The sequence below is a fragment of the Mesorhizobium ciceri WSM4083 genome (genome assembly GCF_000519305.1).
GTDB classification, from domain to species: Bacteria; Pseudomonadota; Alphaproteobacteria; order Rhizobiales; family Rhizobiaceae; genus Mesorhizobium; species Mesorhizobium ciceri_B.
The window spans coordinates 507711-622111 of record NZ_JAFG01000004.1 but is presented as its reverse complement, the minus strand read 5'-3'; the positions used below and the strand labels follow the sequence as shown (position 1 = coordinate 622111).

The following is a 114401-nucleotide window of genomic DNA, read 5'->3' as shown; positions in this document are numbered from 1 at the left end:
CGCGGTTGCCGCCGCCGCCGGCCTCACGGCCGAGCAGGTCGAGAAGGTCTATAAGGATATCGTCAGCAAACGCCGCGCCGCACGCTACCTTCACGCACGGCCGCAACTGCCCGCTGCGATGGACAGGGACTGACCATGTGCGGCATCGCCGGAATTGTGGCGCTGAACGCGGCTGCGGAGCCTCCGTCACGAGCCGCGCTTCTACGAATGGCAGCCGCGCTCTCCCATCGAGGCCCGGACGAGAGCGGCCTTTACCGCGACAGGCGAGCCGGGCTGGCGCATACCCGCCTGTCGATCATCGATCTCTCGACTGGACAGCAGCCCCTCGCCGACACAGGCGATACCACCTGGATCGTGTTCAACGGCGAGATATTCAACTACGTCGAGCTGCGTGAACAACTCATGGCCCTGGGACATCGTTTCCGCACCCGCAGCGACACGGAGGTCGTCGTGCATGCCTACCGCGCCTGGGGCGTGGGCGCGTTCGAGCGGCTGAACGGGCAGTGGGCACTCGCCATCTGGGATTCGCTGACAGGCCGCATCGTCCTGTCGCGCGATCGGTTCGGCATCTGCCCGCTGCATTTGTGCGAACACGCTGGCCGCCTTCACTTCGCCAGCGAAGTGAAGGCCATTTTCGCAGCCGACCCCGCGATACCGCGGGCCTTCGATCCCGCGGGGATAGACCAGACTTTCACGCTCTGGACCGTCGTACCGCCGCAAGGCGTATTTCAGGGAGTACAGGAACTTACCCCCGGCCATGTCCGCATCTACGACAATGGCAGCGTTCGTGAGCACGCTTTCTGGAAACCTTGCTATCCCGAGAGCGAGGACCTGACCCATGGCACCTTCAGGGGCTCGCTGGAGGATGCGGTGGACGAAGTGCGCGGCGCCTTGCAAGCGGCGACGGCGCTTAGGATGGTGAAGGCGGATGTGCCGGTCGGCTGCTACCTTTCCGGCGGGCTCGACAGCTCACTTGTCGCCATGCTCGGGAGGCGCTTCGCCGGCGCGCCGTACCAGACTTTCTCGTTGCGTTTTGCTGACGCCGAATATGATGAAACCCGTTACCAGCGACTGGTTGCTGGTGCGAGCGGCGGCGAGCACCACGAGGTGATGGTTTCGCGCGGTGACATCGCCGACATCTTCCCGGATGTGATCCGTCACGCCGAGCGTCCGATTCTCAGGACGGCGCCGGCGCCGTTGTTCCTTCTCTCGAGGCTGGTGCGCGAACATGGCATCAAGGTCGTGCTGACCGGCGAGGGGGCCGACGAGATGTTCGCCGGCTACGACCTGTTCCGGGAAGGCAAGGTCCGCCGCTTCTGGGGGCGGCAACCCGCCTCCGCCCGACGCGCCCGACTGCTGGAACGCCTCTACCCTTATCTGAGCCGCTCGCCGGTCAAGCAGCAGGCGATGGCGCGCCAGTTCTTTGGACACGGTATCCATGCATATGGCGCGCCCGGCTTCGCGCATGATACCCGCTGGCGCACCACCAGCGCCATCAAACGGCTGTTCTCGGCCGACATGCACGCCGAAGCGGCGCGCCACGATGTGGTAGCGGACCTGCTCGCCCGCCTGCCCGAAGAGTTCCAACGATGGGGTCCTCTCGCGCAGGACCAGTACCTTGAGATCAGGACGCTGATGTCGGGCTACCTGCTTTCCTCGCAAGGTGACAGGATGCTGATGGCTCACTCCGTCGAAGGGCGCTTCCCGTTCCTGGACGATAAGCTCGTGGCCTTGGCGAATTCGCTTCCGGCCGACTACAAGCTGCGCATTCTGGATGAGAAACACGTGCTGAAGCGTGTGGCGAGATCGATCGTGCCCGCGGAAGTCGTGGCCCGCAAGAAGCAACCCTACCGGGCGCCCAACGCACTTTGCTTCATGGGCGATAGCGCACCCGCCTATGTCCGCGAAGCACTCTCGGAGACTGCCCTGCGCGCGGCGAATGTCTTTGATCCGAACTCGGTCGCGCGCCTGCTGGACAAATGCGCTGCCAAGACCGGCGATGGGGATCTGTCCAACTCGGACAACATGGCGTTGGTCGGTGTGCTGTCGACGCAGCTCCTCCATCAGCAGTTTGTCGCAAGCCGCCCATCGAGCGCGCGTGCGGTCGACCTCAGGATAGATGTCGATCGCCTGCACAGGGAAGAGGTGCTGGTATGATGCATGGCGCCGTCCCTCTGCTGCACGACTACCTCAGCCATTCGGCCGGCCGGCTCGGCGACAAGGTGGCGCTGGTGTGCGGCGGGCACCGGCTTGCCTATGATGAGCTTGAGACACGTTCCAACGCGGTCGCCCATCATCTCGTCACGTCCGGGGTCGCCCCCGGTGACCGCGTCATGATCTTCGCCGACAACACAGTCGAGACCGTGGTCAGCTTCTGGGCGGTTCTCAAGGCGAGCGCCGTTGTGTGCGTCGTCAATCCGCTCACCAAGAGCGATAAGCTGGGGTATTTGCTCAACGATTGCCTTCCGGCGGCATTGATTACCGACAGACATTTGCAGCCGATCTTTACTGAGCCGGCGCGTAACTGTCCGTCGCTGCGGCGGCTCATCGTCTCCGGTCCGGTGGACGACGCCGAGCTTCGGGGATTGCCGCATGCCGTGCGCTGGGATGAGGTTGCTGCCGGCCACGGCAAAGCGCCGGTCCGCCGCCGCATCGACATCGATCTCGCAGCCATCATCTACACGTCGGGCTCGACCGGCGAACCCAAAGGCGTGATGCTGACACACAGGAACATGATGGCAGCCTGCACGTCTATCGCCTCGTACCTCGAGCTTGGCGAAGACGACGTGATCCTCAATGTCTTGCCCTTGGCCTTCGACTACGGCCTCTATCAGATGATAATGGCATTCCGTACCGGGGCGCGGTTGGTCCTCGAGCGCTCGTTTGCCTTCCCTGCACAGATACTTGCGATCATCGAAAGGGAGAGAGTTACAGGCTTTCCCGGCGTGCCAACCATCTTTGCCGCGCTGTCGGATCTCAAGACGCTGAAGGCAGATGATTTTGCAAGCATAAGGTATGTCACGAACACGGCCGCGGCACTGCCGCTCAAGCACATTCGCCTGCTCCAGGAACTGTTTGCCGACGCCCGCATCTATTCGATGTACGGCCTGACCGAATGCAAACGCTGCACCTATCTTCCGCCGGACGATCTTGCCCGAAAACCCTTGAGCGTGGGGATAGCCATCCCGAACACCGAAATGTGGATTGTCGATGAGGATGACCGAAGGGTCGGTCCCAATGTCGTCGGCCAGCTGGTCATTCGCGGGGCAACGGTCATGAAGGGTTACTGGGGTAAGCCGGAGGCTACCGCGAGGAAGCTCAAGCCTGGCCCTTTGCCCGGCGAGCAGGTTCTGTACACCGGCGACTACTGCCGAATGGACGAGGAAGGCTACCTCTATTTTGTCGGCCGCAGCGATGAGATCATAAAATCTCGGGGAGAAAAGGTGGCGCCCAGGGAAGTCGAAAACGTGCTGATGGAAATCCCGGGAGTACGGGAGGCCGCGGTTGTCGGAGTTCCCGACGACCTGCTGGGGCAAGCAGTGAAAGCGTTTGTCGTCATGGAGCAAGGAACGATCATGGGCGAAAAGCAGCTGCGGATGGAGTGTCAGAAGCGGCTGGAAAACTTCATGATTCCGAAGTCCATCCAGATTGTGTCCAGTCTACCGATGACGGACACGGGCAAGCTCAAGAAAATAGCGCTGTCATAAAGCGATACCTGGAAATCATTTGGATCGGAGGCCAATTCAATGCTGAGCACGAACAACAGAATTGACACCTACAGCGATCAGATACGCGCCTTTCTGGCGTCAAATTTCTACGTGGCCGACCCGCGCGCCCTGGAGGTTGAAACGTCGTTGCTCGACCAAGGCATCATAGACTCGACTGGAGTGCTTGAAGTTATCGGCTTCGTCGAGGAGACATTCGGCATCACTGTCGAGGACAGTGAACTTCTGCCTGAGAATTTCGATTCCATCCAGGGAATTGCACGTTACGTGCTCAGCAAGGAAAACTGATCGCCGGGCTACGGTTCAAGGGCGTCGTCCCAACCGAGCACAAACCCATGGCGCGGCTCACGCTGGCGCTCTAGCCCGTGCACAAACCACTCTTGCTTCACCGGCTTTGTTCGCAACCGTGCGAATGTTCTCGTAGGCTTTGGAACGCTCGACCAAACTCATGACCTGCCGGTCCTGGCCAAGCCCGACCTCGAAAAGCAGCATGCCACCTTGCCGCAGATAGCGCCGCGCCTCCTTGATCACCCGCATGTGAATGCTCAGGCCGTAAGGCCCGGCAGCGAACGCCTCACGTGGTTCAAGTTCCATCAGATGCGCGCGGTCGTTTTCGAGCCGCTTCTCCGAAATATAAGGCGGGTTGCAGACGACCAGATCGATCGTACCTTCGAGCTCCAGACCCGAGAAGGAATTGAACAGGTCGCCCTGCAGCACCGAAATGCGTCCGGCCAGGCCAAGATGGGCGACGTTCCGGCAGGTGGTCTCGACACAGCTGTCAGTGAGATCGCTCGCCCAGACGCGCGCGGTGGGGACCTTGTATCCAATGGCGCAGGCGAGATTGCCCGCCCCGCAGCACATGTCCACGACACGCGGTACCGGCCGATTAAGTGCACGCAGCACATTGAGGGCGGTGCTGCCGAGCAATTCCGTCTCCGGGCGAGGGACGAGCACGCCGGGCGCGACAACCAACTTGAGCCCCATGAAGCCGATGCGGCCGGTGATGTAGGCGCTGGCGACATCTATTTCACCAATCACGACAACCCCGCTTTCTGGATTTTCCATGTTGATTTCTCGAGCGCCCGGTCTTCATACCGTGAGGCGAGCCATCAACCACGTCGTTCCCGGCTCGGTTCACGTCCGCGCAACTACTGGATCGCCGCACTCTGCAGGTCGCTGCTGAACCTCACCTCGATGGTGTCTCCAGGTGCGACCTCAGTGTCCTGGTCGACCGGTCGACCTCTCGACGCGTCGCCGGCTCCACCGGTTATTGTGATCCGCGCCTGGAAGGTTTCGCCGGCGACCGGCAGTGGAAGAGCGGACGCCCCTGATGGCTGAAGCTTCTGGCTGGCTGCGTGGAGCCTTGCAGTGGTCTCGGCGAGGCGAAGGTCGGTGTCCCTCAACTCGTTCAGAAGGCCGATCCTTCGTTGATTTTCATTGCGTTCCTGCTGCCTGACGAAGTCTTCCTGCTGGCGCCGCGTTCTCATGAGTTCGACCGAGGTCTCGAGCGCCCGGCTCGACGACATCAGCACGGCACGTCTGACGTCGGCGAGCCTGCTGTTGGTCAGGTTGCCCGATTCGAACGATTTGGTGACCCGCGCCAGATCGTCCTCATCCTGTTTCACCGCTGCCGCTTCCGTCTGCTCGCGCTTGAGCAGAACCTCGACCTCAGCCTCGGCATCCTTGGCAGTCTTGTCGAGATAGCTTTGCTCCTGTTGAAAATTGTTCAGCGAAATTTTGAGACCCTCCGCTTCCGCCTGCGCCACCGCCGATATCAATGCATTCGACAGGGGCGAGCCTTGCGGCGGCTGCATGTCAAATTCTGCTTGGTTCTGAAGTTCGGCGCGGATGCGGGCGCCATGAAAGTAGTCCCTGATGTAATCCCCCCAGATCGACTCGTAGTCGCGTCGCAGATCAACGGGATCAGGTCCGCTTTGGCTTGCCCGCGACCGCAGAAGGCTGAAACCGCCGGCGACCGCAATCGCCTGCCGGACTGTCATGAGTGGCCGGTAAGCCTGCTGCCCTGGCGTCAGCACATCGCCAGTCACGTAGATCGGCCGGTACTCCGCGATCACGGCTGTGACGTCGCTCGGCTTGATGACGATCATTTGCTCCCGTCCATCAGGCAGACGCTGGTGGACGATCTTGGTTGGCAGCACCGCCTCCATGCGCGTCTGCAATTCGGCCGGCGTCAACCCGCCAACCGGGATCATCCCGAACTCGGGCAGCGCGATCGAGCCATCCATCTGGACGATCGCGCGTTGCGTTCGTTCCGCGATGGAGGCAATTCCTATCTCCACCGTGTCGCCGGGGGAAAGCCTGTAGGCCACCGGCGCTTCGGCCGCGGTTGCGTTGCTCAAGGCCAGGCATCCGGCAAGCGCTGCAAAGGAAATTCGGCTAACGAAGGCCATTGGTGGCAATCTCCTTTTGATTCAGATCCGGCTGCTGCGACCAATCGAGATGGGCGACGAATTCGTAGACCGGTCCGCCCGGCACCCCCCAATTGCTGGACCAGATCACTTGCGACCCATCAGGGGACGGGGAGGCGTGTGTCTCGCTCCAATAATCGAACGGAGCATTTCGCGTCTGCACGATCCGTCGGACCTCTCGACTGCCGTCGACACGCAGCGCGATCACTTCGCGCGTGTATGGAGCCCAGTCAGGTTGGCTACGAACCTCCTCGGGATTGCCCCCGTAACTCATAAATGCCCATTCGGGCCGGTCCAAAGCACGCAGCGACGCATGCTCGGCCTCGCCGAACTTCATGAGCGACGTGACCTTTCCATCGGACAGCCGACGTTTGATCACCTGATATTTGTCCGGGCTGGATTTGCTGATTCCGACGTAAATTTCGCTGCCGTCCGCGTCGAGAGTCATATCGCCATGGCCGGGCCGATGATGGTCCTTCCACGTCTGGCGCAAGGTGCCGTCGATTGCGAAAATGGCTCGCTGCTCGGTGCCGTCGGCCAGGTTTTGGAAACACAGGATGTTTTCTCCAAGCGGAGAAATGGTGCAGGAACTGGTCGTTCCGGCAACCTGGGCGAGATTGATGTCCGGGTATTTCAGACGCCGGTCGAGGTCATATGCGAAGGCGACGGCAGCACCATCATCGCGGGTCGCGCGTACGGCAATGCGGCTGCCGTCACGACTTGGATTTCCCTTGGACGGGCCGAATTTGAGATCCCGATATTTCGCAGCGGCAAAAACTATGTCCTCACGATTGCTGCGGGGCGCCCAGGTCGAGATATTCTGATCATCGACACAAACCATCAGGTCCGCGTTTCGAGGGTGCCATTCGCACTCACCCGGCTTGTTGCGATGGAACAAAGGAACGTAGTTTTTCCCATCGAGGAAGCACATGCCGTTGCAGCCGTTCATGAGGACGAGGAGACTCTGATCGGCATTCCACGCTTGCGCGCTCGAGTACCGATGACTGCAATATATTTTGCCGCAGACAATTCCTCCGCCAAGAGCTCCGGGCTTGGTGATCCGAGTGAAGCTGATCCCTGTCGCCGGATCGGTTGCAGGTTTCAGGTAAGCGGGCAGATCCATTGCCGGCTCCGTGCCTGCCGCACCGCTCGGCCGGTTTCCGGCTGTGTGCAGCGCCAGCAGAGCGGCCATCAGCAGCACGGCCGGTATGAGCCGCGGAAAGGTCATGTCATATAGCTCATTTCACGACGGACGCGGCCCTCGCTGAGGCGCGAGCGCCACCACTCGATGGTTCTTTCCAGACCGTCACGCAGGCTTGTATGCGCCCGCCATCCGACTTTACTTTCAAGGTTCGAGGAATCGGCGAGCAACGCGCGAACCTCGGAGTTCTGCGGCCGCATCCGGCTTTCGTCGCGACGGACCGGTTTCCTGGTGCCACTCAACTCGAGCACCAACTCCAAAACGTCCGAGACACTGACGGCGCGCTGGCTGCCGGCATTGTAGGCATGGCCAAATTCAAGCTCGGCGGCCCCTGCCGCCACAAATGCCGTCGCAGTGTCTTCCACAAAGGTAAGGTCGCGAATAGGGCTGGTGTCGCCGACCATGATCGCCGGACAGTTCTCGTCCAGAGCCTGCCTTATGATGGTCGGCACGATGGCCCGTTCGCTCTGGCGTGGCCCGTATGTATTGAACGGTCGCAGGATGACCACCGGCACATCGAAGGACCTGGCATAGGACGCCGCCATCATGTCCGCCCCGATCTTGGATGCGGAGTAGGGGGACTGTCCCTGCAACGGGTGGGATTCGTGGATAGGCATGGTCAGTGCGGTGCCATAAACCTCGCTTGTGGACGTATGCACAATGCGCTCGGTTTCCCAGTGGCGTGCCGCTTCGAGGACATTCACGGTGCCCAGCACATTGGTTTCCACATAGGATTGGGCAGCCGCATAGGAATAGGGAATCGCAATCAGCGCAGCCAGATGAAACACGACCGCCTGGCCGCGCACGATCCGGTTGATGAACGCGCTGTCACGAACGTCCCCACGAATGCATTGCAACTGGCTTCGAACGTGGTTGGGCAAATCATCCAACCAGCCATGGCTGTCGAACGAGTTGTAGAGGGCCAGTGCCGTGACATCGGCACCTTCGTGCACCAGCGCTTCCGTGAGGTGGGACCCGATAAATCCATCCGCACCCGTGACTAGGACCTTCCTGCCGCGATAGCTCACGACCGCGCACTCCTTCGATCGTGTGAGCCGTCAAACTGGCGAACGAACAACAATCCATTCATGCCAAATTCTCCTCACTTGCCAACTCTACCCACTTGCCGCGGGTGGCAGGGACACGCCGAAAACCGCCCTGAAGCCTCGCATCATCCAGACGAGATCCGATGCAATCGTGCGCCGCGGATAGTAGGAGAGGTCGATCGTTGCCTTGGCCGGGAACAGGACCTCTCGATAAAACAGGAGCGGATCAAGGGAGGGCGGGTAAAAACAGGCTTCGTGACGGAAGAGAACCTGGGTCGGGCCGAGCAGGCCAGGCTTCCACTGTAGGACAGCTTCATTGCCGCCGCGGAAACAATCGGCAAAGGCAAGGCTTTCCGGCCGCGGGCCGACAATTGCCATGTCTCCCTTAAAAACGTTCCACAGTTGGGGCAACTCATCAAGTTTCGTTGCCGCGAGAAAACGGCCTACCCGCGTCATGCGGCTGTCATCGTTCATGGTCAGCGCAAGGCCGAAAGGATCGGCTGTTGTCTTGAATTTGCGGAACTTGTACATGCGAAATGGTTTTGCGCCGGCACCCAGGCGCGTCTGTGCGAAAAGCACGGGCCAACCGCCCTCGACAAAGAGTGCAACGGCAATCAGGAGCATCAGTGGAGCGAGTACCATTCCCGCTACTGCGGCGAGGATGATGTCCATCGCGCGTCTGGCAATTCCGTGGCTGGTGCCAGCTACGGCGGGCCGATGCATCGTCACGTCGAGTGCGTTCATGCCGCGGCTCCCGCGCGCCCGCTGCCTTCAATCGCCGTGGCCAACGCAACAACCACCGATTCGATCGCACTTGCCGTAATTTGCGGGTGTAGTGGAATCGTCAACTCCCGCTGCGCGAAGTCCTCGGTCTTCGGCAGATGGATTTCAGTGAACATTTGGCGATAGAGCGTCATCTGGTGCACGGGCGTATAGTGGATTGTGGTCTGTATTCCCTTCGTTCGCAGATGGTCGATCACCGTTTGCCGGTCGACGTCATGTGGCAGGAGGACAGGCATGATGTGGTAGGCCGAGGTTCGCGGTTTGCAGAACGGGACTGTCACGGCCGAGCAATAGTCTGCGATCAGACGTCGATAGAGGACGACCAATATGCGCCGGATTTCATTCCACTCCTGCAGGTTCTGAAGCTGGACCAAGCCCATGGCGGCGCGCAATTCGTCCATGCGATAATTGAAACCGAGCATCGTCACGTCGTATTGCGGCGTGCGGCTGTTCAGCCGCTGATGTGTGCCACTGGTCATCCCATGTCCACGAGCCTGGCGGATCGCTTCACGGAGCTGTGCATCCCGGGCGATAACGGCCCCACCTTCCGCGGTGGTCATGTTCTTGTTGCCATAGAAGCTGAAGGCCGCGGCCGCACCGTAAGTCCCCACCTCCTTAAGGCCGGGAGCATGCGCGGCATCCTCGACGATATGCAGTCCTCGCACACGGGCAAATCTCTGCCATTCTTCCCGGTCGGCAAGATAGCCGGCAAAGTGGACGAGAATGACAGCCTTGGTACGTCCGGTGCACTTGGCTTCCGCGTCGCTTAGGGACATCAGTGGCACTTCGGCCGACTCTATGTCGACGAATACCGGTGTTGCTCCTACGTAGAGCACTGCATTCGCGGTCGCCACGAAGGTCAGCGAGGGAACCAGCACTTCGTCTCCTGGGCCGATCCCAAGTGCGTGGAGAATGAGATGCAGGGCGGCGGTGCAAGAACTGACGGCAACGCAATCGGCCGCATCATGCACGGCTGCGAAGGCTTCTTCAAAGGCTCGTACCTGGTCCCCCATCGTCAGCCACCCACTGTCGACAACTTTGGCCAGGGCTGCCTTTTCCGGAAAGCCAAGAATAGGAGCGCTGACCAAGAGCATTACGACCTCCTCATGTTGGCGCGGCCGAGCGTTCAACCTCAAGCGGCCGCTGCCGAGACCTCGATCGATGCGGACTGCTCTTCCCAGGCAATGGTTTGTGCGTTTTGAAAATCCTCGACGCGTCCGATATCCAGCCAAAGCCCGTCATGTTTGTAGACGTGCACATTCGTGCCGTTTTGCATCATTTGCAGCATGAGGTCGTCAAATCCGAAGGCGATGCCGTCAGGTATAAAGCGGAACACGTCTGGATTCATGCAATATATACCCATGCTGACCAGATGAGATAGCGTCGGTTTTTCACGAAATACCTGGACAGTATTGCCGATCTCGTCGATGACGCCGAAGTCCATCTTTATGATGCGGGAGGCGGTGGCTATGGTGACCGGATCCGTGTGAGTGCGGTGTGAGGCCACAAACCGGCTGAGACTGAGATCGGTAAGTACGTCCCCATTGAGAACAATGAACGGCTCGTCCAGTTCCTCCCTGATCAGGGAGAGCGGGCCTATAGTGCCGAGAGGTTCCAGCTCCTGGGTATAGCGTATCCTTAGATTCCACTGTGACCCGTCTCCGCATACGGTGCGGATCAAGTGCCCCAGATAGCCGGTCGTGACATAGACTTCCTGAATGCCGTTTCGTCGCAGCCACTTCAAAAGCAATTCAAGAACCGGTCGAGCCCCGATCGGCATGAGAGGCTTGGGCAAGATGGATGTGAAGGGCCGAAGGCGTGTTCCCATTCCTCCGCACTGAATGACCGCTTTCATCTCGTCCTCCTGTTGATACGACTGTCGCGGTGTGATGGGTCCAGCCCACCCGTCCGGAAGATACGCCAGTGTTGGTTTCGCCTCTCCAGAGTGCAGCGATGGTAAGTGGCGCCCGAGAAGGCGTCGTCGTGCATTTGAATGGCACTTTCCCGGCCTTTTTGATTTCAATATTGCAGTTGGCAGGCCATGGGCGCGGCAGGGCGATCAATCAGAGCTCGGAGCTGTTGCCGCTTGTTTGGCGACTGCTGTGGACATGTCCGGCGCCGGTAACGACTTCGAAGGGGCATCGCCACCGTTTGTACGAAAAAAACACTTAAATATCTGGCCCTGAAATGTGTGCGGTTGTAAGCTATATTAGCGGGTTGAAATGTGCAGGTGGGCGGCGGCGGGCGTCGACATACGGGGGATCAGCGGGCGGCTGATCTGTGTTGGGTCACCGTACAGTCCATCCAAAGGGAGGTTTCGGCAGCTAGGGACACATGCGGGCTGCCAAAAGGTGGGTGGTTCATGTATCGTATTATCATCGCCGATGATCACGGCTTGTATCGTCGTGGGCTGCGACTGGCATTGATGGCCGGCATTCCAGACTTGGAAATATTCGAAGCGGCGTGTTTTGATACCGTCATAAGCCTGCTTGAAGATCAGGCGCCCGTTGATCTCGCCATCATCGATCTGCACATGCCGGGACTGTCGGGTCAGGATGATCTTCGCGACGTCTTACCGGCTCATCCCGACACACGGTTTGCTATTGTCTCAGGGACGGATTCACGCGCCGAGATTCTGACTGCCCTTTCGATTGGGCTTCATGGCTATATCGTAAAATCCCAAACGGACGAGGAGGTGGTCCTGGCGGTGAAGGAAATCCTGGCCGGGCGTATTTACGTTCCGGCACTTCTTTCACAAAGGTCCAAGGAGTCGGTACGCCTTCCATCCGAGGCTCCCACGCAAATGCCCCACAGGACCATCAGCGTCAACAATCTGGGCAGGCTTACGTCCAGACAGAAGGAGGTCCTCAGGTTGATGGCCGAGGGTTACTCGAACAAAGAGATTGCCCGCTCTCTTGAAATTGCAGAAGCGACGACGAAGATTCATGCTGCCGCCGTCCTGCGCGAACTTGGAGCACGAAATCGGACGGAAGCCGCGGTTTTGCTGAAGACATGGGCCGTCAGAGACATCAACTAGCGCCGATTGCTTTTGGCGGCAGCCGGACCGAATATTTCAGTCCGTGATCCAGCATCTCAAGCTTGGAAGAGTGGCCCACAATAGGCTCACCGCCGGCTCCAATAATCAACGACCCAAAGCCACGCCGAGCCGAGGTGGAGACCCGGCGCTCTCCCGATTCCGACCATTCGAACACGATGTCGGCGCCGGGCTCCTGGGCTGCGAATTGCCATACGACCTCGATCCGGCCTGCCGGAGTGCCGAGAGCCCCATGCTTCACGGAATTGGTCGTAAGCTCGTGAACGATCATTGCGAAGCTCTCAGCCGAACCCTCTGCCATTTTTACTTCGGGTCCACTGATCGAAATGTTGTGCGTCCCCATATAGGGCTGCAATTCCTGAGCGATGAGGTCATGCAGGGAAGCCGACAGGCTGCCATCGCGTGAAAGAAGCAGATGGGTTGCCTGGAGTGCGCCGATTTTTTCGATCAGTGTCTGCTTATAGCGGGCGACATCGTTGTCGGGGGCACCAACCATATTCACTAGCGCCGTGATCACCGGAAACAGATTGTTGAGCCTATGGCGCTGTTCTAGCATGGCCCGTTCTCGCTTCTTCGCCGCAGCTCGCAGCAGAATGGTTATGCGCCGATCGGTGAGATCCGCGGCGACTCCTATTCGCTGTGCACGACCGTCGCGCAATTCGTCCCGTCCCCGAAGAGCAATCCAGCGGATAAGCCCGCCAGCTCGCCTGATGCGGATCTCCGCATCATAGTTGGCGCCTGATGCAAGCTCTCCCGGGGCCGTCAGATTAGGCAAGTCGGCCGGGTGAACGACCGCCGCCAATTCCTGCAATGGACGGCTCGGCGCGGGTGCCAGCCCCATCATTTCCCAGAACGCGGCCGAGCCGTTCACGGATCCGCTCTCGAAGTCTATGCGCCATGTTCCCAACCGACTGGACGATAGCGCCAGGTCCAACCATTCCTTCTGAGCCCGGAGTGCCTCGCGGGCGGTTCGCTCCCCCGATATATCGTCCACCATTACAAAGACGCTTTGAGGGAGAGCATCGGCCGGCACGGCCAAGGACAGCGCCACTCTTGCCCACAAAACCGTGCCGTCCTTTCTCAGGAGACGGATCTCCGAGCCGAACGAAGTCGTGTCTTTGAGGCGCGTCAACGCTTCCGCCAAAATGTGGTTGTCGTCAGGGTGGACGAGTGCGCTGAGCGGCAGACTTGAAAGCTCCTCTTCCACATACCCTGTCATCTCACAAAGACGTTTGTTGGACCGTTGTAGCTCTCCATTCTCGCTCATGTTGGCAAAGCCAATGGCGGCACGTTCGAATGCCCAGCGATAACTGTTTTCGGTTGCCTCCAAGGCCACGAGCCTGGCCTCTGCAACCTGCAAAAGGGTGCGGTAGTCCTGCCTCTGCCGGTGGAAAGTCATGGCGATCATCCCCCCCGCAACCAGTAGCAGAATGGCCCGAACCCAAACGTCGACGTCGGTTGGATTGTGCAGGACATCCCGCGTCAATAAGCCGGCAGCCGCCATCACAAACGTTGCCGCGAGGGCAATCGGGCGATCTTCGAGATATGAGATGGCAATAATGGTGGGAACAAACTCAAAAAAGCCGATGTCGTATGCCATAGACGTCGGCAGCGCTGTCTCCACTGCAAGTGTCGCGATCAGGAGCGACATCGAGGCAAGGTGGGTTAGCAACTTGCCTGAGCCGTTCGGATGCAAACTGAGCGAATGCAAACGCATGTGCCAGATTAGAACCTTCTGACTAGTCCGTCGAGATTAGACCGAAAAGCGTACAGACTAGTCCGACCGCAGGATTGTTCCCCGGGATTGTAGCGCGCATTTTGTCCGATGTCGGGGGCGGATCGGACCGCAATTCTCCAAGCGACCTGACTGACATGTTTAAGGCACCTCCTTTTGACTGGGAGGCGTTGCCGTTTTGCGGGAGGTAGAAAATGGCACTGGTTGGTAGGCAAGATGATGGAATTCTTGGTCGTCAATATAGAAGTTTCGGGGGAAAGCCCGTCTCCGTCTTGAGCACGCAAGGTGGCCATCGTTCCACCTGGCATCAAGCATCACAAAGGTTCGATGGCGTGGCTGTCGAGCCACGGCAGAGCAGCCTTGCATCTGTTGTGAGAATGCTTGATCGCATCGGTTGCGGCTATCTGATCCTCAACAGCGACAGGAAGGTCATGGAGTGGAATTCAGCCGCTCAAAACACCTTGGAGCGCGAGGGCGAGGCAGCTGATACGGCCGGCAAGGTGTCTGTTGCTCTGAGGCGGCTGATCGCAAACGTGCCGGGGAATTTTCTTCCTGGCACGCTTTCATGGGTGGTGATCCGCGGCATGGGCGACAGGCCCTTGATTTTGAACGAGAAGGGCATAGCAACGCCTGACGCGACGAGTATCGTGGCGCTGCTGGATCGTGAAAACAGGTCTGGACCAAATCCCCAGACGCTGCAAAGAATGTTTGGTCTGACGAGTGCCGAAACGCAACTCGCGCTGCGCTTGGCGCAGGGCGATGCTCCTTTGGAAATAGCCCGCAAGCGGCGCTTGAGCCGGACCACGATAAGGTCACAGCTGGCGTCGCTCTTCGCCAAAACCGAAACACGGCGCCAGGCGGAACTGGTAGCTCTTCTCGGGCGCATATGCGTTTTGCCGTGAGATAAACGCCCATACCATGCGCGCGCACAAGAGGCTTGTGCGCGCGCAATCTGTTGCCGGCGTGCTTGTCCGCCCAGCCCCACCCTACCGCCGTCGTGTGCGCACCCGCCCCAATCTTGGGCGGATCGCAAACACGTGGTTAAGCACGTGCCAGCCCGCCACCTTCATGACGGAAGGCCGGAAAATCTGAACCCCGTCCAGGAACGTGGTCAACCAGGACTGCTGGTGGAACCGCATGGGAATGCGAGCAACCCGCAACGCCCGCAGCAATGTCTCGGGAGGGGGGAGATGGTTGCGATCCTTGATGAGATTCCAGTTAAGCTGCTTGACGGCGAGGGTCACTTCGTCGACCTCGCGGAAACTCTTTGACGTGGTAATGCTTGGATGGTTCGTTGCATCGTAAAAGGTAAGCGGATCGCTTATCGCCACCATGTCGCCATGGCTGGCTAGATCGACGAAGAACAGTTGATCCACTCCGGCCGGAATCTCGTTGTGCGTGCGCATCAAACAGCCGGCACGAATGACGTCGCTGTTGATCAACAATGTGGATGGAATGATCCCCAGGCAGCGTGTCGCGCGCACCAGATAGAGGTCCATCAGGCACTGCTGGCTGGAATAAAGGGAGATCGGTTCCTGCTCCTTGGGGACTTGGCGAAATCGCACTCGCTTGTCCTCGATTATGTTTGCGGCTGACGTCATGAAAGCGACCGAGGGGTACTGTTTGGCAACTTCGGCGAATGTCCTGAGTGCACCTGGCGCAAGCCAGTCATCGTCATGCAGCAACTTGATCCATCGTCCGGAGCAAGCCAGCATAGCGTTGTTGGTGTTCTCCACCTGACCGCGACCTCGACTGTTTTCGATGATGCGGATGCGAGGTTCACTCCGTGCGTAGTCGGTCACGATAGCCCAGGTCTCGCCCTCCGGCCCCTCGTCGTCACTCACGACCAACTCCCAATCGGAGTAATCCTGGCCCAAGACACTGTCGATCGCCCTGCGGATCGTATCCGGTCGACGAAAGGTTGGTATCCCGACCGAGATAAAAGGGCGTGACCATGAGACATCGGCCCGGTCATGCTGAGTGACCGCAACTGCGGTTTGAAGGTTGTCAACCGACGACGAATTCATGGTGTTTTTTCCTCGAGACATTCATGTTGGATGCACGTCGCAGCGCCTGCTGGTTGAGGGTCGTGGGTCAGCAGATACAGCGATGCTGCCATTTTCAGAGCGAAACCCGACGCGCCGCCGGCGGCCATGAAATAGATGACGGTGACTGGCTGCCAGCCCGCCTGGGCGCCGGCGAGCAGCGGGCCAAACACGAGAACCGCTCGTACGAGGTCGATGACCAGTCTTGTTCCTTGCCGCCGTAGCAGAGCGGGAACGTCGCTAAGCGGAGTCGATAACGCTTGTGCCGCGCCCATCAGCGCCAGTGCGGTCATGATTTCCGCGGTGGGCATCCAAGGCTCGCCCAGGAGCGGAACGACCACATAGGGCGCGGCGAGTCCGAGCAGCAATATCGGCACCGCGGTAAAGCCGGCGGCCAGCAGGAGGAGGCCGCGCGCCACACCAAGCAGGTGTCCACGATTGCTGTTCCGGTTTGCTTCGGCGACAAAAACATTGCTGAGCGGTGTGGCGATCAACGTCACAGGACCGGTGACCAGCCGCGCGGCTACCCCCAAATATCCGGCGAATGCGGTGCCGAACAGCCCGCCGACAAGAACTGCTGGAAGATTGTTGATTGCTATGCTCGCGAGCGTTGCGGGAATGTCGAACAGAGGAAATTTGTATTCCCGCCGAGCCTTTTCCAGCACCGCACGCCAGGGTGCGCAGGCGATGCCGCGCAAATCCTCCCAACTCATCACCCGATAGCCGATCAGGCCGATGAAGACGAACTGGCTCAGAATATGGGCATGGATCATGGCTTCGCCGCCGAGGTTGGCGATGCCGAAAACCAATTGCAGTGCAGCCATGCTCGCCGGCAGGATCAGCCGCCCAAGAGCAAAATCGCGCAAAAGCCCGGCGCGCAAACTCCAGCAGTTCATGGCTTCGACCAGACCTGCGCCTCCCATTCCGATCGGAATGAGCCAGGCGAGTGAGCCGAGGCGAGTGGGAGCAAGGTTCGACAGCATCTGTCCGGCCGAAAAGGCCAGGACGGTGGTCACAAACACGGCCAGGAGAATAAGCTTGACCGTCACATAGGCCTGCGTGCTCCCCTTGACCCCATAGAGCGACGCCTCGAAGCGCAATGCCGCGACCCCGGCGAGTATGTTCACGATCGACAGGTAAATCGTAAAGATGCCGAAATCCGCCGGCGAATAGAGCCGCGCCAAAACCGGAATCGCAGCAAGAAGGGTGAGCTGGCCGACAATCGCCATTGCCGACACTCCACCTGCTGCACGAATGATCGAGCCGATCGGGCTCGGCCGAACAACTAGGACGGCTGTGCCGGCCGCAGGAACCGTCTTGGGTCTCAGAAGGTCGCTTGGTGCCATCGGTTCGCGCTTCCGAGGGAGGCAAATATCGGGGATTGCCGCAGCCTACGATGCACACCGGACCTTGCCATCATTCACCTGAATGACGCGCTCTGCGGACAGGCTGCACCGTGAATCGTCCCGGCCGCTCCCTGGGTGAACCGCCGCCAGATCGTCCGTCGCCCGAGGACGAACCTGCGATCGTCATGCTATTTGCTCGCGCAAGAGGTCGGCGCTGTCCTCGAGCCGATATCCGGCATGTTTTTTCAAGTTCACGCGCGTGAGGACGCTGCCGACAGGTATCGCAAGAGAACCGTTGCCCTGAAGGAGTTCCAGCACCCCGCGAGCGAGGGTGCGTGGCGTTTTCCTCCACCGGATGGCGAAAAGAACCACGTCCGCCCATCCTGGCAGAAATTTGGCTTCCGGCCGCCCCAGCGCCGACGGCAGGTTTATGATCACGATGCGATAGGTCGCGTGCAGATCCGCCATCACTTTGCCTCCGTCCTCGCACGATAGCAGCGCCAGCAGGTCGTCCGACGGAGCGGCGGTCATTACGTCGATCCCGATTTCATGCAGCCTGGCAACGGCACCTTGCAGGTCGCAGCGATTGCAAACATAGTCAGCGAAGGAATGGCGGTTCTTGCGCTCGCTGAACTGGTGCAGGAACTCGAGCGTGAGCTGAACGCCCTTGCGTTCAAGATCGACCAACAGGACTCGACCGCCCAGTCGCGTGCCGGCGAGCGCCAGGCTCCACGCGAGCTCGGTCCCGCCATCCTGCGGTACGCTGGAGGTGACAAGCGCCGTGTAGGACGAACGAGCCCTTAGCGCATTTGGTGCCGCCGCAATCAGCAACGACGTCACCGCGCGGCTATATGCGGACCTGCGCTCCCCCAGCACGAGGTTTCGCAGTTGTTTGGCATGAACTCCGCCCGCTTCGGGAATCTGCCCCATACATGGAACCTTGAGCACCGCTTCCGCCTCGGCCTCGCCGCGGAAAGTCCGGTCAAAATGATTGCGCATGGTGACGTACATCGCCCCCAGAATAGCGAATAGGATCATCCCAGGGGGAACAAGGAAGATGGCTGGCAATGTCTGCGGGATAGTCGGCGGCCAAGCCGCGGACAAGATGGAAATCCCAGCCGAGGGAACTCCGATACGCCGCGTCAAATCCTGTTGTCGACCAAGGAGTTCGTTATATCGCTGGGTCAGCAGGCTGACCTGCGGCTCGAGAGCCCGCAAACCGGAAAGCCGGCTGGCGGTGTCGGCCATGACCGCATCCAGGATGTTCTTTCGGCTCTCAAGAGCAGCGATCTGGGCACGGAAAATGTTTGCATCGGCAGCAATCTTGTCGACGCCTTGTTCGATCTTGCTTTGCGTCGTGGTTCTGAGTTCCTGGTCTGCCGGCGCGAGAGCCTGTCGAGCCGCAAGGTCGGCAAGTTCAGGCGCGCCAATAGCTTCGGCCAGGGCGATGAGAGAGGCCCCTTGCTCTCGAAGCCCCTGAACGTATCGAAGCCGAGATTCCACGGCGGCGAGATCCGCCTTTGACATCGACAATTGCTGGCTGAGGTCGGCCCGTTCCCTGGCTGCATTGTCCGCCGAGCCTTGGTCGATGGCTCCGTGGCTCAGCCGATATTTCTCAAGGCGGTCAGCCGCTGCCTGCAGATCATTTTGCAGCCCGGGCAAACTGGCGGTGATTGCATCGAGCTCTTGCTGGTCGGATGCCTGCCTTTTCTTCGCTAGGGTGTCGACATAAACCTGAGCGAAGGTGTTGGCCACGAGCGCCGCCCGCGCGGGGCTGTCATCGGCGAAAGCGACGGAGACTACTCTCGATCGCAGCTCCTGCCCGACCCGCATTCCTCGCCGCAAAGCTCTCAACTCGGAGGCATCCTCGGCTTGTGGACCGCTGGCTGCCTGGTCCGCCCCTGGCCATAGCCGGTCCAGTAGAGCGCCGGCAAGTGAGCGTGTCCTTGGGGGAGGGGTGGCAGACGGTTCAAGCCGGGAATTCCTGCTAGAGGAATTGTCCTGTCCGGTTTCCGCCGCACCTGTCTTGCGCAGTGCCGCCATGACGCGGCGCAGGTGATCTTGCGACGATAGCATCGTGATGTGGTCATCTATGCTTGAATCGACGAGATCCTGCGAAGATGGGGCGCCGACGGGCAGTGAACCGCGCGAGGGGGCGTCGACGATAAGCTGGGTTGTTGACTCGTAGAGAACGGGTCGAAGGCTTCCCAACAACCCCGCCAACAGGCCGCCCAACACAGCGAAGGCAACAATAGACCATTTTCTCCTTGCCAAAATCACGAAGAGTTGGCGCGACGCGGTGGGCGGCTCGACATATTCACGCAATGACCGCACGTGCACTCTGCCTTCGGGAACCGGTGCTGGCGGTTGATTGACCCGTGGCAGCTGGATCGGGCTGATTGCGGAACCTACCATCTTACACTCCTGCCATGTCGAGTTCATGAGTTGGGCCGGTTTGCTGTGCTTGCCGATTGGCGTTGCTCCGCCAGGCCTGGAACATCAAAGCGGACCACAATTCGCGCGAGCGGTTCTGGCCATCAATGTGATCGCGCCAGCAGGCGTCGATCTTCGCAGTATCCAACACGTCACTGCTTTCGGTTCGCATGTCGGCGAGAAGATCGGTGGCCCAGTTGCGCAGCGGACCCCTCAGCCATGCAGCGATAGGGACATCGAAGCCCTGTTTCGGACGCTCGATCAGGTGCTGCGGGAGATAGCGGCGTAGCAATTGACGAAGGATCCATTTGCCGGCGCCATCACGAACTTTCATGTTGGATGGCAGCCGCCAGGAGAATTCGACGACGCGGTGGTCAAGCAGAGGACACCGGCCCTCAAGGCTGTTGGCCATGGTGGCACGGTCCAGCTTCACCAAGATATCGCCAGGCAAATAGCCCGCCATGTCATCGCACAGAAGACGGGAGAGCAGGTCGTCAAGCTGCGGACCGCCGTAGCCGCAGATTGGTTCGGTCGGCCGCTGATGTCCCAGGTTTTCAGCCTGTGGCCGCGCCAGCCGCTGAAACAATTCGTCTTCGTTCGTTGCCGTGAGCAGCCGGGCGAGACGTTCCATTCGGTCGCTCCGGATAAAATGCCTCGCGCTCGCAGAGAGCGGCAGTTTGCCGATGACATCGTCACGTCCGGCGCGTGCGAAAAAACCTGCTCCTGCCGCCAAGGTTCTGCGCAGTTGTCGGGGCAGGCGCAGGTGTCGTTTCAGCCGCTCCGCCATGAAGTGGCGGCCGTATCCTGCGAAGCACTCGTCACCACCGTCGCCTGACAGCGCTACGGTGACGTGCTGACGAGCGAGCCTGGCAACGAGCAAGGTCGGTATTTGTGATTCATCGGCGAAAGGTTCATCCCAGACCTGCGGCAATTCGGGAATGACGTCACGTGCGGCGCTTGGCGAGAGGTGAAGTTCGGAGTGGTCGGTACCCAGATGACGGGCAACGGCCGCTGCGTATGGAGCTTCATCAAAGCCGCCCTCTGCGAACGAGATCGTGAAGCTGCGAACCGGCTTGCAGGATTGGGCCTGCATCAAGGCGATCACGGCTGAGCTGTCGATCCCGCCAGACAGGAAGCCGCCCAGAGGCACGTCGGCGATCATACGTTCCCGCACAGCCAGTCGAAGCCGCTTGTCCAGTTCGTCAATCAGGTCTTCGTCCGTGCCGATGACGGGGTTCCGTCGCCCGTCGGCAGCGACGTCAGCCAGCGACCACCAGCGGTGAACGCGTTGGGAAAGACGGTCCGCGCTGCGGTCTACGGCATAATTCGCCGCGGTGACGGAAAGGACGGAACCAGGCGGCAGTTTGAACACGCTTCGCCAGATACAGCGATGGTCCGGCACCCATCCCGTCGAAAGCATTGTCGCCGCGGCATCAAGATCAAGGTCGGGAGAAAAGCCCGGAAAGGAGTTGATCGCCTTCAGCTCAGAGGCGAAAACCAATGCGTCTCGGGTCGAAGCAACATAGAGGGGCTTTTTGCCCATCCTGTCGCGGGCCAGATGCAGGCTTCTTGTCTTCAGATCCCACAATGCGAAGACGAACATCCCGGCAAATCGATTGAGGGCGGCCTCAAGCCCCCAATGCTCGATTGCGCAGAGCATCACTTCGGTGTCGCTGGCGCCTTGAAAGGTTTGGCCCGCACACTCGAGTTCGCTGCGCAAATCGCGAAAATTGTATATCTCACCGTTGAAGGTGATCACGTACCGGCCGCTGGCGGAATGCATCGGCTGGTGCCCGGCGGCTGACAGATCGACAATTGCCAATCGCCTGTGGCCCAGTGCGATCCCAGCTTCGCGGTCGGTCCAGAGCCCTTCGCCGTCCGGCCCCCGGTGACGCAGCGATGCAGTCATCCGCCCGATCGCTCCGAGCGGCTTTATGTCTGCGGCATCGGAAGCCAATAGAATTCCCGCAATCCCACACATCAGGCCACCCTCGTTTCAGCAAGCTGCCGCCGAATTGCGCTCGGATTTCCGGCGACGAGGCAGAAAGCCAGAGAAAACCACACGATCGGGTGGCGGATGATCAGATGAGGCATGCTGAAGATTATCGTCGACCCCCCGAGCACCAGCAGGGCGTCGAATCCCGCTCGCCAGGCGAAGGACATGGCGGCTCCCACGATCCAGACCAACGCCATCACGGCAAGCAATCCGCCCTGCAGGTAAAGGTCGAGAACGGTGTTATGGGCCTCGAAAGGTCGCTGCAGAAATTGACGGTCGGCGACGGGAGGCCGCTCGAGGTGGGGCCCAGGGCCCAGTCCCAGGGACCCGGATTTCAATCCTTTTTCCACAGCCTCCTGCCAGAGATAAAGCCGGAGTTCGAACGTTTCGACGGTCCGTTCCCCGCCTTCGTCTTTGGTAAGGCTCTTGGCAAAATTGGCGACGCTGGTCTCTTCGGTGAGCGCGTACGGCGTCATTGCAAGCGCTAGAGGCAAGGAACCCGCCAACAGCAGAATTGCCGCCATGCGGGGCATGCTGGCGCGGCCACTCGTTGCAATCCATGCACGAAGCCGCAATCCGATAAAGATGAGGCAGCTCAGGATGCTGGTGTAGAGATAGGTGTCGCTCTTCGTCAACCGGCCGACATAAAAGGTCAGGAGCAGGCATGAGAATGCAAGCAAACGAGCCCATGGGTTGCGGGTGGTCGTAGCAAGATGCAAAGCCAGTGGGCCAAAAAGCGCGCAATAGAGCGCAAGTTGGTTCGGGTTCTCGGACCAGCCACGGAACCGGTCCCAGAACCAGGGATCGACGCCGGACTGGTGGGCTACCCCAAATGCCAGTCCCAGCTGAATTACGAAGCTCCCATTGGCGATGGCGATCACCCACCACGCACTGCGGCGAAGGTGACGATCGGCGTCGGGCTCCGCGGCCGCCAGGCATGTGAAACTTGCCAGCAACACATAGGCCATAACGTCATGTACCAGCCCGGTCAGGTAAAGGACGGTGGTCAGGTAGCCGACGATCGTGCCGATTCCCAAAGCCAGCGACAGGAGCAGCCAAAAGCTCGCCAGTTGGACAAAAGCGGGTGTGGCCTGGAGACGGCCGCCAGCGAGTATTCGTCCAATCGCCAGCACGATCCAGATCGCGATGAACAATTCGCCATAGCCGAGCGGCAATCCCGGAACGCTTAATTGCGTCGCATAGGACATGGCAACTCCCAGGGCGAGCAAGGCGTCCCGGATCATTGATGTGCCCCGCCTCGGTGATTCGCGAGGCCGCCTCCAACCCCAACGGCAGGGAACGGTCGCATGTGCCCCGCGCGGAGTGTGTTTTCGTAAAGGTCGCAGTACTGGTCGACCACCAGTGGCAGGGCAAATCGCCTCCGGACAAGTTCAACAGAACGGGCGCCCATCGCCTTGGCCGCCGCGCGGTCGGACAGCAAGTCTATTGTTCGCGAGGCGAGGGCATCGGCATCATGCGGCGCAACCAGGTAGCCGTTCCATCCGTCTTCGACGACGTCGCTGCAGCCTGGCATCCTTGAGGCCACGATGGGCAGTCCCGCCAGGCCTGCCTCGAGCAACACACGCGGAACCCCTTCGCGATACTGAGTGGGAAACGCGAATACATCGGCCATGCCAAGGAGATCGGCGACATCGCGTCGTGGACCCAAGGCCAGCACATGAGGTGCATGCCGATCGAGCTCCGACTTGTCGATTGCGAATGAGCCCTCGGATTCTCGTGGGCCGACGAGCACAAACCGCGCCGCGGGCCTTGCGGACAGGATGCGAGGGATCGCATTGAGAAGGGTCGCCACGCCTTTCTGGCGCGTCAAACGGCCGACGAAGATCACCACTTCGGCGGACTGAAGGCCGAGGTCCTTTCGCATCTTCGTTGCCGAGGACCCGAGATGGCGCACCGTTGCGAACGCATCGACATCGATCCCGGAGCTGCGTATCAGTCGCGAATTTCCGCGACCGATCAGCCGAAAGCGCTCGAAGAACAGTTGGTCGTCGCGATTTTGGAATACGGTCGCTGCCGTCCAGGAAGACGCAAGCCATTGCAGTGCGCAATAGACCGGACGCAAGGCCAAGGCTCGAGGCTCCAGCGATGAGAACGTCCACCCCAGTCCGTTGATGGTGCGGATAACCGGAACAGTTCCCCGTACCGAAAGGGGCGTCAACAGATTTGGCTTGGTGTCGAAGCTCTGGATGATGTCGGGCTGAAGCTCCTGCATCAAGCGGCGCATCGTTCCGAGGGCGCGCCATTCCCCGCCTCCGCTTGCAAAGCGGTCGAAGGAGAACCTGTGATGCGAAATGTCATGCCGAAGAAACGGTACGGGAGAACCGCTCGAGACCGCCGTCACGCGAAAGCCTTTCTCTCGCAGCGCGATGAGAAAGGGAACTCTCAAGGCGTGATCCTCGCCTCCCACGCAGACCAGGTGCGGGTTCATCTGCCTCTCCCAAGCGCACATCGCCGATTGGCTCTCGATGCTGCCGATGCTGCCATGGCCCGGTTTCATCACCTCTGAGCGCATGCCGCCCGAGTGCACGCTAGGGGGACCCTAGGTGCCTGTCCTCGTCCGTTTGAATGACACAAGGGATGTTTGGAAGGGTAGCGACCAGCGAGGCGAGATTCCCTCGCGATTGCCGGAGCGTCCATGTGACTCGTGTCTTGCGGGATGAGCGCGGTGCTTGCCTGAGCCGGTACGGGTGGCTGGTCTGCATCACCTTGGTTGTCCAAGGTTTTCGAGCGTCCAATTGCGGCGGCGCGGTGCCTGAGCTCCGCGGTTCGCTGTTGGCAATAAATCTTTGACGCGTGGTTGCGCTGGGCCGTCAAGTCGGCCCTCGGCCTGCGCGGCCGGTCTTCAGGACGGAACCGGCACGTCAGCTGTTGGTCCACACATCCGGTACATCTGTCGGCGAGGCCCAGGGGCCTCGCCGACTTCTTAAAGCATTCGCTGGGCTGGTTCAGGTGACCAGGAAAGACGATGCGGTAATCGACAGATGCGGAGAGAGGCTCGCGAAATGCATCTGGTTTGCGCCTCCGACGCCGTCGCTGTCGAAAGAAAGAGCTCCCGTCGAACTGTTGTAGATAATGTGATCGGAACTGTCATGCGCGGCTTTGCCGGCAAAGAAAGCGTCCGACGCGAGGCCCCCCTGATCGAGACCGGCAAAGATGGAATGATCGAGGTGGATCTTGTCCTGGGCTTTGTTGAAATCAGTGATCTTGTCCACGTTTCCAGCACCAAGGGCGGTACTGAACACGAAGGCATCTCTGCCCCCACGTCCGCTCAACGTATCGGCTCCGCCGCCACCGTCGATCTTGTTGGCGCCGGCGTTGCCTTTGACGGTTTGAGCGAACTCATTGCCCGTCAGGTCGATCGCGGCCTTGCTGGACGCCTTGCTGGTCGCGAGTTGTTCGATGTACGAGCCAGCCGATAGGGCGAAACTCACAGAGGCGAGGACTTTATCGATGCCGCTGCCCTTCTGCTCCACCACCTTGTCGTGAGCATTGTCGACGGAGTAGGTGTCATTGCCACCATATCCGGTCATCTTGTCGGCGCCACCGCCACCATTGATCTTGTTGGCGCCGCCATTCCCGTAGATGGCTTGGCCGAATTCATTGCCGGTCAGGTTGATGGCCGTCCTGCCCCCAGAGCTGGCAGTGGAGAGCTGCTCGATATGTGAGCCCGCCGTAAGAGCGTAACTGACCGAGGCCATGACCTTGTCAGTGCCGCCGCCTGGCGCTTCCATCACCTTGTCACGAGCGTTGTTGACAAAATATTTGTCATCGCCCGTCGTGGCGTGAAAACGATCTGCGCCGCGCGTGCCATGGAAGACATGATCGCTGTCCGACGGGGCCGGCGCGGCCGGAACTGGAGCGGCGGCGTCTGTCGGAGGCGTGGCCGGAGCAGGGGCGGCGACGTCGGTTGGAGGCGGGGTCGTGGTATCGATCGGATCGGTTACTGGGGGGGCGGCCGAGCCACCGGTGCTTTGGAGATTGTGCTGTTGGAACAAAGCCTGCAACTCCGGCGAATTCTCCAGAGCTGTGTCTCCGTTCTGCGAACCCCAGGCATAGGCATAATCGAAAGCAGGCGACGGAACCAGTGCTGCCCAATGATCTATCATCGTTTGCATCTGTTCCGTCGTCGGCATCTGATGCTTCCCGCCCGTGTCGGTCGTCCAGTTGCCACCGCCAAAAGTCTGGTAGACCGGAATGATCTTGTCGATCGGGATGCCGGACTTCACTGCCGCGCCCACGGCCCTGTCGATCATGTTGTAGTCGACCGTGCTCACGTCATCGCGCACCGGGTACGGGTCCAACCCGTAATAGTCGATGCCTGTATTGGCCGGATTATAGGTATTGGAAAAATCCGGATTTGTAGGAGACCCCATATTCATCATGGTGACGAAGGTCTTGGCGCCCGGAAAATGGGAATGGATCCAATCCGATTCCGCTTTCAGGTTTTCGGCAGTTGCATATGTGCCCCACCTGCCGGTGGGATCTGGCTCGTCCATCAGGAAAAATCCGAACACCTTGGGATTGTTCAGAAATGGTGTAACTTTTTCAATGAAGGAGGAGGTCACGCCGTCGTGCGCGCCGAGATAGACGAGGCCTTTCATGCCGTCCGGCAAAGCATTGACCTGCGAGAGATATTGAACATCGACCAGGTTGAACCCGGCGGTTGCGACTTCGGTGGCTGATCCACCGGACGCATAATGGAGTGTCATCCAATGATCCTTTGGTTGATTCGATTTATGCCCCGCGTCTGCTTAGGTGATTGCTACATTAGGATGAAATCAAATACGAAACACAGCGAGATAGAATGTTTGATTGATCTAAGTTGTTGCTCAGTAGCAGGTATTTTGCTCAGCCGACTGTGGCTCCTTTGAAAGTGTTTGGGAGCAAGGACATACGCCTCTTTTGCCTGCTCCGTTCTGACCAGTTCCTTTAACGAAAATCGTCAATTTTCGGGAAGTTATCCCCAGACAGGGAGACGTCGGCGGTCGCGTTTCGCTGGTTCACGCCACGAATCCGCTGCATTTTCCTCAAAGTCGACGTATGTAAGCAAAGCGTAAATAAGGGGGGCGACGGATAGCGGCTGCTATGCGAACTAAGAAAGGTTTGAGCCATCACAACTTACGGAAGTAACGGCGCGGCAGTGTCGCGCGAACGGCCGCTGGTCATGAAAACATCGGGGGCCGGTTCTCCCGAGCTACGTTCCGCCATTCTCGCCTGCATGCCTGGGCTGCTTGGCGTGGCGCTGTTCTCGGCAGTGATAAACATTCTCGCTCTGACCGGTTCGGTCTATATGTTGCAGATCTACGATCGCGTCCTGCCGTCGCAGAGCGTTCCCACCCTGGTGGGGTTCACGATCGGAATGCTGGGTCTGTATGCGGTCTATGGGCTTCTGGATTTCGTGCGGCTTCGCGTGTTGGTCCGCATCGGCAGCCGTCTCTACAGGAATTTGCAGCAAAAGGTGTTCTCCATCTCCCTGTCCCTGCCGCTCAAGGCAGGGCGTGATGCGGACCGTCTGCAGCCTTTGCACGATCTTGACCGACTGCGCGGCTTTCTTTCCGGAACGGGACCCACGGTCATCTTCGACGCCCCGTGGATCCCCTTTTATCTGCTGATCATTTATTTGCTCCATCCTTCGCTCGGCCTGCTGGCGACGGTCGGCGCGATCGCTGTGGTCCTCTTAACAGCGATCGCGGAAGTGTTTAGCCGAGGCCCCGCCGCGCGTGCCTCGGAGGAACTGCTGTCGCAGCGGGCGCTGGCCGATTCCGGCCGCCGCAACGCCGAAGTCGTTCACGCAATGGGGCTGTCTGGTCGACTGGCTCGACGCTGGAGCGACGTCAGCCGAGCCTATCTCGCCCAGCAGGAACGTCTCTCTGACGTCGTTGGTGGCGCCAGTTCGCTGTCGAAGGCCCTGCGGATGGCGTTGCAATCCTGTGTTCTCGGTCTCGGCGCTTACCTGGTGATCGGCGGCGAGGCTTCACCTGGGGTGATCATCGCATCTTCCATTTTGCTTGGCCGCGCCTTGGCTCCGGTCGATGCTGCGATCGCAAACTGGAGAGGCTTTCTGTCGGCCCGGCGCAGCTATTCCGAGTTGGCAGCGGTCATGACGGCATTCGGCCGCCAGGACGAGCCAATGGAGTTGCCTCGGCCGCAGGCGCGGTTTGCGGTCGAGCAATTGACCATTGCGCCGCCCGGCCTGCCAAAGCCAACCGTGGTCAATGTGAGCTTCCATCTGTCGAGGGGCGCTGGGATGGCCGTAATCGGCCCAAGCGGTTCCGGCAAGACAACTTTGGTGCGTTCATTGGTCGGGGTGTGGAAGCCGCTCCATGGCTCGGTGAGATTGGACGGCGCCTCTCTCGATCAATGGAACTCGGAACAGCTCGGCGCCCATATCGGCTACATGCCGCAGGACGTGGAGTTGTTTGACGGCACGGTAGCGGACAACATTTCTAGGTTCCGAGGCAAGACGGATCCGAAAGGCGTCCTTGCGGCGGCAAGGGCAGCCGGCGTCGAGAAAATGATAATGCAGCTCCCTCAGGGATTTCAGACCCGCATCGGCGAGGGCGGAGCGGCCCTGTCGGCAGGGCAGAGGCAACTCGTGGGTCTCGCCCGAGCACTTTATGGCGAGCCGTTTCTTGTCGTGCTCGACGAACCGAACTCGAACCTCGACGTGGACGGTGACGCTGCCCTGGCCGGCGCCATACGGGCAGTGCGTCAGCGCGGGGGCATCGTCATTGTCGTTGCGCATCGTCCCTCAGCTCTCGCTAATATCGATCAGGTACTGGTTATGTCGAATGGAACGGTTCATGCCTTTGGCTCGCGCGAAGAGGTCTTGGCGAACGTGCTCCGACCTTCACCGCCTGTTTCACCTCGGCCATCTTCTTTGGCGCCGATACCGGGGGTTGCCGGGCATGCATGAGGCTCTGCTCGAAACATTCGTCACCTTCTCGTCGTACGCTCGGACCCTTCGTGGCAGCAAACGGCCTGCCGTGAGCGCGCCGGATCTGTCGGACGGTATACGGGCCAACCTGATATTCGGCTTGGCGATTACCGGTCTGCTGGTTCTTGGCGGCGGTCTATGGCTGGGGTTGACCAAGATCGCCGGCGCTGTGGTTGCACCAGCCACCGTGGTGGTGGAAACCAACGTCAAGAAGGTCCAGCATCAAACCGGAGGCACAGTGGGCGGGATTTTCGCGCAGGACGGAGATCATGTGCGAGCCGGCGACGTGTTGGTCAGGCTGGATGACACGCTGACTCGCGCGAACCTGCAAATCATCAGTGAGGATCTCGATCGCGCGACCGTCCGGCTCGCCCGGTTGGAGGCCGAGCGCACGGGCCTGGCGGAAATGCAGCTGCCGGCCGGCCTGAAGGCGCGAATGAACCAACCGGAGCTGGCTGCGCTCGTCAATGGCGAGCGCGCTCTCTTTGAAACGCGCGCTTCGGCTTTGGCTGGACAGAAGGCACAGTTGAGAAGCCAATCCCAGCAACTTGAACGTCAGATCGACGGTCTTAAAGCGCAACAGAGCGCGGTGGATGAATCGGTGGCTCTGCTAAGCAAGGATTTCGCCGACGTTGATTCCCTCTACGCCAAAAAACTCGTCTCCAAGGAGAGGGTGAGCAACATCAAGCTGGATGCCACCCGGGCCAGGGGAGAATCGGGGCGCCTCGCTGCAGCAGTAGCTGAAGCCCAGGCGCGCATCAGCGAAACGGGGTTGCAGATGCTGCAACTGGATGACCAGAGGCGCACTGACGTGACGACTGAGCTCCGCGAGACGGAAGCCAAGCAGACCGAACTCAACGAACGCAGGATTGTGGCGCAGGATGAACTGACCAAGACAACGATCCGTGCACCGCAGTCCGGAACGATACAGGAATCGGCTGTCCATACCGTCGGCGGCGTTATCGCGCCTGGCGAGATGCTCATGACCATCGTACCTGATGCCGACGATCTTGTGGTGGACGCGCTGATCCCTCCGTCGCGGGTCGACGACGTCCGGCCTGGGCAGCCGGTATCGATCCGTTTTCCGGCGTTCGACGTGGGAACCACTCCGGTCTGCCAAGGGTCAGTGAAACACATCTCGGCAGATCTGATTAAAGACCCGCAACGTCAGCTTTCCTATTTCTCGGCGCGTATCAAGGTTGAAAGCAAATCGAACTGCCTGACTGAAGCGAAGGTGCTGAGGCCAGGTATGCCCGCCGAGGTTCATATCCGCACCGACGAACGCAATGTCTGGTCTTATCTGATGAAACCCTTTGCGGATCAGATGTCCAAAGCGTTTACGCAGTGATGGCGAGGTGGCGGAGGGCGTGACCAATAGGATATCGGGATTTCTGGCGGCCCGACGGCTTTTGGGGGCGGGCGGCCGTCGAGCCTAACCGGCGACGCGGGGATGAAGCGCCTCCGGCTGGAGGAAACATGCGCGTTGTGTGACGCTACCGCATCATTCGAATAGCGAGGCCGGATTACCGCCCCCAGACGACGGCATTCTCGTGCCGTTTGATGATGTGCTTCAGGTTTTCGAAGGCGGTCGTGACGTGGCCCGCGAAGCGCTCTGCCGCCGGCGAGCGTGGTCCGCTGGTCGCGGCCGAACTCCTTGACGGCGAGGTACAGCCGGATGAGGTCCCCCCGGAGGCGCATTCGCTTGTTTATCTCGACCGTCGCTGGCATCGCCTGCACAAGGAACTGGACGGGGTGGCTGAGCTTCTTGAGTCGTCGCGTTTTCTTTGAACGGCGCCGAAGCGGCGCGGGTTGTCCGGTCGTTGCGCAGTTGGGCACTGGCCGGAACTTCGTCCCGCATCGGATGCGGTACGAGTGGATAGCAATTTTGTCGCAGATGACATCAGACATTTCCACAAAATATCTCACATGTTGACGTTAACTTAACATGCTACTATGGTCTGTTTGCCGCGTCGGATGCGTCGCTTTTGTATCACCGTTGCTCGTTGATTGTCGTCATGTCTGTCATCTCTATCCCACCCTGCAGGATTGCCTTGCAGCGCCCTTCACCAGTTGCTGAAAGCGGCGGCGCCCATGCCCAGTTTGCTCGGAATCGATAACGGTCTCACGGTCACCAAGGCGGTGATCTTCGATGCCGATGGCACGCAGTTGTCGGTGGCGCGTCGGCGGGTTCCGCAATCGATGCCCCATGCGCGCTGGGTGGAGCGCGACATGGCTGGCCTCTGGCAAGCGACCGCCGATGCAATCAAGGAGGCGATCGCGCTGTGTGGCCGCCCGGCGGACGACATCAGGGCGGTGGCGGCAACCGCGCATGGCGACGGTCTCTATTTGCTCGACAAGGATCGTCGGCCGCTAGGCCCCGGTATCCTGTCGCTTGACAGCCGCGCCGGCGAGATTGTCGAACGATGGTCGGCGGATCGAGTCTTCGAAGACGCCTTGGCGCGCACGGGCCAGGCGCCGCACGTGTCGGCGCCGTCGGCGCTGCTGGCCTGGATCAGGAAGAACGAACCCGACCGCTATGGGCGCATTGGGCACATACTGGCCTGCAAGGACTGGCTGCGCTTTTGTCTGACCGGCACGATCGGCACCGACCGTACCGAGGCCAGCACCTCATTCACGGATTTCCGCACGCAAGCCTTCGCGCCGGAAGCGATGCGCATCTTCGGACTGGACGATCTGTTCGACGCGCTGCCGCCGATGGCGCATTCGGCTGAAATCGTCGGGCATGTCACTGCCGAGGCAGCCGAAATGACCAGCCTGGCCAAGGGAACTCCAGTCGCGTGCGGACTGCATGACGTGACCGCCTCCGCACTGGGCATGGGCGGCCATGAGGAGGGCGTGCTCGCCATCGTCGCTGGAACCTATTCCATCAACGAAGTCGTCTCTTCAAAACCGCGCGTCGACCCGCGCTGGTTCTGCCGCAACGCCATCGACGCGGGCCGCTGGAACAACATGGCGATCTCGCCCGCCTCGACCGCGAACTACGACTGGTTTCTCGACACGTTCTGCCGCTCGGAACAGGAGAGGGCATCGGTTGATGGCGGCTCAATCCATGACGTTTTGGCGGCAGAGATCGATGAGGCGCTGAAAAACCGGTCGACCATCCTGTTTCATCCCTATCTGTTCGGCTCCCCCTTTGGCGATGTCGCCAGCGGCAGCTTTGTCGGCCTTCATGGCTGGCACAATCGCGGCGATATGCTCAAGGCGGTCCTGGAGGGCATTGCTTTCAATCATCGTACCCATGTCGAAGCCTTGCGCGACGGCTTTGCTATCAGCGAGATCCGCCTGACCGGCGGCGGCTCGCGCAATCCGGCCTTCGTCCAGATGTTTGCCGATGTGCTGAACGCCCCGGTCATCGTCACCTCGACCGACGAGGCCGCGGCCTTTGGCGCTGCCCTTTGCGCGGGTGCCGCGGTTGGCATCTTCGCGACGCGGCAACAGGGCGCAAGGCAGGTCGGCATGACGGCGCGCCAATACGAGCCTGAGCCGGCCTCGAGTGCTGTGTTCAACGAGCGCTTTTCCCTCTATGGGCGCATAGCCGGTGCGCTCGAACCGCATTGGCCTGACATCGAGAAGCTGGCGCGGCCAGACACCGGGGGAAGCGCATGATTAAGGCCGACGAACGACGCGAAGAGATCGCCGACTATGTGATCAAGCTCGGCCAGGTGCGCATCGACGATCTGGTCGAGCATTTCGGCGTGTCGCGCATGACCATCCACCGGCACATCGACCGGCTGGCGCAGCAGGGCGTGTTGCGCAAGCTGCACGGTGCGGTGACGGTTCAGCCTTCCGGCCTCTACGAAAGCGCCTTCCGCTACCGGGTGACGGTCAATCGGGCAGAGAAGGATGCGCTGGCGCGGGCAGCACTCGATTATGTCGAAGCCGGCCAGGTGGTGATGCTGGACGATTCCTCGACGGCAAACGCCGTCGCCACACTGCTGCTCGACGTCAAGCCGCTGACCGTCATCACCAACTCCGTAGCGACGGCATCACTGCTGATCAATGTCGACGAACTCGACTTCATCTGTCTCGGCGGCCAGTACCACAACACCTACAACGCCTATATCGGCATCGTCTGCGAGAACGCGGTGGCACAGCTGCGCGCCAATGTGCTGATCTGTTCGGCTTCGGCCATCACCGGAACCACCGCCTTCATCCAGGATCCCAATGTCGTGCGGGTCAAGCAGGCGATGATGGCCGCATCGGTCAAGCGCATCCTCCTCGTCGATCATGCCAAGTTCGACCGGATCGCACTGCACGTCTTCGACGATCTGACCAGCTTCGATGTCGTGCTGGCGACCGAAGGCCTGGGCGATGCGCGGGCGCAGGCCCTCGAACGGGCCGGCGTGAAGCTGCGCATCGTCAAGACGAAAGTGCCATGAGCTCGAGCGAAGCAACACGTACGGAAAACCCCGCCGGGCGTTTGGCCGCCATGGCCGGGACCGGCGAGGTCGACGTCGTCATCCTTGGCGCCGGCATCAACGGAGCAGGGCTGTTTCGCGACCTGTGCGCGCAGGGCGTCAGCTGCCTGATCGTCGACAAGGCGGATTTCGGCTCCGGCACCAGCGCCGCGCCATCGCGGCTCATTCATGGCGGCCTGAAATATTTGGAAACCGGCGAGTTTGGGCTGGTCGCGCAGTCGACGCTCGAACGCAATCTGCTTTTGAAGAACGCGCCGCACTATGTCAGCCCGCTGCCGACGGTCATCCCGATCTTCTCCTGGAGCAAGGGCATGCTGGCGGCGCTGCGGACGCTGTTCGGCTCGACCAGTGCGCCGCGCAGCCGTGGCGCCATCCTGATCAAGATCGGCCTGATGATCTATGATTTCTATGGCTCGCGAAACCAGGTCATGCCGCGCCACCGCATGGTCGGGCGGCGGCGGGCGCTCAGTGAGATGCCTGCACTCAATCCCTCGATCGTCGCTACCGGCACCTACTATGACGCCAAGATAAGCCACCCCGAAAGGCTGGTACTCGAACTGATCCTCGATGGGCTGCAGGCAAACGCGGCCTCGGCCAGCGCGAACTACACGGAGCTGGCGAAGTCCGCCGATGGCGTGCTGACCTTCCAGCCGGAAAACGGCGCGGCCTTTTCGGTGCGGCCGAAGCTGGTGGTCAATGCCGCCGGTCCCTGGATCGATGACGTCAACGATTTGCTAGGCGCGCCGTCGAAGATGATCGGCGGCACCAAGGGCTCGCACATCCTGCTGAAGCATGACGAGCTGGTCAAAAGCCTTGCCGGGCGCATGCTCTATTTCGAGGCCGATGACGGCCGCATCTGCCTTGTCTACGACTATCTCGGCCTGGCGCTGGTCGGCTCCACCGACATCAAGGCTGACAATCCCGACGCGGTGCGCTGCGAGCCTGACGAAGTCGAGTACCTGCTCGACAGCGTACGCACGCTGCTGCCGGGAATGGCGTTCGAGCGCGACCAGATCGTCTACGCCTATAGCGGCATCAGGCCGCTGCCGGCCTCGGATGCGTCGCTGCCCGGGCTGATCAGCCGTGACCACTCGGCGCCGGTCGCCGAGCCGGATCGGAACAGACCTTTCGCGGTCATCTCGCTGGTCGGCGGCAAGTGGACGACCTTTCGCGGCTTCGCCGAGGAAGTCGCCGACACCGTGCTCGGCCGTCTGCAGCGCAGCCGCAAGGTATCAACCCAAGCCATGCCGATCGGCGGCGGCAGGGATTTTCCGGCCGATGCCACAGCACGAGCAAATTGGCTGGCTCTGGCTCACTCGGAGACGGGCGCTGGAGAACGCCGTCTCGATGAGCTGCTGTCGCGATACGGCACCAGAGCCACGCAGATCGCCACACATGGGCCGGATGATGAGGGCCGGCTGCCGGATTCAGAAAGCTACAGCCGATCGGAAATTGACTACATCGTCCGCAACGAGTTCGTCGAACATCTGGCTGATATCGTCATGCGCCGCAGCACCCTGGCGATATCAGGGTCACTGACGGGCCGGGATCTGCAGGAGATTGCGACGATTGCCGGACGGGCGCTGGGCTGGAGCGCCGGGCGCCTCGCAGAGGAAGTCGAGGCGGCCGCCCTGGAGCTCGAGGGCCGGAACCTGATGCGGTTGGGCTGATCACTCCGTCGCCGATATTCCCAAGGCAATCCGATCGGTTTGCCCATGGATGCGCCGCATCCGAAAATCGTCCAACTCACAGGCTGATTGGGATTTTCTCATGGGCGAATATTATTCATTTAAAACAAATAGTTGACTGCCAAATGGATGGCGACGAGCTGCGCAGTTCTGCTGGTGTCGGCAGGATATAACACAGATTGACGTTAAATTAACATCGCAGTATGATCGGGTGACATGCGGACCTCCTAATAGGTCGATGTTGCCCGCCGAAATGCCGGCAGACCGGCGTTCGGGAAGGTCGAGACCTGTGAATTCCCCGTATGTGCATGCGCCAAATCCGGCGAGGGATTGACAGCGATGCAGGGATGTGAAAATTTTTGCACACAAAGATAATAATATCATCTCAGGGAGGAGATGGCTTGGAATCCGGCGGAGCCGCTAACCGCGATCATGAGTCCAGCCTCGCCACCCGCGCGGCCTGGCTTCACTATGCCGGGGGTCTGACGCAGGCCCAGGTGGCCAAGCGGCTCGGCCTGACCAGCCTCAAGGCGCACCGGCTCATCACGCGGGCCACCCAGGATGGCCTTGTCAGGGTGATCATCGACGGCGACGTCGGCGAATGCATCGACCTCGAGCAGCGGCTGATCGATGCTTACGGGCTCGATTACTGCGAGGTCGTTCCTGATCTCGATCAGGACGAGCTACCGCTGAAGGCCCTTGGCATCGCCGGCGCTCAGTTTCTGAAGCGCGAGATCGATCGCGGCGAGGACATGCTGATCGGCGTCGGCCATGGCCGCACCCTTGCCGCAAGCGTCGAGTATCTGACGCGCACCGCCGCTGCCCATATCCGTTTCGTCTCGCTGCTTGGCGGTGTGACGCGCAAATTCGCGGCCAACCCGCACGACGTCATGCATCGGCTGGCCGAACGGACCGGCGCGCAGGCCTATGTGATGCCGGTGCCTTTCGTCGCCAACACCGCCGAGGACCGTGAGGTGCTGCTTGGCCAGCGCGGCATCAGCGATGTCTTCGACCTCGCAAGCCGGTCCGACCTGATGTTCGTCGGCATAGGGACCGCCGAGCGGGAAGCTTCGCTGGTCGCTACCGGCATGATCGAACATTCCGAAATCGATGAGGTCAAACGCGATGGTGGCGTCGGCGAGCTGCTTGCCCACTTCTTCGACGATAAGGGACGCCCGGTGGAAACGGCGCTGTCGGAAAGAATTCTGGCGCTTCCGCGGGACCAGTTGAAAGGCCGCAGGATCGTCGCCGTCGCCGGCGGCAAGATCAAAGTGCGTGCCATCAAGGCGGTGCTCGAAAGCCGTTATCTGAGCGGCCTGATCACCGACGAGTCCACCGCTCGTGCCCTTGTCGAACAGAACAAACCCAATGGTGCGAAGCGCCATGTGAACGGAGGATCGTCAAATGCGTGACAAGCGCGGATCAGCCTTGCTGGCGGTTGCGTCATGAGCGCGAAGGCCGCCAGCGCATCGGCCAGACCGGCCTCGCCCGGCCTGCGTCGGGCACTTGCCGGCGCCGCGGTTGTCGTCCTGCTCGGCGCCATGGCGCTCGACACCAAGGTGGTCAGGATCGGCTCCGCCGGCGATGTCCGCAGCGCCGTCTTTTCCGCCGCCGACTACGGCAAGTCGGAATTTCCCAAGGTGCAGGCCGATGTCGATGCGCGTGCCGCAGACGCGGCAACGGTGGCCACGGCGATCGCCAAGGACAGGGCAACCGCGGAAAAGGAATATGGCGTGCCGGCGGGCGTCGGACCGGTCATCTCGGTCAAGTTCACCGGTGTCGTCGGCGAAGGAAAATCCGGCATCTACAAGGTCGCCGTCGAAGGCGTGCCGGACACGCTGATGATCCGCGTGCAAACGGGACCGGCGATCAACGGCACCGAGCTTCGCGACGCCACCGGCAAGATCACATTCGGCCAGTTCACCAACCAGATCGAGTACCAGGACGCCGGTTCGGCGTTGAACAACGAGATGAAGAAGGAAGTTCTTGCAAAGCTCGACACCAGCGCCTTGACCGGCAAGACCATATCGGTGGTCGGCGCGTTCAAGCTGGTCAACCCGAAGAGCTGGCTCGTCACCCCCGTGAGGCTCGACGTCAAATGAAACCGGCTGCCGACACCGGACCCGCGACTGGCGACGCCGTGCTTTCGGCGCGCAATATCGTCATGTCGTATGGCGGCGTCCATGCGCTCAAGGGCGTCAATTTCGACATCCATCGCGGCAAGGTCACGACGCTGTTCGGCGAGAACGGCGCCGGCAAGTCGACGCTGATGAAGATCCTGTCCGGCGTCGTCACGCCGACGTCCGGCGACATCGTGCTCGACGGCAATCTCGTCAGCTTTTCCTCATCCTCGGACGCGCGCGATCGCGGCATCTCGATCATCCACCAGGAACTCAGCCTGGCGCCGAATTTGAGCGTTCGCGACAACATCTTCATGGGCCGCGAACTGCGCACCAGGACCGGCCTCGACTTCGCCGAGGAGCAGCGCCAGGCCCGCGCGCTGATGGCCGATCTCGAAGAGGACATCGATCCGATGACCCTGGTCGAGGATTTGCGCCTGGGCCAACAGCAGATCGTCGAGATCGCGCGCGCGCTGTCGGTCGATTCTCGCATCCTCATCATGGACGAGCCGACCTCCGCGCTCAGTGCAACCGAGGTGGAAGTTCTGTTCAAGGTGATCCGCGATCTGACCAGCCGCGGCGTCTCCATCGTCTACATTTCACATCACCTCGAAGAGGCGCTGCAGATCACCGACTATGCCGTTGTCCTGCGCGACGGCGCGATAACGGCGACGGCCGAAGCCAGGGACATCGACCTCGAGTGGATCGTGCGCAACATGGTTGGCGAGAATTTCGATCTCGGCTCGCCGCCGACCGGTCATGAGTTCGGCGAGGTCGCCCTGTCGATCGAGGATGTGAGTGTCGTTGACACTTCGGGCTCAGGCTATTCCGTCGTCGATCACCTGTCGCTGGACGTCAGGGCCGGCGAGATCGTCTGCATCTATGGGCTGATGGGCGCTGGGCGCACGGAATTGCTGGAGGCCGTCGCCGGACGGGTGCCGATGGCGGGCGGCCGCGCGCTGCTGGAAGGCGAGGATGTGTCGGGATTGAGCATTGCCCAGCGCATCTCCAGAGGGCTTGTGCTGGTCCCCGAGGACCGCCAGCGCGACGGGCTGGTGCAAACGATGACCGTCGGCCGCAATCTCTCGCTTGCCAGCATCGAAGAGTTCGCCAGGGGGCTGTTTCTGTCCCGTTCCAGGGAGCGTGAATTGGTCGAAGACTCGATCCGCAAGGTGACCGTCAAGACCGCTGGCGGCAACGCCATGATCGGATCGCTGTCTGGCGGTAATCAGCAGAAGGTCGTCATCGGCAAGATGCTGACGACCAACCCCAAGGTCATCCTTCTCGACGAGCCGAGCCGCGGCATCGATGTCGGCGCCAAGGCCGAAGTCTTCCGCTTGCTGAGCGAACGCGCCGCGCAAGGGCTTGCGGTCGTCTTCTCGACCTCGGAGGTCAACGAATGCCTCAGCATTGCCCACCGCATCGTCGTCATGCGGCGTGGCAGGATTTCAGCTGAATTCGGCGCCAACGCCACCAAAGAGCAGATCATGGCCGCCTCCGGCGAAGCCGTGGTCGCCTGATCACCAGAATTTCGGAGCCCAGACCAATGACCGACGTCAGCCAGGCCAGAAAACAGTCCAGCCCAAGCGCGGGCGGCGAAGGCTTCGATCTCGCCAAGCTGCTGCTCGAGGGCCGGGCCTTCTTTGCCCTGATCGTCATCATCGTCGTGTTTTCGATCCTGTCGCCCTACTATCTCTCGGTGGCGAATTTCCTGACCATGGCCTCGCATGTCGCCATCTTCGGAATCCTCGCGATCGGCATGCTGCTCGTCATCCTCAATGGTGGCATCGATCTGTCGGTGGGATCGACGTTGGGCTTGGCCGGCGTCGTTGCCGGCTTCCTGATGCAAGGGGTGACGCTGACCTGGCTGGGCGTCGTCCTCTACCCGCCGGTCTGGGTGGTCGCGGTGCTGGCCTGCATGCTGGGCGCCGTCGTCGGGCTGATCAACGGCGTGCTCATCGCGCGCTTCAAGGTTCCGGCGTTCGTGGCCACGCTCGGCGTCATGTACATGGCACGCGGCCTGGCGCTGCTTATGACCAGCGGTCTGACCTACAACAATCTCGGCGGCAAACCGGAGCTTGGAAACACCGGCTTCGATGCGCTTGGCTTCAACCGCCTGTTCGGCGTGCCGACCGGTGTCGTGGTTCTCGTGGTCATCGCGCTGATCGGCAGCATCGTCCTGAATCGCACCGCTTTCGGGCGCTGGCTCTATGCCTCGGGCGGCAATGAACGCGCGGCCGAACTGTCCGGCGTTCCAGTCAAGACGGTGCAGATTTCCGTCTATGTGCTGTCAGGCATCTGTGCCGCCATCGCCGGCCTGATTCTGTCCTCGCAGTTGACGTCGGCTGGGCCGACCGCCGGCACCACCTACGAACTGACGGCCATCGCGGCCGTCGTCATCGGCGGCGCGGCACTGACCGGTGGGCGCGGCAACATTCGCGGAACCCTGCTCGGGGCCTTCGTCATCGGCTTCCTGTCCGACGGTCTGGTGATCATCGGCATCTCATCCTACTGGCAGACAGTGTTCACGGGCGCGGTCATCGTGCTCGCGGTGCTGCTCAACGCCGTTCAGTATCGCCGCCGCAGCAAGCTCCCAAGCGCGACAGGTGGCCAACCGACTTCTCAGAAACGGGGGAAGGCCGAACCGGCCAATCCTGCCCAAGGGAAGACTGCCAGGTGAACTGGCAGCAACACCGCGTAATCATTGGAGGAATGTACATGAAAACCATGCTGAAAAGTCTGCTCGCCGCCGCGATGGTCGTCGGGTTCACGGCCGCTGCATCAGCCGCGGGCCTAATCTCGATCATCGTCAACGATCCGGCCAACCCCTACTGGCTGACCGAGGGCAACGTTGCCAAGGCCGAGGCCGAGAAGCTTGGCTACACGGCCAATGTCGGCGCCCACAAGGGCGACACCAATACCGAAAGCAATTTGATCGACACCGCCATCACCAACAAGTCGGTGGCGATCATCCTTGACCCGGCCAACGCCGACGGTTCGGTCGGCGCGGTGAAGAAGGCGATTGCCGCCAACATCCCGGTGTTCCTCGTCAATGCCGAGATCAACCAGGAAGGCCTCGCCAAGGGGCAACTCGTCTCCAACAACGCGCAAGGCGCTGCTCTCGGTGCCCAGCAGTGGGTGCAGGCGGTCGGTGAAAAGGGCAAATATGTCGAACTGCTCGGCGCCCCGTCGGACAACAACGCCGCCACGCGCTCGAATGGTTACGCGACCGTGCTGAGCCAGTACCCGGATCTCGAAAAGGCTGCTTCGCAGGTCGCCAACTGGGATCGTACCCAGGGCCACGACAAGATGCAGAGCATGCTGCAGGCCAATCCCGACATCATTGCCGTGATCAGCGGCAATGACGAAATGGCTCTCGGCGCGGTTGCGGCGCTCAAGGAAGCGGGCAAGCTCGCCGGCATCAAGGTCGGCGGCTTCGACGGCTCCCCGGATGCGGTTGCGGCGATCAAGTCCGGCGAACTGCAGTACACCGTGCTTCAGCCGGTCGCCATCTTCTCGGCCAAGGCCGTGCAGCAGGCGGACTCGTTCATCAAGACGGGTGCCACCGGTGCGGCGACCGAGAAGCAGCTGTTCGATTGCCTTCTCATCACCAAGGACAATGTCGACAAGTACACGGCACCCTTCGTGCTGTCTGAGTAATACCTGTACAGGGGGTGTCCTTGCGGACACTCCCTGCCTCTTCTACGAAACGACTGCCCTCGTGAACTGCCTTCGCAACCAACCGGAATTTGCGGCATGAAAGACCTGCTGATCGGCATCGACGCGGGAACGTCGGTGATCAAATCGATCGCTTTCGACCTGTCCGGGCGGCAGCTCGCCATGACGTCGGTGCCCAACAGCTTCGTCACGCTGGAAGGCGGCGGCGCCGAGCAGGACCTCGACCAGACCTGGCGCGACATGACGCAGACCGTTCGCGATCTCGCGGCCAAGGTTCCCGACCTCGCGCGACGAACCGCGGCGGTGGCCACCACCGGGCAGGGCGACGGAACCTGGCTGATCGATGGCGACGGCTTGCCTGTCTCGCGCGCCTGGCTGTGGCTCGATGCCCGCGCCGGACATCTGGTGGACGAGATGCGCGCCGACCCCCGGGATCGCAGGCGGTTCGAGCTGACCGGCACGGGGCTGAATTCCTGCCAGCAAGGCGCCCAGCTTGCCTTCATGAAAAAGAACCATCCCGACATGCTGGAGCGCGCGGCGACGGCACTGCATTGCAAGGATTGGCTCTACTTCAAGATGACGGACGAACGCGCCACGGATCCCTCCGAGGGTACCTTCACCTTCGGCGATTTTCGGTCGCGCACCTATTCCGACGAAGCCCTCGACATCCTGGATCTGACGACGCATCGCCGCCTGTTGCCTCCCATGCTCGAAGGTACCACCGACCATCATCCGCTGTCGCGATCAGCGGCGGCAGAGACCGGCCTGCTCGAGGGCACGCCGGTGGTGCTGGGTTACGTCGACATGGTCATGACAGCGCTCGGAGCCGGCCTCTATGATCCCTCGGGCAATGTCGGCTGCACCGTCATCGGCTCGACCGGCATACACACACGCTTCGCAGCCACTCCCTACGATGTCGTGCTGAACGACGATGGCTCCGGCTACACGATCGCCATGCCTATTCCGGGCGCCTTTGCACAATTGCAATCCAACATGGCGGCGACGCTCAACATAGACTGGGTGCTTGGCCTTGCGCGCGACGTGCTCGCCACGGCTGGCAGCAAGCCTTCTCATGACGAGTTGCTGAAGGCCCTCGACGCTTGGGTGGAAGCATCGGAGCCTGGTTCGTTGATCTACCAACCCTACATATCGCTGGCCGGTGAAAGAGGACCGTTCGTCGACCCCGATGCACGCGCTGGCTTCATCGGCCTTTCGGTCAAGCATGGCTTTGGCGATCTGGCGCGCGGCGTCCTCGAAGGGTTGGCCTTCGCGGCGCGTGATTGCTACCAGGCGATGGGCGCGGTGCCGAGCGAGATTCGCCTGTCGGGCGGCGCCGCGCGCAGCCCGTCGCTGCGCCGCATCATCGCGGCGGCGACCCGGGCGCAGGTGCGCACGAGCAGTCGCCAGGAAGCCGGCGCGGCGGGTGCCGCGATGATGGCCGCCGTCGGCCTCGGCGTCTATGGCTCGATGGAAGACTGCGCGGCCGAGTGGGTGACACCGCTTCTCGGCGACTGCGATGCCTATGACGAGGCGCTTTCGCAAACCTACGATGCGCTCTTCCCTTCCTTCGTTGCAGCGCGTCAGGCGCTTCGGCCGGTGTGGAAGGGCATGGCGCACCGCACAGGAGCAAGATCTTGAGCAATACAACAGATGTCGTCGATCTCTTCGTGATCGGCGGCGGCGTCAATGGGGCCGGCATAGCGCGTGACGCGGCAGGTCGCGGACTGTCCGTCATCCTGTGCGAAAAGGACGACCTCGCGCAAGGCACCAGTTCGCGCTCCGGCAAGCTGGTGCACGGCGGCCTGCGCTACCTCGAATATTATGAATTCCGGCTGGTTCGCGAAGCGCTGATCGAACGCGAGGTGCTGCTCGAGGCGGCGCCGCATATCATCTGGCCGATGCGCTTCGTTCTTCCGCACAGCCCGCAAGACAGGCCGGCATGGCTGGTCCGGCTCGGACTGTTTCTCTACGATCACCTTGGTGGCCGCAAACGCTTGCCGGGGACAAGAACACTGAACCTCAGGACTGCGCCGGAAGGGGCGCCGATCAAGGACGAATTCAGGCGCGGTTTCGAATATTCCGACTGCTGGGTCGACGATGCGCGCCTGGTGCTGCTCAACGCCCTGGACGCCAGGCAGCGCGGTGCCAGAGTGCTCACGCGCACCGCCTGTGTCGCGGCCCGCCGCGAAAGCGGACTGTGGTCGATCGACATGCAGGATGGTCGCACGGGTGCGGTGACGAAGGTCCGGGCGCGGGCGCTGGTCAACGCGGCAGGCCCCTGGGTCAACGACATTGTCAGCCGCGTCGCCGGGCAGAATTCGACGCGCAATGTTCGGCTTGTAAAGGGTAGCCATATCGTCGTGCCCAAATTCTGGGAGGGGCGGCAGGCCTATCTCATCCAGAACAACGACAAGCGGGTGATCTTCGTCAACCCGTACGAGAACGATCTGGCGCTGATTGGCACGACCGACATTCCCTATGAAGGCAGGCCCGAGGAAGTGGTCGCCGAGGCCAGCGAAGTCGACTACCTGATCAAGGTGGTCAATCGCTATTTCAAGCGGCAGCTGACGCCACAGGACGTGGTCTACAGCTTCTCGGGCGTGCGTCCGCTCTATGACGACAATGCCGACAATCCAAGCGCGGTTACGCGCGACTATATTTTCGAACTCGATGCCTCCAATGGCAACGCGCCGCTGCTTTCGGTGTTCGGCGGCAAGATCACCACCTTCCGCAAGCTGTCGGAACACGCGCTGGAAAAGATCCAGCCGTTCTTTCCGGCGATGAAGAAAGCCTGGACCGCCAAAATTCCCTTGCCGGGAGGCGACCTGCCCAATGCGGACTTCGAGCAGTTCCTGAGCGATCTGCATTCCGAGTTTTCATGGCTCAGCCCGTCGCTGGTGAAGCACTACGCTCGAAGCTACGGCACCCGTGCCAGGCAATTGCTCGCCGGCGCACAGCGCGAGGCGGATCTCGGCCGCCGCTTCGGTGCCGACCTGTATGAGCGGGAGGCAAGGTTCCTGGCCGAGACCGAATGGGCCGGCACATCAGCCGATATTCTGGAACGCCGCACCAAACATGGCCTGCATCTCAATGCGGCCGAGCGGAAAGCATTCGAAGACTGGTTCGATAACATCATGGCGACGGCAGACTGATGGCCTTCACGCTTTCCCTCAACACCAATCCGCTGGTCAATCGCTTCGCCGATCCGGACGATTTGATCGACGCGATTGCCTATGGCATCGGTATCCGCGACGTGCAGCTGACGCATGAATTCGTCAATCCGGGCTGGCCGGCGGCGACGATTGCCAAATTTCTGCGCCGGTTCAACAGCGCCTTGGCGCGGACCGGTGTCAGGATCACCTCCGGCATGACCGGACCCTATGGCCGGCTCAACCATTTCGGCCATCCGGATGCCGATGTCCGGTGCTACTATGTCGACTGGTTCAAGACGTTTGCCGACATTTCCGCCGAACTTGGCGCGTCAGGCATGGGCACGCAGTTCGCCATCTTCACCCACAAGGACTTTGACGATCCGCAACGGCGGGCGGCACTGCTCGATATCGCGCTCGAATGCTGGCGCGAAGTGGCCGAACACGCCAGGGCGGCGGGCCTGACATACCTGTTCTGGGAGCCGATGTCGGTGGGCCGCGAGTTTGGCCACACAATCGAAAGCTGCGCCACGCTGCAGGGCGCCATCGATGCGGCGAAGCTGCCCATCCCGATGAAGATGATGGTGGATATCGACCATGGCGACGTCACCTCGCCCAACCCTGCTGATACCGATCCCTACGCTTGGGCGAAAGCGTTTCCATTGCAATCGCCCATCATTCACATCAAGCAGTCCTCCATGAACAAGGGCGGCCACTGGCCGTTCACATCAGCCTACAACAAGGACGGCCGCATAGTGCCGCAGAAGTTGCTGGACGCGGTTCGGCAAGGCGGCGGAACCGACAACGAAATTTGCCTTGAACTTTCCTTCAGGGAGAGGGAACCAGTCGACCATCAGGTTATCGAGATGATCCGCGAGTCGGTGGATTTCTGGGCGCCTTACGTCGACAGTGGCCGCGACAGTCTCAAGCCTCGGACCTGAGCGAATACGTCGCCCGAAAGCCGGCGCCGATGTCGGTCGCAAAAGTATCGAAGGAGAAAAAGAATGGCCCCATATTGGGTCGGTACGAGCTGGAAGATGAACAAGACGCTGTCGGAGGCGCTGCAGTTCGCCGATGCGCTGGCGGCCTTTGTGCCCGATTTCCATCCGGCGATACAGCCCTTCGTCATTCCGCCGTTCACCGCCGCGCGCCAGGTCAAGGCGGCGCTTGCCGACACCCGCGTAAAAGTCGGCGCCCAGAACATGCATTGGGCCGATGCCGGCGCCTGGACGGGCGAGATCTCGCCGGTGATGTTGAAAGACTGTGGGCTGGATGTGATCGAACTCGGCCACAGCGAGCGCCGCGAACACTTCGGCGAAACGGATGCGACCGTCGGGCTGAAGACGGCGGCCGCTGTCAGGCACGGTTTCGTGCCGCTGATCTGCGTCGGCGAGACGCTGGCTGAGCGTGAATCAGGCCGCGCCGAGGCGGTGTTGACGGCACAGGTTCTCGGCGCGCTGCAAGAGCTGAGCGGCGATCAGGTGAAGGCGGAAATCCTCTTTGCCTACGAGCCCGTCTGGGCAATCGGCGAGAAGGGCATTCCCGCAAGCGCCGACTATGCCAACAGGCAGCAGCAGCTGATCAAGAAGGTTGCCGCCGACCGGCTGCCGATTGCTCCGCCTGTGCTTTACGGTGGCAGCGTCAATCCCGGCAACGCGGCCGAACTGATCGGCCAGCCGCATATCGATGGCCTGTTCATCGGCCGCTCGGCGTGGCAAGCGGAAGGCTATATCGACATTCTGAAAAAGGCGTCGGCCGGCATCGCGCGCTGACTGCCAAAAGACCTAGCAAAGGAGTTCATCATCATGAAGATCGCACTCGGAGCCGACAGTGCCGGCAAGCCGCTGCTCGACGTCATCGCCAAGCATCTCGCCACCAAACCCGAACTGCAGGTCGTCGACCTCAGCCAGGCCGGATTCTACGCCGACATCGCAGCCGCGGTAGGCCACGAAATCCTGGACGGTAACTACGACCGGGCCATCCTGTTTTGCGGCACCGGCATCGGCGTCAGCATCTCCGCCAACAAGGTCCCGGGCATTCGCGCCGCGTTGACCCACGATACCTATTCCGCGGAGCGCGCCGCCAAGTCCAACAACGCCCAGATCATCACCATGGGCGCCCGCGTCATCGGTCCCGAACTGGCGAAATCGATCGCCGACGCATGGCTGGCCTCCGAGTTCGATCCGAACGGTCCCTCTGCCGCAAACGTGCAGGCCGTCGACAAGCTCGACGCCAAGCGCTGAAAGACGCCGGGAACCCGTTACTGAGTTAACTGGTCAAGGCGACCCGCATCGCCTCGATCACGGTCACGGCGGAGGCGGCGCCCGGGTCCATGTGGCCAAGCGAGCGTTCGCCCAGGCGCGATGCCCGGCCCTTGGTGGCGACCATCGACTTAGTCGCCTCTGCGCCGGCGTTTGCCGCTTGTGCAGCAGCTTCGAGACTGCCCGCCAGATCCTTGCCGGAGGTCAGCGCTTCGCCCGCTGCCTGCGCGGCCGGCGCCCATGCATCGATCATCGTCTTTTCGCCAGGCTCGGCCTTGCCGCGATCCTGAATGCCCTTGGCCATGGCCTGGAACAGGGCGACCACGTCCGAATCGTCGAGCGTCGTCTTGCCCTTGATGGCTGCCGCGCCGCGCATGAACGCGGTCGCATAGAGCGGACCGGAGGAGGCGCCAACCGCATTCAGGAACGATTTTGCGGCGGTGTTCAGCAAGCTGGCCGGGTCGGTGGCCCCGGTGTCCAGTGCGGCGACTGCATCGCGTGCAGCGGAAAATCCAAGCTCCATCGCGATGCCGTGGTCGGCGTCGCCGATAACCCCGTCAAGCGCGCACAGTCGGTCCCTGTCGGCGGACATGGCGGTTGCGATCGCCGCGAACATCGCGACAAGGTGGGCGGTGTCGATTGCCGTCATATCTTAGTCCTTGCCACAGAAGTGGGTTTAGCCGGCGCGAAACATGGCGCAGTCGCAGGGATGGTCCAGCATCGTCTGCAACTCGCCGTCGAGTTGGTGCAGCGTGATCGATGCACCAGCCATTTCGAGCGAGGTGCAATAATTGCCGACCCAGGTCGCATGAATGGACACACCGATGTCGTCGAGCCGCTGTTTTACCCGCCGGTTCATGATGTAAAGCTCCATCAGTGGCGTCGAGCCCAGCGAGTTGACGAGCACCGCGATCTTGTCGCCGCGCGTCGGCGTCATCTCGCTGAGGATCCTATCCAGCATCTCGTCGGTGATCTCGTCGGCTGTCTTCAGCTTTTCGCGCGCGATGCCGGGTTCGCCATGGATACCCATGCCGATCTCCATCTCGTCCGGCCCGATCTCGAAATTCGGCCGGCGGGTCTGCGGCAGCGAACAGGGCGACAGCGCCACGCCCATGGTGAAAGTGTGGTCGTTGGCCTTCCCGGCGATGCGCTCGCATTCGTCGAAAGACAGCATCCGGTCGCAGGCCGCACCGGCCGCCTTGAAGATGAAGAAATTGCCGGCGACGCCGCGCCTCTTGTGCCGCTGGTCGCGCGGTGCCGAGGCGACGTCGTCGGTGCTCAGCACCGTGCGCACCTCGATGTCGTCCATGGCGGCCATCTCGGCCGCCATGTCGAAATTCATCACGTCGCCGGCATAGTTGCCGTACATGAACAGCACACCGGCGCCGCCGCTGACTGCCTTGGCGCATTCGAGGATCGGATCCGGCGGCGGCGAGGCAAAGACATTGCCGATGGCCGCCGCATCGGCCAATCCCTTGCCGACGAAGCCGAGAAAGCTCGGCTCATGGCCCGAGCCGCCGCCAATGACGAGGCCCACCTTGCCCTGGCGCGGTCCATCGCGGGCGATGATGGAGCGTGGGCTACCCTCCACGCTTTTGAGATGGCGGGGATGCGCTGCCAGGATGCCTTCCAGCATCTCGTCGACGGCACGGTTCCCGTCGTTGATGATCTTCTTGGTCTGCACCCGGCATCCTCCCGATTTCGGCATTTTCGCAGATAATACCGGGTGTTACCGGGATTTCCACCCGGCAAGATGTATTTCGTATGTCGAAGTGCTTCGCGCAGCGGCACATGAATCCAGCTGCTGGCCCTTTCAGTCGCTTAGGCCGTCGCGGATGGCTGAGAAATAGCGATCGGTTCCGACCTGGCCGCCCTTGAGCGCGACCTCCAGTCCGTCGATCGCCTTAACGCGCGAATGGGCAACGCAAAGCGGCGAGCCCGGCGAAGCGGGCAACGGCATGCGAATTGTCAGGGCATCGACGCCCATCTCGCCGAGTGCATGGCTCGACGTGTCGCCACCGGCAATGACCACGCGCCGCAGGCTCTGTTCGATCGTCAGCGCTCGAAGGATTTCTCCAAGGCCGCGGCCAAGCCTGTGACGGGCGCCTTCCTGCCGGTCGATTTCGGCGCCCCGGTCGGCGGCGGGGCCAAGCGCTGTGTAGAGGATGACGCTGCGCCCGGCTTGCAGACTGGCACGGCCGCTTGCCGTTGCGCGCGTGATCGCCTGCTGCGAAGCCTCCGAAACCAGTTCGACCGGATCGACCTCGATGCCGTCGAAACCGTCGGTCAGGGCATGCCGGATCTGCCGTTCCGTGGTCGGCGAGCAACTGCCCGACACGACGGCTATCCGCTCGGCTGCGCCCGGTGGCGTGAAGCCATGTCCGGCGCTGACGATGCCATTCGACGCCCATTCGGCCAGCAACGCATACTCGACTCCGGATGAGCCGACGACAAAGGAACCGCCTGGCTTGCGAACGCGCCAGATCTCCTTGCCGGCCAGAGCCTGCGTTTCCAGATTGTCGACATCGACAAGCACGATGGGGGTGCCGTTTCCGGTCAGCCGATCGAACGCCACCGACCGCGACGCGGACTGCAGCGTCGCAAGGTCGACCAGCCCCGAGCTCAGCGCCGTCTGCCGCGACAGATGGATCAGCAGATCGGACTCATCCATCGGCGTCGTCGGGTGGCGGCTCATCACAGGGTGACGATCGATGCGGAAATATTGGTCGCGATAGGCGGCGAACAGGTGGCCGAAGGCGGTGTAGCGCTTGAGCTGCGGCGCGCCGACCAGCAGCGGCACGCTATCCTGCGCGAACACCGAGCGGCCGACCTCGATGGCTCGGCCGATGCTGCCGATCGTCGGGCTGGAATCGAAGGTCGAGCAGACCTTGTAGTGGCAGATCTCGGCGTTGAGCGTCTTCAGCCAGGCGAAGGCATCGCGCAGATGCGTGTCCATCCACTGCGGCGTCTCACTGCGGCTGGTGCCGGCAAGTCCGATCGCCCGGCAATGGTCAAACCGGGACAGCAGGGCCGCGTCGGGTTGGCGCATGAACAGCACGGTCGGCACACCGCCGAGCTCAAGCGCCTCCATGACGTCGGTCGAGCCGGTCAGGTCGTCGCCATAATAGCTGAGAAGCAGGTCCTGCATGGCTTCAGGCTGCCTTGCCGTCGCCGAATTTTTCGATCGACCGCGCCAGTTCGGGATGGTTCAGGGCGAAGTCCGCCAGCGGAATGCCGTCGACCGCCGCTTGCCAGGCTTGCTGCACGGCACGCACGCCGGCGCCCGGTCCGTCCGGATGGCTGACGATGCCGCCGCCGCAGAGATAGAGAAGATCGACGGTCCGGCCGGTCCGCGCATATGTCTCGGGCGCCTGACCGCCCCACTGGCCGGAGCCGGCGACCGGCAAGGCGCAGTCCTCAGGCGAAAAGATCGGCGACGTCACCGCCTTGAAGGATTCGACGAAAGAGTCATCCGGTTCCCAGTATTTCGAGGCGATGCCGTTGATCTGGAACTGATCGACGCCGAGCAGCCGCCAGAACTGCTGCCAGACCTTGAAGTCCATGCCAAGGCCCGGGTGACGGGTGAGGATGTCCCAGCCGTTGCGGTGAGCATGCAGCACCAGACTGGAGCGCTTCCTCAGGAACGCCATGCCACCGAAGCCGATCGAATTGATGTTGATAACAGCGCAATTGCCGCCAGCCTCCACCACCAGATCGTGGTTGCGCATCAACTCGTCCGGATCGGCGTGCGAGATGCCGAAGGCATACATCACCTTCTTGCCGGTCTTCTGCTCGTGATCGAGGATGAGCGGCATGATCGCCTTCACCCGCTCGGCCAGCGGCGAATAGGCCGGGCTCATCAGCTTCTCATCGTCCTTGATGAAATCGACGCCGGCGGCGATCAATTCCGCCACCATTGCCGCCGTCTCATGTGGCCTCAAGCCCAGCGCCGGCTTGACGATCGTGCCGATGATCGGGCGGTCCGTCACACCAGTCAGCCGGCGGCTGCCGGCGATCCCGAACTGCGGGCCGGGATGCGCGCCGCGAAAATCCTCCGGCAGCTTCATGTCGACGACTCGAATGCCGGTGAGGCCCTTGATCGAATAGGTGCCGCCGATGGCGATCGTCATCAGCGCCGAAAGGTCGGTGCCGATGGCATCGAACGGAAAGGCGATGTCGACATCGGCGCGCCTGAACGGCCCCTTGCCGTCATCGGGAAGCGACGGCCGCTCGGCATCGGGCAGAGGCCGGATCGCCAGCACACGCGCCGCCACCCGGGCCTTCAGCTCCTCGGTCTCGCCGGGCAGCGCGACGAAGGTGCCGGTGGACTGATCGCTGGCGATCTTGGCCGCCAGCGCTTCGATGCTTCCAGGCGTTTCGATGCGGTAGGTGAGGGTGATCATGGTCCGCTGTCTCAGGCCGAGGCGTTCGAAAAAGGTTCACTGGTGTTTCAAATCTGGTATAATGAGTACATAAGTATTGCAAGTCATATCCGGCAGCGGGATCGACAGACGGCAATTCCGGGAATTGTAGCGGCAGTGTTAGATAGGGCCGGGTCAAGGGAGTGATTCGCGACGATGAACCGTTCGGAACCGATTGTCCGGCGCAAGCTTTCCGATGAGGTCTTCTTGCGGCTGAAACGCCTGATCACCAGCGGCGAGCTGATGCCGGGCGACGATATGCCGTCGGAGCGCGAACTGATGGAGCGCTTCGAGGTCGGCAGGCCGGCGATTCGCGAGGCGATGCAGGCGCTGAGCAATATGGGCCTGGTGGCGATCTCGCATGGCGAACGCGCCAAGGTGCTGCAACTCACCGCCAAGTCGATCATCAAGCAGGTCGATGGTGCCGCCAAGATCATCCTGTCGTCGTCGAAGGACACGCTTGAGCACCTGAAGACCGCGCGCATCTTCTTCGAGCGTGGCATGGTCAGGGAAGCCGCCGAAAAGGCCACCGCCGAGGATGTGCAGCGGCTGCGGGCGACCGTCGCCGAACAGCGCGGCTTTCGCGGCGATTCCGAAGCCTTCATATCCGCCGACATGAAATTCCACACCCAGATCGCCGCGATCTCCGGTAACCCGATCTATGTTGCCGTCAGCGAGGCGATGCTCGGCTGGCTGAAGGAATACCACACCGAAATGCTGATCTGGACCGGCAAGGAAAAGTTCACGCTGACCGAGCACGAAGAGATCATCGGCCGCATCGAGAACAAGGATGCCGACGGCGCCGAGAGGGCGATGATCAAGCATCTCGAACGCTCGCGCGCGCTCTATGTGATGAATTCCGAAAAGTAACGTCAGTCGATCCGAACGATCGCGTAAGGCGTCATCACGAGATGATCTCGGCCAAAAGCTGAAATGTCGACCGGCACGTCGTCCGCCGTCAGGTTCGCCAGCCACACGACAGTGTCGCCCGAGGCCGAGCGTCCAGCCAGCGCCAGCACCTTGGTCTCATCGCTCGTCCTTGCCGCCACATGCGCAAGGCCGGCCAGTTCGCAAAGCCCCTTGATGGCCTTGAAGAGCGGTCGGGGCGATCCTTCCGCGAGGGGTTCTCCGGATGACGCCAGCACGCCGAACGGTCCGGTGAAGCTGGAGAGCGTCAGCATCTCCAATCCGTCAAGCGCGACGCGCGCGGCATAGCCGATCGTCCATGCTGCCGCGAACAGACCGGCATGGCGAGGATCGCTGTCGGCCATGGCGATGCGCTGTCCCCCGGCATTGGGTTTGGTCGCTCCGCCATAGGGGTTCTGGCGCATGGCAATCGTCGATGGTCCGATCCGGTAGGGCCTTGCCCCGAAGATCGCCCGTGCCGATTGGGTGATGAAAGGCAGCGCCTCCAGCGATTGCATGATGCTGAGATCGTCGGCGGCGTGAACGATCGGGCAGGTGCAATGGGTGACGAAATCGAGCTGGTCTGCCGGAACGCGCTTGCGGTTGAGTTCGGTGAAATAGCTGAACATGCCGCCGCCGAGGCGGATGTCCGGAAAGGCGCGCCGCGCGGCCGCGTAAACGTCCTCCAGCGGCGGGCATTCCGGCCACGCGCTGCCCGGCGGCGTCGACTGCCGGTCGACCGAAGGCGAGACGGCAATGGCCGAGAGTTTCAGTCCGGCCCGGCGCACCAGGTCGGCGACACCTGACAGCTCGGCGTCAAGATCGCCAGCGCCGGCGACGACGCATTCCAGGGTCGTTTCGGCTGCGCAGGCAGTTGCGAGCCGGGCGAAAGCGCGCAACGCGTCGAGCCCATGGCCGCGCGTCGGATCGTAGTGAAAGAGCAGCTGTTGTGGGCCGAGCGTCGCCAGCGTGGAGAGGTTCGCCAGCGCCGTCTCGACATCCTCGGGATAGATGACCACGCCGATATCGGGCAGCCTCGGTCCGGTCTCGCCGAGTTCGACGCGGACCGCTTCGCTGGCCACGGCGGCAGCCGGCGCTTCGCCTTCATCAGTGATGCGCAGGCTGATCGTCTGGCGCAGGGGTTGGCCGGCAGGCAGCACATACGGCCATGGCAGCGCCAGTGGCCGCACATAGGTCTTGTAGGAGGCGTCCGACCAGTTGCGCTGGTCCTCCATTTCGAAAGTATCGCCTTCCATCCGGCATTCGGCGGTGACACCAGGCCGAACCTGATGGGTGATGGCGCGGATATCCTTGAAAGGCTGCCAGGGGTCGATCAATTCGGGAAGTTTAGTCGCGACGATGCTGCCGTCCGTATGCTCTACCGTGACCGGGCTGCCGGCGAGGTCGGCGATAGGATGCAGGATGCAGAAGCCGCAGCGGTTGGTTTCGAAATCGCTTTCGGGAAGGGCGCTGACCTCGAAGACCAGACGGCCATCGGCGGAGCCTTTGATGGTGGCGCGGAAGCCGAGCCGGGTTCCATCGGGGCCCAGGCAGCTTGCCGAATAGCTGACCGAAAAAGCGTCGGCAGCCTGGTCGATGATCAGGTCCGTCAAATTTGGCTCATAGGTCCCCCAGTCGCGGTCACGCACGATATAGGCGATGGCGCGCAGCACTTCGGTGCCGCCATGGCGGATGGTGCGCAGATTGCCGTTGACGAAGTCGGCGCTGAGCGCGCCCGCGCGCAGCCTGACCGGCTCGGCTTCGACCGTACGCGTCCCGTAGAGCAGGAAGGCGTCGTTGGTCATTTCAGCAAGGCCTCGAGTTGCACCGGTTGCCGGCTCGCGGCACCGGCGTAAGCCGCCTCGACCAGCGCGAACGTCTTGAGATTGTCCGCTCCCGAGGTCGCCGGTTCGATCCCCTTTGCCAGGCAGTCTACCCAGTGCTGCTGGATGGCGACAACGCTTTCCTGGATGTTGTGCCAGGGACGCGACGCCCATGGCAGCAGCGGCGGCGAGACGTCGGTGACGGCCGTGCCGCTCTTGCCGGTGACGGTCAGCCGGTATCCCTGCGCCAGCCGGATCGTGCCGTCGCTGCCGTCGATCTCGATCAGCGTCTCGGGAAACGGCTCCGTGGCGAGCTTCGTCGCGTAACTGCAGTCGACCACCGAGGTAGCACCGCTGTTGTGATCCATCAGCATCGTGGCGACGTCCTCGCCCGATATGCCGGGGTTGATGCGCACCGTCCGCGTCGTGATCGTGGACACATCGCCGAGCAGGAAGCGGGCGATGTCGAGGATGTGGATGCCGAGATCCTCGATGATGAAGCGCTTTCCCGTCGCCAGATAGGGCTGGCCGGAAAACACGTCATAGGCGGAGCGGAAGGAGATGCGACCGAAGAAGGGCATGCCGATCTCGCCGCTGTCGAGCACGGCGCGCACCGCCTGGATCGGCGACTGCCAGCGAAAATTCTCATGTACCATCAGCGGCACGCCGGCTTCCGCGCATGCCCTGACCATCGCCTTGGCGTCGGCGAGCGTCGGCGCGAACGGCTTTTGGCAGATCACCGGCACGCGGTGTTGTGCCGCCATTTCGACCAGCGGACGATGGCTGGGCGCGGTGGTGGCGATATCGACGAAGTCGAGGTTTTCGCCGGCAAAAAGTTCCGCCGCATCGGTATAGCGCTTCGCAATGCCGAATTGGTCGCCGACGATCTTGAGCCGTTCCGGGTCACGGTCGCAGATGGCGACGATCGAGGCGTCTGCTATGTCGCGCCAGGCATGCATCTGGTTGACGGCAAAGAAGCCGCAGCCGATCAGCGCTCCCCGCAGTTCCGCCATGCTCAGCCTGCCTTTGCCATCTGCATCAGCGTCACCCGACTTTGCAGCCGGCGCTGCGCCTGGTCGACGACGACGGCGACGATGATGACGAGGCCCTTGATCACCATTTGCCAGAACGAACTCACACCCATCATCACCAACCCGTCCGAAAGAATGCCGATGACGAAGGCGCCGACGATGGTGCCGCCGATCGTGCCGCGCCCGCCCGACATCGAGGTGCCGCCGAGCACCGCCGCCGCAATGGCGTTGAGCTCGAAACTTTCGCCTGTCGCCGGATGCGAGGCCATCAGCTCGGACGAGATGATCAGGCCGACGATCGCCGCGCAGAAACCGGAGAACATATAGACGAACATCTTCACCATGTTGACACGGACGCCTGAAATCCGCGACGCCCGTTCATTGCCGCCGACAGCGAAGATGTGGCGGCCAAGCGGCGTGTATTTGGCGAGATAGGCGGCTCCCAGCGCAACGACGATCAGGATCCAGATCGCCACCGGCAGGCCGAGCAGCCGGCCGGCACCGAGGAAGCCGAAACCGGTGGTGCCCAGTTCCGGCTTGCCGACGAGGTTGGGGAAAGTGCGGCCATCCGACGACAGCAGCGCCAGGCCACGCGCGACATAGAGCACGCCGAGCGTAGCGATGAACGGCGCGACGTTCAGCCGGGTGATCAGCAAGCCGTTGACGGCGCCGATCAATATGCCGACGGCAAGCGTGATCAGCGCGATCTCGAAGACGTTGAAATAGATGGTGTAGCCGATCTGCAGGTCGATGCCGTTGAGCACGAGATAACCGGCCACCATACCGCACAGGCCGACGATCGAGCCGACCGAAAGGTCGATGCCGCCGGTGATGATGACGAAGGTCATGCCCATCGCCAGGAACGCGTTCAGCGCCACGTGCTTCGACATCAGGATCAGATTGGCGGTCGACAGGAAATTCGGCGCCGCGATCGAGAAGAAGATCAGCACGGCGATCAGCGCGATGAACGTCCGAAGCTTCATCACGGTCAGCAGCACCGAGCCGCTGGAAGTGGAGGGAGCGGCCGCTTTGGCTGGGATGTCAGTCATGGGCGGTGCTCTCCGTGCGTGGGGCCGGTCCGTGGCCAAGCGCGGATGCAGCCACGAGTGCCGCCTCCGTCGCTTCGGCGCGATCGAACATGCCGGTCAGTTTTCCGTTGCTCATCACCGCGATGCGGTCGGACAGCGCCATCACCTCGTCGAGGTCTGAGGTCGCAAAAAGAATCCCCAATCCGTCGCGGGACAGTTTGCGCATGGTGCGGAAGACGTCGGCCTTGGCGCCGACATCGATGCCTCGGCTGGGTTCGTCCATCAGCAGCACCTTGGGTTCGGTGAGCAGCGCCTTGCCGATCACCACCTTCTGTTTGTTGCCGCCCGACAGCGAAGACACTTCCTGCGCCGGGTCGGCGACCTTGATCGCCAGTTCCCGCACTATCTGCGTCACCGCCTGCCTTTCGGCGGCGCCACGGATGTGGAAAAGGCGGGCAAAGCGTGACAGGCTGGCCAGCGTCAAATTGCTGGCGACCGAGAGGATCGACACCAGCCCTTCGCGCTGGCGATCCTCGGGGATCAATGCCAGGCCACGCCGGATGCGCCGCGTCGTATCGCGCTCCTTGACCTTTATGCCGCCAATGAAGATCTCGCCCGTCGAATGGCCGTGACGGCCCATGATGCAGTCGAACAGTTCGCTGCGCCCGGCGCCCATCAGGCCGTAAATGCCGAGGATTTCGCCGGCACGCAGCGACAGCGAGACATGGTCGACGGCAAGTCCGCCGGTGGCGCGCGGCAGGCAGATCTCCTCGGCACGAAAAATCTCCTCGCCTGGAAGATGGCCGTCCGCCTTGGCGAAGTCCTTGGCGTCGGAGCCTATCATCTGGCGAACGATCCACTGCGTGTCGACGTTCTTCATCTCTTCCTGGCCGGTGATGCGGCCGTCACGCAGCACGGTGATGTAGTCGCCGATGCGGATCAGCTCTTCGAGCCGGTGCGAGATATAAACGATCGCCACGCCGCGTGCCTTGAGGTCGGCGATCACCTTGAACAGGATCTCGACTTCCGCAGCGCTCAGCGCTGAGGTCGGCTCGTCCATGATCAGGATGCGCGCGTCGAGCGAGACCGCCTTGGCGATCTCGACCAGCTGCTGCTGACCGATGCGCAGATCCTCGACCAGCATATCGGGTCGGATGCCGGCTTGCAGGCGTTCCAGAAATTCCGCAGCGCGGTTTTCCTGTTGCTCGCGGTCGATCTTGCCGAAGCGGTTGGTGATCTCCCGGGTGGCGAAAATATTCTCGGCGACGCTCATGTTGCCGAACAGGTTCAGCTCCTGGAACACCATGCCGATGCCACGGTTCACCGCATCGCCGGATGACGAGAAGGAAACCTCTTCACCTTCCAGCAGGATGCGGCCGGCGGTCGGCCGTTCGACACCGGCGATGATCTTCATCAGCGTCGACTTGCCGGCGCCGTTTTCACCGACCAGCACGTTGACCGCGCCCTTGCGCACCTCGAAATTGGCGCGCTTGACCGCAACGGTGCCGGAATAGACTTTGGAGACGTCCTCGAGCTTCAGGATGATTTCGCGCTCAGCTGTCGCGCTCATGGCTTCGGCCCGAACTCTGCCTCCGCCGGCGTCACCAGCGGCAGGTCCTGGCCACTGCCCAGCGTGTAGGCGCCCAGCACCTTGGCGCTGCGGCCTTCCAGCGCTTCGCGCGGCAGCTTGGACAGCACCGTCTTGTCGGTGTAGCTGTTGAACGCCTTGCCGAACTGGGCGAAGTCGATCTGGTTGGTGAAGTCGTTGAACTGGATGAAGTCCAGGCTGTCGCGCAGCGCGGTGCCGCGCACCGCCGGTCCGATCTGCACCCGTGCATCGGCCTTGCCGTCGCCGTCGACATCGACGTCGACGGTTGCTGCCCGCGACTGCGTGTTGGCCGCGACGATCTTGCCTTCCAGGCGAACCGCGAAAGTCCAAGGCGAATTCGCCTGCTTGTTGGGATTGCCGTATTTGGCGCCGGCAGCCGACGGATCGGTTGTCGCCAAGGTGTGAACCTGCGCAAACGGTCCGGCTTTCTGCTGGAGATAGGGCACGACCTTTGGCGCCCATATCTCTTCGACCATCTTGTCTGGATTGAAGGCGGGAGCGTTGTCTCCGGCTTCCGATTTCGTAGGCAGGATCTTGCAGGCGGTCAGGCTGATGCCGACCATCACGGTAAGGATCGGCCAGTTCGGCTTGGTGTTCAGCATGGCGGCCTGTCGTTCAGCATCGTGGGCGACCCACGGAAAATGGCGGCGAGGGGCGAAAACCGATGTTCGCCCCTCGCTATTGAAATCACGCTGGCTCAGTTCGTCAGCGCGAAGGTCTCCAGCTTGGCGGCATTGTCGCCATTGATCAGAACGCAGTCCATCAACTGCTTTTCCTTGGCCGGCGACTTCTTGTTCTTGATGAAGTCGTTGGCCTGCTCGACCGCCATCTGCGCCTGCGCGAAGGCCGGTTGCAGCACGGTTGCCTTGATACCGCCGGCGGTGATGGAGTCGCGCACGTCGTTCGATCCGTCGAAGCCGACGACGATGACGTCCTTGCGGTTCGCCGCGGCAAGTGCCGCATAGGCGCCCATCGCCATCGTGTCGTTGCCGGAGATCACGCCCTTGATGTCGGGGTTGGCCTGCAGGATCGATTCCATCTTGGAATAGGCTTCCGTCTGGCTCCAGTTGGCCGACTGCTGGGCGACCATCTTCAGGTCCGGATAGTCGTCGATGACGTCATGATAACCCTTGGAGCGAATGCCGGCATTGGTGTCGGATTCCTTGCCGACCAGCTCGACGAAATTGCCCTTCTCGCCCATCAGCTTGACGAATTCCTGCGCGCCGAGCTGGGCGCCCTGGTAGTTGTTGGAGACGATCTGCGCCACGGCGACGCCGGTGGCGTTGATCTCGCGGTCGATCAGGAAGGACGGAATGCCTGCGTCCTTGGCCTTCTGCACGGCGGCGACGGTGGCGTCCGCGCCGGCATTGTCGAGGATGATCGCCTTGGCGCCGCGGCCGATCGCGGTGTCGATCAGCTCGGACTGCTTGTTGGCGTCGTCGTCATGGACCAGCACCAGCGCCTCGTAGCCGAGTTCCTTGGCCTTGGCTTCCGCGCCGACGGCTTCCGCCTTGAAGAACGGATTGTCGTGTGAGGGCGTGATGATGGCGATGAGATCCGCCGCGTAGGCGGGCACTGCCGTGCCAAGCGCCAGCATACCGGCGAAAGCCGCAAGCGTCATTCTCCGTGTGAGTTTCATGAAGTCCTCCCGTTTGAAAAATTGCCTTAGTCAACCAAGGCCTCTGTCGGCATGCGAATTCGTCAGGCGGCGCGGGCGGCGGATCGCTTTCGGGCTAAAGAGCCGTTTGCCGGCTTTCCCTCCACGGATCGTTGCTCCCCAGCCATCCCCCATTCGCCCAGGCTTCGAACTCCCTGCGAAACCCTGTCGATCCGAGCCATGAACAGCTAAGCCAACTGGTATGATGAGTCAACCACGAATTCAGGTGATATGTACCTGATGAGCGGTGAAAACTGAGCGTCGGCATTGGTACGCCGACGCATCAAGGCGCTGCGGCGAGCGCCTGTCCTCTCTCAGGTGATGCGCTGAATGCTGGCGGCGATCTCTTCCGGTTCGAACACGCGCTTCCAGTCGTCACGCATCAGCACCGGCTTGCCGAACTCGATCGCCTTGTTGCAGGCGTCCGAGAAAACGCCCTTGGTCTCGCCGAAAATGACGGCGCCGAGCACGTTCATATGGCCGAGCAGAAAGTCGAGTGCCGCCTGCTGGTCGACGCCGCGCGCAACGACCTCATCGACGGCTTCTTTCATGACCACCAGCAACGAGGCGCACACCGTCTCCGAAAGGCCAGGCTCGAGCAGCGCCATCTGTTCGACGCTGACGCGGTGCGAACGCATGACCGGCGCCCAGATGATTTTCGCAATCGCCTCGCCCTTGGCGTAATCCTCTTCCGGCCCCTGCATCAGGGCGCTGACCATATGTTGCTTGGCCTTGACGCCGCCGAAATAGTCCTTCTTGGCGGCCATGTCGGTCTCGTCATTGAAGATCGGCGGATGGCAGGGGTGGGTAACGAAATAGGTGAGGTCCGGCCGCTTCGGCAGATGGCCGGCGAAAGGTGCCGCCGCGTCGAGCACCACCACCATCGTGCCTGGCGCCAGCTTGCTCTCGATGCTGGTCGCCACCTTGCCGATATGCGTGTCGGGAACGGCCAGGATCACCACATCGGCGCCCTTGAGCGCCTCGTCGGCGCTGACCGTATCGAAACCCAGTCCGGTCTTCAGCCGTTCGCGACCGGCATCGCTGACCTCGACATGGCGTATCGTATAGGGCGATCCGCGGAAATTGGTCGACAGGCGGTAGCCCATTTTTCCGCCGGCACCGAACAGCGCAATCGTTGTCATCTGGTCACTACTCCTGATCTCAGCCGACGGTATTGCCCGTGGTCAACTTATCAACTGGTATAATCACGCTACCAGATTTTGGCAATCCATTAATGACCATGCGATACGTTCGCCGCGTCATCGGGTGCCGCCGGCAAGCTCCTGCACGAGAACCATCGGTGGCGCGCTCGGGATACGATCTCTATATCACCACAAGAAGCCCGCACTGGCCCTAAGTGCGCATGAGCGCTGCTCTGCCATCCCCAGAAATAGGAGGCATGTGATAGGGGGCGGAGGTCGGGCCGGGCGCTACTTCAAAAGGTCGACCAGCATGTCGAAAGCCGCATCGATATCGCCGCGAACCGCCGCCTGAACTGCCTGCTCGTCCCGGTCGCGCAGGGCCGCAAACATCTGTTGATGGTATGTGTTCGCGGTCGAGTAGGATCCATGCAGCATATTGAAATAGGGGCTGATCTGCAGCCATAGATCCTTGATGATCTTGAGCAGGGTTTCGGATCCCGCTGCTCGGTAGATTGCGAAGTGGAAGGTGTAATTCGCCCTGAGGTAGGCCTTTACGTCGTCTGCGCCATTCGCCCGTTCCAGCGAGTCCAGATCGCGCGCGAAAATCGCAAGATCCGCATCGCTGCGGTTCTGTGAGGCCCAGCCGGCGGCGATGGCCTCTATCTCAAAACGTACATTGCGCAAATCCGTGAGCCGCTCGCGGCTGAGCGCCGGAATACCGATGGAGCGTCCGGATACCACGGTCAGCGCGTTGGCTGCCGTCAGGCGCCGCAGCGCTTCCCTGACCGGCATCGGGCTGACGCCAAAGGCGTCGGCGAGGCTCTGAACCGTGACCATCTCGCCCGGTACGATGCTGCCGTCGAGGATCAGTTCGGTGACCTGATTGTAGACCCGGTCCTGCAGAGTTTCCTTGGACAGGGGAATGATCTCGACACCAGGCTTCCTGAACGCCGATCCTGCCATCTCCGGTCAACCTCCCGCCCAAGGGCGACACTATTGCTTGTGTCGGAATGCAAGGTTCGTGGTGCCACGTCAAGCGGCCGACATAGCCGGTTTTGATATAAACGATTTCATCATTGATATTTGATCAAATCATGTTACGGTCGCTGGCATCGAATGGCAAGGGTTACGTTTTGTGTCCTTGGGAGGCATTCGGTCGTTCTGTTTGGGAGGAGTTTCACATGGGTATCGGATTGAAAGTCCGGCGGCTCGCGCTGCTGGCTGGGATGGCTGCATGCGCCTTCGGCCTGTCCGCCGCGCAGGCCGCCGAGAAGCACAAGATCTTTCTCAGCATGAGCTACATCGGCAACGATTGGCAGGCGGAGGCGGCCAACATGGTCAAGGCCATGGCCGCCCACAAGAGCCTAGCCGACAAGGTAGACCTGCAGGTCCAGGTCGCTGGCCCCAACGCGCAACGCCAGATTCAGCAGATCAACGCAATGGTGCAAAGTGGCGCCGAGGCCATCGTCGTGTATCCGATCTCGCCGACCGCGCTCAACCAGGTCGTCAAGAATGCCTGCGACAAGGGCGTGAAGGTCTTTGCCTACGACGCCGAGATCACCGAGCCTTGTGCCTACAACGTCCACATCGACCAGCTGGAAGCCGGCAGGGTGACCGCCGAATGGCTGGTCAAGAAGCTCAACGGCAAGGGCAACATCATCGCCATCACGGGTGTCCCGGGAACATCCGTCGACGATCAGCGGACAAAAGCCGCCAAGGAAGTCTTCGCCAAATATCCTGATATCAAGATCGTCGGCGAGGCTGTCGGCATGTGGAGCCAGGCGGTCGCCCGCACCGAGCTCTCGAAAATCCTGGCCACCCGCAATTGGGACGACATCAACGGGCTGTGGATGCAGGTCGGCTGCTTCACCGCCAACTCGATGCAGCTCGAGGCCGGCAAGAAGACCAGCGAACTCCTGCCTTGCGCCGGCGAAGGTTCTAATGGCGGCCGCATCCAGATGCTGCCGGAGGGCACCGAAGTCGAAGGTGCGGCCGCGCCCTACGCGCCGGCCGGCGCACAACGCATTTCCTACGCCTCGCCGCCTTATTCGGGTGCGCTGGCGCTGAAGCTTGCCGTCGAGGCGATCGAAGGCAAGGACGTGCCTAAGACCACCATCCTGCCGCTGCCGGTCGTCACCAACGAGACGATCAAGCTGTGCGACGAAGGCACATGGGCGGAGATGAAGGCCGGCTGCAACGCCTTCAAGCCGTCGCTGGTCTCCAACCCGGGCTGGTTTGCCTCGATCTTCTCGGACCAGACACCCGAGGTCGGCCTCGCGGCTGCCCTCGTCGGACAACCGGAAGAATAAGCCTCCCAAGGCGATCTTGACGATGCGCGGACATTTTCTGTCCGTGCATCGTCAGCCCATGCCAAGCCTGGCGATCGAGGACAATGACAGAACATTCCGAGCTCCCCGCCATCGAGATCGACGGCATCAGCAAGGCGTTCGGACCGACCGTCGCGCTGGACGGCGTGTCGTTTGCGATTGCGCCCGGCAGCGTCCATGCCCTGCTCGGTGAAAACGGAGCGGGCAAGTCGACACTGGTGAAGCTGCTGTCCGGACTGGTCCGGCCGAGCCAAGGCCATGTCCGTGTCTTCGGCAAGGAGATCGCTTACGGCGCGCCGCGCGCAGCACATGCGCTGGGCATGCAGACAGCATTCCAGGAGATGACCCTGGTGCGCGACCTCTCCGTCCTCGACAACATGATGCTGCCTTACGCCCCGGTCGGCATCTCCGGCCTGATCCGCCGCGGTGCCGCCCGCAAGGCCGTCCGCCGCCATATCGAGGATCTCGGTTTTTCCGTCGATCTCGATGCCGAGGTGAGTGAGCTCGAGCTTTCGGTGCGCCAGAAGATCGAGATCGCGCGTGCCGTCTACCGCAAGCCGCGCATCCTTTTGCTCGACGAGCCGACCTCGACGCTCGCCGGCCGCGACGTCGACTGGCTGGGCGAGATCATCGCCAGGCTGAAGGCGGCGGGCACCACCATCGTCTTCATCACCCATCGCATGCGCGAGGTCCGCGCCTTTTGCGACACGCTGACGATCCTGAGAAACGGCCGCCACATTGTCACCGCGCCGGTTGCCGACGTCTCGGATGGCGACGTCATCGAAAAGATCATCGGCCGCAGCATCGAGCAGACCTTCCCGCCCAAGCCGGACAGCGCCCAGGCCTTCGGGCCGCCGGTTCTGGGCGTGCGCGACCTAAAGGTCGGGCGCAAGCTCGACGGCGCCGGCTTCGATCTGCGCAAGGGCGAAATCCTCGGCGTCGCCGGGTTGCAGGGCATGGGCCAGCAGGACCTGTTCCTCGCCTGCTTTGGCATGGCCGAGATCGAGCGCGGCCACATCCTCGTCGACGGCCGCAAGGTCTGGCTCGGTTCGCCGGCCGATGCCTTGCGCCCCAACATGGCCATCGGCCTGGTGCCGGAAGACCGCAAATCCGAAGGCCTGTTCCTGAAGCTGTCGGGCAGCCAGAACGCCACCCTGCCGGTGATATCGCGCTTCACACGGCTAGGCCTTGTCGACGCGCAGGCCGAGACCCGCTCTGTCGAGGCGGCATTCGCCACTGTCGAGGTCGACCGTAGGGCGCTGTGGACGCGGGCCGGTGCGTTTTCCGGCGGCAACCAGCAGAAGATCGCCATCGCCAAATGGCTGGTGGCGCAGAGCCGCATCCTGCTGTTGTTCGATCCCACCCGAGGCATCGACGTCGGCACCAAGCACGAGCTTTATGTGATGATGCGAAACTACGTGGCTTCGGGCGGTTCGATCCTGCTGCACTCGACCGAGATTCCCGAACTCGTTCACCAATGCGACCGGGTCCTGGTTCTCTACGACGGGCGCATCGCCGCCGAACTCGAAGGCGACGCCGTCACCGAACCGGCCATCATGCGCCCGGCGCTCGGGCATGCCGGGGAAGCCGCCGCATGAGCAGCGCAGCAGCCTCATCCCCCGCTACCGGCGGCTTCGGACTGCGCCGTGCGCTGATGCGCAATCGCGGCGCGCTAATCGCCGCGGCCGTCCTGGCGATCCTGCTCTTCGTTGTCGACTGGATCAGCGCCGGGCCGCTGACCTATTTCGATGTGTCGTTCCTGTCGAGCGGCGGCGCCACCTCGGCGCTCGCCGCGATCGGCCAGACCATCGTCATCCTGTCGGGCGGCTTCGACCTGTCCGCCGGCGCGGTGATATCGCTGGTCAATGCCGTGCTGGCATCGAGCATGGACCCAATGGCGCCAGGCGCCAGCATCATCTTGTGGACCGCCGTCGGCATCGGCGTCGGTATGGCGGTGGGCGCCTTCAACGGCTTCTTCATCGCCGTGCTGCGCATGCAGCCCATCGTGGTGACGCTGTCCACCATGTTCATCCTGCAAGGCGTGACGCTGCTGGTGATGGACAAGCCCGGCGGCTTCGTGTCGCCCGATCTCGGGACCTTCTATCTTGGCGACGCGATCACCGGCCGGCTGCCAATGCCGCTGGTGGTGATCGGCGTCGTCCTGCTCGCCTGGTTCTGGCTGAAGGGAACCCGCTTTGGCACAGCACTCTACGCGGTCGGCAGCGATCCGGAGTCGGCCGCTTCCGTCGGCATCAATGTCGTGCTGGTGCGCTTTGCCGTCTATGTCATCGCCGGCGGCTGCTATGGCCTTGCCGGCGTCTTCATCAGCGCCCAGACCGGCAGCGGTGATCCGCTGGTCGGCAATCCGCTGCTCTTGTCGATGTTCGCGGCGGTCGTCGTCGGCGGCACGCGCCTCGGCGGCGGGCAGGGCGGCCCGGTGGGTTCGGTCTTCGGCGCCTACATCCTGATGATCGTGGTGAACATCCTGCTGGTGCTCAATGTCTCGGCCTATTATGCGACCATCGCCGAAGGCACCATTCTGGTGCTGGCAGCACTTGCCGGCTCCATCTCACATGCATCGGTGCTTGCCGTGCAGCTGCGCGCCGCGCGTGCCCGGCTCGCCGCCTGGCGCGCCGGCATACTGCCCTCGCAACTCGAGCGCGTGGACCGGCGTCTCAAGACCGCCGAACCAGCCCATGTCCAGCGCAGTCCGGCATCGCCGCGCCCTGCCTTCCACCTGCGCAACGCGGAAACGCTGCGTTATGCGCTGCCGGCCTATGTCTGCCTGCTGCTCATCGTGCTCGTCACCCAGATCTGGCTCGGCCGCGCCATCCTCAATCCGGGGTACTGGAATTCGCTGCTGGTGCTATCGTCCTTCCTAGCCGTCCTGGCGCTCGGGCAGGGAACCGTCATCCTGACTGGAGGCCTCGACCTCTCCGTGCCGTGGACGATCGGCATCTCCGGCATCATCTTGGCAGGCATGGTCAACGGCTCCGACGCCGCCCTTGTCTACGCCTTGCCGGTCGTCTTGGTGATGGCCTGCGCCATCGGCTTCGCCAATGGTTTCGGCATCGTCTATCTCGGCATCTCGCCGATCGTCATGACGCTCGCCACCAACGGCATCCTGCAAGGCTGTGCGCTGCTCTATTCGCAGGGAACGCCGGCCGGGTTTTCCTCGCCGATGCTGCGCTGGGTCATGACGGCCAAGCTTGCCGGCCTGCTGACCCCAATCGTGCTGCTGATGGTGGTCTTTGTCGTCGCAGCGGTACTCCTGCTTGGCCGCACCCCGTTCGGAAGGCGCGTCTACGGCATCGGCAATGGGCTGCGCGCGGCGCGCTTGTCGGGCATCGGCGTCGAGCCCACGCTGATCCTGGTCTACATGCTTTCGGCCGTCTGCGCGGCTGTTGTCGGCATCATGCTGACCGGCTTTTCGGGTCAGGCAAGCCTTGGCATGGGCGACGACTATCTGTTGCCGTCGATCGCCGTGGTGGTGGTCGGCGGCGCGCTGATCACCGGCGGACGCGGTCACTATCTAGGCATGCTCGGCGGCGTGTTGTTGCTGACCGCACTGCAGATGCTGCTCGCCGGCACCACGCTTCCCTATGCCACGAGGGCAATTCTTTACGGACTGGTCGTTCTGGGCGCCGTCATGGCGTTGCGCGAACGGCGGCTGCAATGAAAAGGACAGGACCATGAGCACAAGGGCGCCGGCATCGGCGGACGAATTTCTGACCGGGCTGAAAGGCCAGCGCGTGCTGGTCACGGCGGGCGCCGGCGGCATCGGGTTTGCCATAGCCGACACGCTGTCACGCCTCGGCGCTCGCATCGTCGTCTGCGATGTTTCCGACGAGGCGTTGGCCGCTGCTCCCGGCAAGATCGACCTTGTCGCTGCGGTCAAGGCCGATGTCTCGCGCGACGAAGACGTCGACCGCCTGTTCGAGGCGGTCGAGAAAAAACTCGGCGGGCTCGATGCGTTGATCAACAATGCCGGCATTGCCGGGCCGACCGGCGGTGTCGACGAGATCGACCCTTCCGATTGGCGGCGCTGCATCGACATCTGCCTGACCGGCCAGTTTCTGTGCGCCCGTCGCGCCGTGCCGCTGATCAAGGCGGCGGGCGGTGGTTCGATCGTCTCGATGTCGTCTGCCGCCGGCCGCCATGGCTACGCCTTCCGCACACCCTATTCGGCGGCCAAGTTCGGTGTCATCGGTTTCACGCAAAGCCTGGCCAAGGAGCTCGGGCCGCACGCCATCAGGGTCAACGCCATCCTGCCCGGCATCATCGAGGGACCCCGCATCGAAGGTGTCATCTCGGCGCGCGCCAAGCAGGTCGGCATCAGCCACGAAGAGATGACGGATCGTTATCTCCAAAACATCTCGCTGCGCCGCATGACCAGCCCCTATGATGTGGCGTCGATGGTCGCCTTCCTGCTCTCCGATGCGGGGATCAACATTTCCGGCCAGTCGCTCGGCGTCGACGGCAACGTCGAAACACTTTGAGGAATAAGCCATGGCCAATGTCGCGATCGTCGGAAGCGGGTTTATCGGGCGGGCCTGGGCAATCAGCTTCGCCCGCGCCGGCCATGACGTGCGGATGTGGGACCAGTCGCCCGCCGCGACCGGCGGCGCCCGCGACTACATTGCCGGCGTGCTCGGCGATCTGGCCCAGAACGACCTGCTGCGGGGACAGGCGGTCGACACCGTGCTCGGCCGGATCACCATTGTCGCCGAGCTGGCAGAGGCGCTGGCTGGTGCGGTCCATATCCAGGAGAACACGCCTGAAAACCTCGAGGTGAAGCGGGAGGTGTTCTCGCTGATCGACAGCCTTGCCGATCCGCAAACAGTCATCGCCAGTTCCACCTCGGCGCTGTTGCCGTCGAAATTCACCGACCATCTGCAAGGGCGGCAGCGCTGCCTGGTCGTGCATCCGATCAACCCGCCCTATCTCATTCCGGCGGCCGAAATCGTGCCGGCGCCATGGACGTCCGCCGAGACGGTCGAGACAACCCGTGCCTTCCTCATCGACGCCGGTCATGCGCCCCTGGTGATGAAGCGCGAACTCGACGGCTTCATCATGAACCGCCTGCAAGGCGCATTGCTTGAGGAGGCTTTCCGGCTTGTCGCCGACGGCTACGCCAGTGTCGAGGATGTCGATATAGGTATCCGTGACGGACTGGCGCTGCGCTGGTCGTTCATGGGCCCGTTCGAGACCATCGATCTCAATGCACCCGGTGGCGTGCGCGACTATGTCGAGCGCTATCAGGGCATCTATTCCAACATCTTTCCCCAGACGCAGCGACGCGTCGACTGGGCGGGCGACGTGATGAAAACCATCGAAGCTGACCGCCGCGAACGCCTGCCGCGCGAAAACCTCGGCGAGCGGCAGGTGTGGCGCGACCGCCGGCTCATGGCACTGGCGGCGCACAAGAAAAAATCGGACCAGGAGTACGGACAATGATCGAAACGAGCCGCAAGCCAGGTGCTGCGCAGACCAGGGGCAAAGTCATCATCACCTGCGCGGTGACGGGCGCCATCCACACGCCGACCATGTCGTCCTATCTGCCGATCACGCCTGACCAGATCGCTTCGGAGGCGATCGCGGCGGCCGAAGCCGGTGCCGCGATCCTGCATCTGCATGCCCGCGACCCGGAAACCGGCAAGCCCGACCAGACGCCGGAGGCCTTCGCTCGCTTCCTGCCGCGCGTCAAGCAAGGCACCAACGCCGCCATCAACATCACCACCGGCGGCAGCCCCTACATGAAGGTCGAGGAGCGCGTGCGCCCGGCCGCCCAGTTCAAGCCGGAAGTCGCCTCGCTCAACATGGGCTCGATCAATTTTGGGCTCTATCACCTGGCCGACAAATACGAGACCTTCAAGTTCGATTGGGAAAAGCCGCATCTGGAAGCGACGCGCGATCTCGTCTTCCGCAATTCGTTCAAGGACATCGAGTACATTCTGGCGACCTGCTACGACAACGGCACGCGCTTCGAGTTCGAGTGCTACGACATCGCCCATCTCTACAACCTCTCGCACTTCGCCGACCGCGGGCTGGTGAAGCCGCCTTTCTTCGTGCAGTCGGTGTTCGGACTGCTCGGCGGCATCGGCACCCATCCCGAAGACGTCGCCCATATGAAGCGCACTGCCGACCGGCTGTTCGGCGACCAGTTCCGCTGGTCGGTGCTGGGCGCCGGCGCCAGCCAGCTGCGCATAGCCGCGCAATCGGCGGCGCTTGGCGGCAACATCCGCGTTGGGCTGGAGGACAGTCTGTGGGCGGGCAAGGGCAAGCTTGCCAAATCGAACGCCGAGCAGGTCTTGCTGGCCCGCAAGATCATCGAAGGGCTCGGCATGGAGGTGGCGACGCCCGACGAGGCACGCGAAATCCTGTCATTGAAAGGCGGCGACAAGGTCGCCTTCTGAGGCGCCTAGCAATCGCCGCGAGACGCAAAACGGAGGAGGACGGCATGAAGATCGAAGTCGTGGTGGACGTGAAGACCACACTGGGCGAAGGACCACTGTGGGACGTCGAACAGGAGCGCCTCTACTGGATCGACAGCTTCGACGGGCGCGTGTTTCGGGCGACCGCCGACGGACGCGAGATCCGGTCATGGGATGTGCCGATGAAGATCGGCTCGATGGCGCTGCGCAAGGACGGTAGCGGCGCCGTGGTGTCGCTGCAGCGCGGTTTCCATCTGCTCGATTTCGCCTCCGGCGATGTGACGCTGATCCACGATCCCGAGCCGGACAAGCCGATGAATCGGCTCAACGACGGCAAGGTCGACCGGCGCGGCCGCTTCTTCGCCGGCTCCATGGATACGATGGAAGAGGGGCCGTCCGGCGGGCTCTACAGGCTCGATCCGGATTTCTCCGTCACCCGGATCGATTCCGGCATCATCTGTTCCAACGGTCCATGCTGGAGCCCCGACGACCGCACCTTCTATTTCGCCGACACCTGGACCGGCGAGATCTGGGCCTATGATTACGACATCGCCACGGGGGCCGCCACAAACCGCCGTACCTTCGTGCGCGTCGACATCAGCCGGGGCGGTGCGGCGGACGGCTCGACCGTCGATGCCGAGGGCTATCTGTGGAATGCGCTGGTCTATGACGGCCGAGTGGTCCGCTACGCGCCCGATGGCAGCATCGATCGCATCATCGACATGCCGGTCAAGAAGATCACCAGCGTCATGTTCGGCGGACCGAAGCTCGACACCCTCTACGTCACCTCGATGGCCAAGCCGCCGCTGCCCCGTTTTCCCGGCGACGGCGTTTTGCGCGGCAGCCTGTTCGCCATCACGGGCCTTGGCATCAAAGGCGTTGCGGAACCGCGCTTCGGCGGCTGACGCCAGGCAAGCGAAGCGCCCGTAGCATACGCGGATCAGGCCTTGGCGCGCAGGAATCCCTCATCAAAAATGTGGCCCGGCGAGCGTCATTGCCCTGAAGCGGCGGGGTAACGCAGAGCAGCACGTCCGCGGCGCTGCTCTTCACCCAATGGCACAATGAGCGGTCAACGGATCATTGGCCAAAGAGGTCCGGGCGGGCCACGTTGAGCCGTTGAACCGTGCGAAGCACTTCGCGCAAATGCGCCGCCATACGCGCGCCTGCCTGCTTTGCCTCGCCGGTCTCCACGGCCTCGAAGATCGCCACATGCTGAGCGAGCAGCGTTTCGAGGTGGCCGGGCTCTGGCAGGCTCAGATAGCGCACACGGTCCATCTGCAGCTTGACCACCTGGATCACCCGCCAGCTCTTGGGCAGGCCGGCCTCTTCGCAAAGGCTGCGATGGAAGCCCTCGTCGAGCTCGAGAAAAAGCTCGCGGTCGCCCTCGGCCACCGCCTTGGCCTGCTGGGCAAGGTTCACCCTGCCTGCCGCGATGAACGCGCTCGAACCGTGGCCGGCCAGCTTCTGCACGACGGAGACTTCGAGTGCCTCGCGAATGAACTGCGCTTCCTCGACGTCACTTAGGCGGATCGGCGCGACGAAGCTGCCGCGTTGCGGCAGGATGTCGATCAGCCCTTCGTCGGCAAGCCGGATCAGCGCCTCGCGCACCGGTGTACGGCTGACACCGAGCTGCTGGGCGAGGTCCTGTTCGCTGAGCGCCTCCGACGGCAACATCGCCAGCGTCGTGATGGCGCGGCGCAGGCGCTCGTAGATCTGCGGCGAGATCGGCATGCGATTGTTGACCGGCTCCAGCACCCGCGAGGGTTCGCGCTGACCGGCGTTCTTCAGCCTGGCAGCATTGCCTGAAAACCTGGTCGCCCCCGAAAGCTTGGTTCCCATGACGAATCCGTTGCTGTGAATGGCACTGCACTACCCCGGTCATGACACTGCGCACGCCCCAACTCAAGCGGCAAGCAAGATCGAAGCTATATTGACATACTACCATGGTAGTGTGTATGACGCCAAAAGGCTAGGGGAGAGGAGCCGGTATGAAGATCACGGACATCAAGGCGACCACCATCACCGTTCCGCTGGAAGCAGCCTTGCGGCACAGCAACGGTACGCATTGGGGACGCTTTGTCCGCACGGTGGTCGAGGTCGAGACCGATGAGGGCATTGTTGGGCTCGGCGAGATGGGCGGCGGTGGTGCCGGAGCGGAACTCGCCTTCGCCGGCCTGAAATCTTACCTGGTCGGCCATGACCCTTTCGACCTCAACCGCATGCGCTACGCCATCTGCAATCCGACGGCGTCGCTCTACAACAACCGCACGCAGCTCCACGCAGCGCTGGAATTCGCCTGTCTCGACATCATCGGCAAGAAGCTCGGCGTGCCGGTCTACCAACTGCTTGGCGGGCGCGTGCGGGACCGGATCGGCTTCGCCTCCTATCTGTTCTTCCGTTATGCCGACCGCCGCAGCGGCAAGGGCGAGGTCCGCACCATCGATCAATTGCTCGAGCATGCCCGCGCGCTCAAGGCCGAACATGGTTTTCACGCCCACAAGCTCAAGGCCGGCGTGTTTCACCCCGACTATGAGCTGGAGTGTTTCAGGGCGCTCGCCGCCGAATTTCCTGCCGACACGCTGCGCTATGATCCGAACGCCGCCCTGTCGGTCGAAGAGGCGCTGCGTTTCGGCCAGGCCATCTCCGATCTCAGGAACGACTATTTCGAGGATCCGACCTGGGGCCTGGCCGGCATGCGCCGCTTGCGCGAGAAGCTCTCCATCCCGCTGGCCACCAACACCATCGTCATCGATTTCGAACAGCTCGCCACCAATGTGCGCGACCCTGCGGTTGACGTGATCCTGCTCGACACCACTTTCTGGGGCGGCATCCGCGCCTGCGTGCGCGCGGCGCAGATCTGCGACACGTTCGGCCTCGGCATTGCCGTGCATTCCTCTGGCGAACTCGGCATCCAGCTCGCCACCATGCTGCATCTTGGCGCTGTGCTGCCCAACCTCGTCTTCACCGCCGACGCGCATTACCACCACCTTGCCGACGACATCATCGTCGGCGGCAAGATGCGCTACGAGAATGGTGCGATCGCGGTGCCGGAGGCACCGGGCCTCGGTGTCGAGCTCGATCGCGACAAACTCGCAACCTATGCCGAGCTCTATCGCTCGCTGGGCGGCTACGCCTACGACCGCGATCCTGGCCGTCCGGGCTGGTATCCGCTGCTGCCCAACACCAGTTTCGCCGACCATTTGAACGATGCCGTGCCTGATCTTGGGCTGGGCTGACATTTTTCGTTCGAAAGGATCGGCGGGAGGACGCTATGACTTTCAACCGGAGGAGAACAACAATGAGCAGGACCACAGCCTTATTCGTTGCAGCCATGCTCGGCTGCACCAGCTTTGCAACGCTGGACGCTCGCGCCGATGACGGCGTCGCCAAGGGCGACACTTCGGCCAAGAAGATCGCCTTCAGCAATTCCTACGCCGGCAATTCCTTCCGCCAGGTGATGATAAAGAGCTTCGAGGAAATGGGCGCCAAGGCCGTGGCCGACAAGCAGGTCGCCGCAACAGCCGTCGTCAGCTCGAACAATTCGGTGACCGAACAGGCCAGCCAGATCGAGAACCTGATCCTGCAGGGCTACGACGCGATCATCGTCCTTGCCGGCTCCGACACCGCACTCAACGGCGCCATCAAGGATGCCTGCAATGCCGGTATCACGGTCGTTGCCTTCGCCAGCGGCGTCACCGAGCCTTGCGCCTATGTCGTCGACTACAACCTTGATTCCTATGCCAAGGCAGAACTGGATTTCATCTCCAGCAAGCTCGGCGACAAACCGGCCAACATCCTCGAGATCCGCGGTATGGCTGGCGACGGTTTCGACAAGCGCCTGCATGAGGGCGTCGAGAAAGCGATGAAGGCGCACGCCAGCTACAAGGCCGTCGGCGAGGTCTATGGCCAGTGGACGGCGACCGTGGCACAAAAGGAAGTGTCGGGCATCCTGCCGTCGCTGCCTCAGGTCGATGCGGTGCTGACGCAGGGCGGCGACGGCTATGGCGCGGCGCAGGCATTCAAGGCCGCCAACCGGCCGCTGCCGATCATCATCATGGGCAACCGCCAGGACGAATTGGCGCTGTGGAAGCAGGAGCATGACGCCAGCGGCTACGAAACCTTCTCGCTGGGTGCCACGCCCAGCGTCTCGCAGGTCGCGTTCTGGGTCGCGCAGCAGATCCTGGCCGGCAAGCAGGTGCCGAAATTCGTCGAGGTGCCGCTCTTGCAGATCAATCAGCCTGACCTTGACGCCTGGCTGAAGACGGTTCCCGCAGGCGGCGTCGTCAATGCCGAATATCCGCAGGAGCTGGTGGCCAAGATCATCGACGCCAACGCTAAGAAAGAGCCTCTGCCGGGCGTTCCCGCGCCGAAATGAGCAGCATGGCCGAATGATGAACGATCCCACGTCGCCCAAAAAGGACGTAGCAGAGACGGTCAATGCCGACGGCCTCCTCATCGAGGTGCGCGATGTCCGCAAGCACTATGATGCCGTGCATGCCCTGGGCGGCGTGGATTTTCATCTCAAGCCCGGCGAGGTCGTCGGCCTCGTCGGTCACAATGGCGCCGGCAAGTCGACGCTGATGAACGTGTTGGCCGGCACGGTCGAGCGCAGCGGTGGCAGCTTTCGCCTCGGCGGGCGTGAGATCGGTGTCTGGAGTGCGGCCAGCGCCCAGCAGGCCGGGCTGCGCTGCATCTTCCAGGAACTGTCGCTCTGCGCCAATTTGACGTCGGCGGAAAACACCCGCATCGTGCACAGGTCCTTGCGCGGGTTGGGCTGGCGGCGGCGCGCGCGTCAGGTGATCGGTCCGGTGCTGGACGAGATCTTCCCTGGCCACGGCATAGATCTCGACAGGAAGGTCGCCGACCTGCCGATCGGCGAGCGACAGATGGTCGAGATCGCCCGCGCCTTCACGCAAACCAGCATCAAATTACGCGCCGTCATCCTCGATGAGCCGACCTCGGCGCTCGGCCACGAGGCGACGGAACAATTGCTTGCTCATATCCGCCGCGCGGCAGGACGCGGTATCGCCTGCATCCTGATCACCCATCGACTGAACGAGATCCTCGCCGTCTGCGACCGCACCGTCGTCATGGTCGACGGCAAGGTCGTCGCCGAGCGGACGACCCCCGGCCTGACACGCGCCGCGCTTGTCGAGCTGATGGGCAGCATCGAGCGGCCCCGCGACCGCTCCGCCGGCAAGGCCGCGTCGGTGCAGGCTCCAGTGATCCGGCATGCGGGTCGCGACACCGCTGATCTGACCATCGACGTCGGCAAGGGCGAGATCATCGGTTTCGCCGGGCTCGACGGCCACGGCCAGCGCGAGCGGCTGCGTGCGATGTTTTATGCCGCGCGCCGGCAGCGCGAGGCCTTGCCGGGTGCCTATGTCGCCGGCGACCGCGGCTCGGAGGGCGTGTTCTCGCTATGGTCCATCGCAGACAATCTGACCATCCGCAGCCTGAATGCGCTGACGCGGGGCGGCATGATTTCAAGCGCTGCCGCCCGCAAGCTGGCCGAGACCTGGTCGGACCGGCTCAAGGTCAAGGCGCCTTCGATCGACACGCCGATCCTGTCGCTGTCCGGCGGCAACCAGCAGAAGGTGCTGTTCGCCCGCGCACTGGCGTCGGATGCGCAGGTAATCTTCCTCGACGACCCGATGCGCGGCGTCGATGTCGGCACCAAGCAGGAGGTCTACCGGCTGATCCGCGCCGAGGCCGAGAACGGACGCTCCTTCGTCTGGTACACGACCGAGCTCGAAGAGCTGACCAATTGCGAGCGCATCTATGTCTTCCGCGAGGGACGCGCCGCGACCAGACTGGAAGGCGACGCCATCGAGACCGGCCGTATTCTGCAGGCGTCGTTCGGAGGCGAGCATGTCTGACGCAGCTGCCCGTGCTCCCGCCCGTTCCTCTTCCAAGGCGCGCCCGGCCTTGCTCAATGCCTTGCAGGTCGGCCTGCCGGCGATCGCGCTGCTGGTCATGCTGGCCATCATCTTCAGCATCCGCCCAGCGGCGATGAGCTATTTCGGCTTCCACCTTCTGTTCAAGCTCTCGGTGCCGCTGGTGTTCGCCGCGCTGGCACAGATGATGGTGATCATGCTGGGCGACATCGACCTGTCCAATGGCGCCTTTGTCGGGCTGATCACCTGCGTCACCGCGCTCTATTTGCAGGATGCACCTGCGCTCGCGCTGCTGTGCTATCTGGTCCTGATCGCCGTCTATGCCGGCTTTGGCCTGCTTATCCATTCGCGGCAACTGCCGTCGATCATCGTGACGCTGGGCATGTCCTTCATCTGGCTCGGCATCGCCGTGATCCTGCTGCCGGCGCCGGGTGGCTCGGCGCCGGCATGGCTGGCTTCCTTCATGAGTTGGCAGCCGCCTTTGATGCCGCTGTCGATCTGGCTGGCGGCACTGGCGGCGCTCGCCGGCCATCTCGTCATCTCGCGCTCCTCCTATGGCGTGGTGTTGCGCGGCGCCGGCGGCAATCCGCGCGCCGTCGAGCGCGCCGGCTGGTCCGTTATCGGCATCCGCGTCGCCGTCTACGCCGCCGCCGGCCTGCTTGCCTGTCTGGCCGGGCTGACGCTGACCGGCCTCACCACATCGGGCGACGCCAATGTCGCGCCGGCCTATACGCTGCTCGGCGTCGGCGCGGTGATCCTCGGCGGTGGCGCTTTCACCGGTGGCGTCGTCTCGCCGGTCGGCACGGTGGTCGGTGCGCTGACGCTGTCGCTCGCGGGCTCGCTTCTGTCCTTCCTGCAGGTGCCGCCGACATGGCAGATCGGTGCCCAGGGCGTCATCCTGTTTCTCGTGCTGGCCGGGCGCGTGCTTTTGTCGGAGCGGGCGCGATGACCCGGAGATTGAGCCTCGCGCCGTGGACCTACGGCTTCATCGTGGCGCTCGCAATGTGGCTGGCGACGACAGCCTACTCGGGCATCGGCAGTGCCGGCGCCACGCTGTCGGGCGCGCTCGCCTTCGGTGCCTTCAGCGTTGTGGTAGGAACCGGGCAGATGTTCGTGGTCGCCTCCGGGCCGGGCAATATCGACCTGTCCGTGCCATCCGTGCTGACGCTGGCCGCCTATGTGTCGATGACGGTCATGCAAGGGTCCGACGGCATGCTGTTGCCTGGCCTGCTTGCAGCACTTGCCGTCGGCGCCGTTGCCGGGGCCGCTAACTTCCTTGCCATCGTCGCGCTCAGGCTGCCGCCGATCATCGCCACGCTCGCCTGGAGCTTCGTGTTCCAGTCGCTTGCCTTCAATCTCGGCGGCCAGGCGACACTGAAGCCGCCGGCCGGCCTTTCCCGGTTCACCTCGATGAGCCTTGGCGGCGTGCAATTCATGCCGATCGCGGTGATGGTGCTGACGCTGGTCGCCATGATCGCTCTCAAACGCACGGTCTGGGGCCGGCAAGTGCTGGCCACCGGCCAGAGCGAACCGGCGGCGCGGCTCGCCGGCATCAACGTCGCACGGGTGCGGTTGATTGCTTATATGCTGTGCGGCACGGCGGCAGCGCTCGCCGGCTTCCTGCTTGCCGGCTTCAGCGGCGGGGCAGCACTCAACATGGGTGACGCCTATCTGATGGAATCGATCGCCGTGGTGGTGCTTGGCGGCACCAGCGTCGCTGGTGGACAGGCCAACGCCATCGGCATATGGGGGGCTGCATTGTTCTTCAACCTGATGTCCACCATGCTCAACACCTTTGGCATCCAGGCAGGCGTGCGCTTCCTTTTGACCGGCGTGCTGATCATCTTGATCGTCGCTCTCGTGCCGAGGCCGCGCGTCAGATGACATCCGCCACCGACACCCTCGCCGGGCTGTTCGAAACGAAGGCGGTTTCCTTCGTCGATCTGACACATCCGATGAAGCCCGGCATGCCGGTGTGGCCGACGCACCCGCATTACTGCCAGGAAATGGTGGAATCCTATGACCGCGGCGACGTCGCCTGCAATCATGCGTTGGCTATGAGCGAGCACACCGGCACGCATTTCGACGCGCCGGTCCATTTCATCCGCGGCGGTGCTGCCATCTCCGGCATTCCGGTCGAGCGTTTCTTCGGCCGCATGGTGACGATCGACGCGCGTGGCTGTCGTCCCCGGCAGGCGGTCGAGCCGGATTCTATCTTCGCTTTCGAGGCCGAACATGGCTGCGTACGGCAGGGCGACGCCGTGTTCTTCCATTTCGGCTGGGACCGGTTCTGGGACGATCCGGCCGCGTTTCTCGCCGACTGGCCCGGCCTGTCGCGGCAAGCAAGCGAATTGCTGGTCGAGCGCGGTGCGCGCATCGTCGGCTCGGACTGCCTGTCGATCGATTGTTTCGGCAGCGAGGATTTCCCGGCGCACAATACGCTGCTTTCAGCGGGCATCCTGATCGGCGAGAATTTCGCCCGGCTTGGCGACTTGCCGCCGCTGTGCTTCCTGATCAGCTTGCCGCTGGCGATCGAAGGCGGCAGCGGATCGCCGCTGCGCGCCATCGCGCTGGTCGAGAGCTAAGTCCGGCTCATGAGAAGTCCAACTGGACCTTCAGCGTTCGCTGCGGTTCCTTCTCGATAAGGTCGAAGGCGGCGCGTGCATCCGCCGCCGCGAAGACCTGCGTGATCATGCCTTGCGGGTCGAGCCGCTTGTCGGCCAGCCATTCGACGACGCGCGGCAACAGCCGGCGGTTCAGGCGCGAGCCGACGATGGTCAGTTCCTTGCGCACCACTTCCTGCTGGCTGAGATTGGATGGGGCATCGGAAAAACCGAGCAGGCCGATGCGGCCCGCCGGGCTGGCCAGCCGGCAAGCCTCGTCAAGAAGTGCGGGAATACCGGCGCCGTCGATGACCAGAGTCGGGCCAAGACCATCATTTTCGCCGCGCACCGCGGCCGGCACGGGATCGCGGGCGGAGTGGATCACCCTGTCGGCACCGAAGCGAAGCGCTCGCTCGAGGCGGGCTTCGTCGATATCGGCCACGATGCAGCGCGCGCCCTTGAGCTTGGCGACCTGCAGGACAGTGACGCCGACCGTGCCGGCGCCATAGATCAGCACCGTATCGTCGGGTCCGCAACCGGTACGATCAAGCACATTGGCGGCGATGGAAAACGGCTCGGCCAGGGCCGCCAGCCCAAACGGCATATTCGCTGGAACCGGTATGGCACTTGCTGCCGGCACCGCCACGAAGGCGCGAAAGCCGCCGTCGCGGTGAACGCCCATCACTTCGAGGTTGGCGCAGACATTGGAGCGGCCGACCCGGCAGGGATAGCAGTGGCCGCACGACACCACGGGATCGACCACCACGCGGTCTCCCACCGCGATGCCGGTCACATTGCGTCCGAGCGCTGTTACCGTGCCTGCGAATTCATGGCCGATGATGCGCGGATAGACGGCGAACGGATTGGAGCCATGCAGGATGTGAATGTCGGAGCCGCAGATACCCGCACGGCTGACATGAACGACGACTTCACCGGCGCCGGGCTCGGGCATGGCGCCTTGCCGGACTTCCAGCGACCGCGGCGCGCGAACGAGAACTTCAAGCATGGCCTCACCACTTGTATACTAGTCGACCAGTGACTCAACTTCGTTGCGCCGTCAAGCCGCAAGCGCGTGGCGGTAGTTTCCCAGGGAGATCGAGCCAGGTGGAATGCGAGGTGACGGCCTGCCACGACGCTCAATTCGCCGGCGGCGCTCATGGTCAAGATTTGTTGACCTCCACACAACCAGAAATGACTACCGCTTGCCTATTTGTCGGACCATAAGGCAGGCCGTGTGATCAGGCCTCGGCTGGCTTGCCGCACGGAAGGCGATCTCGCCTTTGAACGCGGATGCGCCAACTGGGGTAGAGCAGCCGCCTGCATGACGGAATTGGCCACAGCATTGGAACAGCCTCAATTTGCCACCGAGCGCGACCCGAGGCTGAGACTGATTATCCCAATCATCGTCGCCATCGCCTTTCTGATGGAGCAGCTCGATTCCACCATCATCACCACCGCGATCCCCGCCATCGCGCGCAGCCTCGACACGACGCCCGTCAGGCTGAACCTGGCGATCACCACCTACATCCTGACGCTGGCCGTATTCATTCCCGTCAGCGGCTGGTTCGCCGACAGGTTCGGCGCACGAAAAGTGTTCGCGCTGGCGCTTTTCACCTTCACCCTCGGCTCGGCGCTATGCGGCATGGCCAACAGTTTCGGCATGCTGCTGGCGATGCGCGCCCTGCAGGGGCTGGGCGGCGCCATGATGACGCCGGTCGGGCGGCTGATCCTGCTGCGCAGCTTCCCGCGCAGCGGGCTGATCACCGCCATGACCTACATGACCTTGCCCGCCATCATGGGGCCTGTGATCGGGCCGCTGCTCGGCGGCCTGTTGACCACTTACGCGTCATGGCGCTGGATATTCTATGTCAACGTGCCATTCGGTTGTCTCGGCATTCTGGCGGCGCTGCGCTTCGTCGACGATTTCCGCGAGGAAGCGGTGCAACGCTTCGACTTCGCCGGGTTTCTGATGGTCGGATGCGGAGTTGCGCTGCTGCAGTTCGGGCTGGAAAGCATCGGGAGGCCGATCATCCCCGTTTCGGCGACAGCGTTGGTGTTGGCCGCCGCGATCCTGCTGCTGCTCGCCTTCGGGCGCTATGCGCGCCGCGTCGTTGCACCGGCGGTCGATCTGACGCTGTTTCGATTTCGCTCGTTCTGGGTCGGTACGCTGGCAGGCGGCCTGTGCCGCGTTGGCCTCAACGGCGTGCCTTTCCTGTTGCCGCTGATGCTGCAGGTCGGCTTTGGCATGAGCCCGGTCACCTCGGGCTCACTGACATTCGTCGGCAGCTTCGGCGCCTTGCTCATTCGGCCGCTGCTGTCGCCGCTGTTGCGGCGCTTCGGCTTCAATATCGTGCTGATCGGCAGCGCGGTGGTCGGTTCCGCCGCTGTCGGGGGCTTTGCCTTGATCGAGGCCGATACGCCGCATTGGATGATCGGCCTTTACGTCTTTGTCTTCGGGGTCATCCGGTCGGCGCAGTTCATGACCTCCAACACGCTGTCCTATGCCGACCTGCCGGCCGACAAGCTCAGCCGCGCCACCAGTCTCGGCGGCGTCCTGCAGCAACTCAGCGTATCGCTCGGCGTCTCGATCGCCGCCATGGTGCTGGGCCTTGTCGCAGGAGAAACCCACATCGTGACAGCGGAACGCTTCCACCAGGTGTTCCTGCTGACCGCGGTCATCCCGCTGCTGTCCATTCCTGGTTTCCTGTACCTGCGTGCCGAGGACGGCGTGCAGGTCAGTGGCCACGTTCGACCGGGCAATTCGCGCAAATGATGCCGAATGCGGAGTATACAGGCATACATATATCCACATGGGGAGTCTTCAGTTAGGCTGGCACCATGTGAGCGGGAGCATCGATTGCGAGGATTTGCGGAAAGCGTGATGCAGGGGCCGCGAACCGTGGCCGAACAGGTCGCCAATGTCCTGCGCGAAGCGATTGCCAGTGGGACCATCAAGGCGGGCACTTCGCTGCGCCAGGATGAATTGGCCGAGCAGTTTGGCTTCAGCCGCATGCCAATTCGTGACGCCCTTCGCCAATTGGAAGCCGAAGGTATTGTCTCCATTCATCCCACAAAAGGCGCGCAGGTCGCTCGGATGGACGGCGCCGAGATCGGTGAAATTTATGCGCTGCGCGAATTGCTTGAATGCGAGGCGTTGCGGCTTTCGCTTCCTAACCTCGCTGCCGCGAAGCTCGACGAGGCGGAACAGGTGCTCGATCAGATCGACGCGGAGCGCAATGTCGGCCGATGGGGCGCGCTGAACCGTGCCTTTCATCTGGCTCTCTACGACGCCTGCGGCAACCATCGATTGCTCGGCCTGATCGAGGCGCACCACAATGCCGCCGATCGCTACGTCCGCATCCTGCTGTCGAACCTGGACTATCGCAGCCGCTCGCAGACGGAGCACCGCGACCTTCTGGCCGCCTGCAGGGAGCGCGAGGGGGACGAGGCCACAAGCATTCTGAGGCAGCATCTTCGCGAGGGAAGCGAGACGCTGGTCGGCGCGATCAGGGAAGATGGCCTGTCGCGAAAATCCTGACGGCGTGGGTTGAGCTCCGGTTGCCTCTGCGCACGATCACTGCCACATATTGCAACATCGACACCCGATCCGAGGATCATCATGTCCCCCGACAGCAGCCTGCCGGCGCGCGCCCTTGCTCCACGTCGCCACGAAGAGATCCTGCGGCGGCTGGGCGCCCAGGGGTCTGTCAGCGTCGCCGAGCTGGCCGGGTTCTTCGATGTCTCGCGCGAAACCATCCGCCGCGACCTGAAGCTGCTGTCGGATAAGGGGCAGCTCGGCATCGTGCATGGCGGCGCCGCCCGCTTCGAGCCGAGCGAACCGGCAATGAGCTTGCGCAGCCACGAAAATGCCGGAGGCAAGGCCGCGATCGGCAGGACGGCCGCCGGTCTCGTGACGGACGGCATGGTGGTGTTCCTCGATTCCGGCACCACCACGCTGGCCGTCGCACAGGCCATGACCGACCTGCGCGATCTCACCATCTGCACGGCGAGCCTGAAGATCGCGCTTCTGCTGTGCCACGTCTCAGGCATGCGCGTGCATATGCTGGGTGGCGAAGTCGATCCCGGCGAAGAAGCAGCCTCCGGCATCGACATGCTGGAAGCCATGTCGCGCTTTCGCGTCGACGTCGCCTTCCTCGGCGGGGGCGCGCTGTCGCCGGACGGCGAGGTTACCGATTTCACCCGCGCCGGCGCCGAACAGCGCAGCCGCATGATCGCGCTTGCCGCCAAAACCTACTTCGTTCTCGACAGCAGCAAGTTCGCAAAGCTGACGCCGCTCAGGATCCCGAATTTTCAGCGTGCCGCCGGCGTGATCGTCGACGCGAAGCCGCAGGCTGACATCGCTGAGGCGCTTGCGCGCAAGGGACCTGAGCTGATGATTGCATCTTGATGTGATGTTTTGTGGTATTTTGTGTTGATATTTGGAAATCGACAGCTATGATCCGGCTCGTGTCAAAACGGCAGGATCTCCCATGGCAAACCAATTCCCCACCCAGGCGCGCGTTGTCATTGTCGGCGGCGGTATCATCGGCTGCTCGGTCGCATATCACCTGACGAAGCTCGGCTGGACCGATGTTGTGCTGCTCGAACAGGGGCAACTCAGCGGTGGCACCACCTGGCACGCCGCAGGGCTTGTCGGCCAGTTGCGCAGTCACTCCAACATGACCAGCCTGATCAAATACTCCACGCAGCTCTATGGCGAGTTGGAAGCCCAGACCGGGCTTGCCACCGGCTGGAAGAATTGTGGCTCGCTGTCGGTGGCGCGGACCGTCGACCGCATGACGGTGCTGAAGCGCACGGCCGCATCGGCACGCGCCCAGGGCGTCGACATCGACGTGATTTCGCCGAAGGAGGCAGCCGATCTATGGCCGGTCATGGCGACCGACGATCTGGTCGGCGCCGTCTGGCTGCCGGGCGACGGCAAGGCCAATCCGACCGATCTCACGCAATCGCTTGCCAAGGGTGCGCGCAATCGCGGCGCGAAAATTATCGAGCGGGTCAAGGTCACTGGTATCAGCCAGAGGAATGGTGTCGCCTGCGGTGTCGAGACGGACCGCGGCAACATTGCCGCCGAGATCGTCGTCAATTGCGCCGGCCAGTGGGCGCGCAAGGTCGGGCTGATGTGCGGCGTCTCGGTGCCGCTGCATTCGGCCGAGCACATGTACATCGTTACCGGCAGGATCGAGGGCGTACATCCGGACCTGCCCGTGATGCGCGACCCCGACGGTTTCATCTATTTCAAGGAAGAGGTCGGCGGCCTGGTCATGGGCGGCTTCGAGCCGCATGCCAAGCCGTGGGGCATGAACGGCATTCCCGAAAATTTCGAGTTTGCGCTGTTGCCGGATGATTGGGATCAGTTCGAGATCCTCATGGAGAACGCGCTAGTCCGCGTACCGCAATTGGCTGAGGCCGAGGTCAAGAAATTCTACAACGGTCCCGAGAGCTTCACGCCGGACAACAATTTTCTCCTTGGCGAGGCGCCCGAATTGAAGAACTTCTATGTCGGCGCCGGCTTCAATTCGATGGGCATCGCCAGCGCCGGCGGCGCGGGCAGGGCGTTGGCCGAATGGATCGTCAACAGCGCGCCGACAATGGATTTGTGGCCGGTCGACATCAGGCGCTTCGCCTCCTTCAACAACAATCCGCGCTGGCTGCATGACCGTGTCAAGGAAACGCTCGGCCTGCATTACGCCATGCCGTGGCCGAACCGCGAACTGGACACCGCACGGCCCTTCCGCCGCTCGCCGCTCTACGACCGGCTCGCCGCCAAGGGCGCCTGCTTCGGCTCCAAAATGGGCTGGGAGCGGGCCAACTGGTTCGCCGCACCGGGAGAGAGGGCCGAGAACGACTATGCCTTCGGCCGCCAGAACTGGCACGAGGCGGTCAAACGCGAGATGAAGGCGACACGCGAAGCCGTCGCCGTCTTCGACCAGACCTCTTTCGCCAAGTTCCTCGTGCAGGGCCGCGATGCCTGCGCCGCGCTCAACTGGATCTGCGCAGGAAATATCGATGTACCGGACGGTACGTCTGTTTATACGGGCGTGCTCAATGCACGTGGCGGCTATGAAAGCGATCTCACCGTGATGCGGCTTGGCGCGGAGAAATTCCTCATCGTCACCGGGTCCGCGCAAGCCATCCACGATGCCGACTGGATCGTCAAAAACATTCCCCCCGACGCGCATACTATCTTGACCGACGTCACCTCGTCCTACGCGGTACTGGCGTTGATGGGGCCGCGCTCGCGCGATCTGCTGGGCAAACTCTCCTCGGCCGATCTCTCCAACGCCGGCTTTCCCTTCGCCACTATCCGCGAGATCGATATCAGCTATGCCACCGCCTATGCCAACCGCATGACCTATGTCGGCGAACTGGGCTGGGAACTGATCGTGCCGACCGAATTCGCCGTCGGCGTCTATGAGGCGTTGCATGAGGCAGGCCGTGAATTCGGTCTGCTGGACGCCGGCTACTACGCGCTCGATGCCTTGCGCATCGAAAAGGGTTTTCGCGCCTGGGGCAGGGAGTTGACGCCTGATATAAACCCCTGGCAGGCCGGGCTTGGCTTCGCTGTCGCGATGGACAAGCCAGGGGGCTTTATCGGCCGCGACGCGCTGGTTGAGACGAAGCCATCGACAGCACCGGCAAGGCGCGTCGTGCTGTTCACGCTCGATGATGCCGAGCCGATGCTGTGGGGCGGCGAGTTGGTACTGCGTGACGGCAAACCGGTCGGCGAAGTCCGCTCGGCCGCCTACGGCCACACGCTTGGCCGCTCGGTCGCACTCGGGCTGATCGAGAACGAGGCGGGTGTCGACGCTGCGTTTCTCACCGGTGGTCGTTTCGAGATCGACCTTGCCGGCGTTCGCCATGCCGCGACAGCACATCTGCGCAGTCCCTACGACCCGAAGTCGGAGCGGGTGAAGGCTGATGTGGTGGAGGTTCGCGCTGCCGCTTAATCCGCCGACATGGACCTTGCCATATCCAGGAAAGCCCGCACCAGTTTGCCGCCGCTGCGTTCACGCAGGCAGATCAGCGCTTCGTCCATCAGCGTCTCGGGACCGTCGATGGTGATCGGCACCAGCCGCGAATCCTGGCCGAATTCGGCCGCCGAGACAAAGCCGATGCCGGCGCCCGAGGCGACGATCTCGCGGACGGCTTCGCGGCCCTCGGCTTCGATCGCCGGCCTCAGTTCGATTTTCGAGGCGGCTGCGAGATCTTCGAGTTTCTGACGCGTCTTCGAGCCGCGCTCGCGCATGACCAGCGATTCCTGCGCGAGCTGCTTGAGGGTGAGCGACTTTTTCGCGGCCAGCGGGTGGTCGACGGACGCGAACGCGATGATCGGCGTCGAGTTGAGTTCCAGCACCTCGAAATCGCGCCCGGTCGGCACTTCGCCCAGCACGCCGATGTCGGCATCGTAGCTGTAGAGGCTGCTGATCACCGTCTCGGTGTTGCCGGCGCGCACCGAAACCTGCACGCCGGGGTAGCGAGCCCGGAAGCTGCCGAGGATGTGAAGCAGGTGATGCGCGGCATCGGCGACGATGCGTAGCGTGCCGGACCGCAGGGCGCGCGACTCCGTCAGGAGTTCGAGCGCCTGCTGCTCGGTATCGAACATGCGGTGGGTTATTTCGAGCAATTTCTGGCCCGAATGGGTCAGCGTGACCTGCTTCTTGTTCCGGTTGAACAGCAGCACGTCATACTCTTCCTCGAGCTTGCGCACCTGGTCCGAGATCGCCGGCTGGGTCAGGAAGAGCGCCTCGGCGGCGCGTGAAAAGCCACCGCAGATGGCCACCTGGTGAAAGGCTCGCAACTGGACGTAGCGCATCTTCCGTGCCTCCGACATTTCTGAAATCGCCGACATCCTATCATAAGGACTGCTTAGGAAAAGATCGGAAGGAACGATTTGACTTATGTTTTGCCGACCCTCAGCCTGAGCATGGGTCGACATCCCTGCCGGCCGTTGGCACCGGAGGCGTCGCCATGCAATTTTCCATCATCCTGCTGCACCTGGCGGGTGCCGTCATGCTGCTGCTCTGGGCCGTGCGCATGGTGCGCACGGGCGTCGAGCGCGCCTGCGGCCCTGCCTTGCGCGATGCGCTGAGACAGGCGCGGGGTGCGCGGATCAGCTCGGCGGGCGTCGGCACCGTGCTTGCCGTGCTGCTGCAAAGCTCGACCGCAGTCGCCGTCCTGGCGGCCGGGTTTGCCGCCAGCGGCATGGTTTCGGTGTCGGCCGGGCTGGCGATCCTGCTGGGCGCCGATCTCGGTTCCGCCCTGGTCGTGCAGGTGCTGTCGTTCGATCTCAGCTGGCTGGTGCCGGCACTGGTCCTGGTCGGCGGTGCGATGGCCCTGAAGTTCGAGGTGGCTGGCATCAGGCAGGGCGGACGCATCCTGATGGGCGTCGCCTTCGTGCTGTTGTCGCTGCATATGATCGGCGAGGCGACCGCACCCATGCGGCAGAGCACCTTGCTGCCACTGGTGATCTCCTATCTGCGCGCGGATTATTTCACCGCCTTTGCCGCAGCTGCGCTGTTCACATGGCTGATCCACTCCAGCGTCGCGGCGATCCTGCTGTTCGTGACGCTTGCCGCGCAAGGCGTCTTGCCGGCCGAGGTCGGTCTGTTCTTCATTCTTGGCGCCAATTGCGGCGGCGCGCTGATCGCGGTGTGGCTGACGCGCGGCGATGCCGTCGAGGCGCGCCGTATCCCGCTCGGCAATCTGATCTTTCGCGGCACGGCGGCGCTGGCGGCTTTGTTCGCGCTTCAGGCCGTGACCTTCCCGGCGCATCTGTTCGGCGCAACCGAAGGCCGCCAACTGGTCAACCTGCATCTCGCCTTCAATCTGGTACTCGTCATCTGCTGCTTGCCGTTCACCGGCACGATGGAAAAGCTCGCCACCTTGCTGGTCCCCGACAGGCCGGCTGCAAAGGCAGGGGAGGGTGGGGACCTGATGTCACGCCGCACCAGCGCGCTCGACCGCACCGTCATGCGCACACCCGGTCTTGCGCTAGCCAGTGCGACCCGCGAGCTGCTGCGCATGGGCGAAGTCGTCGAGGTGATGCTGCGCCCAGTGATGGATTTCTTCGACGCCGGCACCGGCGACCAGATACGCCAGGCCCAAAAACTCGATGAGGAGGTCAACCGCGCCCATACCGAAATCAAGCTCTACATTGCCGAAGTCAATCGCGGCAGCATGAGCGCGGCCGAAGCGCAGCGCGGCATCGAGCTCACCGACTTCGCCATCAATCTCGAACGCGCCGGCGACATCGTCGCCAAGAACCTGCTCGTGCTCACCCAGGAGCTGCGTGACAAGAACCTGCGCTTCTCACGCGACGGCTGGAGCGAACTGGCCGGGCTTCACAACCGTGTCATGGCCAACATGCAGCTTGCACTCAATGTGCTGGTGTCGAGCGATCTCGATTCGGCGCGGCAACTCGTCGTCGAGAAGGAGCGGATGCGCAGACTGGAACGCACGAGCCACGACCGTCACCTCAAGCGCCTGCAATCGGGAATGCCGCAGAGCATCGACACCAGCGACATCCATCTGGAGGCCGTGCGGGCGCTGAAGGAGATCAACTCGCTGATGGCCTCGGTCGCTTATCCCTTGCTGACGCAGAGCGGTGATCTGCTCGAAAGCCGGCTGGCGAGAGGGGCTGCGGAAGTGGGGGCTCCTGCACTGGCCTGAAGACGGATTCCCGCCCGGCAGATCATCATTAAAATCTATACATCGATACAAAATAACGATTTTACAAATAGATCATTCAAGCCAAGAATAAGGCCACATCGAACGCAGATCGAGCGGAGGACAACATGCTCGCCGAGACGAAATTTGCCGCGGAGCCGCTGGCCAGCCCGGCGCTGGGCGAGCCGTATCTTCTGACCCCGGGACCGCTCACCACGGCCTATTCGGTCAAGCAGGCGATGTTGCGCGACTGGGGATCGTGGGACGGCGACTTTCGCGCCATGACATCGGATATGCGTCGCCGCCTGCTGGCGCTGACCGGGGACAGGAACGATGAGTTCGACTGCGTGCCGATGCAAGGCAGCGGTTCTTTCTGCGTCGAAGCGATGCTGGGGTCGTTCGTGCCCAGGGATGGCAAGGTTCTTGTGCTGGCCAACGGCGCCTACGGCCTGCGCGCCGCGCAGACCATGCAGTATCTCGGCCGCGCCTACACGCTGATCGACAAGGGCGACTATCTGCCCCCGCGCGGCGACGAGGTGGCGGCGGCCCTCGCGGCCGACCCTGATATCACCCATGTCATCGCCATCCATTGCGAGACCAGCTCCGGCATCCTCAACCCGGTCGCCGAGATTGCGCAAGCCGTCCATGCCAAGGGTCGCAAGCTGCTGGTCGATTCCATGAGCGCGTTCGGCGCCGTAGCGCTCGACGTCAACGAAATCCGCTATGAGGCGATGGTCTCATCCGCCAACAAGTGCATCGAGGGCGTTCCGGGCTTCGGCTTCATCATCGCCCGCAAGAGCGAGCTGGAGGCTGCCAAAGGCAGGAGCCATTCGCTGTCGCTCGACGTCCACGCCCAGTGGGCGCACCTGAACAAGACCGGCCAGTGGCGCTACACGCCGCCGACGCATGTCGTTGCTGCCTTCCTCGAAGCACTGCGCCAGCACGAGGCCGAAGGCGGCGTCGCCGGCCGTGGCGCTCGCTATACGAGGAACCGCGACGTCATGGTGGCCGGCATGCGCGACCTCGGTTTCGAGACACTGCTCAGGGATCGCTGGCTGTCGCCGATCATCGTCACCTTCTTCAACCCGGCCCATGCCAGTTTCGCCTTCGACCGCTTTTACGATCTGATGAAGGACAAGGGTTTCATCATCTATCCGGGCAAGCTGACCGCAGTGGATAGCTTCCGCGTCGGCTGCATCGGCCAGATGGACGAGCATGTCATGCGCCGCGTCGTCGAGGCGGCGGCTTTTTCACTGCATGAAATGGGCGTCGACACCGCCGCTCCACCCGCCGCGGCACTCGCCGAACGCGCCAAACTCGCCGCCTGAAGCGGCCGATTTCGAGGATATCAGATGAACCAGATGTCTCCCATCAACGTCGCGGTCAACGGCCGCACCTACGCCTGGCCGCGTGTGCCGGCCATCGCCATCTGCCTTGACGGCTGCGAGCCGGCTTACTTCGATGAGGCGATCAAGGCCGGGTTGATGCCGGCGCTAGTCAAGATCAAGGAAAAGGGCACGGTGCGCTTTGCCCATTCGGTCATTCCGAGCTTCACCAACCCCAACAATCTGTCGATCGCCACCGGCCGCCCGCCAGCGGTGCACGGCATTTGTGGCAACTATCTCTACGAGCGCGAGACCGGCAAGGAAGTGATGATGAACGATCCGCGCTTCCTGCGCGCGCCGACCGTCTTCCAGGCTTTCTATGACGCCGGCGCCAAGGTTGCGGTGGTGACCGCCAAGGACAAATTGCGGGCGCTGCTCGGCAAGGGCCTCGCCTTCGACGAAGGCCGTGCGCTCTGCTTCTCGGCGGAAAAGTCCGACACCACGACTGTGGCCGAGCACGGCATCGGCAATGCCTCGAAGCATTTTGGGCTGCCGGTGCCGGAGGTCTATTCGGCCGAGCTGTCGGAATTCGTCTTCGCCGCCGGCGTCCAGCTGCTGAAGGAATTCCGCCCCGACATCATGTACCTGACGACCACCGACTATGTGCAGCACAAATATGCGCCCGGCGACCGCCAAGCCAACGCCTTCTACGAGATGTTCGACAAATACCTGACCGAGCTCGATGCGCTGGGCGCGGCGATCGTCGTCACCGCCGACCATGGCATGAAGCCCAAGCACAGGGCGGACGGTTCGCCTGATGTTGTCTATGTCCAGGATATTCTCGACGAGTGGCTGGGCAAGGACGCCGCCCGCGTCATCCTGCCGATCACCGACCCCTATGTCGTGCATCACGGCGCGCTCGGCTCGTTTGCCACGGCCTATCTGCCTGATGGCGCAGATCAGGCCGGCATCATGGCCCGGCTGGCGAAGATCGACGGCATCATGCTGGTCGTCGACAGCCCGACGGCGTGCGAGCGCTTTGAGCTGCCGGCCGACCGCATCGGCGACATCGTGCTGATCTCGACCGAGAACAAGACGATCGGCACCTCAGAACATCGCCATGACCTGGCGGCTCTGAACGAACCGCTGCGCTCGCATGGTGGGCTGACCGAGCAGGAAGTGCCGTTCATCGTCAACCGGGTGCTGCCGGAATTGCCCAACGAGCCGACGCTGCGCAATTTCGACGCCTTCTACTACGCCACAATGGCGGCAGCGCTGGCTTGATGTGCGAGGTGGGGCTCGTGGGCGTAGTTATTGATGATTGCGCCGGTCGACCCCCACTCCGCCGAGCTTCGCTCGGCACCTCTCCCCCGATCGACGGGGGAGAGGAAAGGCGCTGAGCTCGCCAGCCTTGGCTCCCTTCCTCTCCCTCCGGAGGGGGGAGAGGTGGCGCCGCGAAGCGGCGACGGAGTGGGGGAAGCCATTGCCAAGACGCGATGGCCGCGCCAACAAAATATCGATGTAGCTCTCTGAGCACCGGGAACACTGACATGACCAAGCTCGACCCCGCCATCAAAGTTCGCCACGAGCCGATGCGCATTGCCGGCAGACGAGTCGATGCCGACGGCGTCGTCGAGGTGCGCTATCCCTGGAACGACACCGTCATCGGCACCGTGCCGGCCGGGCGCGCCGAGCACGCGCGAAAAGCCTTCGAGATCGCCGCCGGCTACAAATCGAAGCTGACCCGCTACGAGCGCCAGCAGATCCTGTTTCGCACGGCGCAAGCGCTGGCGTCGCGCCGGGAAGAAATATCCGACCTCATCACGCTCGAGCTCGGCATCTCCAAGACGGACTCGCTCTATGAGGTCGGCCGTGCCTATGACGTGTTCACGCTGTCGGCGCAGATGTGCATCCAGGATGACGGCCAGATCTTCTCCTGCGACCTCACCCCGCACGGCAAGGCGCGCAAGATCTTCACCACGCGTGAACCGCTGAAGGCGATCTCGGCGATCACGCCGTTCAACCATCCGCTCAACATGGTCTCGCACAAGGTGGCGCCGGCAATCGCCACCAACAATTGCGTGGTGGTCAAGCCGACCGAACTGACGCCGATGACCGCACTGCTGTTGGCCGATATCCTCTATGAGGCCGGCCTGCCACCGGAGATGCTGTCGGTGGTGACCGGCTGGCCGGCCGATATCGGCAACGAGATGATCACCAACGACAACATCGACCTGATCACCTTCACCGGCGGCGTGCCGGTCGGCAAGATGATCTCCCGCACCGCCGGCTACAAGCGCCAGGTGCTGGAACTCGGCGGCAACGACCCGCTGATCGTCCTCAACGATCTCTCCGACGAGGATCTGGCCAGGGCAGCCGATCTGGCCGTGGCCGGAGCGACGAAGAACTCCGGCCAGCGCTGCACGGCGGTCAAGCGCATCCTCGTCCAGGAAAGCGTCGCCGACCGCTTCGTGCCGCTGGTGCTGGAGCGGGCGAAAAAGATCCGCTTCGGCGATCCGATGGACCGCTCGACCGACCTTGGCACCGTCGTGCACGAGAAGGCTGCGGCGCTGTTCGAAGCGCGCGTCCACATGGCCGCCGAGCAGGGCGCCGAAATCCTCTACAATCCGGGTCGTCAGGGCGCGTTGCTGCCGCCCATCGTCGTCGATCGCGTGCCGCACATATCCGAACTGGTGATGGAGGAGACGTTCGGCCCGATCATCCCGATCGTTCGCGCGCCGGACGACGATGATGCGCTGATCGCACTGTCCAACTCGACCGCGTTCGGCCTGTCGTCGGGCGTCTGCACCAACTCTTTTCCGCGCATGCAGAAATACATCGCCGGCCTTCAGGTCGGCACCGTCAACATCTGGGAGGTGCCGGGCTATCGCATCGAGATGTCGCCCTTCGGCGGCATCAAGGATTCGGGCAACGGCTACAAGGAAGGCGTCATCGAGGCGATGAAGAGCTACACCAATGTGAAGACATTTTCGCTGCCTTGGTCCTGACCGGACGGCATTGACGGATAGAACAATCGAGGGAGCGTTCGCCGCTCCCTCATTCGCGTTTCGGAGACCATGATGGCCGCGATCAAAGAGCTTGTGCACACCGAAGGCGATTCCAACACCACAGCGGCTCGCGGCCGATGGGATGCCGGGCAGGACGATCCGCGGATCCGCGGCCTGCTCGATCGCGACGCGGCCGCCTTCATGCACCAGAGCCTGTCCAGCCCCTGCCTTTCGACCATCGCGAAGGCGCAAGGCATCTGGATCGAGGATACCGCGGGCCGCCGCTTCATGGATTTCCACGGCAACAGCGTCCATCACCTCGGCTATGGCCATCCGAGGCTTGTGGCCGCCATCAAGAAGCAACTCGACGAGCTCTGCTTCGCGCCGCGCCGCTTTGCCTGCGAGCCCGCCGTCGAGCTGGCGGAGAAGCTGGCGGCATTGGCGCCCGGCGATCTCGGCAAGGTGCTGTTCACCACCGGCGGCTCGGACGCCATTGAAGTGGCGTTGAAGATCGCCCGCGCCGCGACCGGCCGCTTCAAGACGGTGTCGTTCTGGGATGCGTTCCATGGCGCCGGCTTCGGCGCAGCCAGCGTTGGCGGCGAGGCGACCTTCCGCTCGCACATATCAGGCCCGATGATGACCGGCACCGAACATGTCGCGCCGTGGGATGGCTATCGCTGCCCCTATGGCCACGATTCCCTGGAAGCATCGGGCCTTGCCTGCGCCAACATGATTGCCTACGTCCTTGGCCGCGAGCAGGACGTGGCGGCGGTCGTCGCAGAACCGATGCGGGCGACGCCCAACCCGCCGCCGCCCGGTTTCTGGAAGCGGGTGCGCGAAGCCTGCGACCGGCACGGCACGCTGCTGATCTTCGATGAGATCCCGACCGGCCTCGGCAAGACCGGAAAATTCTTCGCGCACGAGCATGATGATGTGACGCCCGACATCGTCGTTCTAGGCAAGTCACTCGGCGGCGGTATCCTGCCGATCGCCGCCGTCATCGCGCGCCGTGATCTCGACGTCACCGGCGGCTTCGCGATCGGTCACTACACCCATGAAAAGAACCCGGTGACGACACGCGCCGCGCTGACGACGATCGACATCATCCTGGAGGAAGGGCTGGTCGAGCGCGCGGCCGAGCTTGGCCGGCACATGCTCGGACGCATGCATGACCTGATGGCGCGCTCGCCCCATGTCGGCGGCGTCAGGGGCAGGGGACTGATGGTCGGCGTCGAGCTCGTCGAAGATCGCGATACGCGCCAGCCGGCACGCGATCTCGCGGAGCGCGTCTTCTATGCCTGCCTTGAACAGGGGCTGAGCTTCAAGATCAGCCAGGGCAACGTGTTGACGCTGTCGCCGCCGCTGGTCATTTCGAAAACCGACCTCGACCGCGCGCTCGACATCGTCGAGAGCGCCGTGCTGGCGGCCTGATCATGAAGGCCGTGCGCACCGACCGCGAGCTCGAATGCCCCGGCATTGACGCCGGCTTGCGGGCGAGGGGTGTCGAACTGGTGACCCTGCCGGACGGCATCCCCGAAGCTGATCTCGTGCAGGCCGTTGCCGACGCCGATCTTTTGCTGATGTGCTACACGCCGATCACCGCACGGGTGATCGAGGCGGCTCCCAGATTGAAGGGCATCGTCAAATATGGCGTCGGCGTCGATGCCATCGACATCCCCGCCGCGATACGGCGCGGCATTCCCGTCGTCAACGTGCCGGACTATGCCGAGGAGACCGTCGCCGAAGGCGCCTTCGCGCTGATGATCGCGCTGGCCAAGCGGCTGCCCTCTATCACGGCGGCGGTGTCACGTGATGGCTGGATCTGGCCCGAGCAACGCTGGCTGGGGCGCGACATGTCCGGCGCCACTCTTGGGCTCGTCGGCTTGGGCAAGATCGGCCGCAGCATGGCGCGCATGGCCGGACAGGGATTTCACGCGCGCGTTCTCGGCTTCGATCCCGGTGTCGATGTCGCAACCATGCGCACCGCCGGCATCGAGAAGATCAATGATCTCCACGCCATGCTGCGCGCCTGCGATTTCGTTTCCCTCCACTGCGTGCTGAACGACAGGACGCGCGGCCTGATTGGTGAAGCCGAGCTCGCTTGCCTGAAGCCTTCGGCCATCATCGTCAACGTCTCGCGCGGCGCGCTGATCGACGAGGCCGCTCTTGTCGAGGCGATCATCTCGGGGCGCATCGGCGGTGCCGGGCTCGACGTCTATTCGGTGGAACCGCTGGCCAGGTCAGGCCATCCGATGAGCGCACTGTTCGGCCGCGACAACGTCATCCTGTTTCCGCATCTCACTTTCTTCACGCAGGAGGCCATGCGTCGGCTCGAAGACGACACGCTCGCGCGCTGCTTCGAAATTCTCGACGGCCGGCCGGTTACCGTTCGTTCGTTCGATCCGCGGCTGCGGGCGCAGACATCTGGCGTTTCATTCGGCTGACCACCACCATCTCTGCCGCCAATCGCCGGCCTTCGGCGAGCCCGAGTTGCCGCCACGACAGCGTTGCGACAATTCCATGACAACTATCAGAAGAACTTTGCCTCTCATAAAATAAATAGATTTTACTTATCGATCGCCAATCCCCAGAGTTGCCACAACGACGAGATCGAACGGCGCCGCATGAGCCTCCGGCCCACAGGCGAGATCGTCACAGTGCATCGCAGAATGTGCCATCAATCACAGGGGAACTGATCATGAAATCGCAAAAGGCAACCATAGCTATGACCTTCGCCGCGTCGCTGTTGGCGTCGTCGGCTCTTGTCGGACCGGCACTCGCCGACGGTGTCGTCACCATCTATTCCGCCGACGGTCTGCATGACGGCAATGGCAGCTGGTTCGAGACCGAGTTCGCCGCCTTCACCAAGGCCACCGGCATCACCGTGCAGTATATCGAGGCAGGTTCCGGCGGCGTCGTCGAGCGTGTCGCCAAGGAAAAGTCGAACCCGCAGGCCGACGTGCTGGTGACCTTGCCGCCCTTCGTGCAGCGCGCCGCGGCTGACGGCCTGCTGCAGGACTATAAGCCGGAAGCCGCCGACCAGATCGATGGCGGCACCGACAAGTATCGGCCGCTGGTCAACAACTACATGAACTTCATCTACAACAGTGCCGTCCTGCCGGAAGCGCCAAAGGCCTACAACGACCTGCTCGCCCCGAAGTTCAAGGGCAAGATCCAGTATTCTACCCCCGGCCAGGCCGGTGACGGCACCGCCGTCATGCTGCAGATCATCCACGCCTTCGGCGGCGAGGATGCCGGCTTCGAGTTCATGAAGAAGCTGCAGGACAACAATGTCGGCCCCTCCGCTTCGACCGGCAAGCTGACCGCGCTGGTCAACAAGGGTGAGTTGCATGTCGCCAATGGCGATCTGCAGATGAACATGTCGCAGATGGCCGACAATCCCAACATCAAGGTTTTCTGGCCGGCGGGTCCTGACGGTGTGCGCTCCACCTTCGCGCTGCCTTATGAAATCGGCCTGGTCACCGGCGCACCCAACGCGGACAACGGCAAGAAACTGATCGACTTCCTGCTCTCCAAGGAAGCGCAGTCGAGCATCAGTTCCGTTGCGCTCGGCATGCCGGCTCGCAAGGACGTCAAGCCGGATGACGCCAACTTCGCCAAGGCGCAGGAGGCGATGAAAGGCGTGACCGTCTGGTCGCCGAACTGGGACGACGCGCTGAGCAAGCTGCCCGATTATGTCAAGCGCTGGAACGAAGCGACCGGAAGTTGATCCGCAAGGGAAACCCGGAGGACCACGCCATGTCGGCCGCAGCCTTTACTGGTACCAGTGTCATGGACATCGACGCCGCGAAGGTTCGCGGCGCCGGCTCCAACGTCCATTTCGACAAGGTCAGCGTCGCCTATGGCGCGCATGTCGTCCTGCATCCGCTGACCCTGGATATCGCACCTGGCGAGATCCTGGCGATGATCGGCCCATCCGGCTCCGGCAAGACGACGGCCTTGCGCGCTGTGGCCGGCTTCGTGCGGCCCGCCAGCGGGCGGATCCGCATCGGCGCCACCGACGTGACCGACCTGCCGCCCTATGAGCGCGGCCTCGGCATGGTGGTACAAAACTATGCGTTGTTTCCTCACATGCGGGTCGAGGACAACGTCGCCTTCGGCCTCAGAGCACAGGGCGCCGACAAGGCGCTGATCGGCGAGCGGATCAAGGATGCGCTCGCCACCGTCGGCATGTCGGCCTATGCCAGACGCTATCCGCGCGAGCTTTCCGGCGGCCAGCAGCAGCGCGTCGCGATAGCACGGGCTCTGGCGGTGCGGCCGCGCGTGCTTCTGCTCGACGAGCCGCTTTCGGCGCTCGACGCACAGATCCGCCGCAACATGGTCGAGGAGATTGCCCGGCTGCACCGCAGCCTGCCGGGCTTGACGATCCTCTATGTCACCCACGACCAGACCGAGGCGCTGACGCTTGCCGACAAGATCGCCATCATGCGCGACGGCAGGGTCTGTTCGCACGGACCCACGACCGAACTCTACCGCCGCCCGCCAAACCGTTTTACGGCCGAGTTCCTCGGTCGCGCCAACCTTTTGCCGGTGACGATTGCCGAGGCCGTTGGCTCGAAGGGCTTTGCCACGGCCAGGCACGGCGATGTTACGCTCACCGGCGCGGGCCGTGACGAGAAGGCCGGCGACAAGAGCCTGCTCTGCATCAGGCCGCAGCATCTCAGCCTGACCGCCGACAGCGAACATACCAACCGCATCGTCGGCACACTCAGGGAAGTGCACTGGCAGGGCGAACTGACCCACCTCGTGCTCGATGTCGACGGCACGCCGGTGCGTGTCTCTGCGACAAGGCTGCCGATCGCCTTGCCCGAACCCGGCACCAAGGTGCCGCTGTTCTTCGCACCCGCCGACACCTCGCTTCTTCCGGAAGACGCCGGTGTCTGACGCGGTCGCAATTCGCGCGCCAGTGGCGAGAACAGAGTCCGGCAAATTCTGGATCGTGCCGCCGGCGGCCCTGCTGGCGCTCCTGTTCTTCTATCCGCTGGCACTGATTGCCCGCCAGGCCTTCCTCGACGACATCGGTGTCGCCAATGTCGCCGAAGTGATCCGGGTGCTGCATTCGCGCTTCTTCCTCAACGCGCTGATCAACACCGTGTCGATCTCGATCGCGGCGACAGCCGGATGCCTGGTTGTCGGCCTCGTCCTGGCGCTGATCCTCGCTTTCGTGCCGTTCCCCGGCAGCGGCTTCATCGCCAGGCTGATCGACACCTTCATTGCCCTGCCGACGTTCCTGGTGACGCTAGCCTTCACCTTCCTCTACGGCTCCGCCGGCATGCTCAATGCGGGGCTGATGGAGACTTTTTCGTTGCCGTTGCCGCCCGTCGATTTCCTCTATTCGGCGTGGGGCGTGATCCTGGCCGAGATCACCGTCTACACACCCTTCATCCTGCGTCCTCTGCTCGCCGCCTTTTCGCTGGTCGACCGCGGCCAGATCGAAGCGGCGAGCGTGCTTGGCGCGCGGCCGTTTCGCATCGTCCGCCAGGTCATCCTGCCGGCGGCAATCCCGGCGCTCATTGCCGGCGGCAGCCTGTGCCTGCTGTTGACAGTCAACGAATTCGGCATCGTTCTGTTCATCGGCGCCAAGGGCGTCATCACCCTGCCGCTGCTGATCTACGGCAAGGCGATCCAGGAATCGGCCTACCAGGTCGCCTGCATCATCGCCGTCGTCAACATCGCGCTGTCGCTTGGCCTGTTCGGCCTCTATCGTTTCGCCGCCGGCCGGTTGGGAGCCTAGCCCATGCTGGTCTGGTCACGCTCCGGTCGTCTTGTCCTGTGGGTGCTCTTCGCACTGATCTTCGGCGTGCTGTTCCTGGCGCCGCTCGCGGTCATCCTGCTGTCCAGCCTCGCCGATCAGTGGAACGGCGTGCTGCCCAACGGCCTGACGACGGAGCACTACACCGATGTCATTTCCGGCTCCGCCGGCAGAGCGGTCAAGGCCAGCCTGATCACCGGTTTCCTGGCCAGCGCGCTGGCGCTGGTCAGCGGCACCTGGGCGGCCCTGTCGCTGCGTCTTCAGGGGCCTGCCTTGAAGCGGCTGCTCGGCCTGTTGTTCTTCATCCCCAGTGCGGTGCCTTCGGTATCCGTTGGCCTTGGCCTGCTCGTCGCCTTCAGCCATCCGCCTCTGCTCCTCAACGGCACGGTGGCGATCGTCATGATCGCACATTTCGTGCTGATCTCGGCTTTCACCTTCGGCAATGTCTCGGCTGGACTGGCGCGGCTCTCGCCCGACTTCGAGCAGGTGGCGTCGAGCCTCGGCGCTCGCCCGGCCTACCGGCTTTGGCACGTCACGCTGCCCTTGCTAGCACCCTATCTGGTCGCCGCCTTCGGTCTCAGTTTCGCGCTGTCGATGGGTGAACTTGGCGCCACCGTCATGGTCTACCCGCCGGGCTGGGTGACGCTGCCGGTCTCGATCTTCAGCCTCACCGACCGCGGCGACATCTTTGCCGGCGCGGCACTCACCATGATCCTGGTCGTGGCGACGCTGGTTCTCTTGCTCGGGCTGGAGCGCATCACCAAGCGCGCTACCGGCTCTTAGAGCAATTCTAGGAAAAGTGTGAAGCGGTTTTCCGTCTAGAATCGCGTCAAAATAAAGCGTTAGAGCATTTCACCGTTTCCATGAAACGGTGAAATGCTCTAGGACTTTCCCAAGTCTCAGCCCTGCGCCGGCCTGCGTTCGACAATGTAGATGTGGTCGGCCGCCAGCACCACTTCGCCGCGCTGGTTGATCACCTCGCAGCGTTCGATCACCCGTCCCGCCCCCGGCCTCTTCGGGTCGTCTTCCCTGGCCGCAATTGTGGTGCGCGTCCGGATCGTGTCGCCGATGAACACCGGCTTGATGAAGCGCAACCGGTCGTAGCCGTAGGAAAAGGCGACAGGGTTGATGACGGTTGCCGTCAGCCCGATGCCGACCGAGAACACCAGCGTGCCGTGCGCGATGCGCTGGCCGAATGGCGTCGTCTTCATGAACTCGGCGTCCATGTGGTGCGGGAAGAAATCGCCGGTGTGGCCGGCATGGACGATGAAGTCGGTCTCTGTGATGGTGCGGCCGCTGGTCAGGCGCGACGCGCCAATCTCATAGTCTTCGAAATACTGGATCTGTTCCATCAGGGCCTTTCCGCGATCGGTGTCGCCGGTGCCGCGCTCGATTGATACGCTGCCTCGACCAGCGCCATCGTGCTCCAGGCATCCTCGGCTGGACTGATCAAAATAGCATCTTCTCCGGCCGCAAAGCGCTGGACATTGGCCATGCGGCCGACGAAGGCATCGGGAAACCACTCGCCGGCCAAGGGCACGGCGATCCAGCCCGTTCCGCCCTTCGGATAGATTTCCAGCACATCCGGCTCACCTGTGGGATAATCGAGGTTGAGACCCAACTTGAGATAGGCTGCTCCCTCGGTGCCGCAGATGCGGAACTCGCAGGCTTGGTGGCGGCGGCCGAACTTGTGGTCGTGGTTGATCGACAGCGCGCAGCGCACGGTGTCGCCATAGTCGAGAATGGCGCTGGTGCGCGTCTGCGCCACGGCATGGTTGGGATGGCCGAGCGTCTTGGCGTGCACACCCTTGGGATCGCCGAGCAACTGCCGGATCAGGTCGAGATAGTGGATCGAATGCATGGCGATCTCGACGCGCGGCGCCTTGAGCAGGAACTCCCAAAGCTGCCACGGTGTCGCCAGCGCCAGCCAGGCATCGAAGTCGACGATCTCGCCGAGCCAGCCCTTGCCAATAGCATCCTTGAGCGCCAGCATCATCGGCGCGAAGCGCAATTGGAAGTTCACCGCTGCGTGCAGCTGCCGGGCGCGGCAGATCTCGAGGATCGCGGTCGCCTCGGCAAGATTGCTGCCCATCGGCTTCTGGATCAGCACCACCGCGCCGTCCGGCAATGACTTCAGCACATTGGCATGACGCGACGGCGGGGTGGCAAGGTCGAAGATCGCGCCCTCGACGGCGGTCGCTTCCTCAGTCGAGCGAAAGGCTGTCACGCCCCATTGGCTGGCCAGCTTTTCAGCCCTGGCATGATCAGGATCATAAAGGCCGGCGACGGGAAAGCCGGCCTTCCTGTAGGCCGGGAAATGCGCGTCGCCGACGATCGATCCGGCGCCGAAGGTGACGATCGGTCGGGGTTTTGAAGGTTTTGGCCAGGATTGAACGAGCAAGGCAGGGTCGAAGCCGCCTTCAGTCATGATGGAAGACCTCGTCCATCTCTGCCCACCATTCACCTTCCTTGCGCGTCGCCAGCGGCTCCTGGCATGGCATGCAGACCGCCCACCATTCCTGCGTCTTCGGGTCGGCCGCCATCTTGGCCATGTCGGCTTGGTAGTCGCTGCCGTGGTATTCGAAGGTGCTGAACAGCAGGTTCTCCGGCCGCTTCAGGTAGATCGAGTAGTTCTTGATGTTGCAGGCGGAGATCATGGCCAGCACGTCGGGCCAGACGGCGGCATGGAGGCGGACATACTCCTCGACCTTTTCCGGTTTCAGCCCCAGAACCATTCCCATCCGCTGCATATCATTCTCCTATTTCGTGATCGCCGTGGTGAATTCGGCGATGCTCATGGCCTTGACCGCGTCCCAGTCCCAATCGATGCCGATGCCGGGTTCGTCGGGCGCCAGCGCCTGGCCATCTTCGATGCGGAGGCGCTTGCCGGTCAACTGGTCGAGTTGCGGAATGTACTCGACATATCGGCCGTTCTGAACAGCGCAGGTCAGGCTGACATGCAGTTCCATCAGGAAATGCGGGCAGACCGGAATGTCGAAGGCCTCCGCCGCGTGCGCGATCTTGAGCCAGGGCGTGATGCCGCCGATGCGGCCGACATCGACCTGCACGATCGAGCAGGCGCCTTTCTGCATGTATTCGCGGAAATGGCGAATGGAGTAGAGCGACTCGCCGATCGCGATCGGCGTCGGCGTCGAGTTCGACAACCTGATATGCCCGTCGATGTCGTCGGCCGGCAGCGGCTCCTCGATCCAGGCGAGATCGAGCTCGCGCAGCCTTGCCGCGCGCCGGATCGCCTCGTCGACCGAGAATCCCTGATTGGCGTCGGTCATGATCTCATAGCCGTCGCCGACCGCCTTGCGCACCGCCGACAAGCGGGCAAGATCTTCCGAGCCGTGTGGCCTGCCGATCTTCACCTTCGAGCCGCGAAAGCCCTTGGCCTTGGCGGCCAGTGCGTCATCGACAAGTGCTGCCGTCTCGATGTGCAGCCAGCCGCCTTCGGTCGTGTAAAGCGGGCAACGGTCCTTGGCGCCGCCAGCCAGTTTCCACAACGGCAGGTTCTGCTTCTTTGCCCGTAGGTCCCACAGTGCTGTATCGATGGCCGCGATGGCGATGGCGGTGATAGCGCCGATGGTCGTGGCATGCGTGGCGAATTCGAGATCGTGCCAGATCGCCTCGATCATGTCAGGATCGCGGCCGATCAGGCGCGGCACCAGATGGTCGGACAAAAGCCGCATCACCGACGAACCGCCGGTGCCGATCGTATAGCTGTAGCCGGTGCCGACCGCACCGTCGGAATCGGTGATGGTGACGATAGGCGTTTCCTGGCTGACGAAGCTCTGGATGGCGTCGGTGCGCTTGACCTTGGGCACAAGGTCCACCATCCGCAGCTCGACTTTCTCGATTCTGGTCATGCCGATCAGCTCCGCAATGTCTTCCCGGTCTCAGTGGCAAACAGATGCGCCTGCGACATGTCGAGGCTCATGGCGACCCGCTCGCCCGGGCGCAGCGGCCTCGGGTTCAGCATGCGCGACACCCAGTCCGTACCGTTGAATTCGACGAACACCAGCGTCTCGTTGCCGAGCGGTTCGGTCACCGTGATCGGCAGTTCGATCTGGTGTACGTCGGCAGCACCCCCGGAACTGATGCCATGGCCGGTCGGATAGATGTCGTCCGGCCTCAGCCCGAACACGACTTTGTCGCCGGTGGCAACATTGGATTTGAACTGGCCGGGCAGCGGCAGCTTTTCACCGCTGGCGAAAACCATCTGGCCACCGTCGATCGTCGCCTCGTGCAAATTCATCGGCGGCGAGCCGATGAAGCCGGCAACGAAGCGCGTCGCCGGCCGCCGGAAAACCTCGTCGGGCGTGCCGACCTGTTCGATATGGCCGTCGCGCATGATGACGATGCGGTCGGCCAGCGTCATCGCCTCGACCTGGTCGTGGGTGACGTAGATCACCGTCGACTGCACCTTGGCATGCAGCTTCTTGATCTCGGTGCGCATCTGCGTGCGCAATTTGGCATCGAGGTTGGAAAGCGGCTCGTCGAACAGGAAGACGTCTGGATCGCGCACGATGGCGCGGCCCATGGCGACGCGCTGGCGCTGACCGCCGGACAGTTGCGACGGACGGCGGTCGAGCAGCGTGTCGAGGCCGAGGATGGCCGAGGCTTCGGCGACACGGCGGTCCATGTCTCCCTTGGCGGCACCGGCGATCTTCAGCGAGAAGCCGAGATTCTCGCGCACCGTCATGTGCGGATAGAGCGCGTAGGACTGGAACACCATCGAGATGTTGCGCGAGCGTGGCGGCAGGTCGTTGACGATGCGCCCGCCAATCTCGATCGAGCCGGCGCTGATCTCTTCCAGTCCGGCGATCATGCGCAGCGTCGTCGACTTGCCGCAGCCGGACGGGCCGACCAGCGCGATGAATTCGCGGTCGGCGATATCGAGATCGATGCCATGCACGATCCCGACAGTGCCGTAGCGCTTGGTCAGTTTTCTGAGGGAAACGGTTGCCATGGGATCAGCCTTTCACCGCGCCGGAGGTCAGGCCGCCGACAAGGTGTTTCTGGACGATGTAGGTGAGGGTGAGCGCCGGAATGATCATCACCACGGCGAGCGCGCACATGCCGCGCCAGTCGATGGTGAACTCGGCCGTGTAGTCGAGGAGGCCGACCGGCAATGTCTTGGCGCTCACCGAGCGGGTCAGCTGCGAAGCCAGCGCGAATTCGTTCCAGCAGGTCAGGAAGGCGAAGATGGCGGCCGACGCAATGCCCGGTCCGGCAAGCGGGAACTCGACCTGCCAGAACGCCTGCCAGCGTGTGCAGCCATCGATCTGCGCGGCCTCCGCGAGGTCCTTGGGCACCTGGCGGAAGAAGCCGTCGATCAGCCAGATGGTGAACGGCACGTTGAGCGCGACATAGGCAAGGATCAGCCCGAAATGCGTGTCGATGATGCCAAGCCGCACATAGAGGAAGAACAGCGGCAGCGACAGCGCAATGCCCGGTACCGTGCGCGTCAGCATCAGGCCGAGGAAAACGCCGGATTTGCCGCGGAAGCGGTAGCGCGCGAAAGCGTAGCCGCCGGCCATGCCGATGGCCACGGCAATGACCGTCGAGGTGACCGAGATTATCAGCGAGTTTCGGAAATATTCGATGACAGGGATGCCGCCTTTGCCGATGCCTGAGAACATGGCGACATAGGCGTCGAACGAAATCTCCTGCGGGATCCACACCGGCGGCTTGGCCATGATTTCGACGGTCGGCCGCAGCGACGAGATGACGATCCACAGGCCCGGCAGGCAGATCGTCAGCATCGCCAGGAACAGGCCGATGCGATAGACGATGCCCAGCAGCCGGCGCTTCAGGCGGGCGGAAGAATTCTCGTCCATCTTCACCACTCCGCACCGATCTGCGTGCGCGCCGCGGCGAGTTTGTTGAAGAAGTAGACGGTGAAGGCGATCGACAGCAGGATCGAGAAATAGGCCATGGCGTTGGCCATGCCCATGCGCCCGTCGCTGTACGCGGTGCGGGCCACCAGGGTCCAAAGCAGTTCGGTGCGGCCCGCCGGCCCGCCATCGGTCATGATCTTGACGATGTCATAGGCGCGTGCCACGTCGAGCGAACGGATGGTCATGGCGATGTAGGCGAACGGCATGACGAACGGCCACGTCACATAGCGGAATGTCTGCCACGGCGTGCAGCCGTCGACCCGCGCCGCCTCGATCGGCTCCTTGGGCATGGCCAGCAGGCCGGCGAGGATCAGGATGGCGAAGATCGCCGTCGACGACCAGATCTCGGCGATCGAAATGGCGATGAAGGCGAGATGGCCTTCGATCAGCCACGGTATGGCGTCTTGCGTGATGCCGAGCGACTGCAAGGCATTGTTCACCAGGCCGATATTGTCGTTGAACATGAACTTGAACTGAAAGCCGACCAGGATCGGCGAGAACATCATCGGGAACATCATCAGCGTGCGCAGGATGCGCTGGCCGCGCGTCGCTTTCTCGACCAGCATGGCGAGGCCGAGGCCAAGCAGCATTTCGAGATTGAGCGCTATGGTCAGCAGCAGTACCGTGCGGCCGAACGCCCACCAGAAATCGGTGTTGGACAGGATCGAAAGATAGTTCCGGATGCCGATGAAGACGTAGAAAGTTTCTGGCCGCGTCAGGCGGAACGGCGTGAAACTGGAATAGAGCGACAATAGCAGCGGCACGACGACAACCGCCGCCAGCACGATCATGGCCGGAAGCAGCAGCAGGAATGGCGCGGATGGCTTGAAGCCCTTCATCAGAATCCTTGAAGTGTTTGCATTTGGACGGCGGTGCGTGGGCCGGGGGACGAAGGGATCACCGTAAACCGTTGGCATCCCGCGCAACGCGATCGCCTCCCCCATTCCCGATGGGGGAGGCAGCCCTGGGAGCCGTTGCTAGAGCTTGCCTGCGTCCTGGAGGATTTGCGTCGCCTTGGCGGCGGCTTCATCCAGTGCCTGCTTCGAGGTCTTGTCGCCGAGGATCGCCGCCTGCAATTCGGGATAGACAGCGTTCGAGATCTCGATCCATTCAGGCGTCTGCGGCACGGCAAAGGCGTGCTTGGCTTCTTCCTGGAAGGCGGTAAGAACCTCCTTCTTGTAAGGATCGTTTTCGGCTTGCTTCAGGTCCCAGTCCCAGACCGCGGTGCGGGTTGGCAGCGGGCCGGCGGCGGCCTCGAGCTTCTGGCTGTCCTCGTTGGTCAGCCACCAAACCAGGGAAGCCGCAGCCTCCTTGTTCGGGCAATTCTCGGTCACCGAGAAGCCATGGAAGCCGGACCAGCCGGTGCGCTTGCCCGAAGAACCCTTCGGCGCGACCTTGACGCCGACATTGCCGGCAACCTTGGATGACTTCGGATCGTTGAAGAAGCCGGCCCAGCCCGGCCAGTCGAGGTTGATGGCGACGGTGCCGGACGCAAAGCCCTGGCCGAGATCGTCCCAGAGGTAGTTGGTGGTGCCGGCCGGCACGGCCTTGGCCTTGTAGAGGTTGACGAACCAGTCGAGCGCCCGGATACCGGCCTCGGAGTTGAAGACCGGCTTGCCGTCCTTGTCGAGATATTCGCCGCCCTCGGCGACAACCATCTCGTAGAAGCGGCCGTTGATCGCCTCTTCCTTGCCGGCGAATTGCGTGCCGTAGAAATTGGGCGGGTTGGCGAAGAACTCGGCCTGGTCGGTGACTTCCTTCCAGGTATCCGGCGGCACCAGGTCATAGCCGTATTTCGCCTTGAACTTGGCCTTGTTGTCGGCGTTCTCGTACAGGCTCTTCTGGTAGTAGAGCGCCGAAACGTCGAACTGCGCGCGCGGCAGCATCTCCAGCTTGCCGTCGATGGTCGCCGACTTGATGGTCGACGGCACGAAGGCGTCGATCTCTTCCTTGGGCAGCAATTTGCTGAGGTCGGTGTAGAGGCCCGTATATTGCGGCGCGAACGACGAATGGTTCCAGCCGACGCACCAGTTGGTGCTGCCGGAGGCGATATCGGACTTGAGCTCCTTGTCGATGTCGAAGCCGTTTTTCTTGGTCAGGATGTTGACCTTGGCGCCGGTCGCCTTCTCCCATTCGGGAATGCGCTCGTAGAGCTTTTCATACTGCTGGCCGCCGATCAGCTTCACGTCGACGGTCACGCCTTCGAACTTGCCGGGCAGGTCGCCGGCAAGGGCAGCGCCCGCACCTGACGCGAGCAACAATGCACCGGCGCACACGCCGGAAAGCAGTCTGTTCATTGGTATCCTCCCTTGGTGCCGCCTCCGCGGCGACCGCAACTCGTCTGATGACAAGAAGTGCTACATTCATATACAAACAAAACATTCATAGACACGTCAAGGCGAAATTTGTTTCCGCCGCGCACGTTCCTGCGTATATGAAGGGTGAAATTCACTGGAGATGAGCCCATGGACGACAGCGAAGACGAGCGCTATCGCGCGCCGGCGCTCGACAAGGGGCTCGATATCCTCGAACTGCTGGCGGGCGTCGACGGCGGCCTGACCCAGGCCGAAATCGCCAAGAAACTCGACCGCAGTCCCAACGAATTCTATCGCATGCTCGACCGGTTGGTGCGGCGCGGCTACGTCACGCGCCTCGATGGCGACCGCTACTCGCTAACGCTCAAGCTGTTCGGCCTGGCACAGTTGCACGCGCCGGTACGGCGGCTGGTCTCCTATGCGACGCCGCTGATGCGTGAGCTTGCCGAGACATCGCAGCAGGCCAACCAACTGGTTGTTTTCGATCGCGGTTCTGCCGTCGTCATCGGCCAGCAGGAAGCGCCGAACTACTGGGGCATCTCGATCCGGGTCGGCTCCCATATCAGCCTGTTCGACACCGGTTCGGGACATGTGCTGCTCGCCTTCCGCTCACCGGAAGAGCGCCAGATGATGATTTCCGAACACGTCCGCAGCACCGACAAGACGGCGCAATCGACCGAGTTCTTCACCCGTCTCGACCAGATCCGCGACCGTGGCTACGAGATGATGGCCTCGATGCAGACAGCCGGCGTCTTCAACCTGTCGGCCCCGGTCCGCAGTTCCGACGGCAAGGCGATCGCCGCGCTGTCGATTCCCTACATCACGGTGGTCAACGCGCCTTCCGCACCCGACATCACCAGGACGATCGAACTGTTGCTGGCAACGTGTGAAAAGCTGTCGCACCTTGCTGGATCAGCAGTCGGCTCATCGGTATGAATTCTTATTTGAATGAAGAATTCCCCCGTGAGATGATTGAAAGGCCAGAGGGAGGAGCCTCATCATGATCATCGATACCCATCTTCACCTCATCGATCGCTCGGCCCTGCGCTATCCCTGGCTCGCCGGCGTGCCGGCGCTCAACCGCGATTTCTCTTATGAAGACTACGCGACGGAGGCGCAGCGTGTCGGCGTCGGGCGTGTGCTGCATATGGAGGTCGATGTCGATCCGGCCGACATCGAGGCCGAGACCGCTCGTGTGGAAGGACTGTCACGGCAGCCCGGCAGCATGCTGGCCGGGGTGATCGCGTCCTGCCGTCCTGAGGAAGGGGACTTCGCGGCCTATCTCGAACGGCAGCGGGCAAACCCGTTCGTAAAGGGCTTTCGCCGCGTCCTCCATGTCGTGCCCGACGAGCTCTCGGAAGGTGCGGTGTTTCGCGGCAGCATCAAGCGGCTTGGCGGCACCCGCCTGACCTTCGATCTCGTCGTGCTGCCGCACCAGATCCCCAAGGCGATCGCGCTGGCCGACCTGGCACCGGATGTGACGTTCGTCCTCGATCATTGCGGCGTCCCCGACATCAAGGGCAAGAGCGAACATCCATGGCGCGAGCATATGAGCGACATCGCCCGGCGCCCGAATGTCATGGCCAAGATTTCCGGTGTCGTCGCCTATGCCGATGCCGGCAGCTGGACGGTCGAGACGTTGCGGCCGTACGTCGAGCACACCATCAGTTCATTCGGCTGGGACCGCGTCGTCTGGGGCAGCGACTGGCCGGTCTGCACGCTAGGCGGCGGCCTGTCGACCTGGGTGGCGGCGACCCATGCATTGCTCTCCGGCTGCAGCATTGCCGAGCGCGACAGGCTGTTGTCCGGCAATGCCCGCAAGCTGTGGCGGCTCGACTGACTGGTCCTTTCAGATGGTTGTCGAGACGTGCCGCTCACGGCCATAGAGCGAAACCAGCAGCACGATGACGAAGCCGAGCGCGGCCTGCACCGCTGCGGGCTGGAAGCCGAGGCCGATCAGCAGCGTGTTGATCTCGGTCAGCACTAGCACGCCGGCGATCGTGCCGAGATAGCTGCCCCGGCCGCCGACAAGTGCTGCGCCTCCTACGACGACCGCCGCGATGGTCTGGAACAGATAGGGCTGGCCGACATCCCCATAGGCCGAACCGGTGAAGCCGAGCAGCAGCACTCCTGCCACGGCGGCAAAGAAAGCGCTTGTCGCATAGGTGATGACCCACATGCGAACCGGGTCAATCAGCGCCAGCGGCGCCGCGCCCGGATTGCTGCCCAGCGCGTAGAGCCGGCGGCCATAAGGTGTTCGCTCAAGCACCAGGACGACGAGTGCGGCCAGCACGACCAGGCTTGGCACCAGCCACGGCACCGGCAGCGGGCCGGCCGATCCGCCGATCGACACGAAGCTGGAAACCGCTTGCGGTGCGGAGCCTGACGGAAAACCCGCCGTCCACAACAGCACCAGCCCTTGCACGACCATGCCGATGCCGAGCGTGACGATGAGCGGCTGGATGTCGAGGCTGCGCGAGATCAGTCCGTTCAGCCCGCCGATGATGATCGCCAGTACGCCGACGAGGCCGCAGACCAGGACAAAATTCCAGCCATCGCCATAGAGCTGCGCCGCCACGACATTGGCAAAGCCGATGACGAAAGGGATCGACAGGTCGATGCCGCCCATGATGACGACCAGCGTCTGCCCGATCGAGGCGACGGCGAGCAGCGAGGCGAGCACCAGCATGGCGCGTATCGCAAACGGCGCCGAGTAGCCGGGAATGAGAATTGTGCCGGCAAGGTGCAGAAGGGCGGCGACACAGAAGGCGCCGACGACGCGCGCTTTGGTTGTGGCGAAGAGGTTTTGGCGCAAAACCATGTCAGCGTCTCCCCATGGCAAGACGTTCCTGCAGCGCTGTCAGCATCACGGCCAGCACCAGGATCGCGCCGTAGGCGATCTGCAGCACGAAGGTCGAGACGTTGAATGTCGTCAGCACGCTTTGCAGAAGAAAGATGTCGATGGCGCCGATGGCGGCACCCGCCACGCCACCACGGCCGCCTGCAAGGCTGACGCCGCCGAGCGCTACCGCGGCGATGGCGATCAGCGTGTAGGTTGGCCCGATGTTCGGATCGGCGGAGCCGATCAGCGCGGTCAGCATCAATCCGGCGCAGCCGCCAAGGATGCCGGTCATGATATAGGCGATGAAGCGCACGCGCGTGACATCGACGCCGGCGGTGTAGGCGGCACGGTCGTCGCTGCCCACCGCCATCAACTGGTCGTAGTAAGGCGTACGCCGCACCAGCCACCAGGCGATGAACATCAGTGCCAGCGGCAGCATCGACAGCGGGCCGGACAGCGCCTTGAGCCAGGCCGGTGCGGGACCGATCGGCGCCGGCAGGATTGTCAGCGTCACGCCGGTCAGGATCAGATAGGTCCCGAGTGTGGCGACGATCGGCTGGATGCGCACGATTGTCGCCAGGAAGCCGTTCGCAGCACCCACCAGAGCGCCGACGAGCAACGCCGCCGGAACGAGCACCAAGGGCGATGAGATGCCGGCGCCGAGGAAGAGGACCTGGATCGTCAAAGCGTTGACGAAGCCCATCAATGGCCCGACCGAGATGTCGATTCCGCCACGCCCGGCGAGGATCACTGGCGTCGAGGCGATGGCCGCGCCGATCAAGGGCGCCGCCAATCCGACCAGCGCCCCCCAGGAACCTGGCTGGAACCGTCCCGGGCTGAGGACGAGATTGACCGCAAGCAGGACGACCAGCAGCACGACGGCGAAGCCGAAATTTCGCCCAAGGGACAGGAGACGCGCACCAGGGCTCATGCCGCACGTCCGAACATGGCTGATATCACACTGTCGGTGGTGAGCGCGTCGCCGGCGATCTCAGCCGCCACCTCGTTTTCGCGGAACACCAGCACGCGCTGGCACAGGAGAAGAATCTCCTCGATCTCGCTGGACAGGATGACCAGCCCCATGCCGTCGGCCGCCAGCCCGCGAAAAACGTCGTAGAGAACATGCCGCGTCGCCACGTCGACGCCACGCGTCGGATCGTTGAGGAGCAGGATTGCGGGCTCCAGTGCCAAGGCCCGCGCCAGCAGCACCTTCTGCTGGTTGCCGCCCGAAAGAGTGGTGATCGGCGCATCGGGCCGGGGTGCGGCGATCGACAGTTTTTCGCGGTAGATGTCGTACCGCGCGTTGCGCGCCGCCGGGCTGATCAGGCCGAGCCGTGTGTCGCGCGACAGAGTCGAAACGGCGAAATTGTCGAGCACCGACTGCGTCGGGAAAATGCCGTTGGCGCGTCGGTCACGCGGCAGATAGGCGATGCCGCTAGAGACGGCCTTGCGGAAGCCGGTGATCTTGCGGGGCTCACCGGGCAGGTCGAGCACGATCGAGCCCCCATACGGCGATGCCAGGCCGGCGAGCATCTTGAGGAACAGTTCCTGACCATGGCCGTCGAGACCGGCAAGACCGACAATCTCGCCCGGAGCAATCGCTTGCGTGATCGGGCTGGCGCCGGGCGCGATGACGAGGTCGCGAACGGCAAGGGCAGCGCGGTCAGCCATGCGCCAGCTCCGCCGCGGTGCGTGGCGCCATGGCCTTGAGGAGCTCAGCTGGCGTGGAAGCGCCGCGATCTTCGGTGCGCACCACGCTGCCGCCCCGCAGGATCGAGATGCGGTCCGAAAGCGACATCACCTCGTCCATGCGGTGGGTGATGAACAGGATGAGGCAGCCTTCGCCGGCCAGCGCGCGCATCAGGGAAAACACCGATTCGCGGTCGGCGAAGTCGAGCGCGGCGGTGACCTCGTCGAGGATCAGGATCTTTGGGTTGCGCACGATCGCGCGAGCAAGGACGACCAATTGCTGCGCGGCGAGCGGCAGCAGGCCGGCTGGCTTGTCGAGGGGGACGTCGGTGACCGCAAAGCGCTTCAGCGCAGCTTTCGCCCGGTCACGGCGCTCGTTGCGGGGCACAGCGCGCCGGACCAGCCCGTCGAGGCCGAGCAGGATGTTGTCGGTCACGCTGCGATCCGGCGCGATCAGCACCTCCTGGAACACCGTGGCGAAGCCTTGCGCCTGGAAGGCCGATGGATTGGCGCCAGAAAATGGCTTGCCTTGCAGCAGGATCGCGCCGCTGTCCGGCTGGACGATGCCGGACAACAGCTTGACCATGGTGCTCTTGCCCGAACCGTTCTCGCCCAGGATGGTGTGGATGGTCCCCGCCCGGAACGCGATCGATGCGTCCGCGAGCGCGATCGTCTCGCCATAGCGTTTGGATATGGTTTTGATTTCAAGCATGTCGCATTTCGATGCTGGCAAGCCGGCTCCCTGAAAGGAACCGGCCTGCTGGGAGACTAGTTCGCGCAGCGTTATTTTGCGCAGGCGTCGGGCACCTTCGAATAATCCCAGCCCTTGGTCGGCGCCGGGTTCGAGAAATAGGCGTCGAGCCATTCCTCCGGCATCGGATCCGTCGGCGGGATCGGGAAGATCGACACCGCATCCGTCGTCATGCAGTCCTTGTACCAGGCGCCGAGATCGGCGGTGTGGACAGGCGGGATCGGGATCAGCAGTGTGTTCAGCTTCGGCTTCTGGCCGTCGAGCATGCGCTCGCCGACGCGGAACAGCGTCTGCGCGGTCCAGTGCGGCAGCACCGCATGGCCTTCGAAGCGGTACTTGTCGGGGTTAGCCTTCCAGTAGCCCAAAGCATCGCCGGTGATCGAGCCGGTGATCAATGGCGCCGGCCGGCCGGCTTCTGCGAAGGCCTCGGCGACGACGCGGCTTTCGCTGCCTGTCGTCCACACCGCATCGATCGGCGCCGGGTTGGTGGCGATCGCCTGCAGCACTACGGTCTTGGTGACGTTGGCTGTCCAGTTGCCGTTGACGTTGCGCGAAATCTTCAGCTTCGGATTTTCGGCCAGCGCCTTGTCCGCGCCCTGGCGCTCCTGCACCACGATCGGGTGTCCGGCGATGCCTTCGACCAGAAGGATGCTGGCGCCGTCCGGCTGCGCCTTGCCAATCGCCGTCATCATGTCGTAGCCCCAGCGCGCATAGTTGGAATCGACATTGATGGCGTTCGGGCTGGTCACCGAGCCGGCGGCGGTGATGAACGGAATGCCGGCTTTGGCGGCAGCGTCGATCGCATCATCGAGTGCCGTCGCCGAGCCCGGGATCGAGGTGATGATCGAGCACTTCTTGTCGATGAAGGCGCGGATCTGGTTGATCTGCTGGCTGGCGTCGTTGTTGGAATCAGACACCTCGAAGCTGGACACCGTTCCGTCGGCGATCAGCCCGTCAACGAGACGCTTCAACTCCTTGGTCACCGTGACCCGCCACGGATTGCCCTGGTAGGATTCCGAGTGGCACCATTTCCACGGCTTCGGCGGCGCTGTGAAATTGTCCCAGGCCGAGGGCAGCACCTTCTGCGGCGCGCCGTCATACTGCGCCTTGAGTTCGGTCGGCAGCCCGCCGATGACGCCTTGCGCATCCTGGGCGAAGGCGGTCGTTGCAAGCGAGGCAAGCGTCGTTGCGGCCAGCAGGCCGCGGATCATTCCTGTCATCTCGTTCTCCTCCGTTCGGTTTGGTTCAGGCTCCTCCACCGGCAGCGCCGGACACCTGCGCCGGAGAACTTTCCCGAAACAGGCGATTAAGATCGGCAACGACCTCGGCGGCATTGTGCCGGGAGGTCATGCCGGAAAGGATGCGTTCGGACGCGGCCTGCTGGAACGCCATGTAGCCGTCATGGCGTGGCCGCACCCATGCGCCCTCCAGCGTCGCGCGCGTGTCCCGATAAAAATTGACGGTCGCCGCATTGACGGTCTGGTCCTCCCAGGCCGCGGCATGGCCGGGCTGGCCGCCGGCAGCGGCGTAGGCGCCGCGCTGGACATCGCCGCTGGCAACCCAGTAGGCAAAATCGATCGCTGCATCTCTGGCTTTGGAAAAGGCTGATACGGCTATGCCGGTGCCGCCGAGCGCCGAACCGATCGGACCGCTGACGCCAGCGACTGGGATGTCGGCAAAGGACAGCCGGTTCGCGCGAAACCCAGCCATTGCATAGGACACATAACCGTAGATCAGTGGCGCGCAGACGATCCTGGAATTGGCCTCTGCCATGCGCTCCGAGACCGCAATCGGATCCATCTCGAAACAGGCCGGTTCGACCAGCGCCGCGATCTCGCGCATTGCCTCGAAAACGTCGCCGCCGGCTCCAAGATCAATGAAATCGCGGGACGGATCGGTCCTGCACGCATGTCCAAGATTGCCGGCCAGCGTATAGAACACCATCAGCACGTGAGGCGGCCGCAGCGGCAACAGCACGCGGTCTTGACGGGCGAGATCGAGCACCTCGCTCCAGCGCGCCGGTGGCGCCTCAAGCGCATCCGGTCGCCATGCCTGGACCTGGGTTGCCGCATCGATTGGGAAAGCCCATTGCCGTCCTTGCCAGTTATAGCTCGGATAGGACTGGCCGACGCTGCCCGAGGCAAGTGCTGTGCGCTCCGCCTCGCGGCCGGCGACATCCAGCGGCTCCAGGCAGCGTTCAGCGGTGATCTGGCCGACATGCGGATGGTCGATGACGATGAGGTCATAGGCGCGCGCCAGTTCCTCAACCGGGAAGGATTCGAAATCCTGAAGCGAGCGCTTGTCCCACTCGATGGCAATACCCGTCTTCTGCTGCCACAGCGACGAGCAGGCGACCATCGGATCGTAGCCACGCGGATGGCTCCAGGTCATGCCCTTGAGGATGGGCACGCTCACAGGCCGAATTCCGCGCGGATTGCCGCACTGTGCTCGCCGATGCGTGGCGCCGCCCGGTCGACCTTGGCCCTGATGCCATCGACCCGGAGCGGCGAACTCGTGGTGAGGATCGAGACATCATCCTCGCGCGTCACCGTCTGCAGCATATCGAGCGACTGGAACCCCTCGCTTGCCAGCATCTCGGGCCAGGTCAGCACTCTGGCGCACCAGATGTCAGCCGGCTCGAGGATATCAAGCCACTCGTCGATCGTCTTGGTGGCGATCCGCTGTGCAATGATCGCCTTGATGTCGTCGCGCGCGGTGAACCACGATGCCGGCTTGTCGCGATAGGGTGCGAGTTCGCTGAGCGACAGGAGATCGGCCAGCTTGGGGATCGGCGTCATGGCGATGGCGAGGTAGCCGTCTTTGGCCGGGTAAACACCGTAAGGCGCCGACAGATAGGCATGCGCGCTGCGGAAGCTGGAGCGTTTGGGCAAGCGGCGGCCGTCATTGAGATGCGTGGTCAGCACCTCGAACTGGAAATCGACAAGCGCTTCCAGCAGGCTGGTTTCGATGTGGCTGCCCTGACCGGTGATACCGCGCCGCACGAGTGCGGCCAGAATGCCCTGCGCACAGGCCGCACCGGCCAGCATGTCGCCGATGGCAAGGCCGAACGGCACCGGTCCCTGATCCTCGTCGCCGTTCAACCACATCACGCCGGAACGCGCCTGCGCCAGGAGATCCTGGCCGGGCCGCTTGACCCACGGGCCGTCCTCGCCGTAGCCGCTGATCGAGGCATAGACGAGCCGCGGATTGATCTTGCGGACCGCCTCATAGTTCAGGCCGAGCCGCTCGATGACACCCGGCCGGAAATTCTGGATCAGTACATCGGCCTTGGCCAGAAGGCCGCGCAGCGCCTCGAGATCGGCCTCGTTCTTGAGGTCGATGGCAAGACTTTCCTTAGCCCTGTTGATGGCATGGAAGATGGTGGAATCGCCGCCGATCTCGGTGTCGCTGAGATAGAGCCGGCGCGACAGGTCGCCGCCATCCGGACGCTCGATCTTGATGACGCGGGCACCGAGATCGAGCAGCCTGAGCGAGCAGTAAGGCCCGGACAGGAACTGGCTCATGTCGACGACGACAAGACCGGCGAGCGGCAATTCGGCTGCTGCCGGCATTTCTATTTCTCCGTCTTGCCGACGAAGTCGGCAGGGTTGCGGTACTTCACCGTCTGCAGATGCTCGCAGTAGAGAACGAGTTCGCCTTCTCCCTTGAACACCTCATAGCTGGCGCGGATCAGCCCCATCTCCTTGTAGCGGGGTGTCTTGTCGAGGTTAGAGCGGATCGAATAGATCGTGTCGCCAATGAAGACGGGCTTTATGAAGCGGAGCCTGTCGTAGCCATAGGAAAAGGCGTTGACGCAGTTGGTGGCGACCAGTCCCAGGCCAGCCGAAAAGACGAAGGCGCCGGCGATCAGCCGCTTGCCGAAAATGCCTTCGCTCTCGGCAAACATCTGGTCCTGCACATAGGGGTGGATGTCGAGCACCAGCGTGTTGAACAAATGGCTGTCGCCTTCGGCCATGGTGCGCCGCAACGAACGGATCTTCTGGCCGACGGGCCAGTCCTCGTAGAACCAGTTCTCGGCATTCCACACCGGCAGCGCGGCGTGATCCGCTGGCATGTTCTTGGGATGCGTCGAGGCGACGCCGACGGTGGGCGCGAAATCGTTCATGGCCGTCACCGCCA

At 62.7% G+C, this 114401-nt stretch carries 98 protein-coding genes (1 of these 98 only partly in view); 52 read left to right on the top strand and 46 right to left on the bottom strand.

What is annotated here, in order from left to right:
• The 4 genes in view from nadE to MESCI2_RS0108795 are tightly spaced (at most 39 nt apart) and all read left to right on the top strand, a layout consistent with a single transcriptional unit that may run on beyond the window.
• A protein-coding gene (nadE, locus tag MESCI2_RS0108810) for an NAD(+) synthase (RefSeq protein WP_032900571.1) crosses the window boundary here: on the top strand, positions 1-133 show its 3' end. The gene continues 851 nt to the left of window position 1, outside the view; only the last 133 of its 984 coding nucleotides appear in the window; the start codon falls outside the window, past its left edge; its stop codon occupies positions 131-133.
• A 2-nt stretch (positions 134-135) separates the two neighbouring features.
• Positions 136-2157 carry an asparagine synthase (glutamine-hydrolyzing) gene (gene asnB / locus MESCI2_RS0108805; RefSeq protein ID WP_027036264.1) on the top strand — a complete coding sequence of 674 codons (2022 nt, stop codon included), beginning with the start codon at positions 136-138 and terminating at the stop codon, positions 2155-2157.
• Positions 2154-3707: a class I adenylate-forming enzyme family protein gene (locus tag MESCI2_RS0108800; protein WP_027036263.1), complete on the top strand. Its 1554-nt coding sequence runs from the start codon at positions 2154-2156 to the stop codon at positions 3705-3707. Before asnB (MESCI2_RS0108805) ends, MESCI2_RS0108800 begins: the two co-directional genes overlap by 4 nt.
• A gap of 39 nt (positions 3708-3746) precedes the next feature.
• The gene (locus MESCI2_RS0108795; RefSeq protein WP_027036262.1) at positions 3747-4013 is read left to right on the top strand and encodes an acyl carrier protein; all 267 of its coding nucleotides are present in this window, start codon (positions 3747-3749) and stop codon (positions 4011-4013) included.
• 57 nt (positions 4014-4070) lie between these two features.
• Here MESCI2_RS0108795 and MESCI2_RS0108790 read toward each other — a convergent pair whose 3' ends face one another.
• From MESCI2_RS0108790 to MESCI2_RS0108760, 7 genes are all read right to left on the bottom strand, one after another.
• Positions 4071-4763: a N5-glutamine methyltransferase family protein gene (locus MESCI2_RS0108790; RefSeq protein ID WP_032900568.1), complete on the bottom strand. Its 693-nt coding sequence runs from the start codon at positions 4761-4763 to the stop codon at positions 4071-4073.
• Between the two features lie 110 nt (positions 4764-4873).
• Positions 4874-6136: a polysaccharide biosynthesis/export family protein gene (locus MESCI2_RS0108785; RefSeq protein ID WP_027036260.1), complete on the bottom strand. Its 1263-nt coding sequence runs from the start codon at positions 6134-6136 to the stop codon at positions 4874-4876.
• Positions 6123-7382: a hypothetical protein gene (locus MESCI2_RS0108780; RefSeq protein ID WP_027036259.1), complete on the bottom strand. Its 1260-nt coding sequence runs from the start codon at positions 7380-7382 to the stop codon at positions 6123-6125. Before MESCI2_RS0108780 ends, MESCI2_RS0108785 begins: the two co-directional genes overlap by 14 nt.
• Positions 7379-8383 (bottom strand): SDR family NAD(P)-dependent oxidoreductase, encoded by a 1005-nt coding sequence (locus MESCI2_RS0108775; RefSeq protein ID WP_027036258.1) that lies wholly within the window; start codon positions 8381-8383, stop codon positions 7379-7381. Before MESCI2_RS0108775 ends, MESCI2_RS0108780 begins: the two co-directional genes overlap by 4 nt.
• An 87-nt stretch (positions 8384-8470) precedes the next feature.
• Positions 8471-9145, bottom strand: a complete 675-nt coding sequence (locus MESCI2_RS0108770; RefSeq protein WP_027036257.1) for a sugar transferase — start codon at positions 9143-9145, stop codon at positions 8471-8473.
• The gene (locus MESCI2_RS0108765; protein ID WP_027036256.1) at positions 9142-10278 is read right to left on the bottom strand and encodes a DegT/DnrJ/EryC1/StrS family aminotransferase; all 1137 of its coding nucleotides are present in this window, start codon (positions 10276-10278) and stop codon (positions 9142-9144) included. Before MESCI2_RS0108765 ends, MESCI2_RS0108770 begins: the two co-directional genes overlap by 4 nt.
• Before the next feature lie 38 nt (positions 10279-10316).
• Positions 10317-11039: a nucleotidyltransferase family protein gene (locus MESCI2_RS0108760; protein WP_027036255.1), complete on the bottom strand. Its 723-nt coding sequence runs from the start codon at positions 11037-11039 to the stop codon at positions 10317-10319.
• 507 nt (positions 11040-11546) lie between these two features.
• Between MESCI2_RS0108760 and MESCI2_RS0108755 the strand changes: the two genes are divergently transcribed.
• Positions 11547-12221: a LuxR C-terminal-related transcriptional regulator gene (locus MESCI2_RS0108755; RefSeq protein ID WP_027036254.1), complete on the top strand. Its 675-nt coding sequence runs from the start codon at positions 11547-11549 to the stop codon at positions 12219-12221.
• On the opposite strand, the gene MESCI2_RS0108750 is transcribed toward MESCI2_RS0108755, so the two are convergent.
• Positions 12214-13956: a PAS domain-containing protein gene (locus MESCI2_RS0108750; protein ID WP_027036253.1), complete on the bottom strand. Its 1743-nt coding sequence runs from the start codon at positions 13954-13956 to the stop codon at positions 12214-12216. The genes MESCI2_RS0108755 and MESCI2_RS0108750 overlap by 8 nt on opposite strands.
• Positions 13957-14168: 212 nt before the next feature.
• On the opposite strand from MESCI2_RS0108750, the gene MESCI2_RS0108745 reads away from it, so the two are divergent.
• Positions 14169-14876: a helix-turn-helix transcriptional regulator gene (locus MESCI2_RS0108745; protein ID WP_027036252.1), complete on the top strand. Its 708-nt coding sequence runs from the start codon at positions 14169-14171 to the stop codon at positions 14874-14876.
• Between the two features lie 84 nt (positions 14877-14960).
• Here MESCI2_RS0108745 and MESCI2_RS0108740 read toward each other — a convergent pair whose 3' ends face one another.
• The 7 genes from MESCI2_RS0108740 to MESCI2_RS0108710 form a co-directional block, all read right to left on the bottom strand.
• The gene (locus MESCI2_RS0108740) at positions 14961-16001 is read right to left on the bottom strand and encodes a glycosyltransferase family 2 protein (RefSeq protein WP_032900507.1); all 1041 of its coding nucleotides are present in this window, start codon (positions 15999-16001) and stop codon (positions 14961-14963) included.
• A complete protein-coding gene (locus MESCI2_RS0108735) occupies positions 15998-17248 on the bottom strand; it encodes an oligosaccharide flippase family protein (RefSeq protein ID WP_245270263.1) in 1251 nt (416 codons plus the stop codon). The genes MESCI2_RS0108740 and MESCI2_RS0108735 overlap by 4 nt, the downstream gene beginning before the upstream one ends.
• A 300-nt stretch (positions 17249-17548) precedes the next feature.
• A complete protein-coding gene (locus MESCI2_RS0108730; protein ID WP_027036249.1) occupies positions 17549-19780 on the bottom strand; it encodes a GumC family protein in 2232 nt (743 codons plus the stop codon).
• Between the two features lies 1 nt (position 19781).
• Positions 19782-21779: an asparagine synthase (glutamine-hydrolyzing) gene (gene asnB, locus MESCI2_RS0108725; RefSeq protein ID WP_027036248.1), complete on the bottom strand. Its 1998-nt coding sequence runs from the start codon at positions 21777-21779 to the stop codon at positions 19782-19784.
• Complete coding sequence (locus MESCI2_RS0108720; RefSeq protein ID WP_245270262.1) at positions 21779-23002, bottom strand: O-antigen ligase family protein; 1224 nt, start codon at positions 23000-23002, stop codon at positions 21779-21781. The genes asnB (MESCI2_RS0108725) and MESCI2_RS0108720 overlap by 1 nt, the downstream gene beginning before the upstream one ends.
• Before the next feature lie 32 nt (positions 23003-23034).
• On the bottom strand, positions 23035-24243 hold the full coding sequence (locus MESCI2_RS01000000134485) for a glycosyltransferase family 4 protein (RefSeq protein WP_032900565.1): 1209 nt from the start codon (positions 24241-24243) through the stop codon (positions 23035-23037).
• A 517-nt stretch (positions 24244-24760) separates the two neighbouring features.
• Positions 24761-26524, bottom strand: coding sequence for a calcium-binding protein (locus MESCI2_RS0108710; protein ID WP_027036246.1), 1764 nt, complete (start codon positions 26522-26524; stop codon positions 24761-24763).
• 455 nt (positions 26525-26979) lie between these two features.
• Between MESCI2_RS0108710 and MESCI2_RS0108705 the strand changes: the two genes are divergently transcribed.
• From MESCI2_RS0108705 to MESCI2_RS0108625, 16 genes are all read left to right on the top strand, one after another.
• Positions 26980-28731 carry a type I secretion system permease/ATPase gene (locus MESCI2_RS0108705; RefSeq protein WP_032900563.1) on the top strand — a complete coding sequence of 584 codons (1752 nt, stop codon included), beginning with the start codon at positions 26980-26982 and terminating at the stop codon, positions 28729-28731.
• Entirely contained in the window at positions 28724-30100 is a 1377-nt protein-coding gene (locus MESCI2_RS0108700) for an HlyD family type I secretion periplasmic adaptor subunit (protein WP_050596505.1), read from the top strand. Before MESCI2_RS0108705 ends, MESCI2_RS0108700 begins: the two co-directional genes overlap by 8 nt.
• Positions 30101-30342: 242 nt before the next feature.
• The gene (locus tag MESCI2_RS0108695; RefSeq protein ID WP_245270261.1) at positions 30343-30540 is read left to right on the top strand and encodes a hypothetical protein; all 198 of its coding nucleotides are present in this window, start codon (positions 30343-30345) and stop codon (positions 30538-30540) included.
• Positions 30541-30843: 303 nt separating this feature from the next.
• Positions 30844-32379, top strand: a complete 1536-nt coding sequence (locus MESCI2_RS0108690) for an FGGY-family carbohydrate kinase (protein WP_027036242.1) — start codon at positions 30844-30846, stop codon at positions 32377-32379.
• Positions 32376-33152, top strand: coding sequence for a DeoR/GlpR family DNA-binding transcription regulator (locus MESCI2_RS0108685; RefSeq protein ID WP_027036241.1), 777 nt, complete (start codon positions 32376-32378; stop codon positions 33150-33152). Before MESCI2_RS0108690 ends, MESCI2_RS0108685 begins: the two co-directional genes overlap by 4 nt.
• Positions 33149-34861 (top strand): glycerol-3-phosphate dehydrogenase/oxidase, encoded by a 1713-nt coding sequence (locus MESCI2_RS0108680; RefSeq protein ID WP_027036240.1) that lies wholly within the window; start codon positions 33149-33151, stop codon positions 34859-34861. The genes MESCI2_RS0108685 and MESCI2_RS0108680 overlap by 4 nt, the downstream gene beginning before the upstream one ends.
• A 419-nt stretch (positions 34862-35280) precedes the next feature.
• A complete protein-coding gene (locus MESCI2_RS0108675) occupies positions 35281-36291 on the top strand; it encodes a sugar-binding transcriptional regulator (protein ID WP_027036239.1) in 1011 nt (336 codons plus the stop codon).
• A gap of 33 nt (positions 36292-36324) precedes the next feature.
• Positions 36325-36981 carry a DUF2291 family protein gene (locus MESCI2_RS0108670; protein ID WP_027036238.1) on the top strand — a complete coding sequence of 219 codons (657 nt, stop codon included), beginning with the start codon at positions 36325-36327 and terminating at the stop codon, positions 36979-36981.
• Positions 36978-38519 carry a sugar ABC transporter ATP-binding protein gene (locus MESCI2_RS0108665; RefSeq protein WP_027036237.1) on the top strand — a complete coding sequence of 514 codons (1542 nt, stop codon included), beginning with the start codon at positions 36978-36980 and terminating at the stop codon, positions 38517-38519. The genes MESCI2_RS0108670 and MESCI2_RS0108665 overlap by 4 nt, the downstream gene beginning before the upstream one ends.
• Positions 38520-38545: 26 nt before the next feature.
• Positions 38546-39679 carry an ABC transporter permease gene (locus tag MESCI2_RS0108660; RefSeq protein WP_027036236.1) on the top strand — a complete coding sequence of 378 codons (1134 nt, stop codon included), beginning with the start codon at positions 38546-38548 and terminating at the stop codon, positions 39677-39679.
• Between the two features lie 38 nt (positions 39680-39717).
• Positions 39718-40659 (top strand): D-ribose ABC transporter substrate-binding protein, encoded by a 942-nt coding sequence (locus MESCI2_RS0108655; RefSeq protein ID WP_013533072.1) that lies wholly within the window; start codon positions 39718-39720, stop codon positions 40657-40659.
• 96 nt (positions 40660-40755) lie between these two features.
• Positions 40756-42315 carry an FGGY-family carbohydrate kinase gene (locus MESCI2_RS0108650; RefSeq protein ID WP_027036235.1) on the top strand — a complete coding sequence of 520 codons (1560 nt, stop codon included), beginning with the start codon at positions 40756-40758 and terminating at the stop codon, positions 42313-42315.
• Positions 42312-43829 carry a glycerol-3-phosphate dehydrogenase gene (locus tag MESCI2_RS0108645; protein ID WP_027036234.1) on the top strand — a complete coding sequence of 506 codons (1518 nt, stop codon included), beginning with the start codon at positions 42312-42314 and terminating at the stop codon, positions 43827-43829. Before MESCI2_RS0108650 ends, MESCI2_RS0108645 begins: the two co-directional genes overlap by 4 nt.
• Positions 43829-44767 carry a sugar phosphate isomerase/epimerase family protein gene (locus MESCI2_RS0108640; RefSeq protein WP_027036233.1) on the top strand — a complete coding sequence of 313 codons (939 nt, stop codon included), beginning with the start codon at positions 43829-43831 and terminating at the stop codon, positions 44765-44767. Before MESCI2_RS0108645 ends, MESCI2_RS0108640 begins: the two co-directional genes overlap by 1 nt.
• 63 nt (positions 44768-44830) lie before the next feature.
• A complete protein-coding gene (locus MESCI2_RS0108630; protein WP_027036232.1) occupies positions 44831-45598 on the top strand; it encodes a triose-phosphate isomerase in 768 nt (255 codons plus the stop codon).
• Positions 45599-45631: 33 nt separating this feature from the next.
• Positions 45632-46069, top strand: coding sequence for an RpiB/LacA/LacB family sugar-phosphate isomerase (locus tag MESCI2_RS0108625; protein ID WP_027036231.1), 438 nt, complete (start codon positions 45632-45634; stop codon positions 46067-46069).
• Positions 46070-46094: 25 nt separating this feature from the next.
• On the opposite strand, the gene dhaL is transcribed toward MESCI2_RS0108625, so the two are convergent.
• The 4 genes from dhaL to oiaX all read right to left on the bottom strand — a co-directional run bounded on the left by dhaL (position 46095) and on the right by oiaX (position 50490).
• Positions 46095-46736, bottom strand: coding sequence for a dihydroxyacetone kinase subunit DhaL (dhaL, locus tag MESCI2_RS0108620; RefSeq protein ID WP_027036230.1), 642 nt, complete (start codon positions 46734-46736; stop codon positions 46095-46097).
• Between the two features lie 27 nt (positions 46737-46763).
• Positions 46764-47771: a dihydroxyacetone kinase subunit DhaK gene (locus tag MESCI2_RS0108615; RefSeq protein ID WP_027036229.1), complete on the bottom strand. Its 1008-nt coding sequence runs from the start codon at positions 47769-47771 to the stop codon at positions 46764-46766.
• Positions 47772-47900: 129 nt separating this feature from the next.
• Positions 47901-49235: a four-carbon acid sugar kinase family protein gene (locus MESCI2_RS0108610; protein WP_027036228.1), complete on the bottom strand. Its 1335-nt coding sequence runs from the start codon at positions 49233-49235 to the stop codon at positions 47901-47903.
• A 4-nt stretch (positions 49236-49239) separates the two neighbouring features.
• Complete coding sequence (gene oiaX / locus MESCI2_RS0108605) at positions 49240-50490, bottom strand: 3-oxo-isoapionate-4-phosphate decarboxylase OiaX (RefSeq protein WP_027036227.1); 1251 nt, start codon at positions 50488-50490, stop codon at positions 49240-49242.
• Between the two features lie 174 nt (positions 50491-50664).
• Here oiaX and MESCI2_RS0108600 point away from each other — a divergent pair, with 174 nt between their 5' ends.
• Positions 50665-51378: a transcriptional regulator NanR gene (locus MESCI2_RS0108600; RefSeq protein WP_027036226.1), complete on the top strand. Its 714-nt coding sequence runs from the start codon at positions 50665-50667 to the stop codon at positions 51376-51378.
• Between the two features lie 2 nt (positions 51379-51380).
• Here the strand turns inward: MESCI2_RS0108600 and apnL are convergent, their stop codons facing one another.
• The 8 genes from apnL to MESCI2_RS0108560 all read right to left on the bottom strand — a co-directional run bounded on the left by apnL (position 51381) and on the right by MESCI2_RS0108560 (position 60667).
• Positions 51381-53219, bottom strand: coding sequence for a D-apionate lactonase (apnL, locus tag MESCI2_RS0108595; RefSeq protein WP_027036225.1), 1839 nt, complete (start codon positions 53217-53219; stop codon positions 51381-51383).
• Positions 53216-54250, bottom strand: coding sequence for a Gfo/Idh/MocA family protein (locus tag MESCI2_RS0108590; RefSeq protein ID WP_027036224.1), 1035 nt, complete (start codon positions 54248-54250; stop codon positions 53216-53218). Before MESCI2_RS0108590 ends, apnL begins: the two co-directional genes overlap by 4 nt.
• A gap of 2 nt (positions 54251-54252) precedes the next feature.
• Positions 54253-55317 carry an ABC transporter permease gene (locus MESCI2_RS0108585; RefSeq protein WP_027036223.1) on the bottom strand — a complete coding sequence of 355 codons (1065 nt, stop codon included), beginning with the start codon at positions 55315-55317 and terminating at the stop codon, positions 54253-54255.
• Positions 55310-56866 carry a sugar ABC transporter ATP-binding protein gene (locus MESCI2_RS0108580; protein ID WP_027036222.1) on the bottom strand — a complete coding sequence of 519 codons (1557 nt, stop codon included), beginning with the start codon at positions 56864-56866 and terminating at the stop codon, positions 55310-55312. Before MESCI2_RS0108580 ends, MESCI2_RS0108585 begins: the two co-directional genes overlap by 8 nt.
• Positions 56863-57507, bottom strand: coding sequence for a DUF2291 family protein (locus MESCI2_RS0108575; protein WP_027036221.1), 645 nt, complete (start codon positions 57505-57507; stop codon positions 56863-56865). The genes MESCI2_RS0108580 and MESCI2_RS0108575 overlap by 4 nt, the downstream gene beginning before the upstream one ends.
• Positions 57508-57602: 95 nt before the next feature.
• A complete protein-coding gene (locus MESCI2_RS0108570; RefSeq protein ID WP_027036220.1) occupies positions 57603-58544 on the bottom strand; it encodes a D-ribose ABC transporter substrate-binding protein in 942 nt (313 codons plus the stop codon).
• 332 nt (positions 58545-58876) lie between these two features.
• On the bottom strand, positions 58877-59704 hold the full coding sequence (locus MESCI2_RS0108565; protein ID WP_027036219.1) for a phosphogluconate dehydrogenase C-terminal domain-containing protein: 828 nt from the start codon (positions 59702-59704) through the stop codon (positions 58877-58879).
• A 288-nt stretch (positions 59705-59992) separates the two neighbouring features.
• Positions 59993-60667, bottom strand: coding sequence for a GntR family transcriptional regulator (locus MESCI2_RS0108560; RefSeq protein WP_013533053.1), 675 nt, complete (start codon positions 60665-60667; stop codon positions 59993-59995).
• 218 nt (positions 60668-60885) lie between these two features.
• Between MESCI2_RS0108560 and MESCI2_RS0108555 the strand changes: the two genes are divergently transcribed.
• The 7 genes from MESCI2_RS0108555 (at position 60886) to MESCI2_RS0108525 (ending at position 69370) form a co-directional block, all read left to right on the top strand.
• A complete protein-coding gene (locus MESCI2_RS0108555) occupies positions 60886-62013 on the top strand; it encodes a sugar ABC transporter substrate-binding protein (protein WP_027036218.1) in 1128 nt (375 codons plus the stop codon).
• A gap of 83 nt (positions 62014-62096) precedes the next feature.
• Entirely contained in the window at positions 62097-63629 is a 1533-nt protein-coding gene (locus MESCI2_RS0108550; RefSeq protein ID WP_027036217.1) for a sugar ABC transporter ATP-binding protein, read from the top strand.
• Entirely contained in the window at positions 63626-65710 is a 2085-nt protein-coding gene (locus tag MESCI2_RS0108545) for an ABC transporter permease subunit (protein WP_027036216.1), read from the top strand. Before MESCI2_RS0108550 ends, MESCI2_RS0108545 begins: the two co-directional genes overlap by 4 nt.
• A 13-nt stretch (positions 65711-65723) precedes the next feature.
• A complete protein-coding gene (locus MESCI2_RS0108540; RefSeq protein ID WP_027036215.1) occupies positions 65724-66530 on the top strand; it encodes an SDR family oxidoreductase in 807 nt (268 codons plus the stop codon).
• 10 nt (positions 66531-66540) lie between these two features.
• Positions 66541-67488: a 3-hydroxyacyl-CoA dehydrogenase gene (locus MESCI2_RS0108535; RefSeq protein WP_027036214.1), complete on the top strand. Its 948-nt coding sequence runs from the start codon at positions 66541-66543 to the stop codon at positions 67486-67488.
• Positions 67485-68447 (top strand): 3-keto-5-aminohexanoate cleavage protein, encoded by a 963-nt coding sequence (locus tag MESCI2_RS0108530; protein ID WP_027036213.1) that lies wholly within the window; start codon positions 67485-67487, stop codon positions 68445-68447. Before MESCI2_RS0108535 ends, MESCI2_RS0108530 begins: the two co-directional genes overlap by 4 nt.
• 44 nt (positions 68448-68491) lie before the next feature.
• Positions 68492-69370, top strand: a complete 879-nt coding sequence (locus tag MESCI2_RS0108525; RefSeq protein WP_027036212.1) for an SMP-30/gluconolactonase/LRE family protein — start codon at positions 68492-68494, stop codon at positions 69368-69370.
• 172 nt (positions 69371-69542) lie between these two features.
• Here MESCI2_RS0108525 and MESCI2_RS0108520 read toward each other — a convergent pair whose 3' ends face one another.
• A complete protein-coding gene (locus tag MESCI2_RS0108520; RefSeq protein WP_081738640.1) occupies positions 69543-70304 on the bottom strand; it encodes a GntR family transcriptional regulator in 762 nt (253 codons plus the stop codon).
• A gap of 149 nt (positions 70305-70453) precedes the next feature.
• Here MESCI2_RS0108520 and MESCI2_RS0108515 point away from each other — a divergent pair, with 149 nt between their 5' ends.
• The 6 genes from MESCI2_RS0108515 to MESCI2_RS0108490 all read left to right on the top strand — a co-directional run bounded on the left by MESCI2_RS0108515 (position 70454) and on the right by MESCI2_RS0108490 (position 76947).
• A complete protein-coding gene (locus MESCI2_RS0108515; RefSeq protein WP_027036211.1) occupies positions 70454-71701 on the top strand; it encodes an enolase C-terminal domain-like protein in 1248 nt (415 codons plus the stop codon).
• Positions 71702-71763: 62 nt separating this feature from the next.
• Complete coding sequence (locus tag MESCI2_RS01000000134480; protein WP_050596504.1) at positions 71764-72840, top strand: ABC transporter substrate-binding protein; 1077 nt, start codon at positions 71764-71766, stop codon at positions 72838-72840.
• Between the two features lie 13 nt (positions 72841-72853).
• Positions 72854-74344, top strand: coding sequence for a sugar ABC transporter ATP-binding protein (locus MESCI2_RS0108505; RefSeq protein ID WP_245270260.1), 1491 nt, complete (start codon positions 72854-72856; stop codon positions 74342-74344).
• A gap of 97 nt (positions 74345-74441) precedes the next feature.
• The gene (locus MESCI2_RS0108500) at positions 74442-75311 is read left to right on the top strand and encodes an ABC transporter permease (protein ID WP_430981660.1); all 870 of its coding nucleotides are present in this window, start codon (positions 74442-74444) and stop codon (positions 75309-75311) included.
• A complete protein-coding gene (locus MESCI2_RS0108495) occupies positions 75308-76246 on the top strand; it encodes an ABC transporter permease (RefSeq protein ID WP_027036208.1) in 939 nt (312 codons plus the stop codon). The genes MESCI2_RS0108500 and MESCI2_RS0108495 overlap by 4 nt, the downstream gene beginning before the upstream one ends.
• A complete protein-coding gene (locus MESCI2_RS0108490) occupies positions 76243-76947 on the top strand; it encodes a cyclase family protein (protein ID WP_027036207.1) in 705 nt (234 codons plus the stop codon). The genes MESCI2_RS0108495 and MESCI2_RS0108490 overlap by 4 nt, the downstream gene beginning before the upstream one ends.
• Before the next feature lie 7 nt (positions 76948-76954).
• Here MESCI2_RS0108490 and MESCI2_RS0108485 read toward each other — a convergent pair whose 3' ends face one another.
• Entirely contained in the window at positions 76955-77971 is a 1017-nt protein-coding gene (locus MESCI2_RS0108485) for a Zn-dependent oxidoreductase (protein WP_027036206.1), read from the bottom strand.
• 315 nt (positions 77972-78286) lie between these two features.
• Here MESCI2_RS0108485 and MESCI2_RS0108480 point away from each other — a divergent pair, with 315 nt between their 5' ends.
• The 4 genes from MESCI2_RS0108480 (at position 78287) to MESCI2_RS0108465 (ending at position 83933) form a co-directional block, all read left to right on the top strand.
• Positions 78287-79738, top strand: coding sequence for a DHA2 family efflux MFS transporter permease subunit (locus tag MESCI2_RS0108480; RefSeq protein WP_027036205.1), 1452 nt, complete (start codon positions 78287-78289; stop codon positions 79736-79738).
• Positions 79739-79846: 108 nt separating this feature from the next.
• On the top strand, positions 79847-80503 hold the full coding sequence (locus tag MESCI2_RS0108475) for a GntR family transcriptional regulator (RefSeq protein ID WP_032900505.1): 657 nt from the start codon (positions 79847-79849) through the stop codon (positions 80501-80503).
• Between the two features lie 81 nt (positions 80504-80584).
• Complete coding sequence (locus MESCI2_RS0108470; RefSeq protein ID WP_027036203.1) at positions 80585-81373, top strand: DeoR/GlpR family DNA-binding transcription regulator; 789 nt, start codon at positions 80585-80587, stop codon at positions 81371-81373.
• A gap of 82 nt (positions 81374-81455) precedes the next feature.
• A complete protein-coding gene (locus tag MESCI2_RS0108465) occupies positions 81456-83933 on the top strand; it encodes a GcvT family protein (RefSeq protein ID WP_027036202.1) in 2478 nt (825 codons plus the stop codon).
• Here the strand turns inward: MESCI2_RS0108465 and MESCI2_RS0108460 are convergent.
• Positions 83930-84799, bottom strand: coding sequence for a LysR substrate-binding domain-containing protein (locus MESCI2_RS0108460; protein ID WP_027036201.1), 870 nt, complete (start codon positions 84797-84799; stop codon positions 83930-83932). The two genes, MESCI2_RS0108465 and MESCI2_RS0108460, sit on opposite strands and share 4 nt — an antisense overlap.
• A 155-nt stretch (positions 84800-84954) precedes the next feature.
• On the opposite strand from MESCI2_RS0108460, the gene MESCI2_RS0108455 reads away from it, so the two are divergent.
• The 10 genes from MESCI2_RS0108455 to MESCI2_RS0108410 all read left to right on the top strand — a co-directional run bounded on the left by MESCI2_RS0108455 (position 84955) and on the right by MESCI2_RS0108410 (position 97541).
• Complete coding sequence (locus MESCI2_RS0108455; protein ID WP_027036200.1) at positions 84955-86655, top strand: Na/Pi cotransporter family protein; 1701 nt, start codon at positions 84955-84957, stop codon at positions 86653-86655.
• A gap of 125 nt (positions 86656-86780) precedes the next feature.
• Positions 86781-87980, top strand: coding sequence for a 2-aminoethylphosphonate--pyruvate transaminase (locus MESCI2_RS0108450; protein WP_027036199.1), 1200 nt, complete (start codon positions 86781-86783; stop codon positions 87978-87980).
• A gap of 24 nt (positions 87981-88004) precedes the next feature.
• Entirely contained in the window at positions 88005-89261 is a 1257-nt protein-coding gene (gene phnA, locus MESCI2_RS0108445) for a phosphonoacetate hydrolase (RefSeq protein ID WP_027036198.1), read from the top strand.
• A 266-nt stretch (positions 89262-89527) separates the two neighbouring features.
• A complete protein-coding gene (phnY, locus tag MESCI2_RS0108440; RefSeq protein WP_027036197.1) occupies positions 89528-90985 on the top strand; it encodes a phosphonoacetaldehyde dehydrogenase in 1458 nt (485 codons plus the stop codon).
• Positions 90986-91057: 72 nt separating this feature from the next.
• The gene (gene pbfA, locus MESCI2_RS0108435) at positions 91058-92416 is read left to right on the top strand and encodes a (R)-1-hydroxy-2-aminoethylphosphonate ammonia-lyase (RefSeq protein WP_027036196.1); all 1359 of its coding nucleotides are present in this window, start codon (positions 91058-91060) and stop codon (positions 92414-92416) included.
• 2 nt (positions 92417-92418) lie between these two features.
• Positions 92419-93429, top strand: a complete 1011-nt coding sequence (locus MESCI2_RS0108430) for a 2-hydroxyacid dehydrogenase (protein ID WP_027036195.1) — start codon at positions 92419-92421, stop codon at positions 93427-93429.
• A gap of 254 nt (positions 93430-93683) precedes the next feature.
• Entirely contained in the window at positions 93684-94715 is a 1032-nt protein-coding gene (locus MESCI2_RS0108425; RefSeq protein WP_027036194.1) for a 2-aminoethylphosphonate ABC transporter substrate-binding protein, read from the top strand.
• A gap of 29 nt (positions 94716-94744) precedes the next feature.
• Entirely contained in the window at positions 94745-95890 is a 1146-nt protein-coding gene (locus MESCI2_RS0108420) for an ABC transporter ATP-binding protein (protein WP_081738668.1), read from the top strand.
• Positions 95883-96740 carry a 2-aminoethylphosphonate ABC transporter permease subunit gene (locus MESCI2_RS0108415; protein WP_032900503.1) on the top strand — a complete coding sequence of 286 codons (858 nt, stop codon included), beginning with the start codon at positions 95883-95885 and terminating at the stop codon, positions 96738-96740. The genes MESCI2_RS0108420 and MESCI2_RS0108415 overlap by 8 nt, the downstream gene beginning before the upstream one ends.
• Before the next feature lie 3 nt (positions 96741-96743).
• Positions 96744-97541 carry an ABC transporter permease subunit gene (locus MESCI2_RS0108410; protein ID WP_027036191.1) on the top strand — a complete coding sequence of 266 codons (798 nt, stop codon included), beginning with the start codon at positions 96744-96746 and terminating at the stop codon, positions 97539-97541.
• 116 nt (positions 97542-97657) lie between these two features.
• Here the strand turns inward: MESCI2_RS0108410 and MESCI2_RS0108405 are convergent, their stop codons facing one another.
• The 8 genes from MESCI2_RS0108405 to MESCI2_RS0108370 form a co-directional block, all read right to left on the bottom strand.
• Positions 97658-98113, bottom strand: a complete 456-nt coding sequence (locus MESCI2_RS0108405) for a MaoC/PaaZ C-terminal domain-containing protein (protein ID WP_027036406.1) — start codon at positions 98111-98113, stop codon at positions 97658-97660.
• On the bottom strand, positions 98110-99186 hold the full coding sequence (locus tag MESCI2_RS0108400) for a Gfo/Idh/MocA family protein (protein WP_027036190.1): 1077 nt from the start codon (positions 99184-99186) through the stop codon (positions 98110-98112). Before MESCI2_RS0108400 ends, MESCI2_RS0108405 begins: the two co-directional genes overlap by 4 nt.
• Complete coding sequence (locus MESCI2_RS0108395) at positions 99179-99508, bottom strand: L-rhamnose mutarotase (RefSeq protein WP_027036189.1); 330 nt, start codon at positions 99506-99508, stop codon at positions 99179-99181. The genes MESCI2_RS0108400 and MESCI2_RS0108395 overlap by 8 nt, the downstream gene beginning before the upstream one ends.
• A 9-nt stretch (positions 99509-99517) precedes the next feature.
• Positions 99518-100630, bottom strand: coding sequence for a mandelate racemase/muconate lactonizing enzyme family protein (locus tag MESCI2_RS0108390; RefSeq protein WP_027036188.1), 1113 nt, complete (start codon positions 100628-100630; stop codon positions 99518-99520).
• A gap of 5 nt (positions 100631-100635) precedes the next feature.
• Entirely contained in the window at positions 100636-101733 is a 1098-nt protein-coding gene (locus tag MESCI2_RS0108385) for an ABC transporter ATP-binding protein (protein WP_027036187.1), read from the bottom strand.
• 4 nt (positions 101734-101737) lie between these two features.
• The gene (locus tag MESCI2_RS0108380) at positions 101738-102604 is read right to left on the bottom strand and encodes a carbohydrate ABC transporter permease (protein WP_027036186.1); all 867 of its coding nucleotides are present in this window, start codon (positions 102602-102604) and stop codon (positions 101738-101740) included.
• Positions 102605-102606: 2 nt separating this feature from the next.
• The gene (locus MESCI2_RS0108375; RefSeq protein ID WP_023808865.1) at positions 102607-103503 is read right to left on the bottom strand and encodes a carbohydrate ABC transporter permease; all 897 of its coding nucleotides are present in this window, start codon (positions 103501-103503) and stop codon (positions 102607-102609) included.
• Between the two features lie 138 nt (positions 103504-103641).
• Complete coding sequence (locus tag MESCI2_RS0108370; RefSeq protein ID WP_027036185.1) at positions 103642-104961, bottom strand: ABC transporter substrate-binding protein; 1320 nt, start codon at positions 104959-104961, stop codon at positions 103642-103644.
• Between the two features lie 168 nt (positions 104962-105129).
• Here MESCI2_RS0108370 and MESCI2_RS0108365 point away from each other — a divergent pair, with 168 nt between their 5' ends.
• Together MESCI2_RS0108365 and MESCI2_RS0108360 are read left to right on the top strand one after the other, a co-directional pair.
• On the top strand, positions 105130-105915 hold the full coding sequence (locus MESCI2_RS0108365) for an IclR family transcriptional regulator (protein ID WP_023808863.1): 786 nt from the start codon (positions 105130-105132) through the stop codon (positions 105913-105915).
• Positions 105916-105979: 64 nt separating this feature from the next.
• Positions 105980-106819: an amidohydrolase family protein gene (locus tag MESCI2_RS0108360; protein WP_027036184.1), complete on the top strand. Its 840-nt coding sequence runs from the start codon at positions 105980-105982 to the stop codon at positions 106817-106819.
• A gap of 9 nt (positions 106820-106828) precedes the next feature.
• Here the strand turns inward: MESCI2_RS0108360 and MESCI2_RS0108355 are convergent, their stop codons facing one another.
• From MESCI2_RS0108355 to MESCI2_RS0108320, 8 genes are all read right to left on the bottom strand, one after another.
• The gene (locus tag MESCI2_RS0108355) at positions 106829-107800 is read right to left on the bottom strand and encodes an ABC transporter permease (RefSeq protein ID WP_027036183.1); all 972 of its coding nucleotides are present in this window, start codon (positions 107798-107800) and stop codon (positions 106829-106831) included.
• A gap of 1 nt (position 107801) precedes the next feature.
• Entirely contained in the window at positions 107802-108752 is a 951-nt protein-coding gene (locus MESCI2_RS0108350) for an ABC transporter permease (protein ID WP_027036182.1), read from the bottom strand.
• A complete protein-coding gene (locus MESCI2_RS0108345) occupies positions 108749-109492 on the bottom strand; it encodes an ATP-binding cassette domain-containing protein (RefSeq protein WP_027036181.1) in 744 nt (247 codons plus the stop codon). Before MESCI2_RS0108345 ends, MESCI2_RS0108350 begins: the two co-directional genes overlap by 4 nt.
• A complete protein-coding gene (locus MESCI2_RS0108340; protein ID WP_027036180.1) occupies positions 109485-110222 on the bottom strand; it encodes an ATP-binding cassette domain-containing protein in 738 nt (245 codons plus the stop codon). The genes MESCI2_RS0108345 and MESCI2_RS0108340 overlap by 8 nt, the downstream gene beginning before the upstream one ends.
• 71 nt (positions 110223-110293) lie before the next feature.
• Positions 110294-111481: an ABC transporter substrate-binding protein gene (locus tag MESCI2_RS0108335; RefSeq protein WP_027036179.1), complete on the bottom strand. Its 1188-nt coding sequence runs from the start codon at positions 111479-111481 to the stop codon at positions 110294-110296.
• A gap of 25 nt (positions 111482-111506) precedes the next feature.
• Complete coding sequence (locus MESCI2_RS0108330) at positions 111507-112676, bottom strand: extracellular solute-binding protein (protein ID WP_027036178.1); 1170 nt, start codon at positions 112674-112676, stop codon at positions 111507-111509.
• Positions 112673-113833 carry a CaiB/BaiF CoA transferase family protein gene (locus MESCI2_RS0108325; RefSeq protein WP_027036177.1) on the bottom strand — a complete coding sequence of 387 codons (1161 nt, stop codon included), beginning with the start codon at positions 113831-113833 and terminating at the stop codon, positions 112673-112675. The genes MESCI2_RS0108330 and MESCI2_RS0108325 overlap by 4 nt, the downstream gene beginning before the upstream one ends.
• A 2-nt stretch (positions 113834-113835) precedes the next feature.
• On the bottom strand, positions 113836-114387 hold the full coding sequence (locus MESCI2_RS0108320) for a MaoC family dehydratase (RefSeq protein ID WP_027036176.1): 552 nt from the start codon (positions 114385-114387) through the stop codon (positions 113836-113838).
• Positions 114388-114401 lie beyond the last annotated feature (14 nt).

What these genes read in the sequence shown, in the direction of transcription:
- asnB (WP_027036264.1), top strand. Translation starts at nt 136, where the DNA reads ATGTGCGGCATCGCCGGAATTGTGGCGCTGAACGCGGCTGCGGAGCCT.
- MESCI2_RS0108800 (WP_027036263.1), top strand. Translation starts at nt 2,154, where the DNA reads ATGATGCATGGCGCCGTCCCTCTGCTGCACGACTACCTCAGCCATTCG.
- MESCI2_RS0108795 (WP_027036262.1), top strand. Translation starts at nt 3,747, where the DNA reads ATGCTGAGCACGAACAACAGAATTGACACCTACAGCGATCAGATACGC.
- MESCI2_RS0108785 (WP_027036260.1), bottom strand. Translation starts at nt 6,136, where the DNA reads ATGGCCTTCGTTAGCCGAATTTCCTTTGCAGCGCTTGCCGGATGCCTG.
- MESCI2_RS0108780 (WP_027036259.1), bottom strand. Translation starts at nt 7,382, where the DNA reads ATGACCTTTCCGCGGCTCATACCGGCCGTGCTGCTGATGGCCGCTCTG.
- MESCI2_RS0108770 (WP_027036257.1), bottom strand. Translation starts at nt 9,145, where the DNA reads ATGAACGCACTCGACGTGACGATGCATCGGCCCGCCGTAGCTGGCACC.
- MESCI2_RS0108765 (WP_027036256.1), bottom strand. Translation starts at nt 10,278, where the DNA reads ATGCTCTTGGTCAGCGCTCCTATTCTTGGCTTTCCGGAAAAGGCAGCC.
- MESCI2_RS0108760 (WP_027036255.1), bottom strand. Translation starts at nt 11,039, where the DNA reads ATGAAAGCGGTCATTCAGTGCGGAGGAATGGGAACACGCCTTCGGCCC.
- MESCI2_RS0108755 (WP_027036254.1), top strand. Translation starts at nt 11,547, where the DNA reads ATGTATCGTATTATCATCGCCGATGATCACGGCTTGTATCGTCGTGGG.
- MESCI2_RS0108750 (WP_027036253.1), bottom strand. Translation starts at nt 13,956, where the DNA reads ATGCGTTTGCATTCGCTCAGTTTGCATCCGAACGGCTCAGGCAAGTTG.
- MESCI2_RS0108745 (WP_027036252.1), top strand. Translation starts at nt 14,169, where the DNA reads ATGGCACTGGTTGGTAGGCAAGATGATGGAATTCTTGGTCGTCAATAT.
- MESCI2_RS0108740 (WP_032900507.1), bottom strand. Translation starts at nt 16,001, where the DNA reads ATGAATTCGTCGTCGGTTGACAACCTTCAAACCGCAGTTGCGGTCACT.
- MESCI2_RS0108735 (WP_245270263.1), bottom strand. Translation starts at nt 17,248, where the DNA reads ATGGCGATTGTCGGCCAGCTCACCCTTCTTGCTGCGATTCCGGTTTTG.
- MESCI2_RS0108730 (WP_027036249.1), bottom strand. Translation starts at nt 19,780, where the DNA reads ATGGTAGGTTCCGCAATCAGCCCGATCCAGCTGCCACGGGTCAATCAA.
- asnB (WP_027036248.1), bottom strand. Translation starts at nt 21,779, where the DNA reads ATGTGTGGGATTGCGGGAATTCTATTGGCTTCCGATGCCGCAGACATA.
- MESCI2_RS0108720 (WP_245270262.1), bottom strand. Translation starts at nt 23,002, where the DNA reads ATGTCCTATGCGACGCAATTAAGCGTTCCGGGATTGCCGCTCGGCTAT.
- MESCI2_RS01000000134485 (WP_032900565.1), bottom strand. Translation starts at nt 24,243, where the DNA reads ATGAACCCGCACCTGGTCTGCGTGGGAGGCGAGGATCACGCCTTGAGA.
- MESCI2_RS0108710 (WP_027036246.1), bottom strand. Translation starts at nt 26,524, where the DNA reads ATGACACTCCATTATGCGTCCGGTGGATCAGCCACCGAAGTCGCAACC.
- MESCI2_RS0108705 (WP_032900563.1), top strand. Translation starts at nt 26,980, where the DNA reads ATGAAAACATCGGGGGCCGGTTCTCCCGAGCTACGTTCCGCCATTCTC.
- MESCI2_RS0108700 (WP_050596505.1), top strand. Translation starts at nt 28,724, where the DNA reads ATGCATGAGGCTCTGCTCGAAACATTCGTCACCTTCTCGTCGTACGCT.
- MESCI2_RS0108690 (WP_027036242.1), top strand. Translation starts at nt 30,844, where the DNA reads ATGCCCAGTTTGCTCGGAATCGATAACGGTCTCACGGTCACCAAGGCG.
- MESCI2_RS0108685 (WP_027036241.1), top strand. Translation starts at nt 32,376, where the DNA reads ATGATTAAGGCCGACGAACGACGCGAAGAGATCGCCGACTATGTGATC.
- MESCI2_RS0108680 (WP_027036240.1), top strand. Translation starts at nt 33,149, where the DNA reads ATGAGCTCGAGCGAAGCAACACGTACGGAAAACCCCGCCGGGCGTTTG.
- MESCI2_RS0108670 (WP_027036238.1), top strand. Translation starts at nt 36,325, where the DNA reads ATGAGCGCGAAGGCCGCCAGCGCATCGGCCAGACCGGCCTCGCCCGGC.
- MESCI2_RS0108665 (WP_027036237.1), top strand. Translation starts at nt 36,978, where the DNA reads ATGAAACCGGCTGCCGACACCGGACCCGCGACTGGCGACGCCGTGCTT.
- MESCI2_RS0108660 (WP_027036236.1), top strand. Translation starts at nt 38,546, where the DNA reads ATGACCGACGTCAGCCAGGCCAGAAAACAGTCCAGCCCAAGCGCGGGC.
- MESCI2_RS0108655 (WP_013533072.1), top strand. Translation starts at nt 39,718, where the DNA reads ATGAAAACCATGCTGAAAAGTCTGCTCGCCGCCGCGATGGTCGTCGGG.
- MESCI2_RS0108650 (WP_027036235.1), top strand. Translation starts at nt 40,756, where the DNA reads ATGAAAGACCTGCTGATCGGCATCGACGCGGGAACGTCGGTGATCAAA.
- MESCI2_RS0108640 (WP_027036233.1), top strand. Translation starts at nt 43,829, where the DNA reads ATGGCCTTCACGCTTTCCCTCAACACCAATCCGCTGGTCAATCGCTTC.
- MESCI2_RS0108630 (WP_027036232.1), top strand. Translation starts at nt 44,831, where the DNA reads ATGGCCCCATATTGGGTCGGTACGAGCTGGAAGATGAACAAGACGCTG.
- MESCI2_RS0108625 (WP_027036231.1), top strand. Translation starts at nt 45,632, where the DNA reads ATGAAGATCGCACTCGGAGCCGACAGTGCCGGCAAGCCGCTGCTCGAC.
- dhaL (WP_027036230.1), bottom strand. Translation starts at nt 46,736, where the DNA reads ATGACGGCAATCGACACCGCCCACCTTGTCGCGATGTTCGCGGCGATC.
- MESCI2_RS0108610 (WP_027036228.1), bottom strand. Translation starts at nt 49,235, where the DNA reads ATGCAGGACCTGCTTCTCAGCTATTATGGCGACGACCTGACCGGCTCG.
- oiaX (WP_027036227.1), bottom strand. Translation starts at nt 50,490, where the DNA reads ATGATCACCCTCACCTACCGCATCGAAACGCCTGGAAGCATCGAAGCG.
- MESCI2_RS0108600 (WP_027036226.1), top strand. Translation starts at nt 50,665, where the DNA reads ATGAACCGTTCGGAACCGATTGTCCGGCGCAAGCTTTCCGATGAGGTC.
- apnL (WP_027036225.1), bottom strand. Translation starts at nt 53,219, where the DNA reads ATGACCAACGACGCCTTCCTGCTCTACGGGACGCGTACGGTCGAAGCC.
- MESCI2_RS0108590 (WP_027036224.1), bottom strand. Translation starts at nt 54,250, where the DNA reads ATGGCGGAACTGCGGGGAGCGCTGATCGGCTGCGGCTTCTTTGCCGTC.
- MESCI2_RS0108585 (WP_027036223.1), bottom strand. Translation starts at nt 55,317, where the DNA reads ATGACTGACATCCCAGCCAAAGCGGCCGCTCCCTCCACTTCCAGCGGC.
- MESCI2_RS0108580 (WP_027036222.1), bottom strand. Translation starts at nt 56,866, where the DNA reads ATGAGCGCGACAGCTGAGCGCGAAATCATCCTGAAGCTCGAGGACGTC.
- MESCI2_RS0108575 (WP_027036221.1), bottom strand. Translation starts at nt 57,507, where the DNA reads ATGCTGAACACCAAGCCGAACTGGCCGATCCTTACCGTGATGGTCGGC.
- MESCI2_RS0108570 (WP_027036220.1), bottom strand. Translation starts at nt 58,544, where the DNA reads ATGAAACTCACACGGAGAATGACGCTTGCGGCTTTCGCCGGTATGCTG.
- MESCI2_RS0108565 (WP_027036219.1), bottom strand. Translation starts at nt 59,704, where the DNA reads ATGACAACGATTGCGCTGTTCGGTGCCGGCGGAAAAATGGGCTACCGC.
- MESCI2_RS0108560 (WP_013533053.1), bottom strand. Translation starts at nt 60,667, where the DNA reads ATGGCAGGATCGGCGTTCAGGAAGCCTGGTGTCGAGATCATTCCCCTG.
- MESCI2_RS0108555 (WP_027036218.1), top strand. Translation starts at nt 60,886, where the DNA reads ATGGGTATCGGATTGAAAGTCCGGCGGCTCGCGCTGCTGGCTGGGATG.
- MESCI2_RS0108550 (WP_027036217.1), top strand. Translation starts at nt 62,097, where the DNA reads ATGACAGAACATTCCGAGCTCCCCGCCATCGAGATCGACGGCATCAGC.
- MESCI2_RS0108545 (WP_027036216.1), top strand. Translation starts at nt 63,626, where the DNA reads ATGAGCAGCGCAGCAGCCTCATCCCCCGCTACCGGCGGCTTCGGACTG.
- MESCI2_RS0108540 (WP_027036215.1), top strand. Translation starts at nt 65,724, where the DNA reads ATGAGCACAAGGGCGCCGGCATCGGCGGACGAATTTCTGACCGGGCTG.
- MESCI2_RS0108535 (WP_027036214.1), top strand. Translation starts at nt 66,541, where the DNA reads ATGGCCAATGTCGCGATCGTCGGAAGCGGGTTTATCGGGCGGGCCTGG.
- MESCI2_RS0108530 (WP_027036213.1), top strand. Translation starts at nt 67,485, where the DNA reads ATGATCGAAACGAGCCGCAAGCCAGGTGCTGCGCAGACCAGGGGCAAA.
- MESCI2_RS0108525 (WP_027036212.1), top strand. Translation starts at nt 68,492, where the DNA reads ATGAAGATCGAAGTCGTGGTGGACGTGAAGACCACACTGGGCGAAGGA.
- MESCI2_RS0108520 (WP_081738640.1), bottom strand. Translation starts at nt 70,304, where the DNA reads ATGGGAACCAAGCTTTCGGGGGCGACCAGGTTTTCAGGCAATGCTGCC.
- MESCI2_RS0108515 (WP_027036211.1), top strand. Translation starts at nt 70,454, where the DNA reads ATGAAGATCACGGACATCAAGGCGACCACCATCACCGTTCCGCTGGAA.
- MESCI2_RS01000000134480 (WP_050596504.1), top strand. Translation starts at nt 71,764, where the DNA reads ATGAGCAGGACCACAGCCTTATTCGTTGCAGCCATGCTCGGCTGCACC.
- MESCI2_RS0108505 (WP_245270260.1), top strand. Translation starts at nt 72,854, where the DNA reads ATGATGAACGATCCCACGTCGCCCAAAAAGGACGTAGCAGAGACGGTC.
- MESCI2_RS0108500 (WP_430981660.1), top strand. Translation starts at nt 74,442, where the DNA reads ATGCTGGCCATCATCTTCAGCATCCGCCCAGCGGCGATGAGCTATTTC.
- MESCI2_RS0108495 (WP_027036208.1), top strand. Translation starts at nt 75,308, where the DNA reads ATGACCCGGAGATTGAGCCTCGCGCCGTGGACCTACGGCTTCATCGTG.
- MESCI2_RS0108490 (WP_027036207.1), top strand. Translation starts at nt 76,243, where the DNA reads ATGACATCCGCCACCGACACCCTCGCCGGGCTGTTCGAAACGAAGGCG.
- MESCI2_RS0108485 (WP_027036206.1), bottom strand. Translation starts at nt 77,971, where the DNA reads ATGCTTGAAGTTCTCGTTCGCGCGCCGCGGTCGCTGGAAGTCCGGCAA.
- MESCI2_RS0108480 (WP_027036205.1), top strand. Translation starts at nt 78,287, where the DNA reads ATGACGGAATTGGCCACAGCATTGGAACAGCCTCAATTTGCCACCGAG.
- MESCI2_RS0108475 (WP_032900505.1), top strand. Translation starts at nt 79,847, where the DNA reads ATGCAGGGGCCGCGAACCGTGGCCGAACAGGTCGCCAATGTCCTGCGC.
- MESCI2_RS0108470 (WP_027036203.1), top strand. Translation starts at nt 80,585, where the DNA reads ATGTCCCCCGACAGCAGCCTGCCGGCGCGCGCCCTTGCTCCACGTCGC.
- MESCI2_RS0108465 (WP_027036202.1), top strand. Translation starts at nt 81,456, where the DNA reads ATGGCAAACCAATTCCCCACCCAGGCGCGCGTTGTCATTGTCGGCGGC.
- MESCI2_RS0108460 (WP_027036201.1), bottom strand. Translation starts at nt 84,799, where the DNA reads ATGCGCTACGTCCAGTTGCGAGCCTTTCACCAGGTGGCCATCTGCGGT.
- MESCI2_RS0108455 (WP_027036200.1), top strand. Translation starts at nt 84,955, where the DNA reads ATGCAATTTTCCATCATCCTGCTGCACCTGGCGGGTGCCGTCATGCTG.
- MESCI2_RS0108450 (WP_027036199.1), top strand. Translation starts at nt 86,781, where the DNA reads ATGCTCGCCGAGACGAAATTTGCCGCGGAGCCGCTGGCCAGCCCGGCG.
- phnA (WP_027036198.1), top strand. Translation starts at nt 88,005, where the DNA reads ATGAACCAGATGTCTCCCATCAACGTCGCGGTCAACGGCCGCACCTAC.
- phnY (WP_027036197.1), top strand. Translation starts at nt 89,528, where the DNA reads ATGACCAAGCTCGACCCCGCCATCAAAGTTCGCCACGAGCCGATGCGC.
- pbfA (WP_027036196.1), top strand. Translation starts at nt 91,058, where the DNA reads ATGGCCGCGATCAAAGAGCTTGTGCACACCGAAGGCGATTCCAACACC.
- MESCI2_RS0108430 (WP_027036195.1), top strand. Translation starts at nt 92,419, where the DNA reads ATGAAGGCCGTGCGCACCGACCGCGAGCTCGAATGCCCCGGCATTGAC.
- MESCI2_RS0108425 (WP_027036194.1), top strand. Translation starts at nt 93,684, where the DNA reads ATGAAATCGCAAAAGGCAACCATAGCTATGACCTTCGCCGCGTCGCTG.
- MESCI2_RS0108420 (WP_081738668.1), top strand. Translation starts at nt 94,745, where the DNA reads ATGTCGGCCGCAGCCTTTACTGGTACCAGTGTCATGGACATCGACGCC.
- MESCI2_RS0108410 (WP_027036191.1), top strand. Translation starts at nt 96,744, where the DNA reads ATGCTGGTCTGGTCACGCTCCGGTCGTCTTGTCCTGTGGGTGCTCTTC.
- MESCI2_RS0108400 (WP_027036190.1), bottom strand. Translation starts at nt 99,186, where the DNA reads ATGACTGAAGGCGGCTTCGACCCTGCCTTGCTCGTTCAATCCTGGCCA.
- MESCI2_RS0108395 (WP_027036189.1), bottom strand. Translation starts at nt 99,508, where the DNA reads ATGCAGCGGATGGGAATGGTTCTGGGGCTGAAACCGGAAAAGGTCGAG.
- MESCI2_RS0108390 (WP_027036188.1), bottom strand. Translation starts at nt 100,630, where the DNA reads ATGACCAGAATCGAGAAAGTCGAGCTGCGGATGGTGGACCTTGTGCCC.
- MESCI2_RS0108385 (WP_027036187.1), bottom strand. Translation starts at nt 101,733, where the DNA reads ATGGCAACCGTTTCCCTCAGAAAACTGACCAAGCGCTACGGCACTGTC.
- MESCI2_RS0108380 (WP_027036186.1), bottom strand. Translation starts at nt 102,604, where the DNA reads ATGGACGAGAATTCTTCCGCCCGCCTGAAGCGCCGGCTGCTGGGCATC.
- MESCI2_RS0108375 (WP_023808865.1), bottom strand. Translation starts at nt 103,503, where the DNA reads ATGAAGGGCTTCAAGCCATCCGCGCCATTCCTGCTGCTGCTTCCGGCC.
- MESCI2_RS0108370 (WP_027036185.1), bottom strand. Translation starts at nt 104,961, where the DNA reads ATGAACAGACTGCTTTCCGGCGTGTGCGCCGGTGCATTGTTGCTCGCG.
- MESCI2_RS0108365 (WP_023808863.1), top strand. Translation starts at nt 105,130, where the DNA reads ATGGACGACAGCGAAGACGAGCGCTATCGCGCGCCGGCGCTCGACAAG.
- MESCI2_RS0108360 (WP_027036184.1), top strand. Translation starts at nt 105,980, where the DNA reads ATGATCATCGATACCCATCTTCACCTCATCGATCGCTCGGCCCTGCGC.
- MESCI2_RS0108355 (WP_027036183.1), bottom strand. Translation starts at nt 107,800, where the DNA reads ATGGTTTTGCGCCAAAACCTCTTCGCCACAACCAAAGCGCGCGTCGTC.
- MESCI2_RS0108350 (WP_027036182.1), bottom strand. Translation starts at nt 108,752, where the DNA reads ATGAGCCCTGGTGCGCGTCTCCTGTCCCTTGGGCGAAATTTCGGCTTC.
- MESCI2_RS0108345 (WP_027036181.1), bottom strand. Translation starts at nt 109,492, where the DNA reads ATGGCTGACCGCGCTGCCCTTGCCGTTCGCGACCTCGTCATCGCGCCC.
- MESCI2_RS0108340 (WP_027036180.1), bottom strand. Translation starts at nt 110,222, where the DNA reads ATGCTTGAAATCAAAACCATATCCAAACGCTATGGCGAGACGATCGCG.
- MESCI2_RS0108335 (WP_027036179.1), bottom strand. Translation starts at nt 111,481, where the DNA reads ATGACAGGAATGATCCGCGGCCTGCTGGCCGCAACGACGCTTGCCTCG.
- MESCI2_RS0108325 (WP_027036177.1), bottom strand. Translation starts at nt 113,833, where the DNA reads ATGCCGGCAGCAGCCGAATTGCCGCTCGCCGGTCTTGTCGTCGTCGAC.
- MESCI2_RS0108320 (WP_027036176.1), bottom strand. Translation starts at nt 114,387, where the DNA reads ATGAACGATTTCGCGCCCACCGTCGGCGTCGCCTCGACGCATCCCAAG.